This window comes from Enterobacter sp. WCHEn045836, assembly GCF_003965585.1.
Classification (GTDB): Bacteria; Pseudomonadota; Gammaproteobacteria; order Enterobacterales; family Enterobacteriaceae; genus Enterobacter; species Enterobacter dissolvens.
The window spans coordinates 1-81,189 of record NZ_RXPT01000023.1 but is presented as its reverse complement, the minus strand read 5'-3'; the positions used below and the strand labels follow the sequence as shown (position 1 = coordinate 81,189).

Here is an 81,189-nt window from a genome sequence, read left to right as displayed (position 1 = left end):
TAATCCGGTGGTTACAGCAGTCTTCGGTGGAGCGGTAGTTCAGTCGGTTAGAATACCTGCCTGTCACGCAGGGGGTCGCGGGTTCGAGTCCCGTCCGTTCCGCCACTTATAAAGACATTAAGCCTGCCTCGCGGCGGGCTTAATGGTAAAAAACTTTAGGGGCGTAGCTCAGTTGGTAGAGCACCGGTCTCCAAAACCGGGTGTCGCGAGTTCGAGTCTCTCCGCCCCTGCCATATATAATCCTTTGCTTCGGCAAAGGATTTTTTTTACCTGAAAAACGGTAAAAAATACCCCTTCTGAATATGCTGCCTGCATCCCTGCAGGCTTATGCATCAATCGATGATATTGATTTTTAGCAGATCTTTTATCTGTGTTTGCTTGTCACTGTTTTGCAGCCAAATCGCATACAGCGGTCTGGAAAGCGTGGTGGAATCCAGCACGGTATGGAGTCCGGATTGACTATCTGCCCAGCGTACAGGTAACCAGGTGCAACCCTTCAGTAATGCGAGTTGTTGACAGGCGATCTCCGCTGAACTGGTCGTGAGTTGTGGCACATCATCAGGCGCGATCAACCCAGCCTCATGTTGTTGAAAATCCGGCCCCCACTCAAGACGTAAATAACTCAGGTCTGCCTTCATCATCGAAGGGGCAGAAGCATAGAGTGCCAGGCTGAACTGTCCAACAATCTGGCTGCTAAATTCGTCCATCTTGGGAGCTTCAGTCGTGATCAGAAGATCCAGCTGACGTTCGTGGAGTTGCTTAACAAGCGACTGACGTTGCGCAATTCTGGCTTCGAATTGCAAATGGCTGTGCGAATGATATAGCCGGGTAAGCCATTGACTGAGCATGCATTCCCACAATGATGCGCTGGCGCCAATAGAAAACTCATTGTGCCTGGACGTATGAGACACCTCTTTGCGGGCCGCCTGCCAGGTATTCATCAACGTTTCTGCATAGGGAAGCAGTTTCTCGCCGGCTGGCGTCAAACGGATGTTGTTACGATGGCGGGTAAAAAGATTCACACCTAATTGATTTTCCAGCTGTCGAATACGAAAACTGACTGCTGACTGCGTCAGATAAAGGGCTTCAGCTGCTCGCCCGAAGTGGCGAGTCCTGCTCACTTCAAGGAAAGTTTTTAGCAATTCCGTATCCACATCTTTCTCCACAAAATTATTTGTCGTTATGATTTAAATGTTTTGTTTTACACTCTGTCAAGCGTAACTAATACTCCGCGCCATAAATAGCTCGGCCAAAGAATTAGGAGCGTGTAGGATGGCGGAAAGCTTTACGACGACTAATCGTTTTTTCGACAATAAAAATTATCCACGCGGGTTCTCTCGTCACGGCGATTTCACCATCAAAGAGGCGCAATTGCTTGAGCGTCATGGTTATGCCTTTAACGAGCTGGATCTGGGTAAACGTGAGCCTGCGACTGAAGACGAAAAACAGTTCGTTGCTGTTTGTCGCGGTGAGCGTGAGCCGCAGTCTGAAGCGGAACGTGTATGGATCAAGTACATGGCACGCATCAAGCGTCCAAAGCGTTTCCATACGCTGTCTGGCGGTAAGCCGCAGATGGAAGGTGCGGAAGACTACACCGAGTCTGACGACTAAGTTGATGAGAAAAGGAGCTTCGGCTCCTTTTTTTATGCCAGTAATTTTTGCAGGTGCAGCAACAACCGATCTATGGCGCGATAGCTCAGCGCTTCCTGCAGATGGTGTCTTTCAATCTCTGAGTCTCCTTCCACATCGGCAATGGTGCGAGCCACTTTCAGTAGGCGCTGCCATGCACGGATCGAAAGCCCAAATCGCGTCAATGTCTCCTCAAGCCAGCAGGCATCCTCAGCCTTAAGATGGCAAAACTGCCGAATCTCAGCATTGTCCAGACGGGCATTTAGCTTACGTTGACGTGCGTACTGTCGTGCCTGTGAGGCGATGACCCGCTTGCGTACTTCAGCTGTGCTTTCACCACGCACAGTCGTCTGGCTAAGCAAACCGGGAGGAGGTAAAGGGATCTCCAGGGATAAATCAAAACGATCGAGGAAAGGACCCGACAGCTTCCCCAGATAGCGCAGCGTTTGCTCAGGCGTGCAGCGATTATGATTCCCCTGATAATGGCCTGATGGGCTGGGATTCATGGCGGCAACCAGTTGGAATTGTGCCGGGTAGCTTATTTTAGCGCGCGTGCGGGAGATATGGATTTCTCCCGATTCGATGGGTTCCCGCAGCGCATCCAGAACGCGGCGTTCAAACTCAGGCAGCTCATCGAGGAACAGGATGCCATTGTGTGCCAGCGAGATCTCTCCCGGCCCCGGAATGGAGCCACCGCCGACCATGGCCGTCAGGGAGGCACTATGATGTGGAGAGCGAAAAGGCCGACGTCGCCACTGTTTGTGCAACGAGGCAGAACTCACCAGGCTGTATATCGCAGCGCTTTCAAGTGCCTCATGATTATTGAGTGGCGGCAATAACCCGTTCAGCCTGCTCGCCAGCATGGTTTTCCCCGTTCCCGGCGGCCCTATCAGCAACAGGTTGTGTCCCCCGGCAGCGGTGATCTCCAGCGCCCGCTTCCCCTGCACCTGCCCGATAATATCGCTGAGGTCATCCGGACTTTCTGGCAGGATATCTTCCGTTTCTTCCGGTTCAGACAGCTCATGTCGGCCTTCAAGGTATGCGCAGACCTCCTGCAAATGCCCCGCGACCAGGCAACCTTTCTCCGCAATCAGGCTCACTTCTGAGGCATTTTCATTGGCTACAATAATTTGTCGACCGGCATGAATGGCTTCCAGCGCACCAGAGATGGCGCCAGGAACGCCTCTTAACGCGCCTGTAAGCGCCAGTTCGCCAATGAACTCGTACGAGCCTAGCCTCGCTGTGTTGAGCTGCTCAGAGGCTGCGAGAAGCGCAATAGCGATAGGTAAATCGTATCGTCCGCCCTCCTTGGGCAGATCTGCGGGAGCAAGATTGATCGTGATCTTCTTTGCAGGGAAGGTATAACCGCTATTGATAATTGCGCTGCGTACCCGATCCCTGGCTTCTTTGACCGTGGTTTCTGGCAAGCCGACAAGCGTTAGCCCAGGGAGCCCATTACTCAGATGAACCTCTACAGAAATAAGCGGTGCCTTTACTCCGATAGCCGCGCGCGTATAAACAACTGACAGTGACATAAGCACCTCCTCAGTGAGTCACTATGTCAGTATTGATTTTGCCTGTTGAGCGTCATTTGGCTTATTTACGACACTCATTCCTGCTTTTTAGCGACATACTGCAACTATTTCATTCATTCGGAAGCCATCTCGCAAAGAGAAGGACGGAACGCTGCAGAGCGCTAAAACACACCCAAAAAATGAAAAATATTCACTATCTAATTTCCTTATATAAAACAACGCTTTTCAGGAATATGATTTGCCTGCTAATCAAATCCGTCATAAATAAATCTTGTGTTTGGTTTAATAACTGTGATAACTCTTTAGGTATTCCTTCGAACAAGATGCAAAAAGAACTGAAAATGACAGCCCTTCTACGAGTGATTAGCCTGGTCGTGATTAGCGTGGTGGTGATTATTATCCCACCGTGCGGGGCTGCACTTGGACGAGGAAAGGCTTAGAAATCAAGCCTTAACGAACTAAGACCCCCGCACCGAAAGGTCCGGGGGTTTTTTTATGACTAAAAAACTTAAACGAGGAGCAGAGAATGACAAATAGCACAAAATTCTGTTTCTCCCGATTTATGACGGGGAACTAACTATGAATGGGGCACAGTGGGTAGTACATGCGTTGCGCGCACAGGGAGTCGAAACGGTCTTCGGTTATCCGGGAGGCGCAATTATGCCGATTTACGATGCACTGTATGACGGCGGCGTGGAACACCTGTTGTGCCGACACGAGCAGGGCGCAGCCATGGCGGCCATTGGCTATGCACGTGCCACCGGTAAAACGGGTGTCTGCATGGCAACGTCTGGACCGGGCGCCACAAACCTGATTACCGGTCTGGCTGATGCACTGCTCGACTCTGTTCCCGTTGTCGCAATTACTGGCCAGGTGGCTTCGCCGTTCATCGGTACCGATGCCTTCCAGGAAGTCGATGTGCTCGGCTTGTCGCTGGCCTGCACCAAACACAGTTTCCTCGTGCAGTCCCTCGAAGAACTGCCGGGCGTGATGGCGGAAGCGTTCCGTATTGCCAGCTCTGGCCGTCCTGGCCCGGTTCTGGTGGATATCCCGAAAGACATCCAGGTCGCAGTCGGCGAACTGGAACCGCACTTCTCCACCGTGGAGAGCGACGATGCGTTCCCGCATGCGGAAGTCGAAGAAGCGCGTCGGATGCTGGCGCAGGCAACCCAGCCGATGCTGTATGTCGGCGGCGGCGTCGGCATGGCACAGGCGGTTCCGGCCCTGCGCGAGTTTATCGCAGTGACGCAAATGCCAGCCACCTGCACGCTGAAAGGGTTGGGGGCCGTCGATGCTGACTACCCATACTACCTGGGCATGCTGGGGATGCACGGTACCAAAGCGGCAAACCTGGCGGTGCAGGAGTGTGATTTACTGATTGCCGTCGGTGCCCGTTTTGACGATCGCGTGACCGGCAAGCTGAATACCTTCGCGCCAAACGCCAAAGTTATCCATATGGATATCGACCCGGCGGAGATGAACAAACTGCGTCAGGCGCATGTTGCGCTGCAGGGCGATCTCAACACGCTGCTGCCGGCGTTACAGCAACCTTTGAATATCCGCGAGTGGCGCCAGCACACGGCTGAAATGCGTGCCGGGCACGCCTGGCGTTACGACCATCCGGGTGAGGCCATCTATGCGCCGCTGCTGTTGAAGCAGTTGTCTGACCGTAAACCGGCAGACAGCGTAGTGACGACCGATGTCGGCCAGCATCAGATGTGGTCTGCGCAGCACATGACCTACACCCGCCCGGAAAACTTCATCACCTCCAGCGGATTAGGCACGATGGGCTTCGGTCTGCCTGCCGCGGTGGGTGCTCAGGTTGCGCGCCCGAACGATACGGTCATCTGTATCTCCGGTGACGGCTCCTTCATGATGAACGTTCAGGAGTTGGGCACCGTTAAGCGTAAACAATTGCCGCTGAAGATCGTGTTGCTCGATAACCAGCGTTTAGGGATGGTGCGCCAGTGGCAGCAGCTGTTCTTCGAGGAGCGCTACAGCGAGACCACCCTGACTGACAACCCCGATTTCCTCACTCTGGCCAGCGCCTTTGGCATCCCTGGACAGCACATCACCCGTAAAGACCAGGTTGAAGCGGCACTCGACACCATGCTGTCAAGCGAAGGGCCTTACCTGCTTCATGTCTCAATCGACGAGCTTGAGAACGTCTGGCCGTTGGTACCGCCAGGTGCCAGTAACTCACAAATGCTGGAGAAATTATCATGATGCAACATCAGGTCGCCGTTCAGGCTCGCTTCAATCCAGAAACATTAGAGCGCGTTTTGCGCGTGGTCCGTCATCGTGGCTTTCAGATTTGCTCTATGAATATGGAGACGGCCACTGACGCCCAAAACATCAGTATCGAATTAACCGTTGCCAGTCCGCGCCCGGTCGACTTACTGTTTAGTCAGTTATCAAAGCTGGTAGATGTTGCCCATGTTGCCATCTGTCAGAGCACAACCACATCACAACAAATCCGCGCCTGAGCGTGACAGGAAGAGAAAATGACGACAAAAAAAGCTGATTACATTTGGTTCAATGGTGAGATGGTTCGTTGGGAGGACGCGAAGGTCCACGTGATGTCCCATGCGCTGCACTACGGTACGTCTGTGTTTGAAGGCATCCGTTGCTACGACTCTCACAAAGGGCCAGTGGTGTTCCGTCATCGTGAACACATGCAGCGTTTGCATGACTCAGCCAAAATTTATCGTTTCCCGGTTTCTCAAAGTGTTGATGAACTGATGGAAGCCTGCCGCGAGGTGATTCGTAAGAACAACCTCACCAGCGCTTATATTCGACCGCTGGTGTTCGTGGGTGATGTGGGGATGGGCGTTAACCCGCCAGCCGGTTATACCACTGACGTGATCATTGCTGCGTTCCCGTGGGGGGCGTACCTGGGTGCAGAAGCGCTGGAGCAGGGGATCGACGCAATGGTCTCGTCCTGGAACCGCGTGGCGCCTAACACCATCCCAACTGCGGCCAAGGCGGGCGGGAACTACCTCTCCTCACTGCTGGTTGGCAGCGAAGCGCGCCGCCACGGCTATCAGGAAGGCATCGCGCTGGATGTGAACGGTTATATCTCTGAAGGCGCAGGTGAAAACCTGTTTGAAGTGAAAGATGGCATCCTGTTCACCCCGCCGTTTACCTCTTCAGCCCTGCCGGGAATTACCCGTGACGCCATCATTAAGCTGGCGAAAGATCTGGGTATCGAAGTGCGTGAGCAGGTTCTGTCCCGTGAATCCCTGTATCTGGCCGATGAAGTCTTTATGTCCGGTACTGCGGCTGAGATCACGCCGGTTCGCAGCGTAGATGGTATCCAGGTGGGGGCAGGCCGCTGTGGTCCGGTCACCAAACGTATTCAGCAAGCCTTCTTCGGCCTCTTCACTGGTGAAACAGAAGACAAATACGGCTGGTTGGATCAGGTTAATCAATAAGCATAAATATGGGACGGCACGCACCGTCCCATTTAATAGTCAGACGGGAGTAAATAAAGCATGCCTAAGTATCGTTCCGCCACCACCACTCATGGCCGTAATATGGCCGGTGCCCGCGCACTGTGGCGCGCCACCGGGATGACCGACGCTGATTTCGGTAAACCGATTATCGCCGTGGTGAACTCCTTCACCCAGTTTGTGCCGGGCCATGTGCACCTGCGCGATCTCGGTAAACTGGTTGCCGGGCAAATTGAAGCTGCGGGCGGTGTGGCGAAAGAATTCAACACCATTGCGGTGGATGACGGTATCGCAATGGGGCACGGGGGCATGCTCTATTCACTGCCGTCGCGCGAGCTGATTGCCGACTCGGTGGAATACATGGTTAACGCTCACTGTGCGGATGCCATGGTCTGTATCTCCAACTGCGACAAAATCACCCCGGGGATGCTGATGGCCTCCCTGCGTCTGAACATTCCGGTGATCTTCGTTTCCGGTGGCCCGATGGAAGCGGGTAAAACCAAGCTTTCTGACAAAATCATCAAGCTCGACCTCGTCGATGCGATGATTCAGGGGGCGGATCCGAAAGTGTCTGATGAGCAGAGTAACCAGGTGGAACGCTCCGCGTGCCCAACCTGCGGCTCCTGTTCCGGGATGTTCACCGCCAACTCCATGAACTGCCTGACCGAGGCGCTGGGCCTCTCTCAGCCGGGCAACGGCTCGCTGCTGGCGACGCACGCTGACCGTAAAGCGTTGTTCCTCAACGCCGGTAAGCGCATTGTTGAGCTGACCAAACGTTACTACGAGCAGGACGATGCCAGCGCGCTGCCGCGCAACATCGCCAGTAAGGCGGCGTTCGAAAACGCCATGACGCTGGATATCGCCATGGGCGGTTCTACCAATACCGTCCTGCACCTGCTGGCCGCCGCGCAGGAAGCCGAAATCGACTTCACCATGAATGACATCGATAAGCTGTCCCGCAAAGTGCCACAGCTGTGTAAAGTCGCGCCAAGTACCCAGAAATATCACATGGAAGACGTCCACCGCGCGGGTGGCGTCATCGGTATTCTCGGCGAGCTGGATCGCGCCGGATTGCTGAACCGCGATGTGAAGAACGTTCTCGGTCTGACGTTGCCGCAGACGCTGGATAAATATGACGTGATGCTGACCCAGGACGAGGCGGTGAAAAATATGTTCCGTGCGGGTCCGGCCGGTATTCGTACCACGCAGGCCTTCTCGCAGGATTGCCGCTGGGACACCCTGGATGATGACCGTGCCGAAGGGTGCATCCGTTCGCTGGAGCACGCCTACAGCAAAGACGGCGGTCTGGCTGTGCTGTACGGCAACTTTGCGGAAAACGGCTGTATCGTAAAAACCGCAGGCGTGGATGACAGCATCCTCAAATTTACCGGCCCGGCCAAAGTGTACGAGAGCCAGGACGAGGCGGTAGACGCCATCCTGGGCGGCAAAGTCGTGGAAGGCGACGTGGTGGTCATCCGTTACGAAGGGCCAAAAGGCGGGCCGGGCATGCAGGAGATGCTCTACCCAACCACCTTCCTGAAATCGATGGGCCTCGGTAAAGCGTGTGCGTTGATCACCGACGGACGTTTCTCCGGCGGTACGTCCGGCCTCTCCATCGGCCACGTATCACCGGAAGCGGCGAGCGGCGGCAATATCGCGATCATCGAAGACGGTGACCTGATTGAAATCGACATTCCGAATCGCGGGATCCAGCTCAAGCTGAGCGATCAGGAGATCGCGGCTCGTCGTGAAGCACAGGAAGCGCGCGGCGATAAAGCCTGGACGCCGAAGGACCGCCAGCGTGAAGTCTCCTTCGCCCTGCGCGCTTACGCGAGCCTGGCGACCAGTGCAGACAAAGGCGCGGTACGCGATAAATCGAAACTTGGGGGCTAATGATGGCCGAGTCACAACCCTTATCCGCCGCCCCAGAGGGGGCGGAATATCTCCGGGCAGTACTACGCGCGCCGGTCTATGAAGCGGTGCAGGTCACCCCGCTGCAGAAAATGGAAAAACTCTCTTCGCGCCTCGACAACGTGATTCTGGTGAAGCGCGAAGACCGTCAGCCGGTGCACAGCTTCAAGCTGCGCGGGGCCTACGCGATGATGGCCGGGTTGACCGACGAGCAAAAAGCACGCGGCGTGATTACCGCGTCGGCGGGCAACCACGCGCAGGGTGTGGCGTTCTCGTCTGCCCGTTTGGGGTTGAAAGCGTTGATCGTGATGCCGGTTGCCACGGCAGATATCAAAGTGGATGCGGTGCGTGGCTTCGGTGGCGAAGTGCTGCTCCACGGCGCTAACTTTGACGAAGCAAAAGCCAAAGCGATCGAGCTGGCGCAGCAGCAGGGCTTTACCTGGGTACCGCCGTTCGATCATCCGATGGTGATTGCAGGACAAGGTACCCTGGCGCTGGAACTGCTGCAGCAGGATGCCCATCTTGACCGTGTATTCGTTCCGGTGGGCGGTGGTGGTTTAGCCGCAGGCGTGGCGGTGCTGATCAAACAGCTGATGCCGCAGATTAAAGTGATTGCCGTGGAAGCGGAAGATTCAGCCTGCCTGAAGGCCGCACTGGATGCGGGTCATCCGGTCGATCTTCCGCGCGTTGGGCTTTTTGCCGAAGGCGTGGCGGTGAAACGTATTGGCGACGAAACCTTCCGCCTGTGCCAGGAGTATCTTGATGACATCGTCACCGTCGATAGCGACGCAATCTGCGCGGCGATGAAAGATCTGTTCGAGGATGTTCGTGCGGTGGCGGAACCGTCCGGCGCGCTGGCGCTGGCAGGAATGAAGAAATATATCGCCCAGCATAATATTCGCGGCGAGCGTCTGGCGCACGTGCTCTCGGGTGCTAACGTCAACTTCCACGGTCTGCGCTACGTTTCTGAGCGCTGCGAGCTGGGGGAGCAGCGTGAGGCCCTGCTGGCGGTGACCATTCCGGAAGAGAAGGGGAGCTTCCTGAAGTTCTGCCAGCTGCTCGGTGGCCGTTCGGTAACGGAGTTCAACTACCGTTTTGCCGATGCGAAAGACGCCTGCATTTTTGTCGGTGTGCGTTTAAGCCGCGGTCTGGAAGAGCGCAAAGAGATCCTCAACCTGCTGCATGAAGGCGGCTACAGCGTGGTCGATCTCTCTGACGATGAGATGGCGAAACTGCACGTGCGTTATATGGTCGGCGGTCGTCCGTCGAAGCCGCTTAAGGAACGTCTCTACAGCTTTGAGTTCCCGGAATCACCGGGCGCGTTGCTGAAGTTCCTGCATACGCTGGGTACGCACTGGAACATCTCCCTGTTCCACTATCGCAGCCATGGCACCGATTACGGTCGCGTGCTGGCAGCGTTTGAGCTGGCCGAGCACGAGCCGGATTTCGAAACGCGCCTGAACGAACTGGGCTATGAGTGCCATGATGAAACCCACAACCCGGCGTTCCGCTTCTTCCTGGCGGGCTAAGGGGAGGTCTGCGTGTAGGTCGGGTAAGCGTAGCGCCACCCGACTTTAATGGTTCGGCAATATCTTCCAGAACGCATCAATAAGCGGCTCATGCAGCCGCTTTTTTTGTGCGCACACGCCAAGCTCGAACGGCGTCTTCTCGTCGCTGCGCTCCAGAATCATCACGCGATTGCGCACCGGTTCCGGGCTGTTTTCCAGCACCACTTCCGGCAGCAGCGCCACGCCGCAGCCAAGCGCCACCATCGAGACCATCGCCTCATGTCCACCCACCGTCGCGTAAATCGACGGATTACTGATTTTCTGACGACGGAACCAGAGTTCGATACGGCGTCGCACCGGCCCCTGATCGGCCATGATAAACGGCACCGATGACCAGTCCGGCTTTTCCACCGACACCTGATTACGCACCGGGCAGGGTAGCGCCGGGGCGATCAGCACCACCGCCAGGTTCTCCAGCATGGAGAATGCCACCGCGCCCGGCAGGGTTTCCGGTTTCCCGGCAATGGCCAGATCCGCTTCACCGGTCACCACTTTTTCCATGGCGTCGGCGGCATCGCCGGTAGTGAGCTTAATTTCAACCGAAGGATGCTCCGCGCGGAAGCGGTCAAGGATGGGGGGAAGATGGCTATAGGCGGCCGTTACAGAACAGAAAATATGCAGCTCGCCGGACAAAGACGGCCCTTTCTGATCGATGGTATGTCGTAGCTGCTGGTACTGCAGCAACGTCTGCTGAGCAAAGACTCGTAGTTCTTCGCCCGCTTCCGTGAGGGTAACGGTGCGATTATCCCGCACAAACAGGGGCTGGCCGAGGTCTTCTTCAAGGCGCTGGATCTGGCGTGAAAGCGTGGATGGGCTGACGTGCATGGCCCGGGCGCTACGGCCAAAATGGCGACTTTCTGCCAGATGCAAAAACATTTTCAGATCGCGTAAATCCACGGATTTCACTCCCCCTTTTTACATTGCAGATATTGCAACGTGATGTTGTGAATATATCAATTTCCGCAATACATTTCCTGCTGTAATGTGGGTACATTCTCGCTGAAACGCGAACCGAACAATAAGACACACAACATCACGAGGTATCACCCATGGCTAACTACTTTAATACACTGAACTTGCGCCAGCAGCTGGCGCAGCTGGGCAAATGCCGCTTCATGGCGCGCGATGAATTTGCCGATGGCGCGAGCTACCTTCAGGGTAAAAAAGTGGTCATCGTCGGCTGTGGCGCGCAGGGTCTGAACCAGGGCCTGAACATGCGTGACTCCGGTCTGGATATCTCTTACGCCCTGCGTAAAGAAGCGATTGCTGAAAAACGCGCTTCCTGGCGTAAAGCGACCGAAAACGGTTTCAAAGTGGGTACCTACGAAGAGCTGATCCCGCAGGCGGATCTGGTTGTTAACCTGACGCCAGACAAACAGCACTCTGACGTTGTGCGCTCCGTGCAGCCGCTGATGAAAGACGGCGCTGCGCTGGGTTACTCCCACGGCTTCAACATCGTTGAAGTGGGCGAGCAGATCCGTAAAGACATCACCGTAGTGATGGTGGCACCGAAGTGTCCGGGTACGGAAGTGCGTGAAGAGTACAAGCGTGGCTTCGGCGTGCCGACCCTGATCGCCGTTCACCCGGAAAACGATCCGAAAGGCGAAGGCATGGCGATTGCCAAAGCATGGGCAGCGGCGACCGGTGGCCACCGTGCGGGCGTTCTGGAATCGTCCTTCGTGGCTGAAGTGAAATCTGACCTGATGGGCGAGCAGACCATTCTGTGCGGCATGCTGCAGGCCGGTTCACTGCTGTGCTTCGATAAGCTGGTGGAAGAGGGTACCGACCCGGCATACGCAGAAAAACTGATTCAGTTCGGCTGGGAAACCATCACCGAAGCGCTGAAGCAGGGCGGTATCACGCTGATGATGGATCGTCTGTCCAACCCGGCGAAGCTGCGTGCTTTCGCACTGTCTGAACAGCTGAAAACCATCATGGCGCCGCTGTTCCAGAAACATATGGACGACATCATCTCCGGCGAATTCTCTTCCGGCATGATGGCGGACTGGGCGAATGATGATAAGAAACTGCTGACCTGGCGTGAAGAGACCGGTAAGACCGCGTTCGAAACTGCGCCACAGTATGAAGGTAAAATCGGCGAGCAAGAGTACTTCGACAAAGGCGTACTGATGATCGCGATGGTGAAAGCGGGTGTTGAGCTGGCGTTCGAAACCATGGTGGATTCCGGCATCATCGAAGAGTCTGCATACTACGAATCACTGCACGAGCTGCCGCTGATCGCGAACACCATCGCCCGTAAGCGTCTGTACGAAATGAACGTGGTTATCTCTGATACCGCTGAGTACGGCAACTACCTGTTCTCTTATGCGTGCGTACCGCTGCTGAAAGAGTTCATGACCACCCTGCAGCCGGGCGATCTGGGCAAAGCCATTGCGGAAGGTGCGGTAGACAACGCGCTGCTGCGCGATGTGAACGAAGCGATTCGCAGCCACCAGATCGAGAAAGTAGGTCACAAACTGCGTGGCTACATGACCGATATGAAACGTATCGCGGTAGCGGGTTAACACCCTCGTCGGGTGGCGCTTCGCTTACCCGACCTACAAAACGCTAAGACGTAGGCCGGGTAAGGCGTAGCCGCCACCCGGCTTTTTATTTGCGATACAAAACCTTGATCACATGATAACCGAACTGCGTATGCAGTGGGCCAGTCGGCTCCAGTACCGGGCAGGAGAAGACCACTTTGTCGAACGCCGGAACCATCTGACCCTGACGGAATTCACCTAAGTCACCGCCGCGTTTGCCTGACGGGCAAATGGAGTGCTTCTTCGCCAGCTTGCCGAAGTCGGCGCCGTTTTTGATCTGCTCCAGAAGATCCAGAGCCAGTTTCTCTTCTTTAACAAGGATATGCAGTGCTGCTGCTGTTTTTGCCATGATCGTGCCTTGAGTGGTATGGATTAGGCTCGCTATACTACCACGCTGTTATTCTCCCCTCCTGACTTTCATTGAGTGATCATTTATGCGTTTAAACCCCGGACAACAACAAGCTGTCGAATTTGTCACCGGACCGTGTCTGGTGCTGGCGGGGGCTGGCTCCGGTAAAACCCGAGTGATCACGAACAAAATCGCCCACCTGATCCGCGGCTGTGGGTATCAGGCCCGGCACATTGCAGCGGTGACCTTTACCAACAAAGCGGCGCGCGAAATGAAAGAGCGTGTCGGCCAGACGCTGGGGCGTAAAGAGGCGCGAGGCCTGATGATCTCGACGTTCCACACGCTGGGGCTGGATATCATCAAACGCGAATACGCGGCGCTGGGGATGAAATCCAACTTCTCGCTCTTCGACGACACCGATCAGGTGGCATTGCTCAAGGAGCTCACCGAGGGGCTGATCGAAGATGACAAAGTGCTGTTGCAGCAGCTGATCTCGACGATCTCCAACTGGAAAAACGATCTGATGACCCCCGCTCAGGCGGCGGCGAGCGCCAAAGGTGAGCGGGATCGGATCTTCGCTCACTGCTACGGTCTGTACGATGCACATATGAAAGCGTGTAACGTGCTGGATTTTGACGATCTGATCCTGCTGCCCACGCTGCTGTTGCAGCGTAATGAAGAGGTGCGCGAGCGCTGGCAGAATAAGATCCGCTACCTGCTGGTGGATGAATACCAGGACACCAACACCAGTCAGTATGAGCTGGTGAAGCTGCTGGTGGGACAGCGTGCGCGTTTCACCGTGGTAGGCGATGATGACCAGTCAATCTACTCCTGGCGCGGTGCGCGCCCACAAAACCTGGTGCTGCTGAGCAAAGATTTTCCGGCGCTGCAGGTGATCAAGCTGGAACAGAACTACCGCTCCTCCGGGCGCATCCTGAAAGCGGCAAATATCCTGATTGCCAATAACCCGCACGTCTTCGAAAAACGCCTGTTCTCTGAACTCGGTTATGGCACAGAACTAAAAGTGCTCAGTGCCAACAACGAAGAGCATGAAGCGGAGCGCGTGACGGGCGAACTCATTGCGCACCACTTCGTCAATAAAACGGAATATAAAGATTACGCGATCCTCTATCGCGGCAACCACCAGTCGCGCGTCTTTGAAAAGATGCTGATGCAGAACCGCATCCCGTACAAAATTTCGGGTGGAACTTCGTTCTTCTCGCGGCCTGAAATCAAAGATCTGCTGGCCTATCTGCGCGTGCTGACTAACCCGGATGATGACAGCGCGTTTTTGCGTATCGTGAACACCCCGAAACGTGAAATTGGCCCGGCGACGCTGCAAAAGCTCGGAGAATGGGCGATGACGCGCAACAAAAGCCTGTTCACCGCCAGCTTCGACATGGGGCTGAGCCAGACGTTAACCGGGCGCGGTTATGATTCGTTAACCCGCTTTACCCACTGGCTTGGTGAAGTCCAGCGTCTGGCGGAGCGTGAACCGGTTGCCGCCGTTCGCGATCTGATCCACGGCATCGACTACGAGTCCTGGCTGTATGAAACCTCTGCCAGCCCGAAGGCGGCGGAGATGCGCATGAAAAACGTTAACCAGCTGTTCAGCTGGATGACGGAAATGCTGGAAGGTTCTGAAATCGACGAGCCGATGACCCTGACTCAGGTCGTCACCCGCTTTACGCTGCGCGACATGATGGAGCGCGGTGAGAGCGAAGAGGAGGCCGATCAGGTACAGCTGATGACGCTGCATGCGTCAAAAGGGCTGGAATTCCCGTATGTCTATCTGGTCGGTATGGAAGAGGGCTTACTGCCGCACCAGAGCAGCATTGATGAAGATAACGTCGATGAAGAGCGTCGTCTGGCCTATGTGGGGATCACCCGTGCGCAGAAAGAGCTGACGTTCACGCTGTGCAAAGAGCGCAGACAGTACGGTGAGCTGGTGCGCCCGGAACCGAGCCGTTTCTTGCTGGAACTGCCGCAGGACGATCTGATCTGGGAACAGGAACGCAAAGTCATTACCGCAGAAGAACGGATGCACAAAGGCCAGGCTAACGTCGCGAACATTCGCGCGATGCTGGCAAAAGCCAAAGAGAAGGGATAAGAATGTGCTGGCCGGGTATGGCGAAGCCGCCACCCGGCAATGTACAGCGTGTTATTTCACTTCAAGCGCCCAGTGCACATAGCTCTGCCACTGGCACTCCTGCTCAATCATCTCTGCCCCAAGCGGGTGATTATCAATCCAGTGTTCCGGCAGCGTCAGCGACAGTCTTTCGTCATCCGCCACCAGACGAATGTTGGGCAGCAAATCATCGCGACGTCGGCTGGCAAACAGAATTGCCAGACGCAGCAGGCGACACAGATGCTCGGCCACGCGCGGCGGCACAGCGTTTTGCTGATGTAACGAGGAGAGGTCAACGGCGTTGGTCTGGTTTAACAGTAACGTTGCCAGCAGTTTCTTTTGTGCCGGCGTGTAACCCGGCAGATCGAGATTACGCACCAGCCAGGCTGCGTGCAGCGGCGCCTGCTTATACTCGACGCTCAGACCAATTTCATGCAGCGCACAGGCACTTAGCAACAAATCGCGGCTTAAGGGTTCAATATCCCAGCTGTTCTTAACCTGATCGGCAAACAAAGAGGCCAGTTGTCCCACCCGTTGCGCTTGATCGGTATCGACAATAAAGCGGCGCTGTACGTTACGCAGAGTGCGGGTACGAATATCCTGATCAACTGAAAGATGCAGCATTCCGTAGACCAGACCTTCACGCAGCGCGCCGCCAGCCAGCGTCATACACTGGATGTTCAGTTCGGTAAAAATGGCGATCAAAATGGCCAGGCCACTCGGGAAGACCAGCGCGCGTTCCAGCGTCAGGCCCTCTATCTCCAGCTCTTCCAGACGACCACACTGAATCGCGCGCTGTTTCAGCTGCTGGAGTTTGGTCAGCGTGATCCGCTCGTCCATCCCCTGGGCCATCATGATTTCCTGCAACGCCTGCACGGTACCTGAAGCACCTACGCAGACTTTCCAGCCGTGATAGCGCAGTTCGTCCATCACCGGACGTAACACCTCGCGGGCGGCATTTTCCGCTTCATCGAAGTTCTCTTTGCCCAGATTTCGGTCAGCAAAGTAGCGCTCAAGCCAGGTCACACAGCCCATCGACAGGCTGAACAGCGAAGTCGCCTGCGCACCCGTGCCGGTGACGAGCTCGGTGCTGGCACCCCCGATATCCACGACCAGACGGCGATCGTCGCCCCCCGTCGTGTGCGCAACCCCCTGATAGATCAGACGCGCTTCTTCTTCACCGCTGATAACCTGAACCGGGCACCCGAGAATTTCCTGCGCTTTGGCAATAAAATCCACGGCATTTACTGCCAGGCGCAGCGTCGCGGTGGCGACAACGGTAATTTGCGAATGGGGGATATCCTGCAGGCGTTCGGCAAAGAGACGCAGACACTGCCAGCCACGTTCCATGGCTTCGGGAGAGAGATAATTATCGCTGCTCAGGCCCGCCGCGAGGCGGACCTTGCGCTTAATGCGCGTCAGCGTTTGTATGCTTCCCGCCACCTCGCGCACAACCAGCATATGAAAACTATTCGAACCGAGATCAATTGCCGCATAAAGCGAGGTGGAGCTGAGCATATTTTCTTAACCTGAACGACGACGATTACGCGGTGCGCCAGAACGACGCGGGCCATTACCGGAGCGGGCGCGGGTAAGGCGCTTAGGCGGCGGCAGTTCGCTTAACAGCGCATCCGGATTGTATTTACTCTGTGGAATAGAGTGACCAATGTAGGTCTCAATCGCCGGAAGATTCAGCGCGTATTCTTCACACGCAAGGCTAATAGAGTGACCGCTTGCGCCCGCACGACCAGTACGACCAATGCGGTGTACGTAATCTTCGCAGTCATCCGGCAGGTCATAGTTGAAGACGTGCGTGACGGCGGGAATGTGCAGACCACGTGCTGCCACGTCAGTTGCGACCAGAATATCAAGATCGCCACGGGTAAATTCGTCGAGAATACGCAGGCGTTTTTTCTGTGCGACATCGCCGGTCAGCAGACCCACACGGTGACCATCCGCAGCCAGATGGCCCCAGATATCTTCACAGCGGTGTTTCGTGTTCGCGAAGATAATGGCGCGATCTGGCCACTCTTCTTCGATCAGCGTCTGCAGCAGGCGCATTTTCTCTTCATTGGAGGGATAGAAGAGCTCTTCTTTAATGCGGTGACCTGTTTTCTGCTCCGGTTCCACTTCCACATATTCGGCGTTGTTCATCTGCTCGAACGCCAGCTCGCGTACGCGATAAGAAAGGGTCGCGGAGAACAGCATGTTCAGACGCTGATTTGCCGGCGGCATGCGACGGAACAGCCAGCGGATGTCTTTAATGAAGCCCAGATCGTACATGCGGTCGGCTTCATCCAGCACCACAACCTGGATTGCGCCAAGGTTAATGTGGTTCTGTTTTGCATAGTCGATAAGACGGCCAGTGGTTCCGATCAGGATATCCACGCCGCTTTCCAGCACTTTCAGCTGCTTATCGTAGCCATCGCCGCCGTAAGCCAGGCCGATCTTCAGGCCAGTCGCCTGCGTCAGGGGTTCAGCGTCTGCGTGGATCTGTACCGCCAGTTCTCGCGTCGGAGCCATGATAAGCGCGCGCGGCTGGTTAACTTTGCGGTCTGCAATCGCTGGATGAGAAAGTAAATAATGAAACGTTGACGTTAAAAACGCCATCGTTTTGCCAGTACCGGTTTGCGCCTGCCCTGCTACATCACGACCGGCCAGCGTCAGCGGCAGGGCGAGAGCCTGAATGGGCGTGCAGTTATGAAACCCTTTATTTTCAAGGGCTTCAATCACTTTTGGGTGCAGGGCGAAGTCGGAAAACTTCTGTTCTGTTAAATGTGTTTTGCTCATAGTGTGGTAGAATATCAGCTTACTATTGCTTTACGAAAGCGTATCCGGTGAAATAAAGTCAACCTTTAGTTGGTTAATGCGACATCAACACGTCGTTGATGAAGGCGAAACCAACGCACCAGGCTTATTCCTGTGGAGTTATATATGAGCGATAAAATTATTCACCTGACTGACGACAGTTTTGACACGGACGTACTTAAGGCTGACGGGCTGACCCTCGTCGATTTCTGGGCTGAATGGTGTGGTCCTTGCAAAATGATCGCCCCGATTCTGGATGAGATCGCTGACGAATATCAGGGCAAACTGACCGTTGCCAAGCTGAACATCGACCAGAACCCGGGCACCGCGCCAAAATACGGCATCCGTGGCATCCCGACTCTGCTGCTGTTCAAAAATGGCGAAGTGGCGGCGACCAAAGTGGGCGCACTGTCCAAAGGTCAACTGAAAGAGTTCCTCGACGCTAACCTGGCGTAAGGTTTCTCCGCTGCGCGTCCAGAGTCCTAAATGATCTGCAACTCTGGACGCCCGGCTTAAGTCGTGCTAAGTTAGCTATGACTTCGTTTTAAACATATCTTGTTGTTTGAATCTTGTTTTACCCGAAACTTCCCGTTGTTAACATAAACAGTGCGTGAAGTGGCTAAATTCCGGGCTTGTCACTCAATCCGTCTTGTCGTTTCAGATCTGCGTTCTTTCCCTGTGACCAGACAGCGAACAGACATGAGTTGATGGCCGCTAAACAGGCATGGATGACCCTGCCATACCATTCACAACATTAAGTTCGAGAATCACCCCGAGTTTAAGAACCCACACCATTATGAATCTTACCGAATTAAAGAATACGCCGGTTTCTGAGCTGATCACTCTCGGCGAAAATATGGGACTGGAAAACCAGGCTCGTATGCGCAAGCAGGACATCATTTTCGCCATCCTGAAGCAGCACGCTAAGAGTGGCGAAGATATCTTTGGCGACGGTGTGCTGGAGATATTGCAAGACGGATTTGGTTTCCTCCGCTCTGCAGACAGCTCCTACCTCGCCGGCCCTGACGACATCTACGTATCCCCCAGCCAAATCCGCCGTTTCAACCTCCGCACTGGTGACACCATTTCAGGTAAGATTCGTCCTCCAAAAGAGGGTGAACGCTACTTTGCGCTGTTGAAAGTTAACGAAGTTAACTACGACAAACCGGAAAACTCGCGTAATAAGATCCTCTTTGAGAACTTAACGCCTCTGCACGCGAACTCTCGTCTGCGTATGGAGCGTGGTAACGGTTCTACCGAAGACTTAACCGCACGCGTTCTGGATCTGGCTTCGCCAATTGGTCGTGGTCAACGTGGTCTGATTGTGGCACCGCCAAAAGCGGGTAAAACCATGCTGCTGCAGAATATCGCGCAGAGCATTGCCTACAACCATCCTGACTGTGTGCTGATGGTACTGCTGATTGACGAGCGTCCGGAAGAAGTGACCGAGATGCAGCGTCTGGTGAAGGGTGAAGTTGTGGCTTCTACCTTTGACGAGCCGGCATCCCGTCACGTTCAGGTTGCGGAAATGGTGATCGAGAAGGCGAAACGCCTGGTTGAGCACAAGAAAGACGTTATCATTCTGCTCGACTCCATCACCCGTCTGGCGCGTGCCTACAACACCGTGGTCCCGGCTTCCGGTAAAGTACTGACCGGTGGTGTGGATGCTAACGCCCTGCATCGTCCTAAGCGCTTCTTCGGTGCTGCACGTAATGTGGAAGAGGGCGGTAGCCTGACCATCATCGCGACGGCGCTGATCGATACCGGCTCCAAAATGGACGAAGTTATCTACGAAGAGTTTAAAGGGACAGGCAACATGGAACTGCACCTCTCTCGTAAGATTGCGGAAAAACGTGTCTTCCCGGCTATCGACTACAACCGCTCCGGTACCCGTAAGGAAGAGCTGCTCACCACTCAGGAAGAGCTGCAGAAAATGTGGATCCTGCGCAAAATCATCCATCCGATGGGTGAAATCGACGCAATGGAGTTCCTCATTAACAAACTGGCGATGACCAAAACCAACGACGATTTCTTCGACATGATGAAGCGCTCGTAACGCAAATAAAGCCAGTGAACGCCACGTTTTTACGTGGCGTTTTTCTTTTATGGACTATACGCTATTACCACACACTCCCAATTTTGACCGGTCGGTGCGACAATAGGACCGTTTGTACAGTCAAAGAAATAATTGATTGAAAAATATACAAAGGGAGTTGTAAGAAGCCACCTTTAATACTTCTGAGGCGGAGGCTTCATGGTTATACTTCCGGGACTAACATTTGTTGAGAGCAATCCATTGTGAATCTACTCACCGCCGTTACTGAGCTGATCAGTATTTTTTTATTCACAACCTGTTTTTTGTTCATTGCGCGTAAGGTGGCAAAAAGAATAGGGTTGGTGGATAAACCTAATTTTCGTAAACGTCATCAGGGACTTATTCCTCTGGTGGGAGGGATTTCTGTTTACGCTGGCATTTGTTTCACGTTTGGCATTGCGGATTATTATATTCCACACGCCGCCCTCTATCTTGCCTGTGCGGGTGTCCTGGTTCTCGTTGGGGCACTGGATGACCGATTCGATATCGCGGTGAAGATCCGCGCCACCGTCCAGGCGGCGATTGGCGTGATTATGATGGTCGTTGGCGGACTTTACCTGAGAAGCCTCGGTTATGTGTTTGGCCCCTGGGAGTTAGTCCTGGGTCCATTTGGCTTCTTCCTGACGCTGTTTGCTGTCTGGGCTGCGATTAACGCTTTCAACATGGTGGACGGTATTGACGGTCTGCTCGGCGGGTTGTCTTCGGTTTCCTTTGCCGCTATCGGCATCATTCTCTGGTTTGATGGTCAGTACAGTTTGTCAATGTGGTGCTTCGCCATGATTGCCGCCATCCTGCCTTATATTCTCCTGAACCTCGGTGCGCTGGGGCGTCGCTATAAAGTCTTTATGGGTGATGCGGGCAGTACACTCATTGGTTTTACGGTTATCTGGATTTTGCTGGAAACCACGCAGGGTAAAACTCATCCGATTAGCCCTGTGACGGCCTTGTGGATCATTGCCATCCCATTAATGGATATGGTGGCGATTATGTATCGCCGTCTGCGTAAAGGAATGAGTCCTTTCTCTCCCGACCGTCAGCATATTCATCATCTCATCATGCGCGCGGGCTTTACCTCTCGTCAGGCGTTTGTCCTGATTACCCTTGCCGCTGCTATTCTGGCCGCGATTGGCGTCGCTGCAGAATATGCGCATTTCATTCCAGAATGGGTAATGTTGGTATTATTCTTGCTAGCGTTTTTCCTGTACGGCTACTGCATCAAGCGCGCATGGAAAGTGGCGCGATTCATTAAACGTCTTAAACGCAGGATGCGTCGTAACAATGACAAAAACACAACATTAACTAAGTAAAACCGGGACTATGATGACTCAACCGTTGGCGGGAGCGAAATCAGTGGTAACTGAGAATGAACTGGATATTCGGGGTTTGTTTCGCGTGTTATGGGCAGGCAAACTTTGGATTGCGGGGATCGCGCTGGGGTTCGCACTGTTAGCGCTGGCCTACACCTTCTTTGCAAAACAAGAGTGGAGCGCCACGGCAATTACAGACAGACCAACGGTTAACATGCTTGGCGGGTTTTATTCCCAGCAGCAGTTCCTGCGTAACCTGGATATCAAGGCGAATCTGGCGACTCCCGATCAGGTTTCCGTCATGGATGAGGCGTATAAAGAGTTTGTGATGCAACTGGCCTCCTGGGACACGCGTCGTGATTTCTGGAGCCAGACGGACTATTACAAGCAACGCATGGTGGGCAACAGTAAAGCGGATGCTGCGTTTTTGGATGACCTGATAAACAACATTCAGTTTATGCCGGGAGATGCGCTGCGTAACGTTAATGACAGCGTCAAACTGATAGCGGAAACGGCACCGGATGCCAATAATCTGTTGCGTCAGTATGTGGCTTTTGCCAGCCAGCGTGCCGCAAGCCATCTTAATGAAGAGCTTAAAGGCGCCTGGGCGGCCCGTACCATCCAGATGAAAGCCCAGGTAAAACGTCAGGAAGAAGTGGCACAAGCCATTTTCTCTCGCCGTGTACACAATATTGAGCAGGCGCTGAAAATTGCAGAGCAGCACAATATTTCCCGCAGCGAAACGGATGTCCCGGCGGATGAACTGCCTGATTCTGAAATGTTCCTGCTTGGTCGTCCCATGCTGCAGGCACGTCTGGAAAACCTTCAGGCCGTTGGCCCTGATTTTGACCTCGACTACGATCAAAACCGCGCCATGCTCAACACCCTGAATGTCGGTCCAACGCTGGACCCGCGTTTTCAGACCTATCGTTATTTGCGAACGCCTGAAGAACCTGTAAAACGCGATAGTCCGCGTCGTGCATTCCTGATGATCATGTGGGGGATTGTAGGCGCACTGACGGGCGCTGGCGTGGCGTTAATACGTCGTCGCACAAATTAAGAACGCCGTCTACGATGAAGGCTACGGCCTTCATCGCCTAATCGAAGAGAATCGATGTGAAAGTACTTACCGTATTTGGCACCAGGCCGGAGGCCATCAAGATGGCCCCTCTGGTGCATGCGCTGGCCAGCGATCCTGATATTGAAGCGAAAGTGTGCGTGACTGCGCAACACCGGGAGATGCTTGATCAGGTCTTAACGCTCTTTTCCATCGTCCCGGATTACGACCTCAATATTATGAAGCCGGGGCAGGGATTAACGGAGATAACCTGCCGTATTCTGCAAGAGCTTAAGCCCATTCTGGAATCCTTTAAGCCTGATGTCGTGCTGGTGCATGGCGACACCACCACCACCGTGGCAACCAGTCTGGCGGCGTTTTATCAACGTATTCCTGTCGGGCACGTTGAAGCGGGCCTGCGTACCGGCAACCTTTACTCGCCGTGGCCGGAAGAAGCTAACCGTACGCTCACCGGGCATCTGGCGATGTACCACTTTGCACCCACCGAAAATTCGCGCCAGAACCTGCTGCGTGAAAATATCGCTGACAAAAAAATCTTTGTGACAGGCAATACGGTTATCGATGCCCTGATTTGGGTACGTGACCGCGTACTGTCAAATGACGATCTCCAGCGTGAACTCGCTGCGCGCTATCCGTTTTTGAACAACGGTAAAAAAACCATTCTGGTCACCGGCCACCGTCGTGAGAGCTTTGGCCGGGGTTTCGAGCAAATCTGTCATGCGCTGGCTGAAATCGCTGCGCAAAATGAAGACGTGCAGATTGTCTATCCGGTGCATCTCAACCCTAACGTCAGCGAGCCGGTCAACCGCATACTGGGGCATGTTGAAAATGTCCTTCTGATTGAGCCGCAGGATTACATGCCCTTTGTCTGGCTGATGAACCATGCCTGGCTGATCCTCACCGATTCAGGTGGTATTCAGGAAGAGGCGCCTTCCCTTGGCAAGCCGGTGCTGGTGATGCGTGAAACCACCGAGCGTCCGGAAGCGGTAAAAGCGGGCACGGTGCGTCTGGTCGGCACGGATAAGCAGCGCATCGTCGATGAAGTGACGCGTCTGTTGCACGACGAAGAAGCGTATCAGGCGATGAGCCGGGCCCATAACCCGTACGGTGATGGGCTGGCTTGTGGCCGTATTTTGCATGCACTTAAACACAATCGGGTATCGCTATGAGTTTTACTACCATCTCTGTCATTGGTCTTGGCTACATTGGCTTGCCTACTGCGGCAGCATTTGCCTCTCGTCAAAAACAGGTTGTAGGCGTGGACATCAATGCGCGCGCGGTGGAAACCATTAACCGTGGCGAAATCCATATTGTGGAGCCCGATCTCGACCGGGTGGTCAAAGAGGCCGTTGATGGGGGATTCCTGCGCGCCAGTACCACGCCGGTTGAAGCCGATGCTTATCTCATCGCTGTGCCGACGCCATTTAAAGGCGACCATGAGCCCGACATGGTCTACGTCGAGGCCGCTGCGAAATCTATTGCACCTGTGCTGAAGAAAGGGGCGCTGGTGATCCTGGAGTCCACGTCTCCGGTTGGGGCAACCGAGCAGATGGCACAATGGCTGGCAGAAGCCCGGACTGATTTAAGCTTCCCGCAGCAGGCGGGAGAACAGGCTGATATCAATATCGCCTACTGTCCGGAGCGCGTGCTGCCGGGGCAGGTCATGGTCGAACTGATTAAAAACGACCGCGTGATTGGCGGTATGACGCCTGTTTGTTCCGCTCGCGCCAGCGCGCTGTACAAGATTTTCCTCGAAGGCGAATGCGTGGTGACCAACTCCCGTACCGCCGAAATGTGCAAACTGACGGAAAACAGTTTCCGCGACGTGAACATCGCTTTTGCCAATGAGCTGTCGCTGATCTGCGCCGATCAGGGGATTAACGTCTGGGAGTTAATCAGCCTGGCGAATCGCCATCCGCGCGTTAACATTCTGCAGCCAGGCCCTGGCGTGGGCGGTCACTGTATCGCCGTCGACCCATGGTTTATCGTGGCGCAAAATCCGGATCAGGCTCGTCTGATCCGTACCGCGCGTGAAGTCAACGACAGCAAGCCACACTGGGTCCTGAACCAGGTTAAAACCACGGTAGCAGATTGTCTGTCTGAGAGCGGCAAACGGGCCAGCGAATTGAAAATTGCCTGCTTTGGCCTGGCGTTCAAACCCAACATCGACGATCTGCGCGAAAGCCCGGCAATGGAAATTGCTGAGATGATTGCCCAATGGCACACGGGCGAAACGCTGGTGGTCGAGCCGAATATTCATGAACTGCCGGCAAAACTAGCGGGGCACTGCACGCTTACCGCGCTGGATGACGCGCTGACCACGGCGGACGTACTGGTGCTACTGGTGGATCATAAAGAGTTTAAAGCGACTCCCGCTCATGCCGTTCAGCAGCGTTACGTTGTTGATACCAAAGGTGTCTGGCGTTGATCAACCTGAACGGGACGATTGAGTCCCTTGAGTGGGAGAGCCAGTTTTTTGGCCTGCCTTCAGCCATTCTGCGCCTGCGCGAAACGGCACCGGCACTGACTGACGCCGACTTTCGCGTCTGGCAGCGGGTACAGGCGAAGATCCCGGCGGAGCGTGCTGATCTGCTGGATGCGCTTCAGCAACACGGATTTCAGCTGGTGGAAGGTGAAGTTGATCTTGCCATTACGCTAACCCGGCATGAGGCGCCAGGCGCGGAGATCGCAACTGAGCAGGATATCCCGGTACTGCGCGAAATGGCGGCGCAGGCGTTTGCCCGCAGCCGCTTTCGCGCCCCCTGGTATGCACCTGAGGACAGCGGACGTTTCTATGCCCAGTGGATTGAGAATGCGGTAAAAGGGACGTTCGATCATGTTTGTATGGTGTTCCGCGCGGCGGACGGCCAGATCCAGGGTTTTGTTTCGCTTCGCAAGCTCAACGAGCGCGAGGCGCGTATCGGCTTATTAGCCGGCCGGGGTATGGGCGAGAAACTCATGCAGGCGGCGCTACACTGGGCGCAGCAGCAACAGGTCTCGACGCTGCGGGTGGCAACCCAGATGGGCAACACCGCTGCGCTTAAACGTTATATTGCGAGTGGTGCCAACATCGACGCCACCGCCTACTGGTTATACAGGTGACAAGATGATTCCATTTAACGCACCACCCGTCGTGGGAACCGAACTCGACTATATGCAGTCTGCTATGGGCAGCGGCAAACTCTGCGGTGATGGTGGGTTTACCCGTCGCTGCCAGCAGTGGATGGAACAGCGTTTTCACAGCGCTAAAGTGCTGCTGACCCCTTCCTGTACGGCGTCGCTGGAAATGGCTGCACTGCTGCTGGATATTCAGCCCGGTGATGAAGTGATTATGCCGAGCTACACCTTTGTCTCCACGGCGAACGCGTTTGTGTTACGCGGGGCGAAAATCGTCTTTGTGGATATTCGTCCGGACACCATGAATATCGATGAAACGCTGATTGAAGCGGCGATCACTGATAAAACGCGGGCGATTGTTCCGGTCCATTACGCGGGCGTGGCCTGTGAAATGGACACCATTATGGCGATCGCGAAAAAGCATAACCTGTTTGTGGTGGAAGATGCCGCTCAGGGCGTGATGTCCACCTACAAAGGACGCGCGCTCGGCACCATCGGCCACATCGGCTGCTTTAGCTTCCACGAAACCAAAAACTACACCGCAGGTGGTGAAGGTGGCGCGACGCTGATTAACGACCGCGCGCTGGTTGAGCGTGCGGAAGTGATCCGCGAAAAAGGCACCAACCGCAGCCAGTTCTTCCGTGGCCAGGTTGATAAGTATACCTGGCGCGATATTGGCTCAAGCTATCTGATGGCGGATCTGCAGGCGGCGTACCTGTGGGCACAGCTGGAGGCGGCAGAGCGCATTAACCTGCAGCGTTTGTCCCTGTGGCAGACCTATTACGACGCGCTGGCACCGCTGGCAAAAGCCGGGCGTATTGCGCTGCCGACCATTCCGGCAGACTGCGTCCACAATGCCCATATGTTCTACATCAAACTGCGCGATAACGACGATCGCAGCAAGCTGATTGCCTGGCTGAAAGAGGCTGAGATTATGGCGGTGTTCCACTACATTCCGCTGCACTCCAGCCCGGCCGGTGAAGCGTTCGGGACATTCGCGGGTGAAGACCGCTATACCACGAAAGAAAGTGAGCGTTTGCTTCGCTTGCCACTGTTCTACAACCTCGCGCCGGTTAACCAGCGTACGGTGATTAATACCCTTCTGAGCTATTTCGGCTGATATGTCTCTGGCAAAAGCATCGGTGTGGACCGCCGCGTCCACGCTTGTCAAAATTGGCGCCGGGCTGCTGGTCGTCAAGCTGCTGGCCGTCTCATTCGGCCCTTCTGGGGTGGGTCTGGCGGGCAATTTCCGCCAGCTTGTCACCGTCCTTGGGGTATTGGCCGGCGCCGGGATCTTCAACGGCGTTACGAAATACGTTGCACAGCATCAGGATGACGCAGCGCAGCTGCGCAAAGTCGTCGGCACATCGTCGGCGATGGTGTTAGGTTTCTCTACTCTGCTGGCCGCGGTGTTTCTGCTGGCGGCGGCCCCCATTAGCCAGGGGCTGTTTGGACACACGCATTATGAAGGGCTGGTGCGTCTGGTCGCTCTGGTTCAGATGGGGATCGCGTGGGCTAACCTGCTACTGGCGCTGATGAAAGGGTTTCGTGATGCTGCCGGGAACGCGCTTGCGCTGATCCTGGGCAGCGTTATAGGTGTTATCGCCTATTACTTCTGCTACCGCCTGGGCGGGTATGAAGGCGCGCTGCTGGGTCTGGCGCTGGTACCTGCGTTAGTGGTCGTTCCGGCGGCGTTTATGCTGATGCGTCGTGGCGTTATCCCCTTAAGCTACCTGAAACCGCAGTGGGACAAGGTGCTGGCGGGTCAACTGGGTAAATTTACCCTGATGGCGCTCATTACCTCTGTTACGCTGCCGGTGGCTTACGTAATGATGCGAAACCTGCTGGCGGCGCATTACAGCTGGGATGAGGTGGGAATTTGGCAGGGCGTAAGCAGCATTTCTGACGCCTACCTCCAATTTATAACGGCTTCCTTTAGCGTCTGGTTGCTGCCAACCTTATCGCGTCTGAGCTCCCGACAGGATATTACCCGCGAGATTACCCGCTCGCTGCGTTTTGTGCTTCCCGCCGTGGCGGCGGCCAGTTTTACCGTGTGGTTATTGCGCGATGTCGCCATCTGGCTGCTCTTTTCGGCGAAATTCATCGCCATGCGCGATCTGTTTGCCTGGCAGCTGGTGGGGGATGTACTGAAAGTAGGCGCTTACGTATTCGGGTATCTGGTGATTGCGAAAGCCTCGCTGCGTTTGTATATCCTGGCGGAGATCAGCCAGTTTACGCTCCTGACGGCGTTCTCACACTGGCTGATCCCGGCACACGGTGCGCTGGGGGCGGCTCAGGCCTATATGGCAACCTATATCGTTTATTTCGCTGCCTGTTGCGGCGTATTTTTACTTTGGCGTAAACGCGCATGACTGCACTGATTCACATACTGGGATCGGATATCCCACACCATAACCAGACCGTTTTGCGGTTCTTCAATGATGAGCTGGCACCGGGGGATCCCGATGCGCGCGAGTTTATGGTTGCAGGCCAGGATAAGGGCCTGAGCGAGGCGTGTCCGGCGCTAACTCTCACTTTCTGGCCGGATAAAGCCGCACTGGCGAAGGCGGTTGTCGCCAAAGCGAAGGCGGATCGTGAGCAGCGCTTCTTCTTCCATGGACAATTTAATACCGGTCTGTGGCTGGCTCTTTTGAGCGGCGGGATTAAACCTTCCCAGTGCAGCTGGCATATCTGGGGAGCCGATCTCTATGAAGTCTCCCGCGGCTGGAAGTTCCGACTGTTCTACCCGCTACGGCGTATGGCGCAGGGCCGCGTTGGTCGTGTATTTGCCACCCGTGGCGATCTCAATTACTTTGCGAAACAACACCCCAACGTTCGCGGTGAGCTGCTCTATTTCCCGACACGCATGAACCCGGCGTTGAATAACATGGCAAACGATACGCCGCGTGAGGGCAAACTGACGATTCTGGTAGGCAACTCCGGCGATCGCAGCAACGAGCATATTGCTGCGCTGAAGGCGGTACATCAGCAGTTTGGCGACACGGTGAATGTCGTTGTGCCGATGGGCTATCCGGCCAATAATGATGCTTATATCACTGACGTTCGTCAGCAGGCTCTGTCGCTGTTTAGCCCGGAGAATGTGAATATCCTGTGTGATAAGCTGGAATTTGATGACTATCTGGCGCTGCTTCGTCAGTGCGATCTCGGCTATTTCATCTTTGCCCGCCAGCAGGGGATTGGTACGCTGTGTCTGCTGATTCAGGCTGGCGTTCCGTGTGTGCTTAATCGCGATAACCCCTTCTGGCAGGATATGGCTGAGCAACACATTCCGGTGCTGTTCACCACGGATACCCTGAATGTGGAGGTGATACGCGAAGCCCAGCGTCAGCTGGCGCTGGTGGATAAAAGTACCATCGATTTCTTTAGCCCGAACTACCTTACGCCGTGGCACCGTGCGCTGCGTATCGCTTCAGGAGACAACGCATGAGCCAGTTGCAATTCAGCGGCTTGTTAGTGGTATGGCTTCTGAGCACCTTATTCATCGCCACACTGACCTGGTTTGAGTTCCGCCGTGTGCGTTTTAACTTTAACGTCTTCTTCTCGTTACTGTTTCTTCTGACCTTCTTCTTCGGTTTTCCGTTGACCAGCATTCTGGTTTTCCGTTTTGACGTGAGCGTTGCGCCGCCGGAGATCCTGCTCCAGGCGCTATTGTCAGCGACCTGCTTCTATGCGGTGTACTACGTCACCTATAAAACGCGTCTGCGTGCGGTGAAAGCGAGTGCGCCGCGTCGTCCGCTGTTCACCATGAACCGGGTGGAGACCCATCTGACGTGGGTGATGCTGATGACCATCGCGCTGGTCAGCGTGGGGATCTTCTTCATGCATAACGGCTTTTTGCTGTTTAAGCTGCACTCCTACAGCCAGATTTTTTCTGCCGAAGTTTCGGGCGTGGCGCTTAAGCGCTTCTTCTATTTCTTCATCCCGGCAATGCTGGTGATCTTTTTCCTGCGTCAGGACAGTAAGGCCTGGCTCTTCTTCCTGGTCAGCACGGTCGCCTTTGGTTTCCTGACCTATATGATTGTGGGCGGAACGCGCGCCAACATTATTATCGCCTTCGCCATCTTCCTGTTTATCGGCATCATTCGCGGGTGGATCTCCCTGTGGATGCTGGCGGCAGCGGGCGTGTTTGGCATTGTGGGGATGTTCTGGCTGGCCCTGAAGCGCTATGGGTTGAACGTGGCCGGTGACGAAGCGTTTTACACCTTCCTGTATCTCACGCGCGATACCTTCTCGCCGTGGGAAAACCTCGCTTTACTGCTGCAAAACTACGACAAGATCGATTTTCAGGGTCTGGCGCCCATTGTGCGTGACTTCTATGTCTTTATCCCATCGTGGCTATGGCCTGATCGTCTAGGTGCCGTGCTCAATACGGCGAACTACTTTACCTGGGAAGTGCTGAACAACCATTCTGGTCTGGCTATCTCCCCCACGCTGATTGGTTCGCTGGTGGTGATGGGCGGAAGCTGGTTTATTCTGCCGGGCGCGGTGGTGGTAGGGCTGATTATCAAATGGTTTGACTGGCTCTACGTACTTGGCAATGAAGAGACTAACCGCTACAAGGCCGCCATTTTGCACAGTTTCTGCTTTGGTGCCATTTTCAATATGATCGTTCTGGCGCGCGAGGGTCTGGATTCATTCGTCTCGCGTGTGGTTTTCTTCATGGTCGTTTTCGGCGTCTGTCTGCTGCTGGCCAAGCTGCTTTACTGGCTGTTTGACAGTGCAGGACTCGTGCATAAGCGCGAGCCACAGGGCAGCAGAACGCTATCGCAAGTCTGAGTAAGGATAGTCATGACCGACACAACCTCTGCACCGCGCTACGCGTTGCGTGGCCTGCAGCTTATTGGCTGGCGCGATATGCAACACGCGCTGGATTTTCTCTTTGCTGACGGCCAGATGAAATCCGGTACGCTGGTCGCCATCAATGCGGAAAAGATGCTGGCGGTAGAAGATAACGCGGAAGTCAGAAGCCTGATAGACGCCGCCGAGTTTAAATACGCGGACGGTATCAGCGTGGTGCGCTCCATCCGCAAAAAGTTTCCTGGCGCTAATGTTTCTCGCGTCGCGGGAGCCGATCTCTGGGAGCAGTTGATGGCACGGGCAGGAGCAGAAGGTACGCCAGTGTTTCTGATTGGCGGTAAGCCTGAGGTTCTGGCACAGACCGAACAAAAGCTGCGACATCAGTGGAATGTTAATATTGTGGGCAGTCAGGACGGTTACTTTAAGCCGGAGGACCGGCAGGCGCTGTTTGACCGCGTGCGCGACAGCGGGGCGAAAATCGTCACCGTGGCGATGGGCTCACCGCGCCAGGAAATTCTGATGCGTGATTGTCGTCTGGTTTGCCCTGATGCCCTCTATATGGGCGTCGGCGGGACCTATGACGTTTTCACTGGCCATGTAAAACGTGCGCCGAAGGTATGGCAAAATCTTGGACTGGAGTGGCTGTACCGCCTGCTGTCGCAGCCGACACGTATTAAACGCCAGCTCCGTCTGCTGCGTTATCTCGCCTGGCATTACACCGGGAAAATGTAATCAAAATGTAGCGCGATATGCTATTCGCGCTGCAACTCCCCTGCAAAACTGCTGCGAATCTGTGCAATGCATTTATTTTTTTAATGCATCGTTTGCCATTTTGCAGAATTTAAGAAACCATTCGCACCGTATTTTAGTACCCCTAAAAAACAATACCCGGCATTAAGCCGGGAAACAGCAAACACAACCGAGGATCTATGGCAGAGAAAAAACCGGAGCTACAGCGTGGGCTGGAAGCTCGTCATATTGAACTGATAGCGCTGGGCGGCACTATCGGCGTGGGCCTGTTTATGGGCTCTGCAAGCACGCTCAAGTGGGCAGGACCATCAGTTTTGCTGGCTTATATTATTGCTGGCCTGTTTGTTTTCTTCATCATGCGTTCGATGGGGGAAATGCTTTTCCTGGAGCCGGTGACGGGTTCCTTCGCTGTCTATGCACACCGCTACATGAGCCCGTTCTTTGGCTACCTGACGGCCTGGTCATACTGGTTTATGTGGATGGCGGTCGGTATCTCGGAGATTACCGCAATCGGGGTGTATGTGCAGTTCTGGTTCCCGGATATGGTCCAGTGGATACCGGCGCTGATCGCTGTGGGGCTGGTGGCACTGGCAAACCTGGCAGCCGTTCGCCTGTATGGTGAAATTGAGTTCTGGTTTGCGATGATTAAAGTCACCACCATCATCGTGATGATTGTGGTTGGACTCGGCGTCATTTTCTTCGGCTTTGGCAACGGTGGCCACGCGATTGGCTTCGGTAACCTGACCGAACACGGCGGCTTCTTCGCTGGCGGCTGGAAAGGCTTCCTGACGGCGCTGTGTATCGTTGTCGCGTCCTATCAGGGTGTAGAGCTTATCGGTATTACCGCCGGTGAAGCGAAGAACCCGCAGGTCACGCTGCGTAGTGCGGTGGGTAAGGTACTGTGGCGTATCTTGATTTTCTATGTGGGGGCGATCTTCGTTATCGTGACCATCTTCCCGTGGAACGACATCGGTACGACCGGTAGCCCGTTTGTCTTAACGTTCGCAAAGATTGGTATCACGGCGGCGGCAGGTATCATCAACTTTGTTGTCCTGACGGCGGCGTTGTCTGGCTGTAACAGCGGAATGTACAGCTGCGGCCGTATGCTGTATGCGCTTTCGAAGAACAACCAGTTGCCAGCGGCAATGAGTAAGGTATCTCGTGCGGGTGTGCCTGTTGCGGGTGTGGCGGTGTCGATTGCCATCCTGCTGATTGGTTCATGCCTGAACTACATCATTCCAAATCCGCAGCGCGTATTTGTGTATGTCTACAGCGCCAGCGTGCTGCCGGGGATGGTGCCGTGGTTCGTTATCCTGATTAGCCAACTGCGTTTCCGCCATGCGCATAAAAAGGCGATTGCCAGCCATCCGTTCCGCTCGATTCTGTTCCCGTATGCGAACTATTTGACGATGGCATTCCTGATTTGCGTATTAATTGGGATGTACTTTAATGATGATACGCGCATGTCGCTGTTTGTCGGGATGATCTTCCTGGCCGCAGTCACGGCGGTCTATAAGCTATTTGGGCTGGGGCGCCGCGCCACCACGCAGAAAGTGGAGGAATAAGCGGCAAAATGTGCAAACCATAACCAAACGCGCATTTTTTTCAAAAAAGCACTAGACAGCGGGGGCGGAGGTACGTAATATCCAGCCCCGCAACGGCGCTAAGCGCCCGTAGCTCAGCTGGATAGAGCGCTGCCCTCCGGAGGCAGAGGTCTCAGGTTCGAATCCTGTCGGGCGCGCCATTTTAATCCCGGCGCTAGAGCTGCGGTGGTCTGAGAAGTAGTCAGTACCGCGTGAAAGAATACAGTGGTGGCTATAGCTCAGTTGGTAGAGCCCTGGATTGTGATTCCAGTTGTCGTGGGTTCGAATCCCATTAGCCACCCCATTATTGAAGAGTTGTGAATTGCGAAGGTGGCGGAATTGGTAGACGCGCTAGCTTCAGGTGTTAGTGTTCTTACGGACGTGGGGGTTCAAGTCCCCCCCCTCGCACCACGACTTTAATGAATTGAACTAAAAATTCAAAAAGCAGTACATCGGCGAGTAGCGCAGCTTGGTAGCGCAACTGGTTTGGGACCAGTGGGTCGGAGGTTCGAATCCTCTCTCGCCGACCAATTTTGAACCCCGCTTCGGCGGGGTTTTTTGTTTTCTGCGGCTTTTCACCTCTGTATCCATTCCCCGACATACGCGTTTTCTGTTGTCGCGAACCAGCGACACTTAATTAATTGAAAATTAAAATAATATTGCATAAGTGTCTTAACCGTCTCTTTCTGACGACACTTCTGCGCTTTTGCCAACATCTTATAGTGCTTGAGATAGGGCCTGGCAGCAGAAATTCCTTTTATCTTAAAATGTTGCGCGATGTAAAATTTCTTCGTGTAACGTTGGCATGTAACGTGCAATAATATGCGTGTAGATGCTCATTCCATCTCTTATGTTCGCCTTAGTGCCTCATAAACTCAGGAATGATGCAGAGCCATTTACGGTGCTTATCGTCCACTGACAGATGTCGCTTCGGCCTCATCAGACACCATGGGCATAACGTTGAGTGAAGCACCAAATATGTTGTCTTACAGACCTGTTTTAACGCCTGCTTTTATAGCAGGCGTTTTTTTATGCCTTATTCACGGTAACGAAACATGACCAGGGCTGCCAGAAGCAGCGCACCCGCAGAGACAATATACATTGCCTGTAGTGCCTCTAACGCGGCGGTTAATGCCGCTGCAATACCGGTGAACAAAGAGGCACTGAGCGTTTGCCAGCGCCAGACTTTTCCACTCGCTGAAGCAGTCTGCGTAGAGTGAAAGTTGCTGAGCACACCATATGTTCCCACCGCGAAAACAACGTTTGATGCCAGATGTGCAATAAAAATCATCCCCAGTGCACACACCATCCAACCAGATAAAAACGGGATCATACCGTAAGCCGCTAAAAAGAGGCTAAGGCAGAGCATTAACAATGGTGTGTGCGCAGTGAGCCGTGGCAGGCTGTCTCTCTTCAGCAGTATAGGGCCGCAAAGCTGCCCCATACTCCTGGCAAAGAGAAGCGGTAAGGCGAGATCCGCAGCATCCTCCGGTTGGATCTGCTGCGCTAGCGCCGGTAAAAGCGCCATGGCGGGTGAACCGACGGCTGCCAGAACGGGCAAAATGAGTAAACTGCGTTTTTGCCGGAGGGTCAGCGCATGCCACCGCAGCATAACCGGGGAGCCTTCGTCTGGGGATAAAGAGCGTGCTTGCGCAGTAAATGTCCTTCCAGCCAGCCACAGCATAAACATTGACCCCAGAAAGCTGGCAGTATCGATTGCCAGCAATGTCATCACCGATATTCGCTGGAAAAGTACTACGCCCAGTCCGGTACCGAGCAGTACCTGAGCCGCAAAAATCACGTTTTCAAGACAGGTTGCTGCAGGAAGCTCTGCTTTACTGAGTCCACGTTTAAAGAGCAACGTTAGGGCCGGCCAGCTCATCCCATTCAACAGGGCTTCGGTGGATTGCACAGCAAGCAGCGCTGAAATACTGTGATAATGAATACCCAGTAGTGGGAATAACAGGGCGAGTAAGCCCAACCCCTCTGACAGGATCAATAAAGAGACGGGAGAATAGTGTGCGCACAGTTTTTCGCCGATGATGCTGCCGATAAAACCAGGCACCGTTGCAAAAAGAAAGGCGAGCGTAAGCAGAGTGGCTGGTGCCGACCAGTCTAAAAGTAAACCGAAGACTACAACCTGAGTTAACCCATTTCCCAGCGACGTAAAAATAAAGGCGCAGGCCAGCAAACGCAGCCAGCGATGACAGTGCAGCGCTTCAACAAGCGCATACAAAAGCGAGTTCATGACGATTTCCTTTCAAAAACGATTTAGTCCACGCGGCTGATGCGCGTGTGTGTAAAAAGGTTAATGAAAAGAGATCGTTACATTGGCCGGAACGTTTCCTGATGGATATGCAAAAAGGGTGCGTAAAAAAGGAGGCCGTCCGGCCTCCTTAACGATTATTGCTGATTTCCGTTATTCTGCAATGTCAAAAGCAGACCATCGCGCCGCATGGCGGCAGCTTCTTCCGGTTTATGCTGCTTGTCGAGCGTATCGGCAAGCCACGCGTAGTCAAACGCGTCCGGGCGCTGTTTTAACGCCGCACGGAAGGCGAGGCTCGCCTCCTGCCATTCACCGTGTTTCATCAGCGACTGGCCCAGTGTGCTCCAGAGCAGCGGACGATCGCCAACGGTTTTGATCTGTTGACGCAGCACTTTTTCGATTTGCTCAGGGTTGTTGGTTTTCAGACGCGGGATCACCATGACCAGACGATCGTCGTACTGGCGCTTCAGACCGTCGAGGAGGATCTCCTGCGCAGTGTCATGATCGTCACATTCAATCAGATGTTCCGCCATCGCTACCTGCAGTGGAACCTGCTGACGCGTTTTGCGGCTCTGATTCTTCCACCAGGTTTTCAGACCATCGCTGCCCAGATCGGCACGCGCCTGATCCATCAGCCCAATCCACGCCATGCGCTGGAGTTCGTCACGATGTTCATCATCACCCACGTCGGCTTTCGCCATCGAAGGAATAATGTCCAGCAGTGAACCCCAGGCACCGGTACGGATATAGGCCTGCTCGGCAAGGCGCAGCACTTCAGGGTGGCGAGGGGTGATTTCCAGCAGACGGTCAACGCCGTGGCGCGCCGCATGGTTTTCATTACGTGCCAGCTGCAGGCGAACACGGGTGATCTCAACCGGGATCTGGTTGTCGGACGCCATCTCCGACGCGCGCTCCAGATGCTGATTGGCGCGGGCCTCGTCACCACGCTGTTGAGCTGCTTCAGCAGCCAACAGATAGTTCACGACGGGTTGTTCGGCGTGGTCGGCGTTTTTGGACATCAGCTTTTCCACCTGCTGATAGTCGCCTTCGGCAAGTTTAATCAACGCCTGCTCGGTCTGCTTACGGGCGCGACGACGCTTGCGGCCAACGAACCAGCCACGGGTATGAGCACCGGTGCGGAAAATACGGCGCAGGATCCACTCCAGCGCCAGCAGTACCACTACGCCCAGGATCAGGATGATCACCAGACCCGTGACGCTGGTTTCGATATTGTAATTGTCGGTCTGGATCAACACGTATCCCTGGTGACCGGCAAGCATCGGCCCAAGGACGATCCCGGCGATCAGCAGGATAAAGAGTAAGAGGACTTTAAGCATCGTTACTCTCCTTGTGGGGCGCTTTCAGACGCGGGCGCGGCGGCTGGTGCAGGTTCACCCGTCTGCGCAGCCGGAACGCCCGGCTGTGCCAGCAGGTTACGGACGCGCGTTTGCATCAGCTTTTCCAGAATCGGCTGGCTGGCCAGTTTATCCGGCACGTTCATGGTGATGTTCTGCTGACTCAGTTTGTCGATGTCATCGAGGAACGCCGTGGTGGTAGCATCATTGGTGTCGTAGTAGGCACGGACCCATGTAGACACGTTATCCAGCGCCTGCTTGTAGGTCTCTTCCTGATGACGTGGCACGGCCTGGGCCGCGACCAGCAGACGGGAACGAATGTTCTCACGCAGGTAGATATCCTGGTTCGGCGCTAACAGCGGCACGGCGGTTTCATCACGGCGACGAATGGTGATGAAGCTGTCCATAAAGTTCTGCCAGCTTTTTTGCAGATTTACACGCCACTCGCTCAGGGAGCTGGACAGCTCAGTGCCGTCAGAATCCATGGGAGAATCGTCGTCGTTGTTATCCGCCAGCTGCAGGTTATCAATCTGGTTCGAGAGCTGATTTACCTTGAGGATGATGCCGTCATAATCCACCTGAGAAACGGCGGAGAGGCTGGCGATATCTTCGGTAATGGCGCGACGGGCGGTGATGAGACTTGGATCGTTCATGTCCGCCAGGCTCGCATCCGCGCTTTTCAGCAGAGCGGCGGCGGTGGTGACATCCTGATCGCTCCAGAGCTTACGCCCGGCCAGTTTCACCAGAAAATCAGCCTGAGAAAGCAGCCAGGTTTTGGCATCGGTACCGGAAATGGTGGCAACTTTTTGCTGAACTTCCTCGAGCTGTTTGGTCAGCTCTTGCTGTTTGTTGTTCGCATCGGCAAGCGCGGCGGCCTGCTGCTTGATCACGCCTTCCAGCTCGGTTTTTTGTGTCTCCTGCGCTTTTTGCAGCGCGGTGAGCTGATTAACCAGCGCGTCGCTGGTGGCCGTCTGGTTGGTGCTTTGCTGTTTCACCAGGCCGTAAAGGCTGACGCCTGCTGCCAGCGCAATGGCGATGGCAATCGCGCTCAGCGCGAGGCTGGTCTTGTTGCTGCCGTTTTTCTTCTCAACGGTTTTCTCAGTCGTTTCTGACTGCGGCGTCATGTCCACAGTCTCCCTGGTCTCTTCAACCACGGCGGAGGATTTGTCGTGTTCCGTCATTATGGCATCCCATTATGAGAGTTATTGTAATGCGCGCAGCAGCGCATCGTTGTCGGCGTTATCAGCGATCCGAATATCTTGCCAGCCCAGTTCCCGGGCGAGGTTCGCCAGACGCTCACTGACGACCAGCAGCCGACAGTGGAGTAACCAGTTTTCACGATACCAAAGTGGCACCAGCGACCAGAGTTGCTGCAGCATTTCACCGCTGGTCACCACCAGGGTTGTAATACCGCGCGTTTGCCAGCGCATCGCCTCTTGTGCACCATCGTAATGTTTTGCACAGCGTTGATAACATTCACAAAACGTGACGTCAGCACCGCGTTCGCGTAGCGTCTCGCCTAACAGTTCGCGTCCGCCGTTACCGCGTAAAATCAACGCCCGTTTTCCGATTAGGGTTTGTAATTCAGGTAATTGTAGCAAGACTTCGCTGGTTTCCCGATCTAACGGGTAACGCACGTCTGATCCGCTTACGGTATGCAGCGCCAGGGCGGTGGAACGGCCAATCGCGAAATAGCGTGGCGCGGTAGGCCAGTTCAGTCCCTGCTGTTGTAACTGCGCATGGGCAAATTCCACGGCATGTTGCGACAAGGCAAACAGCAGGTCGCCTTCCTGAAGGGTATTCATCTGGTCGGCGAGCGCGGACAGCTCCCGACCCGGGGAGAATTCAATAAGCGGAAAACTCCAGGCCACCTGCCCCAGTGCGCGCAGACGGCTCACTAACTGCTCTCCTGCGGGAGAAGGGCGGGTGACGAGAATACTCATGCAGGGGGTTCTCCATCGTAAACGTCAGCGAGAATTTCGCGGGCACCGTTATCCAGTAACTCTTCCGCCAGCGAAACGCCAAGCTGCTCAGCATCTTGCGGTTTACCGCGGCGCTCACCGCGTACCATCTGCGAACCGTCCGGCGCGCCAACCAGCGCACGCAGCCACAGTTCACCGTTAATTAATTCAGCATAGCTGCCAATCGGCACCTGGCACCCCCCTTCAAGGCGGGTATTCATCGCACGCTCGGCTTTGACGCGAATGGCTGTATCGTCATGATTCAGTGGCGCAAGCAGTTCACGGGTACGAGTATCATCCAGACGGCACTCAATACCGACTGCGCCCTGACCCACGGCTGGTAAAGAGAGCTCCGGCGGCAACGCGACGCGAATGCGTGACTCCAGCCCCAGACGCTTAAGCCCTGCTACCGCGAGGATAATGGCATCGTAATCGCCGTTATCCAGCTTGCCCAGACGTGTGCCAACGTTACCGCGCAGCGAGCGTATGATCAGATCCGGACGGCGTTCAGCCAGCTGACACTGGCGGCGTAAACTGGACGTGCCAACCACGCTGCCTTTGGGCAATGCATCAAGCGAGTCAAACTGGTTAGAGACAAACGCATCGCGCGGATCCTCGCGCTCGCAAATGGTCACCAGCCCCAGCCCTTCCGGGAACTCGACGGGCACGTCTTTCATCGAATGCACGGCGATATCGGCGCGGTTCTCAAGCAATGCCAGTTCCAGTTCTTTGACAAACAAGCCTTTGCCGCCCACTTTTGCCAGCGGCGTATCAAGGATCACATCACCGCGCGTGACCATGGGCACCAGCTCGACGCGCAAGCCGCTGTGGCAGGCTTCCAGGCGCTGCTTAACATAATGTGCCTGCCAGAGCGCAAGAGGGCTTTGGCGTGTGGCAATTCTCAAAACATTGTCTAACATGCTTGTTACCGTCATTATCAATCGCTAACCATCCTAACATTGTTGACTCTGGGATGGCAGTTTTACGGTGATGAAGAAGAGAGGGACAGGGCGGGGGTTCTCGTCAGCCACAGCCGTATTAAGGAATTTACACGTACAGAACGGTGCTACACTTTGTATGTAGCGCAACTTTCTTTACGGTCAATCGGCAAGGTGTTAAATTGATCACGTTTTAGACCATTTTTTCGTCGGTACCAGCATAATGATAAGGACGAAAAAGGGTAACGGTTATCTTTTTGAAATACTGCGGGCGCGCTGTTATTTTTGTTTTTGAATAGCTTGCGACACCCGGAAACATCAGGCGATACGTCTTGTACCTCTATATTGAGACTCTGAAACAGAGACTGGATGCCATAAATCAACTGCGTGTGGATCGCGCGCTTGCTGCTATGGGCCCTGCTTTCCAGCAGGTATACAGTCTGCTGCCGACATTATTGCACTATCACCATCCGCTGATGCCGGGTTACCTTGACGGTAACGTTCCCAAGGGCATTTGCCTTTTCACGCCTGATGAAACCCAACAGCATTATCTCAACGAACTTGAGCTCTACCGTGGCATGCCGCCGCAGGAATCGCCGAAAGGTGAGCTGCCCATTACCGGCGTTTACTCCATGGGGAGCACCTCATCGGTAGGGCAAAGCTGTTCGTCTGACCTGGATATCTGGGTCTGCCATCAATCCTGGCTCGATAACGAAGAGCGTCAGCTACTGCAGCGTAAATGCAGCCTGCTGGAAAGCTGGGCAGCGTCGCTCGGCGTGGAAGTGAGCTTCTTCCTGATTGATGAAAACCGTTTCCGCCATAACGAAAGCGGCAGTCTGGGTGGTGAAGACTGCGGCTCGACGCAGCACATCTTATTGCTGGACGAATTTTACCGTACGGCAGTGCGTCTGGCCGGGAAGCGTATTCTGTGGAATATGGTCCCGTGCGAAGAAGAAGAGCATTACGACGATTACGTCATGTCGCTTTACGCACAGGGCGTACTGACGCCAAACGAATGGCTGGATTTGGGCGGCCTGAGCTCCCTGTCGGCAGAAGAGTACTTTGGCGCCAGCCTCTGGCAGCTTTATAAGAGCATCGACTCACCGTACAAAGCGGTGCTGAAAACGCTGTTGCTCGAAGCCTATTCCTGGGAATACCCCACCCCGCGCCTGCTGGCGAAAGATATCAAGCAGCGTCTGCACGATGGAGAGATTGTCTCCTTTGGGCTTGATGCCTACTGCATGATGCTGGAGCGCGTCACCGAATACCTGAAAGCCATTGATGACACCACGCGTCTCGACCTGGTGCGTCGATGTTTCTATCTCAAAGTTTGTGAGAAGTTGAGCCGCGAACGCGCTTGCGTTGGCTGGCGTCGTGAAGTGGTCACACAGTTAGTCAAAGAATGGGGATGGGGCGAAGAGCGTCTCTCCATGCTCGACAATCGCGCCAACTGGAAAATCGATCAGGTACGTGAAGCGCACAACGAACTGCTTGATGCGATGATGCAAAGCTACCGTAACCTGATCCGCTTTGCGCGCCGTAACAACCTCAGCGTCTCCGCCAGCCCGCAGGACATCGGGGTATTGACCCGCAAACTGTATGCCGCGTTTGAAGCGTTGCCGGGCAAAGTCACCCTGGTTAACCCGCAGATTTCCCCCGATCTGTCAGAACCGAACCTGACCTTTATCTATGTGCCGCCGGGTCGCGCGAACCGCACCGGGTGGTATCTGTATAACCGTGCGCCAAGCATGGATTCGATCATCAGTCATCAGCCGCTGGAGTACAACCGCTACCTGAACAAGCTGGTGGCCTGGGCCTGGTTTAACGGCCTGCTGACCTCGCGCACCCGCCTGTTTATCAAAGGCAACGAGGTGGTCGATTTAGCCAAACTGCAGGAAATGGTGGCAGATGTCTCCCATCACTTCCCGCTGCGTCTGCCGGCACCCACGCCAAAAGCGCTCTACAGCCCGTGTGAAATTCGTCATCTGGCGATTATCGTCAATCTGGAATATGACCCGACGGCGGCCTTCCGCAATCAGGTCGTGCATTTTGACTTCCGCAAGCTGGACGTCTTCAGCTTTGGCGAGCAGCAAAACTGCCTGGTCGGCAGCGTGGATCTGCTGTACCGCAATTCGTGGAACGAAGTGCGTACCCTGCATTTCAACGGTGAGCAGGCGATGATCGAAGCGCTGAAAACCATTCTCGGCAAGATGCACCAGGATGCCGCGCCGCCGGACAGCGTGGAAGTGTTCTGCTACAGCCAGCACCTGCGGGGTTTGATTCGTACCCGCGTGCAGCAGTTAGTTTCAGAGTGTATTGAGCTGCGTCTTTCCAGTACCCGTCAGGAGACCGGCCGCTTTAAAGCGCTGCGTGTTTCAGGGCAAACCTGGGGTCTGTTCTTCGAACGTCTGAACGTGTCGGTGCAGAAGCTGGAGAACGCCATTGAGTTTTACGGCGCGATTTCCCACAACAAACTGCATGGCCTGTCGGTTCAGGTGGAGACCAACCACGTCAAACTGCCACAGGTGGTGGATGGCTTTGCCAGTGAAGGGATTATCCAGTTCTTCTTTGAAGAGTCGGGAGACGATGCCGGTTTCAATATCTACATTCTGGATGAGACCAACCGCGCCGAGGTGTATCACCACTGTGAAGGCAGTAAAGAGGAGCTGGTGCGTGACGTCAGCCGCTTCTACTCTTCATCACACGACCGCTTTACCTACGGCTCCAGCTTCATCAATTTCAACCTGCCGCAGTTCTACCAGATTGTGAACGTCGATGGTCGTGCGCAGGTGATTCCGTTCCGGACCCAGGCCGTCACGCCTGTAGCGCCTGCAAATCAGGACACCGCGCCGCTGTTGCAGCAGTATTTCTCGTGATGTTTTTCGCCGGGTGGCTACGGTTCGAGCCGTTGTAGGCCCGGTAAGGCGTAGCCGCCACCGGGCAACAACACTACCTGAAACTCACTTCCTCACCCGCCTGCGCAGTCGCTGCCTGCTCCAGCAGATCCCAGAAGGTTTCACCGCTACGGTCGCAAACCCATTCATCCCCTTTCAGATCGAAATGGTAGCCACCCTGTCTGGCCGCCAGCCATACCTGGTGAAGCGGCTCCTGGCGGTTAATAATAATTTTGCTGCCGTTTTCGAAACTGAGGGTCAGGATACCGCCGTTGATTTCACAATCGATATCGCTGTCGCCTTCCCAGTCGTCCAGGCGCTCTTCAATGGTCATCCACAGGGTGTCGGCAAGGCGATGGAATTCACTGTCGTTCATGGTTTTGTTCCTGTTTTTCGTGATGCCGGCAGTATAACCCTAAATAATTCCCGTTGCAGGAAAGCGGCAAACTCTTGCTTTTGTGTCTTCTCCTGCGATGATAGAAACAGATTTGAACTTACGGGCAACTTTATAATGAAAAACGCTTTCCGAACGCTTGCCGTTCTCATCACGCTGTTTAGTCTGACTGGCTGTGGACTGAAGGGGCCGCTGTACTTCCCGCCAGCGGATAAAACCGCGCCGCCGCCGACGAAACCTGTGAACAGCGGCATAGAGTCATCTACGCCAGATACTAACGATCGTGGCAACAACGGTGGCCCGACTCAGGTTAATCTCTGACGATCACGTTCTGTACCCGCGCAATGGAGCAAATGATGCAGTTCTCTAAAATGCATGGCCTTGGTAACGATTTTATGGTCGTCGACGCGGTAACGCAGAATGTCTTTTTCTCCCCGGAACTGATCCGCCGCCTGGCGGATCGACACCTGGGCGTGGGGTTCGATCAGCTGCTGGTGGTTGAACCGCCGTACGATCCCGACCTCGATTTCCACTACCGTATTTTTAACGCGGATGGCAGCGAGGTGAATCAGTGCGGCAATGGCGCGCGCTGTTTTGCCCGCTTTGTCCGCCTGAAAGGGCTGACCAATAAACGCGATATACGCGTCAGTACGGCGAATGGCCGCATGGTGCTCAGCGTTACCGATGACGAACTGGTGCGTGTGAACATGGGCGAACCAAACTTTGAGCCCTCCGCGGTGCCGTTTCGCGCAAACAAAGCGGAAAAGACCTATATTATGCGTGCGGCCGAGCAGACAGTATTGTGTGGCGTCGTCTCGATGGGCAACCCGCACTGTGTGATTCAGGTCGATAATGTGGAAACGGCCGCGGTCGAAACCCTTGGCCCGGTGCTGGAAAGCCACGAACGTTTCCCGGAACGGGCGAATATCGGTTTTATGCAGGTGGTGAAGCGCGAGCATATCCGTCTGCGTGTGTACGAGCGCGGCGCGGGCGAAACGCAGGCTTGCGGGAGCGGTGCCTGTGCTGCGGTGGCCGTCGGCATCTCTCAGGGGTTACTGGCCGAAGAGGTTCGCGTGGAGTTACCAGGCGGTCGTCTTGATATCGCCTGGAAAGGACCGGGTCATCCACTGTATATGACTGGCCCGGCGGCACATGTCTATGACGGGTTTATCCATCTATGAAACAACCAGGGGAAGAACTGCAGGAAACGGTGACGGAACTGGACGACAGGGCTGTTGTTGATTATCTGCTGCGCAATCCTGAGTTTTTTATTCGCAATGCACGCGTCGTCGAAGCGATGCGTGTGCCGCATCCGGTTCGCGGGACCGTGTCGCTGGTCGAATGGCACATGGCACGCTCGCGCAACCACATCAGTCAGCTTGAAGAGAACATGACGCTGCTGATGGAGCAGGCCAGCAATAACGAAAGCCTGTTCTATCGTCTGCTGCATCTGCAGGCGCGTCTGGCCTCGGCGCACAGCCTTGAAGAATTTCTCAGCCGCTTCCACCGCTGGGCGCGTGAACTGGGGCTGGCTGGCGCTACGATCCGTCTTTTCCCTGACCGCTGGCGCATTGGCGCGCCGTCTGGTTTTACCCATCTGGCGTTGAGTCGCCAGGCGTTTGAACCTCTGCGTATCCAGCGTCTGGGCCATGAGCACCACTATCTTGGGCCGCTTAACGGACCGGAACTGCTGGTGGTACTGCCGGAAGCCAAAGCGATAGGCTCGGTGGCGATGTCGATGATGGGGCGTGATGGCGATCTGGGGGTGATGTTATTTACCAGCCGCGATGCGCATCATTACGAGCAGGGACAAGGTACGCAGCTGCTGCAGGAGATCGCCCTGATGCTGCCTGAGCTGCTGGAGCGCTGGATTGAGCGCGTATGACGGACGCCCTGCTCACGACTGACGTCTCACGCTTTCTGCGCTACCTGGGCATTGAACGTCAGCTAAGCCCGATTACGCTGCTGAACTACCAGCGTCAGCTTGATGCCATCATGCAGATTGCCGATGAGATCGGCCTGAAAAGCTGGCAACAATGTGACGCTGCGACCGTCCGCGGGTTTGTTGTGCGCAGCCGTAAAAAAAACCTAAGCCCGGCGAGTCTGGCGCTCAGGCTTTCCGCGCTGCGCAGTTTCTTCGACTGGCTGGTGAGCCAGGGCGGCTTAAAAGCCAACCCGGCGAAAGGCATCGCCACGCCGAAAGCCCCGCGTCACCTGCCGAAAAATATCGACGTCGACGATGTAAACCGCCTGCTGGATATTGACCTCAATGACCCGCTGGCCGTGCGCGATCGCGCGATGCTGGAGGTCATGTACGGTGCGGGTTTGCGTCTTTCCGAACTGGTTAATCTCGATTTAAAACATCTCGATCTGGAGTCCGGCGAAGTGTGGGTGATGGGTAAGGGCAGCAAAGAGCGCCGCCTGCCGATTGGCCGTAATGCCGTCTCGTGGATTGAGCACTGGCTGGATCTGCGCGGGCTGTTTGGCGCCGAGGAGGATGCGCTGTTCCTGTCGAAACTCGGCAAGCGGATCTCGGCGCGTAACGTGCAGAAGCGTTTTGCGGAGTGGGGTATTAAGCAGGGGCTGAACAGCCACGTCCATCCGCATAAGCTGCGCCACTCCTTTGCCACCCACATGCTGGAATCGAGTGGCGATCTGCGTGGCGTGCAGGAACTGCTCGGCCACGCGAATCTTTCCACCACCCAAATCTATACCCATTTAGACTTTCAACACCTTGCGTCGGTGTATGACGCGGCGCATCCACGCGCCAAACGGGGGAAATAATGCGTTTTTACCGCCCACTGGGTCACATCTCAGCCCTGACGTTTGATCTTGATGACACCCTTTATGACAACCGTGAAGTGATCCTGCGTACTGAGCATGAGTCGCTGGCGTTTGTTCAGAACTACCATCCGGCGCTGAAGACGATGCAGAACAAAGACTTTCAGCTGCTGCGCCAGTCCCTGCGTGAGACCGAGCCGGATATTTATCACGATGTAACCGAATGGCGTCGCCGTGCGGTGGAGCAGGCGATGCTCAACGCTGGGCTGAGCGCGCAGGATGCGGCTGTCGGGGCTGAAGCCGCAATGGAAAACTTCGCCAAATGGCGCAGCCGTATCGACGTGCCGCAGGAAACGCACGACACGCTGGCAAAACTGGCAGAAAAATGGCCGCTGGTCGCAATCACCAATGGCAATGCGCAGCCGGAGCTGTTTGGTCTGGGGGATTACTTTGAATTTGTGCTGCGGGCGGGTCCGCACGGACGCTCGAAGCCGTTTAACGATATGTATCATCTGGCGGCGGAGAAGCTGAACCTGCCGCTCGGCGAAATGTTGCATGTGGGTGATGACCTGACCACAGACGTAGCGGGTGCCATCCGCTGCGGTATGCAGGCCTGCTGGATCAAGCCAGAAAAGACGGACCTGATGATCGCCCCGGACAGCCGTCTTCTGCCGCACCTGGAAATTTCACGGTTGGCATCCCTCACGACGCTGATATAATCACCAGTAATATTGTATAAATTACCAGGGTTTTTGCAGTTGTAGGCCCGGTAAGCGAAGCGCCACCGGGCGCTTTGCTGTGTTCCTGAATACTATGTGACGGTGCCAATGGACGTTTCTTACCTGCTCGACAGCCTTAATGACAAACAGCGTGACGCGGTTGCCGCCTCGCGTACCAACCTGCTGGTGCTGGCTGGGGCGGGCAGTGGTAAGACGCGCGTGCTGGTTCACCGTATCGCCTGGCTGCAGAGCGTGGAAAACTGCTCTCCGTACTCCATCATGGCGGTCACGTTCACCAACAAGGCGGCGGCGGAGATGCGCCACCGTATCGCCCAGCTGATGGGCACCAGCCAGGGCGGCATGTGGGTCGGCACCTTCCATGGCCTGGCGCACCGCCTGCTGCGCGCGCACCATATGGATGCCAATCTGCCGCAGGATTTCCAGATCCTCGACAGCGAAGACCAGCTCCGTCTGCTGAAACGCCTGATTAAGGCGATGAACCTCGACGAGAAGCAGTGGCCGCCGCGTCAGGCGATGTGGTACATCAACGGCCAGAAAGACGAAGGGTTGCGCCCGCACCATATTCAGAGCTTTGGCAACCCGGTGGAGCAGACCTGGCAGAACGTTTACAAGGCCTACCAGGAAGCGTGTGACCGCGCCGGGCTGGTGGACTTTGCCGAACTGTTGCTGCGCGCCCACGAGCTGTGGCTGAACAAACCGCACATCCTGCAGCACTACCGTGAACGCTTCACCAACATTCTGGTGGACGAATTCCAGGATACCAACAACATCCAGTACGCCTGGATCCGCCTGCTGGCCGGGGATACCGGCAAGGTGATGATCGTAGGCGATGACGATCAGTCCATCTACGGCTGGCGTGGCGCGCAGGTGGAAAACATCCAGCGCTTCCTCAATGACTTTCCCGGCGCCGAAACCATCCGTCTGGAGCAGAACTACCGCTCGACCAGCAATATCCTCAGTGCGGCCAACGCCCTGATTGAAAACAACAACGGGCGCCTGGGTAAAAAGCTGTGGACAGACGGTGTCGACGGCGAACCGATTTCCATTTACTGTGCCTTCAACGAGCTCGACGAAGCACGTTTCGTGGTGAACCGCATCAAAACCTGGCAGGACAACGGTGGCGCGCTGGAACAGTGTGCCATTCTCTATCGCAGCAACGCCCAGTCGCGCGTGCTGGAAGAGGCACTGCTGCAGGTGAGCATGCCGTACCGTATTTATGGCGGCATGCGCTTCTTCGAACGTCAGGAGATCAAAGACGCGCTCTCGTATCTGCGCCTGATCGCTAACCGAAACGATGATGCGGCGTTTGAACGCGTGGTGAATACGCCAACCCGCGGCATTGGTGACCGCACGCTGGATGTGGTGCGTCAGGCCTCGCGCGATCGCCAGCTTACGCTCTGGCAGGCGTGCCGCGAGCTGTTGCAGGAAAAGGCGCTTGCCGGACGCGCCGCCAGCGCGCTGCAGCGCTTCCTTGAGCTGATTGACGCGCTGGCCCAGGAAACGGCCGATATGCCGCTGCACGTGCAGACCGACCGGGTGATCAAAGACTCCGGCCTGCGCATGATGTACGAGCAGGAGAAAGGCGAGAAGGGCCAGACCCGTATTGAGAACTTAGAGGAGCTGGTGACGGCAACGCGCCAGTTCAGCTACAACGAAGAAGACGAAGATTTGATGCCGCTGCAGGCATTCCTTTCCCACGCCGCGCTGGAAGCGGGCGAAGGGCAGGCGGATACCTGGCAGGATGCGGTTCAGCTGATGACCCTCCACTCTGCTAAAGGCCTCGAATTCCCGCAGGTATTTATTGTCGGCATGGAAGAGGGGATGTTCCCGAGCCAGATGTCGCTGGATGAAGGCGGACGCCTGGAAGAGGAGCGCCGTCTGGCTTACGTCGGCGTGACGCGAGCGATGCAGAAACTGACGCTGACCTACGCCGAAACCCGTCGTTTGTACGGCAAAGAGGTATATCACCGTCCGTCACGCTTTATCGGCGAATTGCCGGAAGAGTGTGTGGAAGAGGTGCGTCTGCGCGCCAGTATCAGCCGCCCGGTCAGCCATCAGCGGATGGGCTCGCCCATCGCGGAAACCGACACTGGCTATAAGCTGGGCCAGCGCGTACGTCATTCGAAATTTGGCGAAGGCACCATCGTCAACCTGGAAGGTAGCGGCGAGCACAGTCGCCTGCAGGTGGCATTCCAGGGCCAGGGGATCAAATGGCTGGTGGCCGCGTATGCTAAGCTGGAAACAGTGTAACATTCAGAAAAGTATCATTATTTTGTAATAATCTGCTAGCCTTATACGTTGAAGGTCAATTAATGCCCTTCAGCGTTTCGTTGCGTGTTGACGCCACAGTTGCTGCTGGCGTAACATGCGCGCACGATTACGCTAAGAGGACATTCGCCTTGGACACACCCAGTAGATACTGGCTCAATTCCCTGTCATCCAGGAACAACTCCTAAGGCTATCTCCTCTTGCTGATGGCCTTAGTGGTTGTCAGCGACCTGCATTATTCCCGTCGCGCTGAGTCAGGCTGTTTAATGGTCTGAAACCCAATTTGTTTCTGTGTGCCCACCGAACTGTCCGATATTTTTTGCATTGGGAGTCCCGGTCATGTTGAGCGCATTTCAACTCGAAAATAACCGACTGACTCGGCTTGAAGCCGAAGAGTCACAGCCCCTCATTGATGCCGTATGGGTGGATCTGGTCGAGCCGGACGACGATGAACGCCTGCGCGTACAATCTGAGCTGGGGCAGAGTCTGGCAACTCGCCCGGAACTGGAAGACATCGAAGCATCCGCACGATTTTTTGAAGACGAAGACGGCCTGCACATTCACTCCTTCTTCTTCTTTGAAGATGCCGAAGACCACGCGGGAAACTCCACCGTGGCATTTACCATTCGCGACGGTCGTCTGTTTACCCTGCGCGAGCGCGAACTGCCGGCGTTTCGTCTCTACCGTATGCGCGCCCGCAGCCAGGCGATGGTGGACGGCAATGCTTACGAATTGCTGCTCGATCTGTTCGAAACCAAAATTGAGCAGCTGGCGGATGAGATTGAAAACATCTACAGCGATCTGGAAAAACTGAGCCGCGTCATCATGGAAGGCCATCAGGGCGATGAATACGACGAAGCGCTCTCCACGCTGGCGGAGCTGGAAGATATCGGCTGGAAGGTCCGTCTGTGTCTGATGGATACCCAACGCGCGCTGAACTTTCTGGTGCGCAAGGCGCGTCTGCCGGGCGGCCAGCTGGAACAGGCGCGTGAGATCCTGCGCGATATCGAATCCCTGCTGCCGCACAACGAATCCCTGTTCCAGAAGGTTAACTTCCTGATGCAGGCGGCGATGGGCTTTATCAACATCGAGCAGAACCGCATTATCAAGATCTTCTCGGTGGTATCGGTGGTGTTCCTGCCGCCGACGCTGGTGGCATCCAGCTACGGTATGAACTTTGAGTTTATGCCGGAGCTGAAGTGGAGTTTCGGCTACCCGGGCGCGATTATCTTTATGATCCTCGCCGGGCTGGCGCCGTATCTCTATTTCAAGCGTCGCAACTGGTTGTAATAAATCTGGCGGGTGCGCTGCGCTTACCCGCTCTACGATCGAATTCCCTCTCCCGGTGGGAGAGGGTTAGGGTGAGGGGAAGATCACAGCCCTTTACGTACCCGGCGCTGGGTATAAATCGCATCTGCGACAAAAATCGCCAGTGCTACCCAGATAAACGCGAACGTCACCATCTTATCCGCACCCGGCACTTCGCCGTAAAACACCACCGCCAGCAGGAACATCAGCGTCGGGCCGATGTACTGGAAAAAGCCCAGCGTGGACAGACGCAGGCGCGTTGCCGCACCGGTAAAGCAGAGCAGTGGGATGGTCGTCACCACCCCTGCGGCCATCAGCATCACATTCAGGGACCACGGGTTGCTGCCCATATGGCTGGTCGGGCTGTCGGCAATGGCGAACAGATAGATAGCGGCCACCGGCAACAGCCACAGGGTTTCAAACAGCATCCCGGTTTGCGCTTCCACGGCAATCTTCTTACGCACCAGCCCGTAGAACGCAAAGCTAAACGCCAGCCCCAGCGCAATAACAGGCAGTGAACCGAAGGTCCACAGCTGAACCAGCACGCCGCAGAAGGCGAGGATCACCGCCAGCCACTGCATCCGGCGGAAGCGCTCGCCGAGGAAAATCATCCCCAGCACAATATTCACCAGCGGGTTAATAAAATACCCCAGACTCGCTTCAAGCATGTGATGGTTATTCACCGCCCAGATAAACAGCAGCCAGTTTCCGCCAATCAGTACTGCCGAGAGTGCCAGCAGAAAGATCTTCTTCGGAGTTTTTAGCAGCGTTTTGACGCCAGACCACTGACGACTAACGCTCATCAGCGCGATCATGAAGAAGAAGGACCAGATGACGCGATGAGTGAGGATCTCATCGGCCGGTACGTAAGCGATAAACTTAAAGTAAGCGGGTGCGATACCCCAAATAAAATAAGCGGCAAGGGCGAGTAGCACGCCCTGCCGCGTCTGTTTAGCATCCATCGGGAAAATCCGTGACAAAAAAGTGAATCAACTTTACCCGATTTTTCGGCTTCAACCCACCATATAAGTGGCTGTTGCGCTGGCGATATAAAGTTGTTCTTCGTTATGCAGTTCAACACGCGCGACGGCAACCTTGTTCCCCGCGCGCAGCAGGCTGCTGGTACAGGTGAAGCGGTTTCCGCGCCCGGGACGCAGGTAATCGACGCGTAAGTCGATGGTACCCATACGGGATAACCGCTGGCGCAGTTCGTCTTCGTTGATGGTGTCATGGCGCGTCAGGGTGCTGCCAACGCATACCAGCCCTGCCGCCACGTCCAGCGCGGAGGCAATCACCCCGCCATGCAAAATGCTCTGCGCCCAGTTGCCTACCATCATCGGCTGGTTGTTAAAACTGAGCTGGGCAAAGGCTTTCTCGTACCGCTCCAGCTCCAGTCCCAGCGCGCGGTTAAACGGCATATGGTAAACAAAAATCTCGCCCACGAGTTTTAACGCTTCTTCGGCGGTAAGCATGGCTGACATGAGGCATCACATCCTTAATGTTAATGAAATGTTGATTTTATGCCTGGGCAAGCAAGAATTCCACTTTCAGAAACGAGGATGCAGAAGTTGCGACAGAAGTCTGTAGAATGTGCGCCATATAACAATTCGAGTCTTTTAACACTTTGCAGGAGATCACCACCGATGCGGACGTATCTGGCCTGGTTACTGGCAGCGGTTGCGCTGCCCCTCACAGCATATGCACAGGAAGCGACAGTCAAAGAAGTGCACGATACGCCAGCTGTTCGCGGTAGCATTATCGCTAACCTGCTGCAGGAGCATGATAATCCGTTCACGCTCTACCCGTACGACACCAACTATGTGCTTTACACCTGGACCAGCGATCTCAACAAAGAGGCGATTCGCTCCTATGACTGGGCTGAGAATGCGCGTAAAGATGAGGTGAAGTATCAGCTCAGCCTCGCGTTCCCGTTCTGGCGCGGCATTCTGGGGCCGAATTCGGTACTCGGGGCGTCTTATACGCAGAAATCCTGGTGGCAGCTTTCCAACAGCGGTGAATCTTCACCGTTCCGTGAAACCAACTATGAGCCACAGCTGTTTCTGGGTTTCGCAACGGATTATGAGTTTGCAGGCTGGACATTGCGTGACGTTGAAGTGGGCTTCAACCATGACTCCAACGGCCGTTCCGATCCCACCTCACGTAGCTGGAACCGCGCCTATACGCGCCTGATGGCGCAGAATGGTAATTTGATGGTGGAAGTGAAGCCGTGGTACGTGGTGGGCAGCACCGATGACAACCCGGATATCACCAAATATATGGGCTACTATCAGCTCAAAATTGGTTATCAGTTGGGTGATGCGGTACTGAGCGCCAGGGGCCAGTACAACTGGAACACCGGTTACGGTGGCGCAGAAGTGGGCTTAAGCTACCCGATGACCAAACACGTGCGTATTTATACCCAGGTCTACAGCGGTTACGGCGAGTCGCTCATCGATTACAACTTCAACCAGACCCGCGTGGGTGTGGGCGTAATGCTGAACGATATTTTCTAGATTGCTCGAATGTTTTTGCGTTAATCGTTGAAGTTTCTCTCTCAGGCGCTGAAAATAGCGCCTGTTTCATTTCTGGCATATGGGGTTAACGTGGCGCAGGCGGAAGTATTGAATCAGGAATCGCTGGCTAAACAGGTTTTGCATGAAACCTTTGGCTATCAGCAATTCCGTCCTGGCCAGGAAACCATCATTGAAACCGTGCTGGAAGGTCGTGATTGCCTGGTGGTAATGCCGACCGGTGGCGGTAAATCGCTCTGCTATCAGGTGCCTGCACTGGTACTTAATGGCCTGACGGTCGTGGTATCGCCGCTGATTTCTCTGATGAAAGACCAGGTTGACCAACTGCTCGCCAACGGCGTGGCAGCGGCCTGTCTTAACTCCACGCAAACCCGCGAGCAGCAGCAAGAGGTGATGGCCGGTTGCCGTACCGGACAGATTCGCTTGCTGTATATCGCGCCAGAACGTCTGATGCTGGATAACTTCCTCGACCATCTGGCGCACTGGAATCCCGTTCTGCTGGCCGTTGATGAAGCGCACTGTATTTCGCAATGGGGCCACGACTTCCGCCCGGAATATGCCGCACTTGGCCAGCTTCGCCAGCGCTTCCCCGAACTGCCGTTTATGGCGCTGACCGCCACGGCAGATGACACCACGCGGCTGGATATCGTCCGCCTGCTGGGGCTGAACGACCCGCTTATCCAGGTCAGCAGTTTCGACCGCCCGAACATCCGCTATATGCTGATGGAAAAGTTCAAGCCGCTGGATCAGCTTCTGCGTTATGTGCAGGAGCAGCGCGGCAAGTCAGGCATCATTTACTGTAACAGCCGCGCGAAGGTGGAAGACACCGCTGCGCGTCTGCAAAACCGCGGCTTTAGCGCGGCGGCCTATCATGCCGGGTTAGAAAACCATATCCGCGCCGACGTGCAGGAAAAATTCCAGCGCGATGATCTGCAGATTGTGGTGGCGACGGTGGCATTCGGGATGGGCATTAACAAGCCCAACGTACGCTTTGTGGTGCACTTCGATATTCCGCGAAATATCGAATCCTACTATCAGGAAACCGGCCGCGCCGGACGTGATGGCCTGCCTGCGGAAGCGATGCTGTTTTACGATCCGGCCGATATGGCGTGGCTGCGCCGCTGTCTGGAAGAGAAACCGCAGGGACAGCTGCAGGATATCGAGCGTCACAAGCTCAACGCCATGGGTGCGTTTGCTGAAGCGCAAACCTGCCGCCGTCTGGTGCTGCTCAACTACTTTGGTGAAGGGCGTCAGGAGCCGTGCGGCAACTGCGATATCTGTCTCGACCCGCCGAAGCAGTACGATGGCCTGATGGACGCGCGTAAGGCGCTCTCGACCATTTACCGTGTGAATCAGCGCTTCGGGATGGGCTATGTGGTGGAAGTGTTACGTGGCGCCAATAACCAGCGTATCCGCGACATGGGCCACGATAAGTTGCCCGTCTACGGTATTGGTAAGGACCAGAGCCACGAGCATTGGGTCAGCATTATTCGCCAGTTGATTCACCTCGGCTTTGCCACACAGAACATCGCCCAGCACTCCGCGCTTCAGCTCACCGAAGCTGCGCGTCCGGTACTGCGCGGGGATGTTGAACTCAAGCTCGCCGTGCCGCGCGTTGTCGCCCTGAAACCGCGGGTGATGCAGAAGTCTTACGGCGGCAACTACGACCGCAAGCTGTTCGCCAAACTGCGCAAGCTGCGTAAAGCGATTGCCGACGAAGAAAACATCCCGCCGTACGTGGTGTTCAACGACGCGACGCTGATTGAGATGGCCGAGCAGATGCCGCTCAGCGCGAGCGAGATGCTGAGCGTCAACGGCGTCGGTACGCGCAAGCTGGAGCGCTTTGGTAAAGCGTTCATGGCGCTCATCCGTTCACATGCCGATGGTGATGATGAGGAGTAGTCAGCCGGGCAAAAAAGTGCCAGGATGATGACTCACTGAATTATTTCCCCGCGAGCTAATTATGTTAATGCTATTTCTTACCGTGGCGTTAGTGCACATCGTTGCGCTGATGAGCCCAGGCCCTGACTTTTTCTTCGTGTCACAAACCGCCGTCAGCCGCTCCCGCAAAGAGGCGATGATGGGCGTGCTCGGTATTACCATGGGCGTCATGGTCTGGGCGGCAGTCGCACTGCTCGGTCTGAATCTGATTCTGGCGAAGATGGCCTGGTTGCATAACATCATTATGGTCGGTGGTGGCCTGTACCTGTGCTGGATGGGCTACCAGATGCTGCGCGGGGCGCTGAAGAAAGAAGAGAAAAAGCCGCAAGAGCCGAAGGTCGAGTTGGCTACGGGCGGCCGTAGCTTTGTGAAAGGGCTGCTGACCAACCTGGCGAACCCGAAAGCGATTATCTATTTCGGCTCCGTCTTCTCCCTGTTCGTGGGCGACAGCGTGGGGGCGGGTGCGCGCTGGGGGATCTTCCTGCTGATCGTGGTTGAGACGTTTGCGTGGTTCACCGTTGTTGCCAGCCTGTTTGCCTTACCGGCGATGCGCCGTGGTTATCAGCGCATCGCGAAGTGGATTGACGGCTTCGCCGGCGCGCTGTTCGCCGGCTTTGGTATTCATCTTATTATTTCTCGCTAAGCGTGACGCGCTGACGCAAGCAGCGCGCCAACCAGCATAAACAGCGAACCAAAGACTTTATTCAGGGCCTTCATCTGCTTAGGCCCTTTAATCCATGCCGCAATTCGCTGCGCCAGTGTTGCGTAGCCAATCATCACAATAATATCGACAACAATGGTGGTCACGCCCAGGACTACGTACTGCATTACCTGCGGCTGATGCGGGACGATAAACTGTGGGAACAGGGCGGCCAGAAAAACGATGCTTTTTGGGTTGGTCAGATTCACAAACACCGCCCGCTTAAACAGGCGACCGCGCGTTTGCGTCCGGGCGAGGGTGTTCAGGTCAATCGAGCCTGCTGCGCGCCACTGCTGAATCCCGAGCCAAATCAGATACGCCGCACCGGCCCATTTCAGCACTTCAAACGCCAGCACCGAGCGGGAGAACAACGTCCCCAGACCAATACCGACCAGCACAATGTGAATACCCAGCCCAGCCTGCAAACCGGCTATAGACGCCACCGCCCCGCGATAACCGTGGTTAATGGAGGTTGTCATGGTATTAATTGCGCCCGAACCCGGTGAAAGGCTGAGGATGATGGATGTCAGCAGGTAAGCGAACCACCACTCGAAGGTCATTTGAAACTCCCGAATCGTCTGTTTTTATGCCACAATACGCTATTGTTGAGTCATTTTGTGACCGGTTACGAAAAAAACGATATTCCCTGGATTACGGGGGGTGGAAACCCGATGTTGCAGCAGAAAAAGGACTGGGAAACACGAGAAAACGCATTTGCTGCTTTCTCCATGGGGCCGCTAACCGATTTCTGGCGCCAGCGTGAGGAAGATGAGTTTACAGGCGTCGGGAATATCCCGGTACGCTTTGTTCGTTTCCGTGATGTAAAAAACGATCGGGTCATCGTGGTCTGTCCCGGTCGTATTGAGAGCTACATTAAATACGCCGAACTGGCCTATGACCTGTTCCATCTGGGCTTCGACGTGTTGATTATCGACCACCGCGGGCAGGGACTGTCCGGGCGTATGTTATCCGACACCCATCGCGGTCATGTGGATAACTTCAGCGATTATGTCGACGATCTTGCCGCATTCTGGCAGCAGGAAGTCGAGCCTGGCCCGTGGCGTAAGCGCTATATTCTGGCACACTCGATGGGCGGCGCGATTTCAACGCTGTTTTTACAACGTTATGAGCACCAGTGCGATGCCATTGCGCTCACCGCGCCGATGTATGGCATCGTCATGCGTTTTCCTGACTGGATGGTGCGCCATATCCTTGACTGGGCTGAGGGCCATCAGCGCATTCGTGAAGGATACGCCATCGGGACGGGGCGCTGGCGCGCATTGCCGTTTGCTCTGAACGTGCTGACCCATAGCCGGCAACGGTATCGTCGTAACCTGCGTTTTTATGCCGATGAACCGCGCCTGCGCGTAGGTGGCCCAACGTATCATTGGGTACGGGAGGGCATTCTTGCCGGTGAACAGGTTCTGGCAGGGGTTGGTTGTGATGATACGCCGACGCTGCTGATCCAGGCAGAAGAAGAGCGTGTGGTGGATAACCGCATGCACGACCGTTTTTGTGAATTGCGCGCTGCCGCGGGTCACCCCTGTGAAGGGGGTAAACCACTGGTCATCAACGGCGCGTACCATGAGATCCTTTTCGAAAAGGACGCTATGCGCTCAGTCGCGCTCAACGCCATTGTTGAATTTTTCGACAGGCATAACTGATTTTTTATTGAGGTTAAATTTCCCTATGTACCAGGTTGTTGCATCTGACTTAGATGGCACGCTGCTTTCCCCCGACCACACCCTGTCGCCTTACGCGAAAGAGACGTTAAAACTGCTGACTGCCCGCGGCGTGCACTTTGTGTTTGCCACCGGGCGCCACCACGTGGACGTGGGGCAGATCCGCGATAACCTGGAGATCAAATCGTACATGATCACCTCCAACGGTGCGCGCGTGCACGACACCGATGGCAATCTGATCTTTACCCACAACCTGGATCGCGATATTGCCGCCGATCTGTTCGGTGTGGTGCACAATAATCCGGCTATCGTCACGAACGTTTACCGCGATGATGACTGGTTCATGAACCGTCATCGTCCGGAAGAGATGCGTTTCTTCAAAGAAGCGGTGTTTAACTACTCCCTGTATGAGCCAGGTCTGCTGGAGCCGGAAGGGATCAGCAAAGTCTTCTTTACCTGCGAAAGTCACGAAGAACTGCTGCCGCTGGAGCAGGCGATCAACGCCCGCTGGGGCGATCGCGTCAACGTAAGCTTCTCCACGCTGACCTGCCTGGAAGTGATGGCGGGGGGGGTCTCCAAAGGTCACGCTCTGGAAGCGGTAGCCAAACGCATGGGCTTTGAGCTGAAAGACTGTATCGCCTTTGGTGATGGCATGAACGATGCTGAGATGCTCTCGATGGCGGGTAAAGGCTGCATCATGCAGAACGCGCACCAGCGCCTGAAAGACCTGCACCCGGAGCTGGAAGTGATCGGCACTAACGCAGACAACGCGGTACCGAAATATCTGCGCAAGCTGTTCCTTGAATAATCTTCATTTGATTATTTATCGCTCAGTTGTCAACTAAAGAGTTCGCTACAATGCCTCTCCTTCTTTCTGAGAGACAAGCATTGTGGCGCTACTCATTATCACCACTATCCTGTGGGCCTTCTCCTTTAGCCTGATTGGCGAATACCTTGCCGGTTCGGTCGACAGCTATTTCTCGGTGCTGATGCGCGTGGGGCTGGCGGCGCTGGTGTTCCTGCCCTTTTTGCGGATGCGCGGACAATCACTGAAGACCATTCTGCTCTATATGCTGGTGGGGGCGATGCAGCTCGGCATCATGTATCTGTTCAGCTTTCGGGCGTATATCTACTTGTCCGTTTCGGAGTTCCTGCTCTTTACGGTGCTGACGCCGCTCTACATCACGCTGATTTACGACCTGCTCAGCAGGCGTCGTCTGCGTTGGGGCTATCTGTTGAGTGCGGCGCTGGCGGTGATTGGCGCGGCGATTATTCGCTACGATAAAGTGAGCGATCACTTCTGGACCGGCCTGATGTTCGTGCAGTTAGCAAACATCAGCTTCGCCATCGGCATGGTGGGCTACAAGCGCCTGATGGAAACCCGCCCGATGCCGCAGCACAACGCCTTTGCCTGGTTCTATCTGGGGGCGGCGGTGGTTGCGGTCGCGGCGTGGTTTATGCTGGGTAACCCGCAAAAGCTACCTACCACCTCCGTGCAGTGGGGCATTTTGGTCTGGCTGGGTGTGGTGGCCTCGGGGCTGGGGTACTTCATATGGAACTACGGCGCTACGCAGGTAGACGCCGGTACGCTGGGGATCATGAACAATGTGCATGTACCCGCGGGGCTGCTGGTTAATCTTGCCATCTGGCAGCAACAGCCACACTGGCCAAGTTTCCTTATTGGGGGAGCGGTGATCCTGGCTTCGCTGTGGGTACATCGGCGTTGGGTCGCTCCGCGCTCCGCACAAACGGAAGATGGTCGCACGCGTGGTTCCGCGTTGAGCGAATAAACGCTTCCGTTATCGGCTGACGCTGCTCGCCATCGCGCACGGCAGCGTACAGCCGGCTCCACAGTCCTTCACCCAGGGTTTTGGTGACCACCAGGCCCTGGCGTTCAAAACTCTCCACCACCCAATGCGGCAGCGCCGCGATGCCCATTCTGGCGGCCACCATCTGAATCAACAGCAACGTATTATCCACGCTTTTCAGCTGTGGGCTGATACCCGCTGGCTGCAGGAAATGGCGCCAGATATCCAGGCGACTGCGCTGCACCGGGTATATCAGCAGTGTCTCAGTCGCCAGGTCTTCCGGGGTGATACGCGTCTTGCTGGCCAGCGGATGATCCGGCGCCAGCACCAGGCGCACCTCATAATCGAACATCGGTGAATAGTGCAGGCCACTACGTGGCAGGATGTCTGATGTCATGACCAGATCCAGTTCGCCCTGCTGGAGAGACGGCTGCGGGTCAAACGTCACGCCGGAGGTAAAGTCCATCTCCACCTGCGGCCACTTCTGGCGGAAGTTTTCAAGCGCGGGAGTTAACCACTGAATACAGCTGTGGCACTCAATGGCGATACGCAATTTAGTCTGCTGCGGCTCATTACAGGACTGAAGCGCGCTGGCAATCTGCGGCAGCACCTGATTAGCCAGTTGCAGGAGGATCTCGCCCTGCGGGGTAAAGCGCAGCGGCTGGCTCTTACGCACAAACAGACGAAAGCCGAGACGTTGTTCCAGATCGCTGAACTGGTGAGAAAGGGCGGACTGAGTCTGGTGCAGTGAGGCCGCCGCCGCCGCGAGAGAACCGCAGTTTCGCAACGCTTGTAGCGTTTTCAGGTGTTTTATCTCGATCATGAAAGTCCTTCACTTCGCCATGAACATTTTGCGCTTGAGGAATATACAGTACCTGCCAATTATAGATGTGTAAACATCTGGACGTCTAAATAACGAATTTCACAAGGGGCATGACATGACAATCCGCAATCACACTCTCGGTTTCCCTCGCGTTGGCCTGCGTCGCGAGCTAAAAAAAGCACAAGAAAGCTACTGGGCAGGAAACACCACGCGTGAAGAGCTGCTGGCAGTGGGCCGCGAACTGCGTGCCCGCCACTGGGAGCAGCAAAAACAGGCGGGGGTAGACCTGCTGCCGGTGGGCGATTTCGCCTGGTACGACCATGTTCTGACGACCAGCCTGCTGCTTGGCAACGTACCGGCTCGTCATCAGAACAACGATGGATCGGTAGATATCGACACGCTGTTCCGCATCGGCCGTGGCCGGGCGCCAACCGGTGAGCCAGCGGCAGCGGCGGAAATGACCAAGTGGTTTAACACCAACTATCACTATATGGTGCCGGAATTTGTTAAAGGGCAGCAGTTCAAACTGACCTGGACCCAGTTACTGGATGAAGTGGACGAAGCGCTGGCGCTGGGGCATCAGGTGAAACCGGTGCTGCTGGGGCCTGTGACCTACCTGTGGTTGGGGAAAGTCAAAGGCGAGCCGTTCGATCGTCTGAGCCTGCTGAAGGACATTCTGCCGGTCTACAAACAGGTGCTGATTGAGCTGGGCAAACGCGGTATTCAGTGGGTGCAAATTGACGAGCCGGCGCTGGTGCTCGAACTGCCACAAGCGTGGCTTGATGCTTTCAAACCGGCTTACGATGCACTCACCGGGCAGGTGAAGCTGTTGCTTACCACCTACTTTGAAGGTGTGACGCCGAACCTCGGCACCATCACCAGATTGCCGGTGCAGGGCCTGCACGTTGACCTGGTGCATGGCAAAGATAATGTCGCAGAACTGCATAAACGCCTGCCAGCGGACTGGCTGCTTTCTGCCGGGCTGGTGAATGGTCGTAACGTCTGGCGCGCCGATCTGACAGAGAAATATGCGCAGATTAAGGATATCGTCGGCAAACGTGAATTGTGGGTTGCCTCTTCCTGCTCCCTGCTGCACAGCCCGATCGATCTCAGCGTAGAAACCCGTCTGGATGCGGAAGTGAAGAGCTGGTTCGCCTTTGCCCTGCAAAAATGTGAAGAGCTGGCCCTGCTGCGTGATGCCCTGAACAGCGGTGACACGGCGGCGATTACCGAATGGAGCGCCCCGATTCAGGCGCGCCGTCACTCGGCTCGCGTTCACAACCCGGCGGTGGAAAAACGCCTGGCGGCCATCACCGCGCAGGACAGCCAGCGGCAAAGCCCGTATGAAGTGCGTGCTGAAGCCCAGCGTGCCCGTTTCAACTTGCCTGCGTGGCCAACCACCACCATCGGTTCCTTCCCGCAAACTACCGAGATCCGCGGTCTGCGTCTGGACTTCAAAAAGGGCAACCTTGATGCGGCCAACTACCGCACCGGCATCGCGGAACATATCAAACAGGCGATTGTGGAGCAGGAGCGCTTAGGTCTGGACGTGCTGGTTCACGGGGAGGCGGAGCGTAACGACATGGTGGAGTACTTCGGTGAACATCTGGACGGCTTCGTCTTTACCCAAAACGGCTGGGTGCAGAGCTACGGCTCCCGCTGCGTAAAACCGCCGGTGGTGATCGGTGATGTCAGCCGTCCGCACCCGATCACCGTCGAATGGGCTAAATATGCCCAGTCCCTGACTGACAAGCCGGTAAAAGGCATGTTGACCGGTCCGGTGACCATTCTTTGCTGGTCCTTCCCGCGTGAGGACGTCAGCCGCGAAACGATCGCGAAGCAAATTGCGCTGGCGCTGCGTGATGAAGTGGCGGATCTGGAAGCGGCGGGCATTGGCATCATCCAGATTGATGAACCGGCCCTGCGCGAAGGGCTTCCGCTGCGTCGTAGCGACTGGGATGCCTATCTGCAGTGGGGTGTGGAAGCATTCCGCATCAACGCCGCAGTGGCGAAGGATGACACGCAGATCCACACCCATATGTGTTACTGCGAATTTAACGACATCATGGATTCGATCGCCGCACTGGACGCCGACGTGATCACCATTGAAACCTCGCGTTCAGATATGGAGCTGCTGGAGTCGTTCGAAGAGTTCGACTACCCGAACGAAATCGGGCCGGGTGTGTATGACATTCACTCCCCGAACGTGCCGAGCGTGGAGTGGATCGAAGCCCTGCTGAAGAAAGCCGCCCGGCGCATTCCGGCAGAGCGTCTGTGGGTGAACCCGGACTGCGGTCTGAAAACCCGCGGCTGGCCTGAAACCCGCGCGGCGCTGGCGAACATGGTGCAGGCGGCGCAGAATTTGCGTCAGGGATAAGACGTTCGTTGCTCCCGTTATGTAGGCCCGGTAAGGCATCGCCGCCACCGGGCTTTAATGTTTACGCTTTCTTCCCGCCATACTGGCTAAACCACGCCAGCATTCTCTGCCAGCCATCTTTCGCAGATTCTGCGTGATAGCTCGGACGATAATCGGCGTTAAACGCATGCCCGGCATCCGGATAGACCACAATCTCCGCCTTCGCATTCGCCGCGCGTAGCGCATGACGCATAGTCTCTACCGTATCGAGTGGAATACCCGTGTCCTGACCACCGTACAGTCCCAGCACCGGGGCATTTAAGTCTGTGGCGATATCAACCGGATGTTTTGGTGAGTTCAGCGTTTTTTCGCCTACCAGTTTACCGTACCAGGCCACGGCAGCTTTCAGTTGCGGATTGTGTGCGGCATACAGCCAGCTAATGCGTCCCCCCCAACAGAAACCCGTTATCATCAGGCGATGCGCATCACCGCCGTTACGCGCCGCCCAGCTGGCAACATGATCCAGATCGGCCAGCACCTGTGCATCCGGCACTTTGCTGACCAGGTTGCTCAAAAGCGTTGGGATGTCGCTGTAGTCATTCGGATCGCCCTGACGGAAATAGAGCTCTGGCGCAACGGCCAGATAACCTTCCAGCGCCAGTCGGCGGCAGAGGTCGCGAATATGTTCGTGAACGCCGAAAATTTCCTGAACCACAATCACGATCGGCAGCGGACCGTCAGCCGATTTTGGTCGCGCGTGGTAAGCAGGCATATTCTCCCCCTGCGAGGGAATGGAGGTCTCTCCCGCCGTGATGGCGTCTTCAGGCGTTGAGACGATGGTCGAGGCATGCGGGGCCGCAGCAGGTGCAAAACCGGTTTTTTCAGTCATGGCATTCTCCGTACCAATGAGTTAGCGCAAAGGTAAATATAGACACCAGGTTAACAACCCACAGTGCCTTAAACGGTCTATCTTTTGTGCAGCACGCCACGATATAACTTGTTAATGTGATGTAAATCACTTTTTTATGGAAATTTACTGCAATCATTTTCATTCATGGTGAGATGTGTCACGAAATTATGCGTATTGCTTCTGTAAAGTACCGTTTTACTTCTTCTGACTAACCGACCCACAGAGGAGTCACCTATGTCTAAGTCTGATGTTTTTCATCTCGGCCTCACCAAAAACGATTTACAAGGGGCTACGCTCGCTATCGTCCCGGGCGATCCTGAGCGTGTGGAAAAGATCGCCGCGCTGATGGATAAGCCGGTTAAGCTGGCAGCCCATCGTGAATTCACCACCTGGCGTGCAGAGCTGGATGGTAAGGCCGTGATTGTGTGCTCTACCGGTATCGGTGGCCCGTCTACCTCCATTGCCGTTGAAGAGCTGGCGCAGCTGGGCATCCGTACTTTCCTGCGTATCGGTACCACTGGCGCTATTCAGCCGCATATTAACGTCGGCGACGTGCTGGTCACGACCGCGTCCGTGCGCCTGGATGGCGCAAGCCTGCACTTTGCACCAATGGAGTTCCCGGCGGTTGCCGATTTCGAATGTACGACGGCGCTGGTTGAAGCGGCGAAATCCGTTGGCGCCACCACGCACGTGGGCGTAACCGCCTCTTCCGATACCTTCTACCCAGGCCAGGAGCGTTACGACACCTTCTCTGGCCGTGTGGTGAGCCGTTTTAAAGGTTCTATGGAAGAGTGGCAGTCTATGGGCGTGATGAACTATGAGATGGAATCCGCAACGCTGCTGACCATGTGCGCAAGCCAGGGTCTGCGTGCCGGTATGGTGGCGGGCGTTATCGTCAACCGTACCCAGCAGGAGATCCCGAACGCCGAAACCATGAAGCAGACCGAAAGTCATGCGGTGAAAATCGTGGTTGAAGCCGCGCGTCGTCTAATCTAGTTCCCTCTTCTGCAACCAAAGGCCGACACGTTCGGCCTTTATTTTTTGCGTAGCGCCTCGCAGGAAAACCCTTTCAAACTGGACGTTTATACAGCACAATCTTATTTTGTGCGGTAATACGTTGATGCAGGGGGCATTGTGGATCTCTCAATCCTGATTTACGCGGTGATTGCGCTGGCGGGCGTGGCGATAGGCTGGCTGATTTCCAGCTATCAGCACGCGCAGCAAAAGGCCGACCAGCTGGCAGAGCGTGAAGAGATAGTCGCCGAGCTAAGCGGGGCAAAACAGCAACTTGCGTTGAGTGAACACTGGCGAGACGAGTGCGAGTTACTCAACAACGAACTGCGCAATCTGCGTGATATCAACACTTCACTGGAAGCCGATCTCCGTGAAGTAACGACCCGCCTTGAATCCACTCAACTGCATGCGGAAGATAAAATCCGCCAGATGATCAACAGCGAGCAGCGTCTCAGCGAACAGTTTGAGAACCTCGCAAACCGCATTTTTGAACACAGCAACCGCCGCGTTGATGAACAAAACCGCCAGAGTCTGAACAGTCTCCTGACGCCTCTGCGTGAGCAACTGGACGGTTTCCGTCGTCAGGTGCAGGACAGCTTTGGTCAGGAGGCCCGTGAGCGCCACACCCTGGCACATGAAATTCGTAATTTGCAGCAGCTGAATGCGCAAATGGCGCAGGAGGCGGTCAACCTGACCCGTGCCCTGAAAGGGGATAACAAAACGCAGGGTAACTGGGGTGAAGTCGTCCTCACCCGGGTGCTGGAAGCTTCTGGTCTGCGTGAAGGGTATGAATACGAAACTCAGGTCAGCATCGAAAACGACGCCCGCTCGCGAATGCAGCCGGATGTCATCGTGCGTTTGCCGCAGGGCAAGGATGTGGTGATTGACGCCAAAATGACGCTGGTGGCCTATGAGCGTTACTTCAACGCGGAGGATGACTACACCCGCGAATCGGCGCTACAGGAGCACATTGCCTCCGTGCGGAACCATATTCGTCTGCTGGGCAGAAAAGACTACCAGCAGCTGCCGGGGCTGCGCTCACTTGACTATGTCCTGATGTTTATCCCGGTAGAGCCCGCGTTTCTGCTGGCACTCGACAGACAGCCCGAACTGATAACTGAAGCGCTGAAAAACAACATTATGCTGGTCAGTCCCACCACGCTGCTGGTGGCGTTACGCACCATTGCCAACCTGTGGCGCTATGAACATCAGAGCCGCAACGCGCAGCAGATTGCCGATCGCGCCAGCAAGCTGTACGACAAAATGCGCCTCTTTGTGGATGATATGTCCTCGGTCGGGCAAAGCCTGGACCGCGCGCAGGACAACTACCGCCAGGCGATGAAAAAACTCGCCTCCGGGCGTGGCAATCTGCTGGCGCAAGCCGAAGCCTTCCGCGGACTGGGGGTAGAGGTTAAACGCGAGATTAATCCGGAACTGGTTGAACAAGCCACGGCACAGGACGAAGAGTTTCGCCTGCGGGAAGGCGCTGATGAACAAAAGAGAGACAGTGAAGACAACGAGTTAGCGGCAGAGTTATCGCCAGACCCGCATCTGGCGCGTTTCTTACGTGGTGGTTGAAACGTAGGGCAAACGCGCCCAATCTGTTACACTTCACGAACATTTTACTGATAAGCAGGCTCTGAGATGGTTGACGATTCACAAGACACGACGCACTTTGGCTTTCAGACTGTCGCCAAAGCGCAGAAAGCTGACATGGTGGCCCACGTATTTCATTCCGTGGCGGCGAAGTACGATGTGATGAATGACTTGATGTCATTCGGCATTCATCGCTTGTGGAAGCGCTTCACCATCGACTGTAGCGGTGTACGTCGTGGACAAACGGTACTGGATCTTGCCGGTGGTACTGGCGATTTGACCGCGAAGTTCTCCCGTCTGGTGGGTGAAACCGGGCGTGTCGTTCTGGCCGACATCAATGACTCCATGCTGAAAATGGGACGCGAGAAGCTGCGTAACATCGGCGTGGTGGGGAATGTTGAGTATGTGCAGGCAAACGCCGAAGCGCTGCCGTTCCCGGACAACACCTTTGACTGCATCACCATCTCGTTTGGCCTGCGTAACGTTACTGATAAAGAAAAAGCGCTGCGCTCAATGTATCGCGTGTTGAAACCGGGTGGACGTCTGCTGGTGCTTGAGTTCTCCAAACCGATTATCGAGCCACTGAGCAAAGCCTACGACGCCTATTCATTCCACGTTCTGCCGCGTATCGGCGAGCTGGTGGCAAACGACGCAGAAAGCTACCGCTATCTGGCGGAATCCATTCGCATGCATCCGGATCAGGACACTCTGAAGGCCATGATGCAGGACGCGGCGTTTGAAAACGTTGAGTATTTCAACATGACGGCGGGTGTCGTCGCACTGCATCGCGGTTATAAGTTCTGAGTGGAGGTGTCCCGTGCCCTTTAAACCCTTAGTCACCGCAGGCATCGAGAATGTACTGAATGCCTTCCTTTATCGTGCGCCGGCGCTAAAAGCCGCGCGTCAGCGGCTTAACGGGAAGGTATTACGCATCGTTTTAAAAGAGTTCTCGACGCCGCTTGTGCTGGTCTTCAGCGAACGCCAGCTTGACGTTCTGGGGGAGTGGGAAGGAGAAGCCGACTGCTCTGTCATCACGCACATGAGCGTGCTGCCAAAACTGCGTGACCGCCAGCAGCTGACGGCGCTGATCCGTAGCGGTGAGCTGGAAGTGGAAGGCGACCTACAGGTCGTACAAAATTTCGTTGCGCTCAGCGATCTGGCTGAGTTCGACCCGGCAGAGCTGCTTGCGCCTTTTATTGGCGACATTGCAGCGGAAGGGATCGGCAAAGCCCTGCATGGCGGTACCGCGTTCCTGCGTAAAAGCCTGCAACGTCAGCAGCGCTATGCGGCAGAAGTGCTGACCGAAGAGTGGCGTATGGCCCCCGGACCGCTGGAAGTGGCCTGGTTCGCGGAAGAGACCGCGGCTGTTGAACGTGCGGTTGATGCGTTAACCAAACGGCTGGAAAAACTGGAGGGCAAATGACGCCTGGTGAAATTCGGCGCCTCTATTTTATCGTCCACACCTTTTTGAGTTACGGGCTCGACGAGCTTATCCCCAAAATGCGTATCACGCTGCCGCTTCGTATCTGGCGGCGGATGCTGTTCTGGATGCCTAATCGCCATAAAGGTCAGCCGCTGGGTGAACGCCTGCGTCTGGCGCTACAGGAGCTGGGCCCGGTATGGATTAAGTTCGGGCAAATGCTCTCTACCCGTCGCGATCTTTTCCCGCCCCAGATTGCCGATCAGCTGGCGCTGCTGCAGGATCGCGTGGCCCCGTTTGACGGCGTGCGCGCGAAAAAACAGATCGAAGAGGCGATGGGCAATATTCCTGTTGAGACCTGGTTCGACGATTTCGACATTCAGCCTTTGGCTTCTGCCTCCATTGCCCAGGTGCATACCGCACGTCTGAAAGAGAATGGCAAAGAAGTCGTTATCAAAGTTATCCGCCCGGATATCCTGCCGATCATCAAAGCGGACATGAAGCTTATCTATCGTCTGGCGCGCTGGGTTCCACGTCTGCTCCCTGACGGACGCCGCCTGCGCCCGCTGGAGGTGGTACGGGAATACGAAAAAACGCTAATCGATGAACTGAACCTGCTGCGCGAGTCGGCAAACGCCATCCAGCTGCGTCGCAATTTTGAAAACAGCCCGATGCTGTATGTCCCTGAAGTCTATTCTGACTACTGCAGCCAGAACATGATGGTTATGGAGCGTATTTACGGTATTCCTGTCTCGGATGTCGTGGCCCTGGAGAAGCAGGGAACGAACATGAAGCTGTTGGCCGAACGTGGCGTACAAGTCTTCTTTACCCAGGTCTTCCGCGACAGCTTTTTCCACGCAGACATGCATCCGGGCAATATCTTTGTGAGCTATGAGCATCCGGATGACCCGCAATATATCGGCATTGACTGCGGTATTGTCGGTTCGCTGAATAAAGAAGATAAGCGTTATCTGGCGGAGAATTTTATCGCCTTCTTTAACCGCGACTACCGTAAGGTGGCCGAACTGCACGTCGATTCAGGATGGGTTCCGCCGGATACCAATGTCGAAGAGTTCGAGTTTGCCATCCGTACCGTCTGCGAACCGATTTTTGAAAAACCGCTGGCGGAAATCTCGTTCGGTCACGTGCTACTGAATCTGTTTAACACCGCTCGCCGCTTCAACATGGAAGTGCAGCCACAGCTTGTTTTACTCCAGAAAACATTACTTTACGTTGAAGGTGTAGGTCGACAGCTCTATCCTCAGTTAGACTTGTGGAAGACGGCGAAACCTTTCCTGGAATCCTGGATTAAAGATCAGGTTGGCATTCCGGCACTGGTACGTGCGTTCAAAGATAAAGCCCCGTTCTGGGTTGAAAAAATGCCGGAGCTTCCTGAACTGGTGTATGACAGTTTGCGTCAGAGCAAGAACCTGCAACTCAGCATGGATAAAATCGCCCACGAGCTTCAGTCGAATCGTGTGCGTCAGGGCCAGTCTCGCTATCTGTTTGGTATTGGCGCAACACTGCTGCTAAGTGGTACGTTGTTGTTAATCAACCGTCCGGACTGGCAGATGGCGCCCGCCTGGCTGATGGCCGCCGGAATAGTGGTCTGGTTCGTTGGCTGGAGAAAGACGCGCTGAACAGTCGTCGCTATCACCAGGCTGCGTACGTATAATGCGGCCTGACTAATTAATCATCTATCACTGAGGAATTTGTATGGGTGGTATCAGTATCTGGCAATTGTTAATTATTGCCGTCATCGTCGTGCTGCTGTTTGGCACCAAAAAGCTCGGTTCTATCGGTTCCGATCTGGGCGCGTCTATCAAAGGCTTCAAAAAAGCGATGAGCGATGATGAGAACAAGCAGGATAAAACCAGCCAGGATGCTGATTTCACTGCTAAGTCCATCTCCGACAAGCAAGAAGATGCCAAAAAGGAAGACGCTAAACGCCACGATAAAGAGCAGGTATAAGTCGTGTTCGACATTGGTTTTGGTGAGCTGCTGCTGGTCTTTGTGATTGGCCTGATTGTGCTGGGTCCGCAGCGTTTACCCGTTGCAGTAAAAACGGTTGCGGGGTGGGTGCGTGCGCTTCGTTCGCTGGCGACTACCGTACAGAACGAGCTGGCGCAGGAGCTTAAGCTGCAGGAATTTCAGGAAAGCCTGAAAAAGGTTGAGAGGGCGAGCATGGATAACCTGACGCCGGAACTGAAAGCTTCAATGGATGAACTGCGCGAAGCGGCAGAATCCATGAAGCGCTCCTACAGCGTCAACGATCCTGAAAAAGCGAGCGATGAAGCAAACACCATTCACAACCCGGTGGTGAAGAACAGTGAAGCGCAGCGCGAGGGCGTAACGCCTGCCAGCGCGGAGCATCAGGCCACCGCGCCTGAACATACGCCGCAGGAACCTGAACTGAAAAAACAGGCGCAGCCGGAAGACCCTGTGGTCAAAGCGGCTGAGGCAAAGCCCGCCGCGCCTGTTACCGAATCATCCCCCTCGTCGAGTGATAAAGCGTAAACATGGCAGTAGATGATACTCAACCGCTCATTACGCACCTCATAGAGCTGCGTAAGCGCCTGTTAAACTGCATTATTGCGGTTTTCGTTATTTTCTTATGCCTGGTTTATTTCGCCAACGATATCTACCAGGTTGTCTCTGCGCCGCTGATAAAGCAGATGCCGCTGGGCGCGACGATGATCGCGACGGACGTTGCTTCGCCGTTCTTCACGCCCATTAAGCTCACGTTCTGGGTATCGTTGATTGCTTCTGCTCCGGTCATTCTTTACCAGGTCTGGGCGTTTGTGGCGCCGGCCTTGTATAAGCATGAACGCAAACTGGTGATCCCGTTGCTGGTCTCCAGCTCGCTGCTGTTCTATATCGGCATGGCGTTTGCCTATTTCGTGGTCTTCCCGCTGGCCTTCGGCTTCCTGACGCATACCGCGCCAGAAGGGGTACAGGTGTCGACCGATATCGCCAGCTATCTCAGCTTTGTGATGGCGCTGTTTATGGCGTTCGGCGTGGCGTTTGAAGTGCCGGTAGCGATTGTGCTGCTTTGTTGGGTAGGGGTGACAACCCCGGATGACCTGCGTAAGAAGCGTCCGTACATCCTGGTCGGCGCATTTGTGGTCGGCATGCTGCTGACGCCACCCGATGTCTTCTCGCAAACGTTGCTGGCCATACCGATGTATTGCCTGTTTGAGGTTGGCGTCTTCTTCTCACGTTTCTATGTGGGGAAAGGGCGTCGATCAGAGGACGAAGACGACGTCTCTGAAAAGAGCACTGAAGAGTAAAACCAGCCGCCCGTCAGGGCGGTTGTCATATGGGGATCTGCATGTTTGATATCGGACTCAACCTGACCAGTTTGCAGTTTGCGAAAGATCGTGACGACGTGGTGGCGCGTGCGTTTGACGCTGGCGTAAAAGGCCTGCTGTTGACAGGCACCAATCTGCATGAAAGCGAGCAGGCGCGACAGCTGGCTCAACGCTACGATCGCTGCTGGTCTACCGCGGGCGTGCATCCTCACGACAGTAGCCAGTGGACCTCGGAGAGTGCTGAAATCATACACAGGCTGGCGAAAACATCCGAAGTGGTGGCCATCGGTGAATGTGGCCTCGATTTCAACCGCAATTTTTCCACCCCTGCCGAACAGGAAAACGCGTTTACGGCGCAACTCGCCCTGGCGGCCGAGCTTGAAATGCCGGTGTTTATGCACTGTCGTGACGCGCATGAGCGCTTCCTCGCGCTGCTGGACCCCTGGCTGGATAAACTGCCTGGCGCAGTGCTGCACTGCTTTACCGGTACTCGTCAGGAGGCGCTGGACTGTCTGGATCGTGGGCTTTATCTGGGGATTACCGGCTGGGTGTGCGATGAACGTCGCGGGCTGGAGCTTCGCGAACTGTTGCCGGCGATCCCGGCCGACCGGTTGCTCTTCGAAACCGACGCGCCTTATTTATTGCCGCGTGATATCAAACCAAAACCGGCATCGCGACGTAACGAACCGGCCTGGCTGGGGCATATTGTCACGAGCGTGGCGCAGTGGCGCGGAGAAGATCCGAATGGGTTATCTGCGCTGACGGATGACAACGTGCGTCGCCTGTTTGGCATTGATTTTTAAACTTTGCGGAAGTCGGTGTTTTTCACGCTTTGCAGCACCTGCTTATTAAGCAGATTGAGCAACAGCATGGAGCGTGCTTCACCGTCTGGCTCGGCGAATATCGCCTGCAGGCCTTCGAAGGCACCTTCGGTGATGACAACACTGTCTCCCGCGTACGGGGTTTCCGGGTCGGTAATATCTTCAGGTTGTTGATAAACCGAAAGCTGATGGATCACCGTCGACGGCACCGTTGCCGGGTGCGCACCAAAACGGACAAAATGGCTGACGCCACGCGTGGCACTGATGGTAGTGGTGTGGATCACTTCCGGGTCGAATTCCACGAACAAATAGTTCGGAAATAACGGCTCACTGACGGTTGTGCGCTTCCCGCGCTGCATTTTTTCAAGCGTGATCACGGGTGTCAGGCAATTTACAGACTGACGTTCTAAATGTTCCTGCGCGCGCTGAAGCTGCCCGCGTTTGCAATACAGTAAATACCAGGCCTGCATAATCACTCTTTCCCTTAGTTTCGGGCGCAAGCATATCAAAACCCTGGCGGGATCGCTAAGTTGATTATAATGGCCGAAATGGGAACAGGATGCAGAAGTTCACGCTAATTTAACAAAATTACAGCATCACGCAGGCTTACGCCGTATAATGAAGCGCTTACAGAGAGGCCATGATTAACTGCATGAAATACCACGATCTCCGCGACTTCCTGACGCTGCTGGAAAAGCAGGGCGAACTCAAACGCATTACGCTTCCTGTCGATCCTTATCTGGAAATGACAGAAATTGCTGACCGCACCCTGCGTGCCGGTGGTCCGGCGCTTCTGTTTGAAAACCCGAAAGGTTATTCAATGCCGGTGCTGTGCAACCTGTTTGGGACACCTCGGCGTGTGGCGTTGGGCATGGGGCAAGAGGACGTCACCGCGTTACGTGAAGTAGGTAAACTTCTCGCGTTTCTGAAAGAGCCGGAGCCACCGAAAGGCTTCCGCGATCTGTTCGATAAACTGCCGCAGTTTAAGCAGGTACTGAACATGCCAACCAAACGCCTTCGCGGCGCGCCATGCCAGCAGAAAGTGCTGGAAGGCGATGCGGTTGATCTGACCAAAATCCCGATCATGCAGTGCTGGCCTGAAGATGCTGCGCCACTCATCACCTGGGGGCTCACCGTCACACGCGGGCCACACAAAGAGCGTCAAAATCTGGGTATTTACCGCCAGCAGCTGATTGGCAAGAATAAGCTCATTATGCGCTGGCTGTCGCATCGCGGTGGCGCGCTGGATTTCCAGGAGTGGTGCGCTGCGCACCCGGGCGAGCGTTTTCCGGTCTCTGTTGCGTTAGGTGCCGACCCCGCCACCATTCTGGGCGCGGTCACGCCAGTGCCGGATACGCTGTCGGAATATGCCTTCGCAGGACTGCTGCGTGGCACCAAAACGGAAGTCGTGAAGTGTATCTCTAACGACCTCGAAGTGCCCGCGAGTGCAGAGATTGTCCTGGAAGGTTACATTGAACAGGGCGAGCTGGCACCCGAAGGCCCGTACGGTGACCACACGGGCTATTATAACGAAGTGGATAACTTCCCGGTGTTTACCGTCACGCACATTACCCAGCGTGAAGATGCGATTTATCACTCCACTTATACCGGACGTCCACCGGACGAACCCGCAGTGCTGGGCGTGGCGCTGAATGAAGTGTTTGTGCCGATCCTGCAAAAGCAGTTCCCGGAAATTGTTGATTTCTATCTGCCGCCTGAAGGATGCTCGTATCGCCTGGCGGTGGTCACAATGAAGAAGCAGTATCCTGGCCACGCGAAACGCGTGATGATGGGCGTATGGTCTTTCCTGCGCCAGTTTATGTATACCAAATTTGTGATTGTCTGCGATGATGACGTTAACGCCCGCGACTGGAATGATGTTATCTGGGCCATTACCACGCGAATGGATCCGGCGCGCGACACGGTGTTAGTGGAAAACACGCCGATAGATTATCTGGATTTTGCCTCGCCGGTTTCCGGACTTGGCTCAAAAATGGGACTGGATGCCACAAATAAATGGCCTGGCGAAACCGACCGTGAATGGGGTCGCCCGATCAAGAAAGATCCTGCTGTGACCGCGCGAATTGACGCGATCTGGGACGAACTGGCCATAATGAGTAACGGTAAACCGCAGGCTGACCGTTAAGCCCTATAGACTTCCCGACAGAGAGAGCGAATGACAACCTTAAGCTGTAAAGTGACCTCGGTAGATGCTATCACCGACACCGTATATCGCGTCCGTTTAGTGCCTGAAGCGGCATTCTCTTTCCGTGCTGGTCAGTACCTGATGGTCGTGATGGATGAACGTGATAAGCGTCCTTTCTCTATGGCCTCAACGCCAGCGGAGCAGGAATTTATTGAGCTTCATATTGGTGCGTCAGAGCTTAACCTGTATGCGATGGCGGTGATGGATCGGATCCTGAAGGAACGCGAAATCGTAGTGGATATTCCACACGGTGAAGCGTGGCTGCGCGATGACGAAGACCGTCCACTGATCCTGATCGCTGGTGGCACAGGCTTCTCGTATGTGCGCTCTATTCTGTTGACCGCACTGGCCCGTAATCCAGACCGTGATATCACCATTTACTGGGGTGGCCGCGAAGAGAAACATCTCTACGACCTCTCTGAGCTGGAAGCGCTGAGCGTTAACCATCCCAACCTGCGTGTTGAGCCGGTGGTTGAGCAGCCGGAAGAGGGCTGGCGTGGGCGTAGCGGGACGGTGCTGACGGCGGTACTGCAGGATCATGGCACGCTGGCAGGGCACGACATCTATATCGCGGGCCGCTTTGAGATGGCGAAAATTGCCCGTGACCTGTTCTGTAACGAACGTGATGCACGTGAAGATCGTCTGTTTGGCGATGCGTTTGCGTTTATCTAAATAAAAAACCCGCCCCTGACAGGCGGGAAGAACGGCAACTAAACTGTCTCTCTTCGCCAATGGCGTCACTTGCGGCGAGGTACCTCTCGTAGGCCGGGAAAGCGCAGCGCCTCCCGGCAAAAGCCCGATGGCGCGATGCTTATCGGGCCTACGTTATCGCCTTACACTCTCTCAAACACCGTCGCGATACCCTGACCCAACCCAATACACATCGTTGCCAGACCAAACTGCGCGTCTTTGCGTTCCATCAGGTTAATCAGCGTTGTGCTAATACGCGCCCCGGAGCAGCCCAGCGGGTGACCGAGGGCGATCGCGCCGCCGTTGAGGTTAATCTTCTCGTCGATCTGCTCCATCAGCCCCAGATCTTTGATGCACGGCAGGATCTGCGCGGCGAACGCTTCATTCATCTCAAACAGGTCGATATCGCTGGTGGTCAATCCCGCTTTTTTCAGCGCCAGCTTCGAGGCCGGAACCGGGCCGTAGCCCATGATTGAAGGATCGCATCCTACAACCGCCATCGAACGTACCCGAGCGCGTGGCGTTAACCCCAGCTCGCAGGCGCGGCTTTCGCTCATAACCAGCATCGCGGCCGCTCCGTCAGACAGCGCTGACGAGGTCCCTGCTGTAACCGTGCCGGTAACCGGGTCAAACGCCGGACGCAGTGTGGACAGCGCTTCAACGGTGGTTTCCGGACGGATCACTTCGTCGTAGCTGAACTGTTTCAGAACGCCGTCAGCGTCGTGGCCGCCGGTCGGGATGATCTCATTCTTAAACGCGCCGGATTGCGTGGCGGCCCATGCGCGAGCATGAGAACGCGCGGCAAAGGTATCCTGCATTTCACGGCTGATGCCGTGCAGACGGGACAGCATTTCGGCGGTCAGTCCCATCATGCCTGCGGCTTTCGCCACGTTACGACTCATGCCAGGGTGGAAATCGACCCCGTGGCTCATTGGCACATGGCCCATGTGTTCCACGCCGCCGACCAGGCAGGCCTGGGCATCGCCGGTCATGATCATACGTGCCGCATCATGCAGCGCCTGCATTGAGGAACCGCACAGACGGTTGACGGTCACTGCCGGCACCGAATGCGGGATCTCCGCCAGCAGCGACGCATTACGGGCAATGTTGAAGCCCTGCTCAAGCGTCTGTTGCACACAGCCCCAGTAGATATCGTCGAGCGCAGCCGGGTCCAGCGCCGGATTACGCGCCAGCAGGCTACGCATCAGGTGCGCTGAGAGATCCTCAGCACGCACGTTACGGAAGGCACCGCCTTTTGAACGGCCCATTGGGGTGCGAATCGCATCAACAATGACAACCTTTTCCATTGTGACTCCTTAAGCCGTTTTCAGCTCGCCAACCGGGCGGGCTGGCTCAACTGCTGGGTAATAGGTTTCGTTATGGCGCGCTTTGTTACGCAGCCCTTCCGGCACGTCATAAAGCGGGCCGAGGTGTTGATACTGCTGCACCATATCGAGATAGCGGGCGCTGCCGAGCGTATCCAGCCAGCGGAACGCGCCGCCGTGGAACGGAGGGAAGCCCAGGCCATAGACCAGCGCCATATCGGCCTCTGCCGGGCTGGCGATAATGCCTTCTTCGAGGCAACGCACCACTTCGTTGATCATTGGAATCATCATCCGGGCGATGATTTCATCGTCCGTGAAGTCACGTTTTGGCTGACTCACCCCGGCCAGCAGGCTATCCACCGCCGGATCTTCTTCTTTCTTCGGTTTGCCTTTGCTGTCTTCTTTATAGCGCCAGAAGCCCAGACCGTTTTTCTGACCGAAACGGTTAGCTTCGAACAGGGCGTCAATCGCATCGCGATAATCTTTCTGCATGCGCTGCGGGAAACCCGCTGCCATAACCGCCTGTGCATGATGCGCGGTATCAATGCCAACCACATCCAGCAGATACGCCGGACCCATTGGCCAGCCGAACTGTTTTTCCATCACTTTATCGACTTTGCGGAAATCCGCGCCGTCGCGCAGCAGCTGGCTGAAACCCGCGAAGTAAGGGAACAGCACGCGGTTGACGAAAAAGCCCGGGCAGTCGTTGACCACAATCGGGGTTTTGCCCATCTTGCTTGCCCACGCCACCACTTTTGCGATGGTATCGTCAGAGGTTTTTTCACCGCGGATCACTTCGACCAGTGGCATACGGTGCACCGGGTTGAAGAAATGCATTCCGCAGAAGTTTTCCGGGCGCTTCAGGACGCTTGCCAGCTCGCTAATCGGAATCGTCGAGGTGTTAGAGGCCAGTACGGTCTCCGGACGCACTTTCTCTTCCGTTTCGGCCAGCACCGCTTTCTTCACTTTCGGGTTCTCTACCACGGCCTCAACCACCACATCGACGCGGTCAAAACCGGTGTATTCCAGTACGGGCTGGATAGTGGAGATCACGCCTGCGAGTTTCAGACCGTCAATTTTGCCGCGTTCCAGCTGTTTATTGAGCAGCTTGGCCGCTTCGGTCATCCCCAGCGTCAGGGATTTCTCGCTGATGTCTTTCATCACCACCGGCACGCCCTTCCAGGCGGACTGGTAAGCGATGCCGCCGCCCATAATGCCTGCGCCAAGGACCGCCGCATGTTTTGGCGTCTCAACGTTTTTCGTCAGCTGTTTTGCTTTGCCTTTCACGAACTGATCGTTGAGGAAGATGCCAACCAGCGCGCGGGCTTCATTGGTGTGTGCCAGCGGGACAAAGCTCTGGTTTTCGAGCTTTAGTGCTTCGTCGCGGCCAAAGCGGGCTGCGGCTTCAATGGTTTTCACCGCCGTGATCGGCGCCGGGTAGTGTTTACCCGCCGTCTGCATCACCATACCTTTGGCGATGGTGAAGCTCATGGCCGCTTCAATCTTGCTGAGCTTTAACGGCTCCAGTTTCGGCTGGCGTTTGGCCTTCCAGTCGAGATCGCCGTTAATGGCCTGGCGCAGAATGGCAAGGGAGCCTTCAATCAGTTTTTCTGGTTTCACGACGCCATCGACCAGGCCGATTTTTTGTGCCTGCTCTGCGCCGACATCTTTACCTGCGGCAATGATTTCCAGGGCGCTGTCGGCGCCCAGCATGCGCGGCATACGTACGGAGCCGCCAAAGCCCGGCATAATGCCCAATTTGGTTTCCGGCAGACCGATGCGCAGATCCGGCGTGGCAAGGCGGTAGTCGGTGGCCAGCACGCATTCACAGCCGCCGCCCAGCGCGTAGCCGTTAACGGCGGAAAGGGTCGGGACAGGCAGATCTTCCAGACGATTGAAGACGCTGTTGGCAAAGTGCAGCCACTGGCTCAGCTGTTCTTCAGGCACCAGGAACAGTGAAAGAAATTCGGTGATATCGGCACCGACAATAAAGGCCGCTTTGTTCGAGCGCAGCAGCAGCCCTTTTAAATCAGTTTGCTTTTCAAGTACATCCAGCGCCTGGCCAAGACTGGCCACCGTCGCGGTATCGAGCTTATTGACTGAGCCGGGGGCATCGAACACCAGTTCGGCAATGCCATCTTCCAGCCAGTTGAGGTACAGGGTGTCGCCTTTGTAGAGCATGTCAGTCTCCTGAATCCAGCAAGTGGATCTGGTCATACCAGATGAGTCGGAGTGTGGGATTTATGTTAATAAAATGCAAATTACTCATTAAGAAATTGCTGCATTGATCACGGTCGGTGGAAATCACGCAGCCGGAGACAGGTGTGCTAAGATGCGAGGACTTGAGGTCAAAAAAACGAAAGGAAGAATGATGGACTCACTGGCTTCGCTTTATAAAAATCATATCGTTACCCTACAGGAACGTACCCGTGATGTACTCGCCCGCTTTAAGCTGGATGCGCTGTTAATCCACTCCGGCGAGCTGATGAATACCTTTCTGGACGACCATGCGTATCCGTTTAAAGTTAACCCGCAGTTTAAGGCCTGGGTGCCGGTAACCCAGGTGCCAAATTGCTGGTTGCTGGTGGATGGCGTGAACAAGCCGAAACTGTGGTTCTATCTGCCTGTCGATTACTGGCACAACGTTGAGCCACTGCCGACCAGCTTCTGGACAGAAGAAGTGGACGTTATTGCGTTACCAAAAGCCGACGGTATTGGCAGCCTGTTGCCAGCCGCGCGTGGCAATATCGCCTACATTGGTCCGGTACCAGAGCGTGCGCTGGGGCTGGATATCCCGGCAGACAAACTCAACCCGAAAGGGGTGCTGGATTATCTGCACTATTACCGCGCGTATAAAACCGACTACGAACTTTACTGCATGCGTGAAGCGCAAAAAACGGCGGTGAATGGCCACCGTGCGGCGCATGAAGCGTTCCAGTCCGGTATGAGCGAGTTCGATATCAATCAGGCATACCTCACCGCGACCGGTCACCGTGATACCGATGTGCCGTACAGCAACATCGTCGCCCTGAATGAACATGCGTCTGTGCTGCATTACACCAAACTGGATCACCATGTGCCGTCTGAGATGCGCAGCTTCCTGCTGGACGCGGGTGCAGAGTACAACGGCTACGCGGCAGACCTGACCCGTACCTGGGCGGCCAATGCGGATACCGATTTTGCGCACCTGATTAAAGACGTCAACGATGAGCAACTGGCGCTGATCAGCACCATGAAAGCCGGAACCAGCTATGTGGATTACCACATCCAGTTCCATCAGCGCATCGCTAAACTGCTGCGTAAACACCAGATTGTGAAAGACATGAGCGAAGAGGCGATGGTCGAAAACGATCTGACCGGGCCCTTTATGCCGCACGGTATCGGCCACCCGCTGGGTCTGCAGGTACACGATGTCGCGGGCTTTATGCAGGATGATACCGGCACGCACCTTGCCGCGCCGTCTAAATATCCTTACCTGCGCTGCACGCGTATTCTTGAACCGCGCATGGTGCTGACCATTGAGCCGGGGATCTACTTTATCGAATCGCTGTTAGCGCCATGGCGCGAAGGTCAGTTCAGCAAGCACTTCAACTGGGAAAAAATTGACGCGCTGAAACCGTTTGGCGGCATTCGTATCGAAGATAACGTGGTGATTCATGAGAACGGTATCGAGAATATGACGCGAGACCTGAAGCTGGCCTGATGGAAAGCTGGCTGATACCGGCTGAACCGGTCACCTTTGTTGAGGAAATCAAGAAAAGCCGCTTTATTACGCTGCTGGCACACACCGACGGCGTAGAGGCGGCAAAGGCATTTGTAGAGTCTGTCCGCGCTGCGCATCCTGATGCACGTCATCACTGCGTGGCGTGGGTCGCCGGGCCGCCGGACGACTCGCAGCAGCTGGGGTTTTCTGATGACGGTGAGCCTGCGGGCACTGCCGGTAAACCCATGCTTTCCCAGCTCATGGGCAGCGGTGTGGGCGAAATAACCGCCGTGGTCGTTCGTTACTACGGCGGCATCTTGTTAGGTACCGGTGGGCTGGTTAAAGCCTATGGCGGTGGCGTACAGCAGGCGCTTAATATGTTGGTCACCACCCGCAAAACGCCACTCACCGAATATACTTTGTTGTGCGACTACGCCCAGCTATCGGGTGTCGAAGCGCTGCTCAAACAGTTTAACGGTGTGATTGCACACAGTGATTACCAGGCAATGGTGCAATTGCGTGTGGCGCTTCCTCAGGCTGAACTGGCTGCTTTTTCGGCAAAACTGGCGGATTTTAGTCGCGGTTCGTTGCAATTGCTGCCGATTGAAGAATAATCCCCACCTCACTTTTTGAATACCAAAGGAAGCGGCAGAGATGCATTTTCGTGCCATAACCCGAATCGTTGGACTGCTGGTCATACTTTTTTCCGGGACGATGATTCTCCCAGGACTGGTGGCGCTTATCTACCGGGACGGTGCGGGGCGGGCATTTACCCAGACCTTCTTTGTCGCACTGGCGATTGGCTCACTGCTGTGGTGGCCAAACCGTCGTCAGAAAGGTGAGTTGAAATCACGTGAAGGGTTTCTGATTGTGGTGCTGTTCTGGACGGTGCTGGGGAGCGTCGGTTCGCTGCCCTTTATCTTCTCCGAACAACCCAACCTGAGCATCACAGATGCCTTTTTTGAATCCTTCTCCGGCTTAACGACCACCGGGGCGACAACGCTGGTGGGGCTGGATTCGTTACCCCACGCCATTCTCTTTTATCGCCAGATGCTGCAATGGTTCGGTGGTATGGGGATCATCGTCCTGGCTGTGGCTATCCTGCCGATTCTGGGCGTCGGGGGCATGCAGCTGTACCGGGCAGAAATGCCGGGGCCACTGAAAGATAACAAGATGCGCCCGCGTATTGCCGAGACGGCGAAAACCCTGTGGCTGATTTATGTTTTACTGACCGTCGCCTGTGCGCTGGCGCTGTGGTTTGCCGGCATGCCTGCGTTCGATGCCATTGGGCACAGCTTCGCGACAATCGCCATCGGCGGATTCTCTACCCACGATGCCAGCGTGGGCTACTTTAATAGCCCAACTATTAATACGATTATCGCTATTTTCCTGCTGATCTCCGGCTGTAACTACGGTCTACACTTCTCATTACTCAGCGGACGTAGCCTTAAGGTGTACTGGCGCGATCCCGAGTTCCGCATGTTTATTGGCGTCCAGCTCACGCTGGTGGTCATCTGTACGCTGGTGCTCTGGTTCCACGATGTCTATAACTCGGCGTTGACCACGCTAAACCAGGCGTTCTTCCAGGTGGTGTCGATGGCGACAACCGCAGGCTTTACCACGGACAGCATTGCCCGTTGGCCGCTGTTCCTGCCCGTGCTGCTGTTGTGCTCTGCGTTTATTGGCGGCTGCGCCGGATCGACGGGCGGTGGCCTGAAGGTGATTCGTATTCTGTTGCTCTTTAAGCAGGGGAACCGTGAGTTAAAACGCCTGGTGCACCCGAATGCGGTCTATAGCATCAAGCTGGGTAACCGGGCACTGCCGGAACGTATCCTTGAAGCGGTGTGGGGGTTCTTCTCGGCGTATGCCCTGGTCTTTATCGTCAGTATGCTGGCGATCATCGCGACGGGGGTGGATGATTTCTCTGCCTTTGCGTCCGTTGTGGCAACACTTAATAACCTCGGGCCTGGCCTGGGGGTCGTGGCGGATAACTTTGCCAGTATGAACCCGGTCGCGAAATGGATCTTAATCGCCAATATGCTGTTTGGGCGTCTCGAGGTCTTTACGCTGCTGGTGCTGTTCACCCCAACATTCTGGCGCGAATAAGGAGTCGTCGGTGAAAACACTTATTCTTTTCTCTACGCGAGACGGGCAAACGCGTGAGATTGCCTCTTATCTGGCTTCTGAATTAAAAGAGCTGGGCATTTACTCTGATGTGGTGAACCTGAACCGTACGGAGCAAATCACCTGGCAGGATTACGATCGTGTAGTCATCGGGGCGTCTATTCGTTACGGTCATTTCCATCCTGCGCTGGATCGCTTTGTGAAAAAGCATACGGCGGTACTCAATAAGCTGCCAGGGGCGTTCTACTCGGTCAACCTGGTGGCGCGCAAAGCAGAAAAGCGTACACCGCAGACCAACAGCTACACGCGCAAGTTTTTACTGAACTCTCCGTGGCGGCCAGATCTCTGCGCGGTCTTTGCAGGGGCGCTGCGTTATCCTCGCTATCGCTGGTATGACCGCTTTATGATTCGCCTGATTATGAAAATGACCGGCGGTGAAACCGATACGCGTAAAGAAGTGGTTTATACCGACTGGTCTCAGGTGGCCAGTTTTGCGCGGGAAATCGCGCATTTATCACGCGATTCGCAGCGTAAATAAGCACAGAGTTTGAAAAGTGAGCGAACGAAAAGTTTTTTGTATTTTGTGCTTGTCACTTCAGAATAACTCCCTATAATGCGCCTCCACTGACACGGAACAACGGCACACACGCCG

At 55.3% G+C, this 81,189-nt stretch carries 74 protein-coding genes and 6 tRNA genes; 60 read left to right on the top strand and 20 right to left on the bottom strand.

What is annotated here, in order from left to right:
- The first annotated feature begins 28 nt into the window (after positions 1-28).
- Together EKN38_RS22885 and EKN38_RS22880 are read left to right on the top strand one after the other, a co-directional pair.
- Positions 29-105, top strand: a tRNA-Asp gene (locus tag EKN38_RS22885).
- Between the two features lie 52 nt (positions 106-157).
- Positions 158-233: transfer RNA gene (locus tag EKN38_RS22880), tRNA-Trp, on the top strand.
- Positions 234-332: 99 nt separating this feature from the next.
- On the opposite strand, the gene hdfR is transcribed toward EKN38_RS22880, so the two are convergent.
- Positions 333-1,154: an HTH-type transcriptional regulator HdfR gene (gene hdfR / locus EKN38_RS22875; RefSeq protein WP_014833736.1), complete on the bottom strand. Its 822-nt coding sequence runs from the start codon at positions 1,152-1,154 to the stop codon at positions 333-335.
- A gap of 118 nt (positions 1,155-1,272) precedes the next feature.
- Here hdfR and EKN38_RS22870 point away from each other — a divergent pair, with 118 nt between their 5' ends.
- A complete protein-coding gene (locus EKN38_RS22870; protein ID WP_013099290.1) occupies positions 1,273-1,611 on the top strand; it encodes a DUF413 domain-containing protein in 339 nt (112 codons plus the stop codon).
- 32 nt (positions 1,612-1,643) lie between these two features.
- On the opposite strand, the gene EKN38_RS22865 is transcribed toward EKN38_RS22870, so the two are convergent.
- Positions 1,644-3,164: a YifB family Mg chelatase-like AAA ATPase gene (locus tag EKN38_RS22865; RefSeq protein ID WP_014833735.1), complete on the bottom strand. Its 1,521-nt coding sequence runs from the start codon at positions 3,162-3,164 to the stop codon at positions 1,644-1,646.
- Between the two features lie 341 nt (positions 3,165-3,505).
- Between EKN38_RS22865 and ilvL the strand changes: the two genes are divergently transcribed.
- The 7 genes from ilvL to ilvA all read left to right on the top strand — a co-directional run bounded on the left by ilvL (position 3,506) and on the right by ilvA (position 10,056).
- The gene (gene ilvL / locus EKN38_RS22860) at positions 3,506-3,604 is read left to right on the top strand and encodes an ilv operon leader peptide (protein WP_001311244.1); all 99 of its coding nucleotides are present in this window, start codon (positions 3,506-3,508) and stop codon (positions 3,602-3,604) included.
- Between the two features lie 86 nt (positions 3,605-3,690).
- Positions 3,691-3,741, top strand: a complete 51-nt coding sequence (gene ilvX, locus EKN38_RS22855) for a peptide IlvX (RefSeq protein WP_102046757.1) — start codon at positions 3,691-3,693, stop codon at positions 3,739-3,741.
- A gap of 2 nt (positions 3,742-3,743) precedes the next feature.
- A complete protein-coding gene (gene ilvG, locus EKN38_RS22850) occupies positions 3,744-5,390 on the top strand; it encodes an acetolactate synthase 2 catalytic subunit (protein WP_014833734.1) in 1,647 nt (548 codons plus the stop codon).
- A complete protein-coding gene (gene ilvM, locus EKN38_RS22845) occupies positions 5,387-5,650 on the top strand; it encodes an acetolactate synthase 2 small subunit (RefSeq protein ID WP_003860184.1) in 264 nt (87 codons plus the stop codon). The genes ilvG and ilvM overlap by 4 nt, the downstream gene beginning before the upstream one ends.
- Positions 5,651-5,668: 18 nt before the next feature.
- The gene (gene ilvE / locus EKN38_RS22840) at positions 5,669-6,598 is read left to right on the top strand and encodes a branched-chain-amino-acid transaminase (RefSeq protein WP_013099287.1); all 930 of its coding nucleotides are present in this window, start codon (positions 5,669-5,671) and stop codon (positions 6,596-6,598) included.
- Positions 6,599-6,658: 60 nt separating this feature from the next.
- Positions 6,659-8,509, top strand: a complete 1,851-nt coding sequence (gene ilvD, locus EKN38_RS22835) for a dihydroxy-acid dehydratase (RefSeq protein WP_014833733.1) — start codon at positions 6,659-6,661, stop codon at positions 8,507-8,509.
- Positions 8,510-8,511: 2 nt separating this feature from the next.
- Entirely contained in the window at positions 8,512-10,056 is a 1,545-nt protein-coding gene (gene ilvA, locus EKN38_RS22830; protein ID WP_014833732.1) for a threonine ammonia-lyase, biosynthetic, read from the top strand.
- A 45-nt stretch (positions 10,057-10,101) separates the two neighbouring features.
- On the opposite strand, the gene ilvY is transcribed toward ilvA, so the two are convergent.
- Positions 10,102-10,992, bottom strand: a complete 891-nt coding sequence (gene ilvY, locus EKN38_RS22825) for an HTH-type transcriptional activator IlvY (protein ID WP_014833731.1) — start codon at positions 10,990-10,992, stop codon at positions 10,102-10,104.
- A gap of 152 nt (positions 10,993-11,144) precedes the next feature.
- Here ilvY and ilvC point away from each other — a divergent pair, with 152 nt between their 5' ends.
- Positions 11,145-12,620 carry a ketol-acid reductoisomerase gene (gene ilvC / locus EKN38_RS22820; RefSeq protein WP_126522840.1) on the top strand — a complete coding sequence of 492 codons (1,476 nt, stop codon included), beginning with the start codon at positions 11,145-11,147 and terminating at the stop codon, positions 12,618-12,620.
- Between the two features lie 85 nt (positions 12,621-12,705).
- On the opposite strand, the gene ppiC is transcribed toward ilvC, so the two are convergent.
- Positions 12,706-12,987, bottom strand: a complete 282-nt coding sequence (gene ppiC / locus EKN38_RS22815; protein ID WP_008501570.1) for a peptidylprolyl isomerase PpiC — start codon at positions 12,985-12,987, stop codon at positions 12,706-12,708.
- Positions 12,988-13,072: 85 nt separating this feature from the next.
- Here ppiC and rep point away from each other — a divergent pair, with 85 nt between their 5' ends.
- On the top strand, positions 13,073-15,097 hold the full coding sequence (gene rep / locus EKN38_RS22810; protein ID WP_013099281.1) for a DNA helicase Rep: 2,025 nt from the start codon (positions 13,073-13,075) through the stop codon (positions 15,095-15,097).
- Between the two features lie 51 nt (positions 15,098-15,148).
- Here the strand turns inward: rep and gppA are convergent, their stop codons facing one another.
- Both gppA and rhlB read right to left on the bottom strand, forming a co-directional pair.
- The gene (gppA, locus tag EKN38_RS22805; protein WP_014833728.1) at positions 15,149-16,633 is read right to left on the bottom strand and encodes a guanosine-5'-triphosphate,3'-diphosphate diphosphatase; all 1,485 of its coding nucleotides are present in this window, start codon (positions 16,631-16,633) and stop codon (positions 15,149-15,151) included.
- Positions 16,634-16,639: 6 nt separating this feature from the next.
- On the bottom strand, positions 16,640-17,905 hold the full coding sequence (gene rhlB, locus EKN38_RS22800) for an ATP-dependent RNA helicase RhlB (RefSeq protein ID WP_014833727.1): 1,266 nt from the start codon (positions 17,903-17,905) through the stop codon (positions 16,640-16,642).
- Between the two features lie 144 nt (positions 17,906-18,049).
- On the opposite strand from rhlB, the gene trxA reads away from it, so the two are divergent.
- The 17 genes from trxA (at position 18,050) to EKN38_RS22710 (ending at position 33,201) form a co-directional block, all read left to right on the top strand.
- The gene (gene trxA / locus EKN38_RS22795) at positions 18,050-18,379 is read left to right on the top strand and encodes a thioredoxin TrxA (RefSeq protein WP_004386384.1); all 330 of its coding nucleotides are present in this window, start codon (positions 18,050-18,052) and stop codon (positions 18,377-18,379) included.
- Between the two features lie 340 nt (positions 18,380-18,719).
- The gene (rho, locus tag EKN38_RS22790) at positions 18,720-19,979 is read left to right on the top strand and encodes a transcription termination factor Rho (RefSeq protein WP_001054528.1); all 1,260 of its coding nucleotides are present in this window, start codon (positions 18,720-18,722) and stop codon (positions 19,977-19,979) included.
- Positions 19,980-20,221: 242 nt separating this feature from the next.
- On the top strand, positions 20,222-21,325 hold the full coding sequence (gene wecA, locus EKN38_RS22785) for a UDP-N-acetylglucosamine--undecaprenyl-phosphate N-acetylglucosaminephosphotransferase (RefSeq protein ID WP_014833726.1): 1,104 nt from the start codon (positions 20,222-20,224) through the stop codon (positions 21,323-21,325).
- Between the two features lie 13 nt (positions 21,326-21,338).
- Positions 21,339-22,385, top strand: a complete 1,047-nt coding sequence (gene wzzE, locus EKN38_RS22780; protein ID WP_014833725.1) for an ECA polysaccharide chain length modulation protein — start codon at positions 21,339-21,341, stop codon at positions 22,383-22,385.
- 56 nt (positions 22,386-22,441) lie between these two features.
- The gene (gene wecB, locus EKN38_RS22775; RefSeq protein WP_014833724.1) at positions 22,442-23,572 is read left to right on the top strand and encodes a non-hydrolyzing UDP-N-acetylglucosamine 2-epimerase; all 1,131 of its coding nucleotides are present in this window, start codon (positions 22,442-22,444) and stop codon (positions 23,570-23,572) included.
- A complete protein-coding gene (gene wecC / locus EKN38_RS22770; protein WP_014833723.1) occupies positions 23,569-24,831 on the top strand; it encodes a UDP-N-acetyl-D-mannosamine dehydrogenase in 1,263 nt (420 codons plus the stop codon). The genes wecB and wecC overlap by 4 nt, the downstream gene beginning before the upstream one ends.
- Complete coding sequence (gene rffC, locus EKN38_RS22765; protein ID WP_014833722.1) at positions 24,828-25,505, top strand: dTDP-4-amino-4,6-dideoxy-D-galactose acyltransferase; 678 nt, start codon at positions 24,828-24,830, stop codon at positions 25,503-25,505. Before wecC ends, rffC begins: the two co-directional genes overlap by 4 nt.
- 4 nt (positions 25,506-25,509) lie before the next feature.
- Complete coding sequence (gene rffA / locus EKN38_RS22760) at positions 25,510-26,640, top strand: dTDP-4-amino-4,6-dideoxygalactose transaminase (RefSeq protein WP_014833721.1); 1,131 nt, start codon at positions 25,510-25,512, stop codon at positions 26,638-26,640.
- Between the two features lies 1 nt (position 26,641).
- Positions 26,642-27,892, top strand: a complete 1,251-nt coding sequence (gene wzxE, locus EKN38_RS22755; protein WP_013099272.1) for a lipid III flippase WzxE — start codon at positions 26,642-26,644, stop codon at positions 27,890-27,892.
- Complete coding sequence (locus tag EKN38_RS22750; protein WP_014833720.1) at positions 27,889-28,968, top strand: TDP-N-acetylfucosamine:lipid II N-acetylfucosaminyltransferase; 1,080 nt, start codon at positions 27,889-27,891, stop codon at positions 28,966-28,968. The genes wzxE and EKN38_RS22750 overlap by 4 nt, the downstream gene beginning before the upstream one ends.
- Positions 28,965-30,317, top strand: coding sequence for an ECA oligosaccharide polymerase (gene wzyE / locus EKN38_RS22745; RefSeq protein WP_126522837.1), 1,353 nt, complete (start codon positions 28,965-28,967; stop codon positions 30,315-30,317). Before EKN38_RS22750 ends, wzyE begins: the two co-directional genes overlap by 4 nt.
- 12 nt (positions 30,318-30,329) lie before the next feature.
- Positions 30,330-31,070 (top strand): lipopolysaccharide N-acetylmannosaminouronosyltransferase, encoded by a 741-nt coding sequence (gene wecG, locus EKN38_RS22740; RefSeq protein ID WP_014833718.1) that lies wholly within the window; start codon positions 30,330-30,332, stop codon positions 31,068-31,070.
- A 197-nt stretch (positions 31,071-31,267) separates the two neighbouring features.
- Positions 31,268-32,653 (top strand): bifunctional threonine/serine APC transporter ThrP, encoded by a 1,386-nt coding sequence (gene thrP, locus EKN38_RS22735; protein WP_014833717.1) that lies wholly within the window; start codon positions 31,268-31,270, stop codon positions 32,651-32,653.
- 102 nt (positions 32,654-32,755) lie between these two features.
- Positions 32,756-32,832 (top strand) — tRNA-Arg (locus EKN38_RS22725).
- A 67-nt stretch (positions 32,833-32,899) separates the two neighbouring features.
- Positions 32,900-32,975: transfer RNA gene (locus EKN38_RS22720), tRNA-His, on the top strand.
- Positions 32,976-32,995: 20 nt separating this feature from the next.
- Positions 32,996-33,082, top strand: a tRNA-Leu gene (locus EKN38_RS22715).
- A 42-nt stretch (positions 33,083-33,124) separates the two neighbouring features.
- Positions 33,125-33,201: transfer RNA gene (locus EKN38_RS22710), tRNA-Pro, on the top strand.
- 506 nt (positions 33,202-33,707) lie between these two features.
- Here EKN38_RS22710 and EKN38_RS22705 read toward each other — a convergent pair.
- The 5 genes from EKN38_RS22705 to hemC form a co-directional block, all read right to left on the bottom strand.
- Positions 33,708-34,919 (bottom strand): hypothetical protein, encoded by a 1,212-nt coding sequence (locus EKN38_RS22705; protein ID WP_014833716.1) that lies wholly within the window; start codon positions 34,917-34,919, stop codon positions 33,708-33,710.
- A 155-nt stretch (positions 34,920-35,074) separates the two neighbouring features.
- Positions 35,075-36,274, bottom strand: coding sequence for a protoheme IX biogenesis protein HemY (gene hemY / locus EKN38_RS22700; protein WP_014833715.1), 1,200 nt, complete (start codon positions 36,272-36,274; stop codon positions 35,075-35,077).
- 2 nt (positions 36,275-36,276) lie between these two features.
- Positions 36,277-37,473 (bottom strand): uroporphyrinogen-III C-methyltransferase, encoded by a 1,197-nt coding sequence (hemX, locus tag EKN38_RS22695; protein ID WP_014833714.1) that lies wholly within the window; start codon positions 37,471-37,473, stop codon positions 36,277-36,279.
- Positions 37,474-37,494: 21 nt separating this feature from the next.
- On the bottom strand, positions 37,495-38,235 hold the full coding sequence (gene hemD, locus EKN38_RS22690; protein WP_014833713.1) for a uroporphyrinogen-III synthase: 741 nt from the start codon (positions 38,233-38,235) through the stop codon (positions 37,495-37,497).
- Complete coding sequence (gene hemC, locus EKN38_RS22685; RefSeq protein WP_063425634.1) at positions 38,232-39,173, bottom strand: hydroxymethylbilane synthase; 942 nt, start codon at positions 39,171-39,173, stop codon at positions 38,232-38,234. The genes hemD and hemC overlap by 4 nt, the downstream gene beginning before the upstream one ends.
- A 350-nt stretch (positions 39,174-39,523) precedes the next feature.
- On the opposite strand from hemC, the gene cyaA reads away from it, so the two are divergent.
- Positions 39,524-42,067: a class I adenylate cyclase gene (gene cyaA / locus EKN38_RS22680; protein ID WP_014833712.1), complete on the top strand. Its 2,544-nt coding sequence runs from the start codon at positions 39,524-39,526 to the stop codon at positions 42,065-42,067.
- Between the two features lie 73 nt (positions 42,068-42,140).
- Here the strand turns inward: cyaA and cyaY are convergent, their stop codons facing one another.
- On the bottom strand, positions 42,141-42,461 hold the full coding sequence (gene cyaY, locus EKN38_RS22675; RefSeq protein WP_014833711.1) for an iron donor protein CyaY: 321 nt from the start codon (positions 42,459-42,461) through the stop codon (positions 42,141-42,143).
- A gap of 135 nt (positions 42,462-42,596) precedes the next feature.
- Here cyaY and lptM point away from each other — a divergent pair, with 135 nt between their 5' ends.
- The 8 genes from lptM to corA all read left to right on the top strand — a co-directional run bounded on the left by lptM (position 42,597) and on the right by corA (position 49,558).
- Positions 42,597-42,800, top strand: coding sequence for an LPS translocon maturation chaperone LptM (lptM, locus tag EKN38_RS22670; protein ID WP_013099260.1), 204 nt, complete (start codon positions 42,597-42,599; stop codon positions 42,798-42,800).
- 35 nt (positions 42,801-42,835) lie between these two features.
- Positions 42,836-43,660 carry a diaminopimelate epimerase gene (gene dapF, locus EKN38_RS22665; protein WP_013099259.1) on the top strand — a complete coding sequence of 275 codons (825 nt, stop codon included), beginning with the start codon at positions 42,836-42,838 and terminating at the stop codon, positions 43,658-43,660.
- On the top strand, positions 43,657-44,364 hold the full coding sequence (locus tag EKN38_RS22660) for a DUF484 domain-containing protein (protein WP_014833710.1): 708 nt from the start codon (positions 43,657-43,659) through the stop codon (positions 44,362-44,364). Before dapF ends, EKN38_RS22660 begins: the two co-directional genes overlap by 4 nt.
- Positions 44,361-45,263 (top strand): tyrosine recombinase XerC, encoded by a 903-nt coding sequence (xerC, locus tag EKN38_RS22655; RefSeq protein WP_118284037.1) that lies wholly within the window; start codon positions 44,361-44,363, stop codon positions 45,261-45,263. The genes EKN38_RS22660 and xerC overlap by 4 nt, the downstream gene beginning before the upstream one ends.
- Entirely contained in the window at positions 45,263-45,979 is a 717-nt protein-coding gene (yigB, locus tag EKN38_RS22650; RefSeq protein ID WP_014833709.1) for a 5-amino-6-(5-phospho-D-ribitylamino)uracil phosphatase YigB, read from the top strand. The genes xerC and yigB overlap by 1 nt, the downstream gene beginning before the upstream one ends.
- A 108-nt stretch (positions 45,980-46,087) precedes the next feature.
- Positions 46,088-48,250: a DNA helicase II gene (gene uvrD / locus EKN38_RS22645; RefSeq protein ID WP_014833708.1), complete on the top strand. Its 2,163-nt coding sequence runs from the start codon at positions 46,088-46,090 to the stop codon at positions 48,248-48,250.
- A gap of 149 nt (positions 48,251-48,399) precedes the next feature.
- Positions 48,400-48,456 (top strand): YsgD/CorL family protein, encoded by a 57-nt coding sequence (gene ysgD / locus EKN38_RS25905; RefSeq protein ID WP_212743980.1) that lies wholly within the window; start codon positions 48,400-48,402, stop codon positions 48,454-48,456.
- Between the two features lie 151 nt (positions 48,457-48,607).
- The gene (gene corA, locus EKN38_RS22640) at positions 48,608-49,558 is read left to right on the top strand and encodes a magnesium/cobalt transporter CorA (RefSeq protein ID WP_008501540.1); all 951 of its coding nucleotides are present in this window, start codon (positions 48,608-48,610) and stop codon (positions 49,556-49,558) included.
- Between the two features lie 83 nt (positions 49,559-49,641).
- On the opposite strand, the gene rarD is transcribed toward corA, so the two are convergent.
- Positions 49,642-50,538, bottom strand: coding sequence for an EamA family transporter RarD (rarD, locus tag EKN38_RS22635; RefSeq protein WP_014833707.1), 897 nt, complete (start codon positions 50,536-50,538; stop codon positions 49,642-49,644).
- A 51-nt stretch (positions 50,539-50,589) separates the two neighbouring features.
- Complete coding sequence (gene yigI / locus EKN38_RS22630) at positions 50,590-51,057, bottom strand: acyl-CoA thioesterase YigI (protein WP_014833706.1); 468 nt, start codon at positions 51,055-51,057, stop codon at positions 50,590-50,592.
- 162 nt (positions 51,058-51,219) lie between these two features.
- Between yigI and pldA the strand changes: the two genes are divergently transcribed.
- The 3 genes from pldA (at position 51,220) to rhtC (ending at position 54,691) form a co-directional block, all read left to right on the top strand.
- On the top strand, positions 51,220-52,089 hold the full coding sequence (gene pldA, locus EKN38_RS22625; RefSeq protein ID WP_014833705.1) for a phospholipase A: 870 nt from the start codon (positions 51,220-51,222) through the stop codon (positions 52,087-52,089).
- Between the two features lie 90 nt (positions 52,090-52,179).
- Positions 52,180-54,009 (top strand): ATP-dependent DNA helicase RecQ, encoded by a 1,830-nt coding sequence (recQ, locus tag EKN38_RS22620; protein WP_014833704.1) that lies wholly within the window; start codon positions 52,180-52,182, stop codon positions 54,007-54,009.
- A gap of 61 nt (positions 54,010-54,070) precedes the next feature.
- Positions 54,071-54,691 carry a threonine export protein RhtC gene (gene rhtC, locus EKN38_RS22615; RefSeq protein WP_014833703.1) on the top strand — a complete coding sequence of 207 codons (621 nt, stop codon included), beginning with the start codon at positions 54,071-54,073 and terminating at the stop codon, positions 54,689-54,691.
- Here rhtC and rhtB read toward each other — a convergent pair.
- Complete coding sequence (rhtB, locus tag EKN38_RS22610; RefSeq protein WP_014833702.1) at positions 54,688-55,308, bottom strand: homoserine/homoserine lactone efflux protein; 621 nt, start codon at positions 55,306-55,308, stop codon at positions 54,688-54,690. The two genes, rhtC and rhtB, sit on opposite strands and share 4 nt — an antisense overlap.
- Positions 55,309-55,419: 111 nt before the next feature.
- On the opposite strand from rhtB, the gene pldB reads away from it, so the two are divergent.
- The 3 genes from pldB (at position 55,420) to EKN38_RS22595 (ending at position 58,220) form a co-directional block, all read left to right on the top strand.
- Positions 55,420-56,412: a lysophospholipase L2 gene (gene pldB, locus EKN38_RS22605; RefSeq protein WP_014833701.1), complete on the top strand. Its 993-nt coding sequence runs from the start codon at positions 55,420-55,422 to the stop codon at positions 56,410-56,412.
- A 25-nt stretch (positions 56,413-56,437) separates the two neighbouring features.
- Positions 56,438-57,238 (top strand): sugar/pyridoxal phosphate phosphatase YigL, encoded by an 801-nt coding sequence (gene yigL, locus EKN38_RS22600; RefSeq protein WP_013099247.1) that lies wholly within the window; start codon positions 56,438-56,440, stop codon positions 57,236-57,238.
- 82 nt (positions 57,239-57,320) lie between these two features.
- Positions 57,321-58,220, top strand: coding sequence for a carboxylate/amino acid/amine transporter (locus tag EKN38_RS22595; protein ID WP_126522831.1), 900 nt, complete (start codon positions 57,321-57,323; stop codon positions 58,218-58,220).
- Here EKN38_RS22595 and metR read toward each other — a convergent pair.
- Positions 58,108-59,061, bottom strand: coding sequence for an HTH-type transcriptional regulator MetR (gene metR, locus EKN38_RS22590; protein WP_014833699.1), 954 nt, complete (start codon positions 59,059-59,061; stop codon positions 58,108-58,110). The two genes, EKN38_RS22595 and metR, sit on opposite strands and share 113 nt — an antisense overlap.
- A gap of 115 nt (positions 59,062-59,176) precedes the next feature.
- Between metR and metE the strand changes: the two genes are divergently transcribed.
- Positions 59,177-61,438, top strand: coding sequence for a 5-methyltetrahydropteroyltriglutamate--homocysteine S-methyltransferase (gene metE / locus EKN38_RS22585; RefSeq protein ID WP_014833698.1), 2,262 nt, complete (start codon positions 59,177-59,179; stop codon positions 61,436-61,438).
- A 61-nt stretch (positions 61,439-61,499) separates the two neighbouring features.
- On the opposite strand, the gene EKN38_RS22580 is transcribed toward metE, so the two are convergent.
- Complete coding sequence (locus tag EKN38_RS22580) at positions 61,500-62,306, bottom strand: dienelactone hydrolase family protein (RefSeq protein WP_046889419.1); 807 nt, start codon at positions 62,304-62,306, stop codon at positions 61,500-61,502.
- Positions 62,307-62,561: 255 nt separating this feature from the next.
- On the opposite strand from EKN38_RS22580, the gene udp reads away from it, so the two are divergent.
- From udp to tatD, 9 genes are all read left to right on the top strand, one after another.
- A complete protein-coding gene (gene udp / locus EKN38_RS22575) occupies positions 62,562-63,323 on the top strand; it encodes a uridine phosphorylase (RefSeq protein WP_003860792.1) in 762 nt (253 codons plus the stop codon).
- Positions 63,324-63,461: 138 nt separating this feature from the next.
- Positions 63,462-64,919 carry a DNA recombination protein RmuC gene (gene rmuC, locus EKN38_RS22570; protein WP_014833697.1) on the top strand — a complete coding sequence of 486 codons (1,458 nt, stop codon included), beginning with the start codon at positions 63,462-63,464 and terminating at the stop codon, positions 64,917-64,919.
- A gap of 66 nt (positions 64,920-64,985) precedes the next feature.
- Positions 64,986-65,741, top strand: coding sequence for a bifunctional demethylmenaquinone methyltransferase/2-methoxy-6-polyprenyl-1,4-benzoquinol methylase UbiE (gene ubiE, locus EKN38_RS22565; RefSeq protein WP_013099241.1), 756 nt, complete (start codon positions 64,986-64,988; stop codon positions 65,739-65,741).
- Positions 65,742-65,754: 13 nt separating this feature from the next.
- On the top strand, positions 65,755-66,360 hold the full coding sequence (gene ubiJ, locus EKN38_RS22560; RefSeq protein ID WP_014833696.1) for a ubiquinone biosynthesis protein UbiJ: 606 nt from the start codon (positions 65,755-65,757) through the stop codon (positions 66,358-66,360).
- Complete coding sequence (gene ubiB / locus EKN38_RS22555) at positions 66,357-67,997, top strand: ubiquinone biosynthesis regulatory protein kinase UbiB (RefSeq protein ID WP_014833695.1); 1,641 nt, start codon at positions 66,357-66,359, stop codon at positions 67,995-67,997. The genes ubiJ and ubiB overlap by 4 nt, the downstream gene beginning before the upstream one ends.
- Before the next feature lie 76 nt (positions 67,998-68,073).
- Positions 68,074-68,328, top strand: coding sequence for a Sec-independent protein translocase subunit TatA (tatA, locus tag EKN38_RS22550; protein WP_014833694.1), 255 nt, complete (start codon positions 68,074-68,076; stop codon positions 68,326-68,328).
- 3 nt (positions 68,329-68,331) lie between these two features.
- Entirely contained in the window at positions 68,332-68,874 is a 543-nt protein-coding gene (tatB, locus tag EKN38_RS22545) for a Sec-independent protein translocase protein TatB (RefSeq protein ID WP_014833693.1), read from the top strand.
- Between the two features lie 2 nt (positions 68,875-68,876).
- On the top strand, positions 68,877-69,647 hold the full coding sequence (gene tatC, locus EKN38_RS22540; protein WP_014833692.1) for a Sec-independent protein translocase subunit TatC: 771 nt from the start codon (positions 68,877-68,879) through the stop codon (positions 69,645-69,647).
- A 41-nt stretch (positions 69,648-69,688) separates the two neighbouring features.
- Positions 69,689-70,471: a 3'-5' ssDNA/RNA exonuclease TatD gene (gene tatD, locus EKN38_RS22535; RefSeq protein ID WP_126522829.1), complete on the top strand. Its 783-nt coding sequence runs from the start codon at positions 69,689-69,691 to the stop codon at positions 70,469-70,471.
- On the opposite strand, the gene rfaH is transcribed toward tatD, so the two are convergent.
- Entirely contained in the window at positions 70,468-70,959 is a 492-nt protein-coding gene (rfaH, locus tag EKN38_RS22530; protein WP_013099234.1) for a transcription/translation regulatory transformer protein RfaH, read from the bottom strand. The two genes, tatD and rfaH, sit on opposite strands and share 4 nt — an antisense overlap.
- Positions 70,960-71,129: 170 nt before the next feature.
- On the opposite strand from rfaH, the gene ubiD reads away from it, so the two are divergent.
- Both ubiD and fre read left to right on the top strand, forming a co-directional pair.
- Positions 71,130-72,635: a 4-hydroxy-3-polyprenylbenzoate decarboxylase gene (gene ubiD / locus EKN38_RS22525; RefSeq protein WP_014833690.1), complete on the top strand. Its 1,506-nt coding sequence runs from the start codon at positions 71,130-71,132 to the stop codon at positions 72,633-72,635.
- A 30-nt stretch (positions 72,636-72,665) separates the two neighbouring features.
- A complete protein-coding gene (gene fre / locus EKN38_RS22520; RefSeq protein WP_014833689.1) occupies positions 72,666-73,367 on the top strand; it encodes an NAD(P)H-flavin reductase in 702 nt (233 codons plus the stop codon).
- A 161-nt stretch (positions 73,368-73,528) separates the two neighbouring features.
- Here the strand turns inward: fre and fadA are convergent, their stop codons facing one another.
- A complete protein-coding gene (fadA, locus tag EKN38_RS22515; RefSeq protein WP_014833688.1) occupies positions 73,529-74,692 on the bottom strand; it encodes an acetyl-CoA C-acyltransferase FadA in 1,164 nt (387 codons plus the stop codon).
- Between the two features lie 9 nt (positions 74,693-74,701).
- Positions 74,702-76,891, bottom strand: a complete 2,190-nt coding sequence (fadB, locus tag EKN38_RS22510) for a fatty acid oxidation complex subunit alpha FadB (protein WP_014833687.1) — start codon at positions 76,889-76,891, stop codon at positions 74,702-74,704.
- Positions 76,892-77,081: 190 nt separating this feature from the next.
- Between fadB and pepQ the strand changes: the two genes are divergently transcribed.
- Genes pepQ through hemG form a run of 4 tightly spaced genes read left to right on the top strand, consistent with a single transcriptional unit; the run spans position 77,082 to position 81,075 of the window.
- Complete coding sequence (gene pepQ / locus EKN38_RS22500; protein WP_014833686.1) at positions 77,082-78,413, top strand: Xaa-Pro dipeptidase; 1,332 nt, start codon at positions 77,082-77,084, stop codon at positions 78,411-78,413.
- Complete coding sequence (locus EKN38_RS22495) at positions 78,413-79,027, top strand: IMPACT family protein (protein ID WP_014833685.1); 615 nt, start codon at positions 78,413-78,415, stop codon at positions 79,025-79,027. The genes pepQ and EKN38_RS22495 overlap by 1 nt, the downstream gene beginning before the upstream one ends.
- A 40-nt stretch (positions 79,028-79,067) precedes the next feature.
- Positions 79,068-80,519, top strand: a complete 1,452-nt coding sequence (gene trkH / locus EKN38_RS22490; RefSeq protein ID WP_014833684.1) for a Trk system potassium transporter TrkH — start codon at positions 79,068-79,070, stop codon at positions 80,517-80,519.
- A gap of 10 nt (positions 80,520-80,529) precedes the next feature.
- Positions 80,530-81,075 carry a menaquinone-dependent protoporphyrinogen IX dehydrogenase gene (gene hemG, locus EKN38_RS22485; protein ID WP_014833683.1) on the top strand — a complete coding sequence of 182 codons (546 nt, stop codon included), beginning with the start codon at positions 80,530-80,532 and terminating at the stop codon, positions 81,073-81,075.
- The last annotated feature ends 114 nt before the right edge of the window (positions 81,076-81,189 follow it).

What these genes read in the sequence shown, in the direction of transcription:
- EKN38_RS22660 (WP_014833710.1), top strand. Translation starts at nt 43,657, where the DNA reads ATGAAACAACCAGGGGAAGAACTGCAGGAAACGGTGACGGAACTGGAC.
- EKN38_RS22580 (WP_046889419.1), bottom strand. Translation starts at nt 62,306, where the DNA reads ATGACTGAAAAAACCGGTTTTGCACCTGCTGCGGCCCCGCATGCCTCG.
- yigI (WP_014833706.1), bottom strand. Translation starts at nt 51,057, where the DNA reads ATGTCAGCCATGCTTACCGCCGAAGAAGCGTTAAAACTCGTGGGCGAG.
- metR (WP_014833699.1), bottom strand. Translation starts at nt 59,061, where the DNA reads ATGATCGAGATAAAACACCTGAAAACGCTACAAGCGTTGCGAAACTGC.
- uvrD (WP_014833708.1), top strand. Translation starts at nt 46,088, where the DNA reads ATGGACGTTTCTTACCTGCTCGACAGCCTTAATGACAAACAGCGTGAC.
- lptM (WP_013099260.1), top strand. Translation starts at nt 42,597, where the DNA reads ATGAAAAACGCTTTCCGAACGCTTGCCGTTCTCATCACGCTGTTTAGT.
- rep (WP_013099281.1), top strand. Translation starts at nt 13,073, where the DNA reads ATGCGTTTAAACCCCGGACAACAACAAGCTGTCGAATTTGTCACCGGA.
- ilvA (WP_014833732.1), top strand. Translation starts at nt 8,512, where the DNA reads ATGGCCGAGTCACAACCCTTATCCGCCGCCCCAGAGGGGGCGGAATAT.
- cyaY (WP_014833711.1), bottom strand. Translation starts at nt 42,461, where the DNA reads ATGAACGACAGTGAATTCCATCGCCTTGCCGACACCCTGTGGATGACC.
- rfaH (WP_013099234.1), bottom strand. Translation starts at nt 70,959, where the DNA reads ATGCAGGCCTGGTATTTACTGTATTGCAAACGCGGGCAGCTTCAGCGC.
- ilvE (WP_013099287.1), top strand. Translation starts at nt 5,669, where the DNA reads ATGACGACAAAAAAAGCTGATTACATTTGGTTCAATGGTGAGATGGTT.
- pldA (WP_014833705.1), top strand. Translation starts at nt 51,220, where the DNA reads ATGCGGACGTATCTGGCCTGGTTACTGGCAGCGGTTGCGCTGCCCCTC.
- rhlB (WP_014833727.1), bottom strand. Translation starts at nt 17,905, where the DNA reads ATGAGCAAAACACATTTAACAGAACAGAAGTTTTCCGACTTCGCCCTG.
- pepQ (WP_014833686.1), top strand. Translation starts at nt 77,082, where the DNA reads ATGGACTCACTGGCTTCGCTTTATAAAAATCATATCGTTACCCTACAG.
- EKN38_RS22870 (WP_013099290.1), top strand. Translation starts at nt 1,273, where the DNA reads ATGGCGGAAAGCTTTACGACGACTAATCGTTTTTTCGACAATAAAAAT.
- thrP (WP_014833717.1), top strand. Translation starts at nt 31,268, where the DNA reads ATGGCAGAGAAAAAACCGGAGCTACAGCGTGGGCTGGAAGCTCGTCAT.
- gppA (WP_014833728.1), bottom strand. Translation starts at nt 16,633, where the DNA reads ATGCTCAGCTCCACCTCGCTTTATGCGGCAATTGATCTCGGTTCGAAT.
- EKN38_RS22705 (WP_014833716.1), bottom strand. Translation starts at nt 34,919, where the DNA reads ATGAACTCGCTTTTGTATGCGCTTGTTGAAGCGCTGCACTGTCATCGC.
- ppiC (WP_008501570.1), bottom strand. Translation starts at nt 12,987, where the DNA reads ATGGCAAAAACAGCAGCAGCACTGCATATCCTTGTTAAAGAAGAGAAA.
- fre (WP_014833689.1), top strand. Translation starts at nt 72,666, where the DNA reads ATGACAACCTTAAGCTGTAAAGTGACCTCGGTAGATGCTATCACCGAC.
- trkH (WP_014833684.1), top strand. Translation starts at nt 79,068, where the DNA reads ATGCATTTTCGTGCCATAACCCGAATCGTTGGACTGCTGGTCATACTT.
- rarD (WP_014833707.1), bottom strand. Translation starts at nt 50,538, where the DNA reads ATGGATGCTAAACAGACGCGGCAGGGCGTGCTACTCGCCCTTGCCGCT.
- ilvL (WP_001311244.1), top strand. Translation starts at nt 3,506, where the DNA reads ATGACAGCCCTTCTACGAGTGATTAGCCTGGTCGTGATTAGCGTGGTG.
- tatC (WP_014833692.1), top strand. Translation starts at nt 68,877, where the DNA reads ATGGCAGTAGATGATACTCAACCGCTCATTACGCACCTCATAGAGCTG.
- wecG (WP_014833718.1), top strand. Translation starts at nt 30,330, where the DNA reads ATGACCGACACAACCTCTGCACCGCGCTACGCGTTGCGTGGCCTGCAG.
- hemD (WP_014833713.1), bottom strand. Translation starts at nt 38,235, where the DNA reads ATGAGTATTCTCGTCACCCGCCCTTCTCCCGCAGGAGAGCAGTTAGTG.
- yigB (WP_014833709.1), top strand. Translation starts at nt 45,263, where the DNA reads ATGCGTTTTTACCGCCCACTGGGTCACATCTCAGCCCTGACGTTTGAT.
- EKN38_RS22865 (WP_014833735.1), bottom strand. Translation starts at nt 3,164, where the DNA reads ATGTCACTGTCAGTTGTTTATACGCGCGCGGCTATCGGAGTAAAGGCA.
- ilvC (WP_126522840.1), top strand. Translation starts at nt 11,145, where the DNA reads ATGGCTAACTACTTTAATACACTGAACTTGCGCCAGCAGCTGGCGCAG.
- trxA (WP_004386384.1), top strand. Translation starts at nt 18,050, where the DNA reads ATGAGCGATAAAATTATTCACCTGACTGACGACAGTTTTGACACGGAC.
- ubiB (WP_014833695.1), top strand. Translation starts at nt 66,357, where the DNA reads ATGACGCCTGGTGAAATTCGGCGCCTCTATTTTATCGTCCACACCTTT.
- udp (WP_003860792.1), top strand. Translation starts at nt 62,562, where the DNA reads ATGTCTAAGTCTGATGTTTTTCATCTCGGCCTCACCAAAAACGATTTA.
- tatA (WP_014833694.1), top strand. Translation starts at nt 68,074, where the DNA reads ATGGGTGGTATCAGTATCTGGCAATTGTTAATTATTGCCGTCATCGTC.
- ilvM (WP_003860184.1), top strand. Translation starts at nt 5,387, where the DNA reads ATGATGCAACATCAGGTCGCCGTTCAGGCTCGCTTCAATCCAGAAACA.
- wzyE (WP_126522837.1), top strand. Translation starts at nt 28,965, where the DNA reads ATGAGCCAGTTGCAATTCAGCGGCTTGTTAGTGGTATGGCTTCTGAGC.
- pldB (WP_014833701.1), top strand. Translation starts at nt 55,420, where the DNA reads ATGTTGCAGCAGAAAAAGGACTGGGAAACACGAGAAAACGCATTTGCT.
- hemC (WP_063425634.1), bottom strand. Translation starts at nt 39,173, where the DNA reads ATGTTAGACAATGTTTTGAGAATTGCCACACGCCAAAGCCCTCTTGCG.
- rho (WP_001054528.1), top strand. Translation starts at nt 18,720, where the DNA reads ATGAATCTTACCGAATTAAAGAATACGCCGGTTTCTGAGCTGATCACT.
- EKN38_RS22495 (WP_014833685.1), top strand. Translation starts at nt 78,413, where the DNA reads ATGGAAAGCTGGCTGATACCGGCTGAACCGGTCACCTTTGTTGAGGAA.
- hemX (WP_014833714.1), bottom strand. Translation starts at nt 37,473, where the DNA reads ATGACGGAACACGACAAATCCTCCGCCGTGGTTGAAGAGACCAGGGAG.
- rhtC (WP_014833703.1), top strand. Translation starts at nt 54,071, where the DNA reads ATGTTAATGCTATTTCTTACCGTGGCGTTAGTGCACATCGTTGCGCTG.
- wecC (WP_014833723.1), top strand. Translation starts at nt 23,569, where the DNA reads ATGAGTTTTACTACCATCTCTGTCATTGGTCTTGGCTACATTGGCTTG.
- hemY (WP_014833715.1), bottom strand. Translation starts at nt 36,274, where the DNA reads ATGCTTAAAGTCCTCTTACTCTTTATCCTGCTGATCGCCGGGATCGTC.
- wzxE (WP_013099272.1), top strand. Translation starts at nt 26,642, where the DNA reads ATGTCTCTGGCAAAAGCATCGGTGTGGACCGCCGCGTCCACGCTTGTC.
- wzzE (WP_014833725.1), top strand. Translation starts at nt 21,339, where the DNA reads ATGACTCAACCGTTGGCGGGAGCGAAATCAGTGGTAACTGAGAATGAA.
- ubiD (WP_014833690.1), top strand. Translation starts at nt 71,130, where the DNA reads ATGATTAACTGCATGAAATACCACGATCTCCGCGACTTCCTGACGCTG.
- EKN38_RS22750 (WP_014833720.1), top strand. Translation starts at nt 27,889, where the DNA reads ATGACTGCACTGATTCACATACTGGGATCGGATATCCCACACCATAAC.
- fadB (WP_014833687.1), bottom strand. Translation starts at nt 76,891, where the DNA reads ATGCTCTACAAAGGCGACACCCTGTACCTCAACTGGCTGGAAGATGGC.
- ubiE (WP_013099241.1), top strand. Translation starts at nt 64,986, where the DNA reads ATGGTTGACGATTCACAAGACACGACGCACTTTGGCTTTCAGACTGTC.
- fadA (WP_014833688.1), bottom strand. Translation starts at nt 74,692, where the DNA reads ATGGAAAAGGTTGTCATTGTTGATGCGATTCGCACCCCAATGGGCCGT.
- yigL (WP_013099247.1), top strand. Translation starts at nt 56,438, where the DNA reads ATGTACCAGGTTGTTGCATCTGACTTAGATGGCACGCTGCTTTCCCCC.
- rhtB (WP_014833702.1), bottom strand. Translation starts at nt 55,308, where the DNA reads ATGACCTTCGAGTGGTGGTTCGCTTACCTGCTGACATCCATCATCCTC.
- metE (WP_014833698.1), top strand. Translation starts at nt 59,177, where the DNA reads ATGACAATCCGCAATCACACTCTCGGTTTCCCTCGCGTTGGCCTGCGT.
- ilvD (WP_014833733.1), top strand. Translation starts at nt 6,659, where the DNA reads ATGCCTAAGTATCGTTCCGCCACCACCACTCATGGCCGTAATATGGCC.
- rffA (WP_014833721.1), top strand. Translation starts at nt 25,510, where the DNA reads ATGATTCCATTTAACGCACCACCCGTCGTGGGAACCGAACTCGACTAT.
- dapF (WP_013099259.1), top strand. Translation starts at nt 42,836, where the DNA reads ATGCAGTTCTCTAAAATGCATGGCCTTGGTAACGATTTTATGGTCGTC.
- xerC (WP_118284037.1), top strand. Translation starts at nt 44,361, where the DNA reads ATGACGGACGCCCTGCTCACGACTGACGTCTCACGCTTTCTGCGCTAC.
- tatD (WP_126522829.1), top strand. Translation starts at nt 69,689, where the DNA reads ATGTTTGATATCGGACTCAACCTGACCAGTTTGCAGTTTGCGAAAGAT.
- ilvG (WP_014833734.1), top strand. Translation starts at nt 3,744, where the DNA reads ATGAATGGGGCACAGTGGGTAGTACATGCGTTGCGCGCACAGGGAGTC.
- corA (WP_008501540.1), top strand. Translation starts at nt 48,608, where the DNA reads ATGTTGAGCGCATTTCAACTCGAAAATAACCGACTGACTCGGCTTGAA.